Raw genomic sequence first — 112,087 nt, 5'->3', positions numbered from 1 at the left:
GACCGTGCCGACGAATTCATGGCCGGTGACCATCGGCACCGGCACGGTCTTCTGCGCCCACTGGTCCCAGTTGTAGATATGCACGTCGGTGCCGCAGATCGCCGTCTTCTTGACCTTGATCAACACGTCGTTGGGGCCGATCTCCGGCACCGGCACCTCTTCCATCCAGATGCCCGGCTCGGCCTTGGCCTTCACCAGCGCCTTCATCATGTTCGACATTCTTTTGTCCCTTGAATCTCTTGATCCGGAATCGCTTTTCGGCGCCGGCCGTTCAGGAAATCACACCCAATTCCCTACCGACCGCACCGAATGCCTCCACCGCGCGGTCGATATCAGCGCTGGAATGCGCCGCCGACATTTGGGTGCGGATGCGCGCCTGGCCTTTCGGCACGACCGGGAACGAAAAGCCGATGACATAGATGCCACGCTTCAGCATGCGCGCGGCCATTTCCTGCGCCAGCGTCGCATCACCGAGCATCACCGGTATGATCGGATGATCGGCGCCTGCCAGCGTGAAGCCAAGCTTACGCATCTGGGACCGGAACCGCGCCGCATTGGCATATAGGCGCTCGCGCAAGGCATCGCCATTGCGGATCAGGTCGAACACCTTGATCGAGGCACCGGCGATCGCCGGCATCAGCGTGTTGGAAAAGAGATAGGGCCGCGAGCGCTGGCGCAGCCAGTCGACGACCTGGCTTTTGCCAGAGGTATATCCGCCGGAAGCGCCGCCGAGCGCCTTGCCGAGCGTGCCGGTGATAATGTCCACCCTACCCTCGACGCCGCAATGTTCGGCCGAGCCGCGGCCGTTTGCACCGACGAAACCAACTGCATGGCTGTCGTCGACCATCACCATCGCGTCGTATTTCTCGGCGAGATCGCAGACACCTCGGAGATTGGCGATGATGCCGTCCATGGAAAACACGCCGTCGGTGGCGATCAGCCGGAAGCGGCAATCCTTCGCTTCCTGCAATCGCGCCTCGAGATCGGCCATGTCGTTATTGGCGTAGCGGAAGCGTTTGGCCTTCGACAGCCTGACACCATCGATGATCGAGGCGTGGTTCAACGCATCCGAGATAACAGCATCCTCTTCGCCAAGCAGCGTCTCGAACAGGCCGCCATTGGCGTCGAAGCAGGAGCCGTAGAGGATGGTGTCCTCCAGGCTGAGGAAGGATGAAATTGTCGCCTCGAGTTGTTTATGTTCCTCTTGGGTGCCGCAGATGAAGCGCACCGAGGCCATGCCGTAGCCGTAGCGATCGAGCGCCTGCGTGGCCGCCGCGCGCAGGTCCGCGCTGTCGGCAAGGCCGAGATAATTGTTGGCGCAGAAATTCAATACTTTCTCGCCGCCGACCTCGATTTCGGCCGACTGCATCGAGGAAATCACCCGCTCGGACTTGTAAAGGCCGGCGGATTTCAGCCCTGCAAGCTCGCTGTCGATATGGGAGAGAAATGCTGCGGTCATGATCAGGCCTCGTTTGACGTGGGCAGACTGTCGTCCCGCCGGCGCAAAAAATCCATCGCAAAAGCGACCGGATCAGGTGGCCGGGCAGCATCAGCCGGGATGCAATGGACATTGCTCAAGTGACAGCCCGGGAACGCATGGACTGACGAATGCTCAAATGCGGGCTTGCGGCGAAAGAGCCCGATAACCATTTCGCGATTTCTCCCCGCCTCCCCCTTGCCGGCCGGCCGTCGACTTCCGGTCCTGTTAACGTTTGCAGTTCAATGGTGCTCATACAGAAATCCGTTGGCGAGAGGACCGCCCCCGAACATGTCTCAGCAGCCGGTGCAAACCGTTTCAGGCAAGCTCATACTGCTGATCAAAGCTGGCTACTGGCTGGCGCTGCTGATCATTGCCGCCATGGTGGCGGCCTCCTTCGTCCTGCTGCAGCAGACGATGGCCACGCAGCAGCACAACAACACGCTGCTCGACATCGTCGGCACGCAAAAAACGTTATCGCAGCGCATCGTTTTCCTTGCCAGCGCAACGGGCGCCGCCTCGCGCGACAAGCAGCCAGCGCTGGTTAGCGCGCTGAAGCAGGCCACGGCTGAGTTCGAGACAAGTTATGATCTGCTGCTCAAGCAGACAGGCGCGGATCCGCAATCGCCTGCCAAGCTCGATCCGAAGTCGATCGAGAGCGTGCTTTTCGCCAAACCCTTCCATCTCGACTATTTCTCGGTTGGCCTGATCGCCAATGGCGATCGGCTGGTCTCGGCCTTTGAATCGCAACTCAACCAGCTCGACAATGGGGGCTACAAGGGCGGCGCCGAACGAGTCAACCTCGATGCCTCGGTCGCCAATGCCACGCTGTCGGGCTATGCCGCGCTCGGCCAGCGTATCAGTGCGGATGCCGACGAGCGCTCCGAGAAGCTGCTCACCCTCCATCGCACGCTGTTCTACGCCACCCTCGGTGTCATCCTGCTGGTGGCGCTGTTCATCTTCAGGCCGATGTCCAACGCGATCCTGCGCAAGACACGTGAACTGGTCGATGCGCGCAATTCGATGGCCTTCATCGCGGTGCATGACGGCCTCACTGGCCTGCACAACCGCACCTTCCTGACCGACCATTTCGAGACGCTGATCAAGGGCGCGCATCGCCGGCGCGAACGCCTGGCCGTGGTCCAGCTCGACCTCGACCGCTTCAAGCAGATCAACGATACGCTGGGCCACGCTGCCGGCGACTATGTCCTGGTGGTGACCGCACAGCGCATGCGCGATTCCTGCCGGGCGTCGGATCTGTGCGCGCGGCTTGGTGGCGACGAATTCGTGATGATCCTCAACGGAGCCGGCAACACCGAGGACATCAACATGCTGGCACGGCGCATCCTGGTGCACATCAATGAGCCCATCGTGTTCCAGGGCACCACCATCCTTCCGGGCGCCAGCGGCGGCATCGCCGTCTACCCGATCGATGCCGACAATGCGCAAGACCTGCTCGTCCATGCCGATCTGGCGCTTTACTCCGCCAAAAAAATGGGTGGCGGCAACTTCTCGTTCTTCTCAGAGGAACTGCGTCGCGAGCTCGACTACCGCAAGCAGCTCGAACACGACATCAAGGTCGCCATTTCCGAAAAGGCGTTCCAGGTCTATTTCCAGCCGCAGGTCTCGCTGACCGACGGCACCATCAGCGGCATCGAAGCGCTCGTGCGATGGAACCATGCCGAGCGCGGCATGATCTCGCCGGGCGAGTTCATTCCGGTCGCTGAGAAATGCGGCTTCATGCCGGAGATCGGCCGCATCGTGATCAGCAAGGCGATCAACGAGGCCGCTGAATGGAACCGTGCCGGGATTGCCTTCGGGCGGCTTGCCGTCAATGTCTCGGGCACCGAGTTGCGCGAGCACGATTTCGATGCGTTTCTGTTCGAGACGTTGGAGAAGGCCGGACTACCGCCACAGAAACTGTCGCTGGAAATCGTCGAATCCGTCATTCTCGACGACGAGAAGACAGGCATCGCGGCGAAGCTGCGCCACATCAGGGCGGCCGGCGTCCATCTGGAGCTCGACGATTTCGGCACCGGCTATGCTTCGCTCAGCCACGTCAATCCCAACGAGATCGACCGGCTCAAGATCGACCGCCGCTTCGTCCAGAACATCCATGAGAATGGAGACAACTCCAAGATCGTGCGCGCCATCACGGAGCTTGCCCGGGGGTTGGGCATCTCCATCGTCGCCGAGGGCGCCGAAACCGAGGCGGAACTCGATTCGCTGATGGCAATCGGCTGCGACCAGGTGCAAGGCTATTCGATCGCTTTTCCGATGCCGCATGACAAGGCGCTTGAATGGCTGACCGCCCGCATGCCGAAGAAAGCCAGGCTGACGGTATTGCAGGGAAGCCTGGCGTAGGTGGAGCCCGGCCAGCCTTGACAAGTAGCCGCGAAAATGGCGGCCTGCCCTGATCGCAACGGGATAGCGGCCGCATGACATTCCTTCGGCTTGCCCTGGCAGCCATGTTGATGCCGGCGTTGCCGGCCTATGGCGCGCATCGCACCATCTATCTCACCTTCGACGACGGTCCGCTGAACGGCACGAGCAACATCCTCGATGTCTTGGAGGCGGCGCAGGTGCCGGCAACGCTGTTCATGGTCGGCATGCATGCCGAAGCCAGTGCGTCCAACAAGGCGTTGGTACGCCGCGCCAAGGCGATGCCGCTGGTGACGATCGGCAACCACAGCTACAGTCACGCCTACAATCACTACCGGCACTTCTATGGCGATACGGTAGGCGTGGTTGCCGACATGCTCATGGCCAATGCCGTATTGGGCCTGAAGCCGGCGGTGCACGCCCGCCTGCCGGGACGCGATGTGTTCCGGCTGCCTTCGATGTCGAAGAACGACAATTCGCTTGGACAGGCGCAAGCCGGGCGTGAGGATCCCGACTATGAGTTTGTCGCGGCGTCCGGCTTTTATCTCTATGGCTGGGATCACGAGTGGTGCACAAGGACAGCGGCGAGCCGGTGCAGAGCGTCGACCATCTGGTCAGCGAGATCGATCACTTGTTCGGCTACGGCCATTTCGCCAAACCGGGCAAGTTGATCCTGCTCATGCACGACGAGATGTTTCAGGACGGCTTTGACGGCAAGACGCAATTGACCAAGCTGATCACCGCATTGAAACTGCGCCACTATGCGTTTGGAATAATCAAGAGCTATGACGACTGAGCCATCAGGTCGGCACTGCTAGCTCCCCACATTCTCCCGCAACGCCGCGAGCACCTGTGCAAACTCAGCCAGACGCTCATCGGACAGTCCGGTGCGAAGCCGCTTGTCGAAGACGAGCGCGGCTTGCCGCAACGTCTCGAACAGCGCTTCTCCCGCCTCCGTCAATTCCACCATGTGAACCCGTCGGTTGACGGGGTCGCGCCGCCGCGTCAGCAGGCCCTGCACCTCCATCGCATTGAGATGATGGGTCAGCGTCGCACCCTGGATGCCGATCATGCCGGCAAGTTCGCGTTGATTGGCAAGCTCGCTCGACTTGACCGACAGCAGCGTGAGCCAGACCGGCAAGGTCCCCCCCGCTTCAACCAAGGCAGCGTCGAAGGCCTGGGTAACAAGCTTGGCGGTGCGGCCGAGATTCATGCCGACCGGCGGGCGTTCAAACGGTGTCATGATCTGACAGTAGAGCAAGCAATGGAAACGTGAAACTCGGCTTCATGATTGACATCTAACCGTTAGATATCTAACTTTGTCTTATTGATGGCATCGCGACATGGTTGCGGCGCGCAGGCGGCGGGCGAATGAGAGGAATGCGGTCATGCAATATGTTTATATCGTCGTCATCGGCCTGCACGTCATGGCCGGCGTCTTCTGGGCCGGCACGACCATCGCGGTTGCCCGCGATCCGGACATCCGGGCAGAGCGGTTCTTCCGGCCGCAAATGGGCGCGGCCGGTTTGGCTTTCCTGACCGGTTTGCTGCTCTGGTATTTCTTTCATGAGGGTGCTTTCGGCTCGATGGAGAAGGTACTGGCGCTCGGCATTTTGACGGCGCTGATCGCCGCTGGCGTGCAAGGCGCGCTTGTGGGCTCCTCCAGCAGGCAGCTAGCCGGCGCCGATGCCGCAACCCAAACAGAGCTGCGCGCAAAAATGACCAGGGGTGAACGCATCGCCGGCGGGCTGTTGGTCATCACCGTGCTTTGCATGGCGACCGCCAAGATGTTTTAGAATCGCACGGCCGGTGAAAGCCGATCATGCGCGGCGCGCAACGGACCAGAGCGGTAGGTGGCTCTCCTTGCAAAGGCCGTTGCGCGCCATCTGGTCGTGATCAAATCCTGATCCCGAACCTTATGCCGTCATAGATGGCGGCGTGGATGTTGCGCGAGGCGATCGCATCCCCGATGCGGAACACGACGAAACCACCTTCCGAATTGCGCGATGGGAAGATATCGCCGCCGCTCACCAGCCGCTCATAATCGATCGCGCCGCCATTCCTCGACAGCGGCTTTAGCGACAGATAGAGGTCGTCAAGCGGCGCCGTGCCGTGCTCGACCACCACCTGGTCGACCCTGCGCTCCCCGCGCCAGCCATCGGCAAAATCCGAAGCGAGTTCCGCGACCAATTGATTGCCCTCGCGCCGCACAGAGCGCAGGCGTGTGTTGATGGTGATGGTGACGCCCCTTTCCTGGAAGGCGCGCATGTACGGCACGTGGTTCATGCCGCCCATTTCGGGGGCGAAGAACCGCTCTGGCGAAACCAGTTCCAATTTCGAGCCGCCGTTGGCAATCAGTTCGGCCGCGCCCATGCCCTGATGGCCGCCATTATCGTCAAAGAGAAGAACATTCTCGGCCGGCTTGACGCTGCCGGCCATGATATCCCAGCTCGAGATGACGAGATTGTCGCCGGAGGCCAGCGGCGGGTTCTGCGGCAGGCCGCCGGTGGCGACGACCACCACGTCAGGGCCCAGGGCCAGGACGTCGTCCTGCTCGGCCCAGGTGTCGTAGCGGATCTCGACGCCGAGCCGTTCGAGCTCGGCCAGACGCCAGTCGATGATGCCGATCAACTCCTTGCGGCGTGGGTTCTGGGTCGCCAGGCGGACCTGGCCACCCGCTTGTGATGATGCTTCCAGGATCGTGACCTGATGGCCGCGCTCGGCCGCGACGCGCGCCGCCTCCAGTCCGCCGGCGCCGGCGCCGACGACCACGACTTTCCGCCTAGGCCTTTCCGTCTTGGCGATGATATGTGGGATATCCGCCTCGCGGCCGGTCGCCGCATTGTGGACGCACAGCGCCTCGCCGCCTTCGTAGATGCGATCCAGACAATAGGTGGCGCCGACACAGGGACGGATCTCGTGCTCGCGGCCCTCCATCACCTTCCTGATGATGTGCGGATCGGCGATGTGGGCGCGGGTCATGCCGACCATGTCGAGCTTGCCGGTGGCGATCGCATGGCGCGCGGTGGCGACATCGGAAATGCGCGCCGCGTGGAAGGTCGGGAATTTCGTCGCCGCCCTCACCTCGCCGGCGAAATCGAGATGCGGCGAAGACCGCATGCCGGTCACCGGGATCACCTTTGTGAGCGCCGCATCGGTCTCGATCGAACCACGGATGATGTTGAGGAAATCGACCTTGCCGGAGCCGGCCAGCCGCCTGGCGATCTCGACGCCCTCCTCCTTCGACAGGCCTTTCTCGAAATCCTCGTCGGCGACCATGCGGATGCCGACGACGAATTTCTCGCCGACCGCCGCTCGCACCGCATCAAGCACCATGTTGGTGAAGCGCAGGCGATTGTCGAGCGAACCGCCATATTCGTCACCGCGATGATTGGTGGCAGGCGACCAGAAGCCGTCCATCAGATGGCCGTAAGATTCGAACTCGATGCCGTCGAGCCCGGCTGCCTGGCAGCGCTGGGCCGCCGATGCATAGTCGGCGACGATGCGCTCGATATCCCACTCCTCGATGCTCTTGGGGAAAGCACGATGCGCCGGCTCGCGCACCGGCGAGGCTGACAGCACCGGCAGCCAGTCGGCCTTGTTCCAGCCGGTGCGGCGGCCAAGATGGGTGATCTGGATCATCACCTTGCAATCGTGCTCGTGGCAGGCGTCAGCGAGTTCGGCCAGCCACGGCACGATGCGGTCATCATAGACATGCAAATTGCCGAAGGCGGCTGGGCTGTCGCGCGAAACGATGGCCGAGCCTGCGGTCATGGTCAGCGCCATGCCGCCCTTGGCCTTTTCGGCATGGTAGAGCCGATAGCGCTGCTTCGGCATGCCGTCCTCCGAGTAGGCCGGCTCGTGGCTGGTCGACATCACCCGATTCTTCAGCGTCAAATGCTTGAGCTGGTAAGGTTGGAGAAGCGGGTCGTTGCTGATCATCGTCTTCCTGCCGTTTTAATTTGTGCTAATGAGCGGCAAATCCAAGGAAACCGCTTATGATCGATACCAAAACCCTCACCCAGCTCGGCACGCACGTCGAGACGCCACAGAGCCCCGAAGCTGCGGTCCTGGAAACCGTGCCGTTTTCTCGCGGCGACGGACCGCCGGCGATCGTGCGCTTCACCTGCCCGGAATTCACCTCGCTCTGCCCGGTGACCGGACAGCCGGATTTCGCTCATATCGTCATCGACTACGCACCCGATGCCGCCCTGGTGGAATCGAAGTCGCTGAAGCTGTTCATGACCTCGTTTCGCAACCATGGCGCTTTCCATGAAGACTGTACGGTGATGATCGGACGTCGCATCGTGGCCGCGACCAAGCCGCTCTGGTTGCGCATAGGCGGCTATTGGTATCCACGCGGCGGCATTCCGATCGACGTGTTCTGGCAAACCGGCTCTCCGCCGGAAGGCGCCTGGCTGCCGGACACCGGCGTCGCCCCCTATCGCGGGCGCGGCTAGTTCGGCCATCATTCGCACTGGTACTGGCTTAACGCCCATTCGCCGGTCACCGACAAAAGGTCCGATATCTTCCATTCGCCGCCGACCTTCTTGAACTTCCATTCGAGGCGGTGCGGGTTGCCGCCGACGACGAAGGCGACGATGACCTTGGCCTGATCGCCATTGATCGCTTCGAGCGTCTTCAGGCTTTTGTCGATCTCGGCCTCGTCGTAGTCCGCATTGTCGAGCGCCATGTTGGGGTCCAGGCACTCGCCCTGCCCGGATTTGCGCAAGGCATCGCTCTTGTCGAGCACGGTTTTAGCCGGGTCGGTGAAATGGCCGCGCTGGGCCGGATCGACCTCCAGGCCGACCTGATCGTAAAACGGCCGCACCACCGCTGTCGGCGATCCCGGCTGGATGGGGGCGGCAGGCTCGCTCGGCGGCCATGCGACGGGCGGCGTCGCCGGCTCCGCGGCTCCGCCAGGCGCGGTTGCCGGCGGTATCCGGCCGTCATCAGGCGCGGTCCCGGCAGGCGCATTTGCCGGCGGCGCGCCCAACAGGCCCTGAGCGGATGCGCCGTTCAAGCCAGCCGCCAGCAGGCACATGGCCGACAATGACAGGAGCGCGCGACCGGCCATTGCTTCACTCCGGATCTTGGCCCGCCATGCATTCGAGCTGGCTCAGCGTCCAGTCGCTGGTCTTCGATGCAATGTCCGATATCTTCCATTTGCCGTCGACCTTCTTCAGCGACCAGTGCATTTCGCGCTGCGCATCGTCTCCTTCCGGAAAAAGACTGAAGTTCGCCACCACTTGCGCCGTGTCGCCATCCACCGTCTCAGACAGCTTCAGTGTCTTGGAAAGGGTCTTTTGGTCGAAATCCTGCGCATCGAGGCCGGGGTCGAAGTCGATACAGGCGACCTGGTCCGGATTCTTCTTGGTCGCCTGGTCGTTGAGGTCGAACAATTTCGTCACCGGCTCGGTGAAGCGATCGCGGTATTGTGCGTCGGCCTCGAACTTGACCTGCGGGACATAGAAGAACTTCACGGCGTCGGAAGCCGGACCGGCCACGGCGGCGGCGGGCAAGGCTATCGAAAGGGCGGCAAGGAGCACTGTCAGTCTCATGCAGAATCTCCGGCTTTTCATGGCTTGAAGCAACCAATACCACGCATCCTGCATATCGGCTTTTTTGCGGTTCATGAAGCCCGCCTGCGCACGCATCACGGCTGAAGCGGGTCATCTCGACGGGACGTGCAGGCGAAGCTTGCACTCAGAGGCCGAGCGCTGCCTTGCGTCCGTCATGGATGGCGAATGCCACCTGCCTGGAAGAGGTACAATCACCAATCGAAGTGTGGGCAATCTTGCGCCTTTCGAGTTCAATGGAAAGCATGTTGGCGGCCATATTCGTCGTGGCGAAGACCAGCGCATCGGCTTCGATCTCCTGCTCGGTTTCATCGAGCAGCGAAGCGACCCTGGCCATCCTGCCATCCCAGTGAACGACGGCGCTCTCGGTCACAAACCGCACCTTCAGCTTGGCGAGCGCCCGCCGCAGCGGCGCGTCGACGGCCATTCGCTGAAGCTCTTTGCCAACCAGGGCGTCCGGTGTCACAAGCGTCACATTGTGACCGTCCTCGGCGAGTTTCCAGGCGGTGCCGCAGCCTTTCCAATTGCCGCCATCGTCCAGCAACAGAACATTTTTTCCCGGCCTCGCCTCACGGGCCATCACCGCTTCGGCCGAGAGCACCGGCCCGCCGCCTGGAATGCTGTCCCACTGTGGCAAGGCCCGCTGGAAAGCGCCGTCTGGCGGCATCGAGCCGGTCGCGACGATGACGTGATCCGCGCCTTCGCGCTCGACATCGTCGGCTTCGACATACTGCCCGTAGCGGATGTCGACCTGAAGCTGGCCGAGCTGGCGCTCGTACCAGTCGATCAGATCCAGAATCTGGGCACGGCGCGGCTGCAGTCCCGCAAGACGGAACTGCCCCCCAAGGCGGTCGGATGCCTCGGCCAGTGTCACCCGGTGTCCGCGCTCGGCCGCGGCGCGCGCCACTTCGAGCCCGGCCGGGCCGCCGCCGACGACCAGCACGCGCTTCGGCTGGGCGGCCGGAGCGAAGCGATCTCCGCTCCACTCCCATTCCCGCCCCGCGGATGGATTGATGACGCAGCTGATCCAGTAATCACGGCTGCGCCGGCCCCAGCACATCTGGTTGCACGACAGGCAGCCGCGAATGTCCTGCGGCCGTCCGGCGGCGGCCTTTGCCGCAAGGTGCGGATCGGCGATCTGCCCGCGCACGATGGAAACGAGATCGGCGCGGCCTTCGCTCAACACGCTCTCGGCGTTCTCGGCGGTGCGGATATGGCTCTCGGCGGTGATCAGCGCATGACGCACGGTGGATTTGAGCACGGACGCCAGGTCGGCACCGAGCTTTTCGGGATAAACAAAGGTCGGCATGATCTTGTAGAAGTCGAAGTAGGAACCCGTTCCGCAAGTCACATAGTCGATCAAGGTATCGCGGTCGTGGAGGTCGATTATCTCGGCCAGCGCTTCGCGCTTCAGCGCCACTTCGACTTCCGGCTCATCACTGATAGCAAGACCGATGATGAAATCATCGCCGCATTCCCGGCGAATCCTGGTCATCACCTCACGGCTCATCCGGGTGCGGTTTTCAAGGCTGCCGCCCCATCGGTCGTCGCGGCGGTTCGACCAGGGTGTCCAGAACTGGTCCAGCATCGAATGGTACGCCGCCCAGACCTCGACGCCGTCGAAGCCGGCCTCGCGGCAACGGCGCGCCGCCTGGACAAAGCCGTCGATCGTTTCTTCAATCTCGGCTTCATACATCCGATGCGAACCATCGGAATCGTGGTAGCTCGGCAGGCCGGAAGGCGACCAACCGGGGTGAAACGAGTTGTCCGCGTCCGCGTGCTGGCCGACGTGGTAGAGCTGCTGGATGGCGACGGCGCCGTTGCCGCGAATTGCCTCCGTCACCTTGCGAAAATGCGGGATGACGCGGTCATCGGACGGGCTGAAGTTGCCACGGGTAAGCACGGCGGCCTGATGCACGGGCATTGGCTCGACCACGATCATGCCGGCGCCGCCGATGGCGCGCTCCGCGTAATAGCCGACATGCCGCGCGGTCGGCAGCCCCTCCACCGCCATGTTGGCGGTATGGGCTCCGAATACGATCCTGTTGCGTAACGTCTTGCCGCGCAGAGTGGCCGACGTGAACAGCCGGTTGAAGACCCGCCCAGACATGCACCGCTCCTTCAAAGCTTTGGCGGCGGCACCCAGGCGCCAGCGCTCGCAACCAAAGTCGATTCTTGCCGGAAAGCCGGCACCTTGGAGGTGCCGGCTTTGCCGCGATCCTTGAAGCTAGGCGTCCAGCCAGACGTTCTGGAGATCCATTTCGAAGGTCTGGTGGACGCCGTAGTTCTTCACCTTCTTGTTCGTATGGCTGTAGAGCTTCTGCCAGAACGGCTGGATGATGACGCCGGAGTCCTGCAGGATCTGCTCGACATCCTTCATCACCTCCTTGCGCTTGGCGACGTCGATCAGCGAGAGCGCCTGCTTGAGCTTGGCGTCGAAATCGGGATTGGAATAAGCCGATTCATTCCACGCCTCGCCGGTGCGATAGCCCAGCGCCAGCACCTGGACGCCGAGCGGGCGCATGTACCAGATGGTCATCGAATAGGGATATTTCGTCCAGTCATTCCAGAAGGTCGAGCCAGGCAGCACGGTGCGCTTGACCTTGATACCGGCGTCGCGCAGCTGGCCGGCGATCGCATCGCCGGTGTTCTTCTGCCAGTCGTCCTCGATGGTGATCAGCTCGTGCTCGAAGTCGGCTTGGCCGGCGTCCGCCATCAGCTTCTTGGCGCCCGCGGCATCGCGCTCCTTCTTGGGCAGGGCATAATATTCGGGATGGATCGGGCTGACATGGTGGTTCTCGCCGACCGTGCCCCGGCCATTATAGCCGAGTTGCAGCACCGCGTTGTTGTCGACCGCCATCTGCAGGGCATTGCGAACGCGCTGGTCGTCATAAGGCTTGTGCGTGATGTTGGTGCGGGCAACCAGCGTGGTGGCGGTCGCGACCTCCGATTTCTGCAGCCCCATCTTGTCGAGTATGTCGATGAAGTCGGCGGGCGACTCGAAGTTGAGGTCGATTTCACCGGAATCGAATGCATTGACCGTGGCGTTGAAGTCGGTGCCGTAATCGATGAACTCGACGCTGTCGAGCGGGGCTTCGCCACCCCACCACTTGCCGTTCTCGCGGCGCTTGACCACCGCCTTCTGGCCGACGTCGTAAGAGACCAGCTCGAACGCTCCCGTGCCGATCGGCTTCTTGATCGGATCGGCGCCATCGGCATCGAAATTCCGGTGCACGATAAGGGCGGGGTAATCGGTGAAGTTCGGAATGAGCGAAATGTCGGGCTCGCTGAGCTTCAGCTTGACCGTATTGTCGTCGACCTTGGTGATGGCACCGTCCCTGGCCTTGCCGGTCTTGGCATCGATCAGCGCACCGACGCGCGCCGCCATCGAGTTGCCGGCGACCCCCTTCTCGCACCAGCGCGTCACATTGTGCACCACGTCATCGGCGTTGAAGGCATCGCCATTGTTCCAGGTGATGCCCTTGCGCACATGCAGCGTGTATTCGGTGGCGTCGTCGTTGATGTCCCAGCTTTCGAGCAGCACCGGCTCGAAGGTGAATTGTCTGGTGTAGCGAACCAACGGCTCCAGCCAGCTGCGCGAGATGTTGGCCAGTTCCACCCAGTCGTAAGTGCGCGGATCCTTCTGCGCCTTCACCGCCATCGAGACGTGCAGCGTCCCGCCCTTCTTCGGCTCCTCGGCCAGAGCTTGCGTCGGCGCGGCGAGGCCGATCATGCCATAGGCAAACGCCGTCGATGCACCAAGCGCGCTGGCCAGCGCCAGGAACTCGCGCCGGTCCATGCGGCCCGCCCGCGCCTCCGTTGCCATCGCTTCGATAGCCTGCGGCACACGATCGCCATTACTTTTGAAAACCGTCATGTCACTCTCCCCTTGTTGTTCCCGTCAGGTCTTTGTCTGTTGTTTTTCAACTAACGCTGTCGGGCAATTTTTCCTCGCGCCGCGCGATCAGATCCTTGAGACCGTCGGCGATGCCTTCGTCGAGTTTCGGCTCCTCATAATCGGCGAGCATGTTGCGCGCCTTCTCGCGGCCGCGCGTATCGTGGTCCTTCGCCCCTTCCGCCTTCCATTGTTCGTAGGAGTTGAAGTCCATGATGCTCGGCATGAAGAAAGCCTTCTCGAAATGCTCGAGCGTGTGCTGAGTGCCGAGGAAATGGCCTTGCGGCCCGACCTCGCGGATCGCCGCCATCGCCTCCTTGAAATCGTCGAAAGGCAGGCCGCCCGCGTATTTGTACCAGCCGACGAGCTGTTCGCAGTCGGTGGCGAATTTCGAGTAACCGCAGGTGAGACCTGCTTCCAGCCAGCCGGCCGAATGCCAGATGTAGTTGGCGCCGGCAAGGATGGCGGCATGCATCAGCATGTTCGCCTCGTAGCCGGCCTGGGCATCGTTGAGCTTCGAGCCGACATGGAAGCCTGACGTGCGCCAGGGCAGTTTATATTTCCGCGCCAGCGCACCCATCAGATACATCATCTGGGCGGCCTCCGGCGTGCCGCCCATCGGAGCGCCGGTCTTCATGTCGACCGTGACCATGAACTGGCCGTAGATCTGGGGTGAACCCGGGCGGATGAGCTGGGTGAAGGCCACCCCGGCAAGCGCCTCGGCGTTGACCTGCGCAACCGCGCCGACGGCCGACGCCGAGGTCGAGGCGCCGCAGAGCGCGAAGGGCGCCAGGATCAGCGGCTGATTGTGGCGCGCATACACCCTCATGGCGTCCAGCATGGTGGCGTCCCAGACCAGCGGCGAATTGCAGTTGGTGATTGCAACCAGCACCGGATTGTCGCGGACGAATTCCTCGCCGAACACGATGCCGGCCATCGCCATCGTATCTTCCGCCCGCTCCTTGGACGTCACAATGCCCATGAACGGTTTGTCGGAATATTTCAGCGCCGAATGGATGATGTGCAGGTGCCGCTTGGGCACGGCAATTTCCATTGGCTCGCAGATGATCGAACTCGACGAGTGCAGCGCCGGCGCCATGTAGGCGAGCTTGTGGAAATTGTTCAGGTCGGCAAGCGTGCCGTAGCGCCTGTTGTTGTCGAGGTCGCGCACATAGGGCGCGCCATACATCGGCACGAAGATCGAGTTCTTGCCGCCGACGCGCACCGTGCGCTGGGGATTGCGCGCGTTGAGCGTGAACTCGGAGGGAACCTTGGAGACGAGTTCCATCAGCAGCGCGCGATCGATGCGGACCCGCGTTTCCCGGACATCGGCACCGGCCGCCTTCCACAAGGCGATGGCCTCGTCGTCGCGGAATTCGCAGCCGACCTCTTCCAGGATCGAAAGCGACTCCTCGTGGATCAGTTCCACCGCCTCATCCGGAACCATCTGGTACACCGGGATCTGACGAACCAGGGTTGGGAACGAGGCGACCGGTGCCCCACGGAGCGCCTTGCGCCCGAGACGGCCACCGCCACGGCGATGGGTCGGTTCGGTCAATTCAGCGGCGGGTGCGTTCATGAGACCTCCTAGCGTCCGTTCCAGCCAAGTTAGCGAGGCGAAACATGGCTGTGACGCTGGAAAATCCTGATCTTTTGTATAAGCTGTGCTTATGCGAAGCCTGCGCCACCTCCTGCCGTCCGCCGGCAGCCTGATCGTCTTCGAGGCGGCGGGCCGGCTGTCGAGCTTCACCGCCGCCGGGCGGGAGCTTGGCATGACGCAGGCGGCCGTCTCCTATGCGGTGCGCGGGCTGGAAGAACAGCTCGGCGCCAAGCTGTTCCAGCGCCGCCACCGGCAAGTCAGCCTGACGGAAGCCGGCGAGCGGTTCCATGCCGACGTCTCGCTGGGCTTGTCGCATATCCGCAAATCCGCCGAGGATCTGCGCCTGCAGGCGACCGGTGGCCATGTGACGCTTGCCGCCTCGACCGCTTTTGGCTCCTTCTGGATGATGCCGCGCCTGCAGCAGTTCCGCGACGAATTGCCTGGCATCGACCTGCGCATCCAGACCGCCGACCGTGATCTCGACATCATCGCCGAAGGTATCCCGCTGGCGGTGCGCGGCGGCGAGCCCAGAGAATGGCCGGACTACCACTCGCTGCCGCTCGCCGATGAGGAGATCTTCCCCGTCGCCGGAACCAGCTACTTGGCCAAGTTCGGCATGCCGGGAACCGTCGAGGAACTGGCCACGCACCGTCTCATTCACCTCGAGGAGCCGTATCGTGAAGCGGCAAGCTGGGACGAATGGTTTCAGTCGGCCGGCGGCAGCCTCAGCAATACCGCGCGAGGCCTGCGCATCAATGATTATGGCCTGGTGATCCAGGGGGTCATGGAGGGGCAAGGCATTGCGCTGGGCTGGCGGCACCTTGCTGAGCGGCTGCTGGCGACGGGCCTGCTGGTACCGGTGACGAACCACGTGCTCAAGACCGGCAAGGCCTTCTATGTCGTGTGGCCGAAGAACCGCGAGCTCTCGGACAATGCCCGCAAGGTAAGAGACTGGCTGGTCGCGCAGGCGTAAAGTAGCCTCGCACGCACCGACCGAATCCGTGTAAGATCTGATCATGCCCATCCGACAGCTTTCCGAAACGATGATCAACCAGATCGCCGCCGGCGAAGTCATCGAGCGTCCGGCGAGCGTGGTCAAGGAACTGGTCGAGAACGCGCTCGACGCCGGTGCGAGCAAGGTAGAGGTCGTCACATCGGGCGGCGGGCTGAACCTTATCCGCGTCACCGACGACGGCTCCGGCATTCCGGAGCAGGAGTTGGCGCTGGCGATCGCGCGTCACTGCACGTCCAAGCTTGCCGAGGACATCCACGACATCCGCTCGCTTGGTTTTCGCGGCGAGGCGTTGCCGTCGATCGGCTCGGTGTCGCGGCTGTCGATCCGCTCGCGCACGGCTTCGGGCGACAGCGCCGCCGAGATCGGCATCGAGGGCGGCCGCGTCCTGCCCATCAGGCCGGCTGCAGCCAATCGCGGCACCACCGTCGAGGTGCGCGACCTGTTCTTCGCCACGCCGGCACGGCTGAAATTCATGAAAGGCGAACGCGCCGAAAGCTCGGCCATCAGCGACGTGGTCAAGCGCATCGCCATCGCCTTCCCCACAGTGCGTTTCACCCTGGCCGGGTCCGACCGCACGACGCTGGAACTGCCGGCGACCGAGGACAGCGCGGAAGGCAGCCTGCGCCGGATCGCGCAGGTGATGGGCGCCGACTTTCCCGACAATTCCATTGCAATCGACGCGGTGCGCGAAGGCGTGCATCTGACCGGCCATGTGTCGATCCCGTCCTTCACCCGCGCCAACGCGCTGCAGCAATACGCCTATGTCAATGGCAGGCCGGTGCGCGACAAGCTGATCGCCGGCGCCATTCGCGGCGCCTTCGCCGATGTCCTGCCGCGCGACCGCCACGCCGTGACCGTGCTGTTCCTTTCGCTCGATCCGGCCATCGTCGACGTCAACGTCCATCCGGCCAAAGCCGATGTCCGCTTCCGTGATCCGGGCCTCGTGCGCGGCCTGATCGTCGGCGCGATCCGGCAGGCGTTGGCCGATGCCGGCATCCGCTCCGCCACCACGGGTGCCGCAGGCATGATGGCTGCGTTCCGTCCGGGCGCCGCGCCCTATGACCACGGCGGCCCGACAAATGGCCATCGCAGCTACGAAGCAGCTTTCCGCGCGTCCGGCTCCGCGGGTTTCGATCCTTCGCGCTCACCGCAGCGGCCGCTCGACATGCAATTCGCAGGAGCAGCTTTTGAACGCGGCAACGCAAGAACCGGCGGCTTCGGTGAACCCGACCAGGGGGCATTCGATGCCGGCCCGCTCGCCAGCGCCGATGCGCGCGCCGGGCAGAATGAGGCAACCGAGACGCTGCTCGGCGCGGTGCTGGGTGCCGCGCGCGCCCAGGTGCACGAGAACTACATCGTCGCCCAGACCAGGGATTCGCTCGTCATCGTCGACCAGCACGCGGCGCATGAGCGGCTGGTCTATGAAGCGCTGAAGAACGCCCTGCACTCGCGGCCAGTGCCCTCGCAGATGCTGCTTCTGCCCGAGATCATCGACTTGCCGGAAGAGGACGCCGAGAGGCTCGCCATGCATTCCGAAACGCTCGCCCGCTTCGGCCTCGGCATCGAGCGTTTCGGCCCGGGCGCGGTTGCCGTGCGCGAGACGCCGTCGATGCTGGGCGAGACCAATGTCCAGCAATTGGTGCGCGACCTCGCCGACGAGATCGCCGACAACGACACGGTCGAGACGCTCAAAGGTCGGCTGGACAAGATCGCGGCGACCATGGCCTGCCACGGCTCCGTGCGCTCCGGCCGGCTGCTCAAGGCCGAGGAGATGAACGCGCTGCTGCGCCAGATGGAGGCGACGCCGGGCTCAGGCACCTGCAATCATGGCCGCCCCACCTATATCGAGCTGAAGCTGGCGGATATCGAAAGGCTGTTCGGGCGGCGGTGAACCGGCCCCAACGGGCCAGCTCTCATTTCCTCTGCTGATATTTCCTTGTCCGTGAATTGAAGACGTAATCGACCGCGGTTCCGGCGCCGCCGCCTTGAAAATTCACGGAAATGATGTCCTTGCCTTGTTCCACCCATTTCTGGACGTTCATGTAGATGGTCGTCATCAGCATACCGGCACTGCAAACGTCGTCATCGGCGAAGGTAATTTCCTGGACAACCTTGCGGCTGCTCTTTTTGATGACCTGCACTTTTTCCATGCAAAGACCGGCGCTGGTATTCGTGTAGATTCCCGAAAACCTGTCGGTGGCTGTCTGCGCCCAAAAGGGAATCTCGACAGTGCCGTCGATCTTTGCCTCGCCGGTGTCATCCAGGCTCGCTATTTTCTTGAGGGTGACGGGATATCTGTCCGTGCCTTTGCTCCAGCTTCCTGTCACAGCATTTCCCTTGAGATCGAGGGAGAATGGGCACCTTGCAGCGTTGATGGGGGGACTCTGATAAAATTCCTCGTCGTTTGAAAACTCGCAAAGCACGAACCTGGTGCCGCTGACCGTGCCATACAGCGCAATCGGGATTTGCTTCGCGTCGTAGAAGTAGCTTCCATCGACCTTCGGCGCGCTGCCTAAGCTGTCATATGTCTGGATGGAGAAATGGATAGGAGATGCCCCGAGGAAACCCTCGTAGTTTTCCACGTGGTACCAACCCGCAACGGCTTTTGCGTTGAGCAGCAACAAGCAAACGACCGTTGAGATAAAACGTCTTCCCATCCCAACCCCGCTGCGCTCCGCGACGGCAATCCGCCAAGACTGCGTGACAGTTGCCTTGCGTCGCGGCAGCCGTCAACTGAAATCCGTGGTTCCTGATAAGTCAGGGAAAGATCGCAACCTTTTGAATTAGCGTTTCAAATTTACCACGATAACGCCGCCGAGCGCCAGCGCGCCGCCGAGAATGCCGAGCAGCGTCGGCACCTCGCCCAGCCAGAAGAAGCCGATCAGTGCCGACATCGGCGAGACCAGGTACAAGAAGTTCGAGGCACGCGCCGCCGGCAGACGCGACAGCGCAGTCGCCCAGGCCGCATAAGCGATCAGGCTCGGCACGATGCCGAGATAGATGACGGCGCCGAGGCCGGCGGTGTTCGCGACCGCGGCCTGCTGCAGAGCAGCGGGCAGGAAGGGCGCCAGGCAGAGCGCGCCGAGCACCATGTTGGACGCCGCGATGGTCAGCGGATTGTGGCGGGCAAACAGCGGCTTCTGGACGATGGTGTTGACGGCCGAGCAGAGTGCCGAGCCAAGCACCAGCAGCGCGCCGGCATTGAAATGAAGGCCATGCCCGTCGGCGATGGCGATGATACCGATGCCGGCGAAGGAAATGACGGTACCGACCCAGGCCAGGCCTGAGAAGCGCTCACCAAGCAGGGCCATCGCCATGATGGCGGTGAAGATGGGACTGACATTGATGATGAAGCCGGCTGCTCCGGCCGAGACGGTCTGCTCGCCAAAATTGAGCATCGCCGTGTAGAGCGCGACGAAAATGGCGCCGCCGAAGGCGAAGCGCCAGAAATCGCCGATCCTGGGCAGCGCCGGACGCTTGACGGCAAGGAAGATGGCAGCCGGCACGGCGGCTATGGCAAAGCGCAGGGCGCCAAGCTCCAACGGCTGGAAAGCGGCGAGCCCGGCCCGGATCGCCGGGAAGGCAGAGGCCCAGCCGATCACCGTCAGCGCCACGGCGATGGCGGCCGTGGTGTCCATCCGCTGTGTCGAATTCAACGTGCCTGTGGTTGCGCTCATCTCATTGCCCTCGGATTCTTCGGTCTCGGCAGCAGAAAACGCCCTTTCAGGTCAATTGACAAACGACCAAATCAAGGGTCACCTGTGAGCATGGATCACAGCTCGAACAGTATGCTGCCGCTGGAGACATTGCGCGCCTTCGACGCGGCGGCCCGGACGGGAAGCTTTTCGGCCGCCGCTGAAAAACTCAACCTCACCCATGGCGCCGTCAGCCGGCAGATCGCCAAGCTCGAGGACTGGCTTGGCCTGAAGGTTTTCGAACGCGGCGCGCGCGGCGTGTCGCTGACCAACGAAGGCAATCGCCTGCATCTCAGGACCACCGAAGCCTTCGCGCTGATATCGGTCAATTCGGATCGGTGGGTGGAGCCGCGCGGCACCGCCGTGGTGCGCCTGGCCTCCATTCCATCGGTGAGCGGCTTGTGGCTGATGCAGCGCATGGCAACGCTGGAAAACGACCCTACCCGCCTGCGCATCGTGCTCGACGTCGACAACCGCCAGGCCGATCTCGCCGACGAAGGCATCGATCTGTCGGTCCGCTGCGGTCGCGGCCGCATTCCGGGCCGCGTCTCGGTGCAACTGTTCGAAGAACATCTCTTCCCGATCGCCTCGCCGGGCCTTGCAAGAGAGATCGGCGCTGGCGACCCGGCCCGGTTGCTCAAATTCCCGCTGATCAACGATTCCGACGCTTCGGGCTGGCGCGCCTGGTTCGCCGCGCAGGACATGGATTACCGGCCGCGCCCGCAAGACCGCCGCTTCGAAGACTACAATCTGGTGCTCGATGCCGCAGCCCATGGCCTCGGCATCGCGCTGGCGCGGCCGCCGCTCACCGAGCACCAGATAGAATCGGGGCGCCTCGTCGCCGTCGACGATCGCACCGCGCTCAATCCCGTTTCCTACTGGCTGGATCGTCCGGTCGGCCGACCGCGCGCGGCCGCCGCCGATCTCGCCAGGCGCATTGCCGAACAGGCCGGGCTTGCTTCGGCAAGGCTGGAAGCTTTCCTGCAGGATGACGATTAGGCTGCGACACGTCTCGGAGACAATGCGTGGCGGTCCCCTGTCGGAAATCGCGTGATACCTGCTTTAACGGAACAGAAAAAGCACAATCATGGTAGTCGCGGCCGAGACGATGGCCGTCACGATCGATATCGTCCACAGCGACGACGGAGCTGGCTCGGATCGTGGAGCATGGCCCGCCGGTCGGATGGAGGCGCCGCGCGGTTGCGGCGCGTTGGCGTTGGCCGCGACCAGCACCGCGGCGGAAACGACCGCGGGCGAAAATGTGGACGAGGCCGAGGCCGGCGCCAGTTTGGGTGTGCGGTCGGTGACCGTTATCTGCGGCGGGGCGAAGCCGCGCGAAGCCTGATCGGTGTCCGTCCCTGTCCCACCCGTCGAGGCTCGTGGCGGTGCATGGTGGGTGGCGGCGTCAAGTTCCATGACGGCCCGGTAAGCATCCTCGATCTCGGAGGATGACAGGCGTTGCGACGTCTGAGCGGCCGGTCGCGGCAGCGAGCCTTGCAGCGCCTGGGCGGCGAACTGCGCCGATTGCACCATCGCGGGCGCCGGCGGCTGGACGAGCGCCTTGACCAGCGCCGCGGTCGCCGGGTCGGCCTTGAGGGGAGGCACCGGCTGGGGCGTGAGTGCTTCTTTCAGCAAAGACGGCATGCTTGCATTGGCGATGTCCATGGCGCTTCCTGACAACCATTGTGCCGAAGGGCAATATTATATGAGCATTGCGCCAAGCTTGACCTTGCCCACGATTTATGGCGATTGAATCCCAATGAACTCAAGTACCACCGCATGATGAACCGTTTCGAAGGCCCGGGCGGCAAGGAAGCCCGCATCCGCTATCTCGATGGCGATTTCCAGGTCACCAGCCCCGGCTCGTTCGTGCGCTGCGCCGTGACGGGCGAAAACATCCCACTGGACGAGCTGAAATACTGGAGCGTTGCCAGGCAGGAGCCCTACGTGAACGCGAGCGCATCGCTGCGCCGCGAAATCGAGGTGCATCCGGAACTGCGCAAGCGGGGCTAGCCTCTCAGCTTACGCTGGCGCCAGGCATCGAGCGTTTCCTCGATGATGCGCTCGGGAACGTGATCAAGCTCGAAAATCGTGTCGATTTCCAGCACGTCGAGACGGTCGAGAAAATCCTGCGGGGCGCCATGGCGCAACCGGGCGGCGTCCTTGGCGGTGGTGATCAGGCCAAGGCCTTCGGCCCGCGCCGTCGCGGCCAGTTCGGCGAGCTCGTCCTCGGCGTAGAAGTGATGGTCCGGAAAGGGCCTGGACAGGATCACTTCGCCGCCGGCCTCGCCCACCGTGTCGAAGAACTTTTCGGGATGACCGATGCCGGCAAAGGCCAGAAACCGCTTTCCGGCAAGCCCCGCCTCGCTGCTCGGCTCCGTGTGGGCCTCGAAGATCGGCCGGCCGGCACGCGCTGCCCGGCGGACCACGGCATCGGCGGCGGTGCCCTCGCCCATCTTCAGCAGCCCGCTGGTGAAGACCAGCTGGTCGACGATTTTGGCCCTGAGCGGACCGCCCGGGATGACGCGGCCATTGCCGATCCCATAACGGGCATCGACCACGACCAGCGCATAATCGATGTGAATGCGCGCGCTCTGGAAGCCGTCGTCCATGATCAGGAAATCACAGCTGTGCTTTTCCAGCAGCAGCCGGGCGCCGGCGGCACGGTTCGGCGTCACTGCAACCGGGGCATGTTCAGCCAACAGAAGCGGCTCGTCGCCGACGTGCTTGGCGCTGTCACGACTGATATCGACGACATGCGGTTCGGCGAAGGAACCGCCATGGCCGCGCGACAGGAAACCGGGCTTCAGCCGCATGCGCTTGGCCTGTTGGGCGAGCGCGATCGCCACCGGCGTCTTGCCGGTGCCGCCAACGGTGAAATTGCCGACGCACAGAACCGGCGCCTGGATCTTCTCGCGTCGGGCCCGCCGCATGCCGCGACCGGCGACCAGCGCATAGACAGCCGACAGCGGCGATAGCGCCAAGACTTTCCAGTCCGGCTCTTCCCACCAGAATGGTGGTGCTTCCGAGGCCACGCTAACGCCCGTTCGCGCCCTTCAGGCGCGCCTTGACCACCAGCGGCTGGATATAGGGTTCGAGCGATTTGAGTGTGCGTGCCAGTGCGCCGCGCATCTCATCGACAGTCGCGATTCCCGCCGCCATCATCTCGTGGCGAGCCACTTCGTTAGTCAGGAGGAAATTGACGGCGCCAGCCAGCATGTCGCGGTCGCGCACCAGCTTGGCGCCGCCGCTGTCGAGCAGGCGTTGATAGGCCTCGCGAAAATTCTGCACGTTGCGACCGGCGAGAACCGCCGTGTCGAGCATGGCCGGCTCGAGCGGGTTCTGGCCGCCTTCGGAGGTCAGCGAACGGCCGACGAAAGCGATTTCGGTCAGGCGGAGATAAAGCCCCATTTCGCCGATCGTATCGCCAAGCAGGATATCGGTGTCGGGACCGATACGGTCACCCTTGCTGCGCCGCGCGACCTTCAGTCCCATGCCGGAAATCTGCGCGGCAAGGGCTTCGGCCCGATCGGGATGGCGCGGGACGACGATTGTCAAAAGGCCGTGGTGACGCTTGTGCAGCGTCGCGTGGACTTCCGCGGCGACCACTTCCTCGCCATCATGGGTCGAGATCGCCGCCCAGGTCGGGCGACCGCCGATCTGCCGCTGCAAAGTGGCAAGCGCCCGTTGGTCGACCGGCGGCGGGTTGGTGTCGACCTTGAGATTGCCCGACACCGTGACCGGCCGGGCGCCGAGCGCTCGAAAACGCTCGCCGTCGACGTCGGACTGGGCAACGACATGGGCCAAATTCTCGAACAACGCCTCGGCGATGTTGGCCCGCTTCTTCCACGAGGTGAACGAGCGATCGGAAAGCCGGCCATTGACCAGCACCTGCGGCACGTGGCGCGCACCGAGTTCGAGGATGGTCATCGGCCAGATCTCGGATTCGGCGATGATCGCCAGATCAGGTTTCCAGTGATCGAGAAAGCGGCTGACCGCCGGCTTCAGATCGAGCGGCACATATTGGTGGATGATGCGGTCGCCGAGCCGCTCGTCCACGACCTGGGCGGAGGTCACCGTGCCGGTCGTCAGCACGATGTTGACGCCATAGTCGAGGATGCTTTCGACCAGCGGCACGACGGCCAAGGTCTCGCCGACGCTCGCGGCATGGATCCAGATCACCGGCCCCTCGGGACGCGGGCGGCCGGCGACGCCATAGCGCTCGCGCCTTCGGTTGCGGTCTTCCTTGCCGCGCGAGGTGCGCCAGGCGACGTAAGGCCCGACCAGAGGATAGGCGGCTGCGCCGGCAAAACGGTATGCCGACAGCATGGTACGTGCCCAGCGGCCGCTCACCGCGGACCATCCACGAGACGGTAGGCCTCGGCGGTCGCGGCGTTGAGGGCGGCCGTCACTTCCTGGCGCTTGCGCTCCATTTCGGCATCATCGGCATCCGCCGCCACAAAGATCGGCGTGCCGATGGTCACGGCGGAGCGGCCGAAGGGCAGGTTGATGGTGGTTTTGTCCCAGCTCTTTTCCAGCACCTTGCGGCGGCTGGTGGCGATGGCGACGGGCAGCAGCGGCCGGCCGGAGAGGCGAGCCAAAAGAACGATACCGAGCCCTGCATCGCGAGGGGTACCGTGGGGAATGTCTGCGATCATGGCGACGTTCTTGCCTGCGGTGAGCGACTTTTTGAGGGCGATGAGGGCCTTGGCCCCGCCCTTGTCGAGATGCCTGGCATTCTCGCGCCCGCCCGAACCGCGCACTGCCTCGATGCCGAATTTCTCCAGCATCAGGGCGTTGAGTTCGGCATCGGCGCTGCGCGACACCATGGCGACCAGCGGCTTGCGCTTGGGGTAATAGGCCGGCGTCAAAAGATGCTGGCCATGCCACAGAGCAATGATCCCCGGCTCGAACTCGGCATAGGCGCCGCCCGCAAAGCGGGCCGATCCGGCGACCAGGGGGCTGGTCAGGCGAACCAGCCGCACGAACTGCGCGAGCAGGCTGGCAATGGCGTTCTTGACGAATCGGGATTGCGCGAGCGGCTCGCGAATCCTGCGCCAGAAGGCCTTGGTCGTGCGGCTGCCGCCCCTGCCCGTGGGCGCGGCCTCGCTGGCTGGCTCTTTCGCCAGATCACGCTCCATCGAAGTCAACCGGCGGCCTTGCTATCGGGATCCAGCAGACGGTGCAGATGAACGACGAAATAACGCATATGGGCATTGTCCACGCTGGCTTGTGCCTTGGCTTTCCACGCGGTGTGCGCGGATTGATAGTCGGGATAGACACCAACGATGTCCAGCGCGTCGAGATCGCGGAACTCGGTGCCGCCAAGCTTCTTGAGTTCGCCGCCGAACACCAGATGCAAAAGCTGTTTCTTTCCGTCTTCCGCGGCCATGTCGGTCCTTCACATATCGTGAGTTTGTCACAGGTCTAGACCAAAGCCGCCGACTTTGGAACCTTCGAAAATGCTTTCAGCCATCCAGCCCGGCGATGACATCGACAAGCACCGCCAGCAGGTCCCCGCTGCCGGCGGCGAGCGCGCCGTGACGGATCACCTCGCCGGCATAGAGCGGCGCCCGGCCATTCGGGTCGAGCAGCTGGCCGCCCGCTTCGCGCAGGATGAGATCGGCGGCGGCAATGTCCCAGTCATGCGCGTTCGGCTTGACGAACGTTGCGTCGAGCGTCCCGTTGGCGATCATCGCCAGGCGGTAGGCGAGCGAGGGGATGTAGGGTGCCCGCTGCAGCCGCTTCTGCCAGCCGGCAGGCACCATGTCGATCAACTGCTTCAACCCTGAAATTTCAGCCTTGTCGTCAGGCTTGCGTACCGCGATGCGCTTGTCGTTGCGGAAGGCGCCCTGGCCGGGTAGCGCCCAGTAAGTCTCATCCATCGCCGGACATTCGAGCACGCCGGCGAGCGTGCGGCCAAGCTCAACGACGGCAACGCTGACGCACCAAGTGGGCTGGCCTTCGAGGAAGCCGCGTGTCCCGTCGATCGGGTCGACAACGAAGGTGCGGCGCGCCGAAAGCCGTGCCGGATCGTCGGTCGTCTCTTCCGACAGCCAGCCATAATCCGGCCGTGCCGCAAGCAGCGTCTGGCGCAGATACGCATCGGCGGCATGATCGGCTTCACTGACCGGCGAGGTACCGCCCTTCATCCAGACCTGCGGATTGTTGCCGAAGTAGCGCATGGCGATAAGACCGGCCTCGCGGGCGGCGTCGCGCAGCAGCGGCAGGTCCTGATCGGCACCGGCAGTGGTCAGGTCATGCTCCGGCAAGGGTCATGCCTTCGATCAGGAGTGTCGGGGCGGCAGTACCGAAATTGCGGTCGAGGTCATTCGCCGGCACCATGTTGAGGAACATCGTCTTCAGGTTCGAGGCGATGGTGACTTCGGCGACCGGATAGGCAAGAGCGCCATTTTCGATCCAGAAGCCGGAGGCGCCGCGGCTGTATTCGCCGGTGAGCATGTCGACGCCCTGGCCAAACACTTCGGTGACGTAGAAGCCGGTCTTGAGCGAGCCGATCAGGTCTTCCGGCGAGCGCTCGCCCGCCTCGATGGCAAGGTTCGTCGACGACGGCGAGACGGAGGAGCCGCCGCGTGCGCCACGACCGTTGGTGACGAGGCCGAGTTCCCGGGCCACCGATGTCGACAGGAACCAGTGGTTGAGGACACCCTTTTCTATCATCAGGAGCTTCTCGCCCTCAATGCCTTCGCCATCGAATGGGCGCGAGGCCTGGCCACGGCGCCGCAACGGGTCGTCGGTGACGGTGATGGCGGCAGCGGCCACCTGCTTGCCCATCATGTCGCGCAGGAACGAGGTCTTGCGGGCGACGGAAGCGCCGTTGATGGCGCCGGCGATATGGCCGGCAATGCCGCGCGCGACGCGCGGGTCGAACACGACGTCGACCGGTCCGGTCGCCGCCTTGCGCGCGCCAAGGCGGCGCACCGCCCGTTCACCGGCCTTGCGGCCGATGTCCTCGGGTGAGTCGAGATCGGCAAAATGCTGGCGCGAGGAGAATTCATAGTCGCGCTCCATGCCGGTGCCCTCGCCGGCGATCACGCTGGCCGAGCGCGCAAAGCGCGAGCCGACATAGTGGCCGAGAAAACCGTGCGAGGTGGCCAGAACCAGCCCGCCAAGCCCGGCGCTGGCATTGCTGCCGGACGAATTGGTCACGCCCTTGACGGCGAGAGCCGCCGCTTCGGCCGCAAGCGCGGCTTCTTTCAACTGGTCGGCCGACACTTCGGTCGCGTCGAACAGGTCCAGATCGCGCGTCTGCCTGGCGAGCAGCGCAGGGTCGGCAAGACCCTGATAGGGATCCTCGGGAGACACCTTGGCCATGGCGACGGCACGCTCGGCAAGCGCCTTCGGATCGGACGCGGCGGTCGCCGATACGCTGGCCACACGCTGGCCGACGAAGACCCGTAGCGAAACATCGTCGCCCTCGGAAGCCTCGGTGTTTTCGACCTTGCCAAGCCGCACCGAGACGCCGGTCGAGCGGCCACGCACCGCGACGGCGTCCGCGGCATCGGCGCCGGCGCGTTTGGCGGCCTCGACCAGGGCTGCGACGCGGTCCGTCAATTTCGCAGCATCCAGCTTGTCGGTCATACACTTGATCCTGTTTCTTCAGCCTGTCCGGAAGGTAGGTGCTGCCGCACCATCTATTGTTCCAATGCCGCTTGTGCAATGGCAGAAGGGCAATCAGGATGTCGCGACCAACCGCCATCGAAGCGCCCGCAAAGAGCGGACGGCGCGGTTTTTGCCTATCTGGAGCCTTCGCCATGACGCCTTTCCATCTTGCCTTTCCGGTTCGTGATCTCGATGAAACCCGAACTTTCTATGGCGAGGTGCTGGGGTGCGCGATCGGCCGCTCGTCAGCGACCTGGGTCGATTTCGACCTTTACGGTCACCAGATGTCAGCGCATTTGCGCCCCGCGCAAGCCGCCAGTGACGGCAAGGTCGACGGTATCACCGTGCCGATCCCGCATTTTGGCGCTGTGCTCTTGATGGACGACTGGCAGCGCCTTGCCACTCGGCTGGAAGCGCGCGACGACATAGACTGGCTGGAGCGGCCAATGGTGCGTTTCAAGGGGGAGCCCGGCGAACAGGCGACATTGTTTATCCGCGACCCCTCTGGTAACGCCTTGGAATTCAAGGGCTTTCGCTCGCTCGAGCAGGTTTTCGCGCATTGAAGTCAGAGGGGCAGCAGCCTGTCGCTCAAGATGCCGCGACCGGCGTCCAGATCACGTCCTCGATCTTGCGAGCGCCGGTCGCCAGCATCACCAGCCGGTCGAAGCCGAGCGCAATGCCGCTGGCCTGCGGCATGATGGCAAGGGCGGCGAGAAAATCCTCGTCCAGCGGGTAGCGCTCACCATAGACGCGCTCTTTCTCGTCCATCTCGATGATGAAGCGCCGGCGCTGCTCGGCCGCGTCGGTCAACTCGCCAAAGCCGTTGGCGAGCTCGACGCCGCAGCAATAGAGCTCGAAACGTTCGGCGACGCGTGGATCTCCGGGGCCCGGCCGGGCGAGTGCCGCCTCGGCGACCGGATATTCGCACAGGATGGTCGCCCGCCCCTGCCCGAGAAGCGGCTCGATCTTTTCCACCATCACGCGGCTGAACAAATCCGCCCAACTGTCGTCGGGCGCGGTGCGCAAGCCGGCCTGGATCAGTGCGGCATGAAGCGCGTCCCGGTCCGTGCCGCCATCGACGGCGACCGTGGCCAGCAGATCGATGCCGGCATGGCGGCTGAAGGCATCCGCCACGGTCAACCGCTCCGGTTCGGCAAACGGATCGCAGTCGCGGCCCCGAAAAGAAAAGCGCGCGGCTCCTGCCCTCGTCGCGGCCAACGCCAGCAGCGCGGCGCAATCGCGCATCAGCCTCTCATAGGTCTCGCCCACCCGGTACCATTCGAGCATGGTGAATTCGGGATGATGCAAGGGGCCGCGCTCACGGTTGCGATAGACCGGACCCAGGCTGAAAATGCGCTGTTCGCCTGCGGCGAGCAGCTTCTTGCAGGCGAATTCCGGCGAGGTGTGGAGATAAAGCGGCGATCGGGCGCCATCCGGCCCGACCGCCTCCGTCGCGAAAGCCGCCAGATGCGCCTCGTTGCCGGGCGAGACCTGCAGCGCGGCCGTCTCCACCTCGATGAAGTCGTTGCGGGCGAACCAGTCGCGCAAGGCAGCCGTCAGCCCGTTGCGCAGCATCAGGCGCGGACGGCGGTCGGCATGGACATGCGGCGTCCACCAGGGCGACGCTGCGGTCATGAGCGGATTGAAGGCATGCAGGTGTCCCCCATGTCAGTTCGCCCCATGTCAGTTCGCCCCATCTCAGATCGCCCCAGGCCAGTTCGCCCGGGCCAGTTCGCATTGGGGGGCTGGCGGTTCGCGCCAAGATGCGCTAGGCCCCCATCCAGCGCCGCACAAGCCGGCAAACGCCAGTCAAACCTCGCAGGATTTAAAACCGTGGTGAAAGTCATCGCCAGTTCGCTCCGCAAAGGCAATGTCGTCGACAAGGACGGCAAGCTTTATGTGATCCTCTTTGCCGAAAACATCCACCCAGGCAAGGGGACGCCGGTGACGCAGCTCGACATGCGCCGCATCGGCGACGGGGTGAAGGTTTCGGAGCGCTACCGCACCACCGAACAGGTGGAGCGCGCCTATGTCGAGGAGCGTGAGCACACCTTCCTCTACGCCGACGGCGAAGGCTATCACTTCATGAACCCGGAAACCTACGACCAGGTGGCGGTGTCGGAAGCCGTGGTCGGTGACGCGGCGCCCTATCTGAAGGAAGGCATGCCGGTGCAGGTGTCACAGTTCAACGGCATCGCGATCTCCCTGGTGCTACCGCAGCGCGCCACCTTCGAAGTGGTCGAGACCGAGCCGACGACCAAGGGCCAGACGGCATCGTCCTCCTACAAGCCGGCCGTGCTCTCCAACGGCGTGCGCACCACCGTGCCGCCCCACATCGCGCCCGGCACCCGCGTGGTGGTGATGACGGCCGATGGGTCCTATGTGGAGCGGGCGAAGGACTAACTAGCTACGTCCTTGAACCCCAAAAGACTTGCCGCAGAGGCGTCTACGCAACTATTGGATAGATGTGTGCTGAAGACCTCAGCATGCGCTGGCGATGATACTGATTGGACTATGTAGGCTGCGCGCCTGAAGCCATATCGAATGCTCCCTCAGTTGGAAGCATTTTTCTGGAACGCTGCTTTGTCGCGTTTTCGATCCAATGGTCAGCAAGTGCTTTGATGCGGCAGCAACACGGTGGGGCAACTCCTCGAGTTCGCAGAGCTGAGCTAGACGAGCAACTGAATCGCCCCCTCGATGCATTTAGGCAGTAGCCTCTTCGTAAATCTGATACCAAAGCTCGTCTGACAGTAACGCTCCCGGATCGAATAATTCTATCGCCAAAACCACGAACCTGCAACTCGTTTAACAAAGTAACTCCGGTCCCGATTCACCCTATTCCTCTCCTTAATTTGACTCCCTAGGAAATTTGCTCAATTGTTAGCGTTCCGCCTCAGTTAAAGGCGGTGGCGGAGGGGAGTTCGTCATGAGTTCGCGTGCTGGTGCGCTCGCACCAATGATGACGCCTATTGCGTTCATCAAGAAGTGGAAGAAAACCTCGCTGACTGAGCGCCAAGCAGCCCAGGAACACTTCATCGATCTTTGCGCGCTCCTCGGCCATCCAACGCCAACCGAAGAAGATCCCAAGGGTCAGTTCTTTGCCTTCGAGAAAGGCGCAACCAAGGTGGCGGGCGGACGTGGCTTCGCTGATGTCTGGAAAAAGGGCCACTTTGCATGGGAGTACAAACGAAAGAACGGCAATCTCGACGACGCCCTTCTGCAACTCGTCCGCTACGCACCGGCTCTACAAAGTCCGCCACTGCAGGTGGTTTGCGATATCGAGCGCCTCCGAATCCACACGGCTTGGACGAACACGGTGCCGGTGACCTACGAGATCACGCTTGACGATCTGGCCGCCCCAGCGCCACGCGAAATTTTGCACAATGTCTTTTATGATCCCGAAAAACTGAAGCCGACCAAAACGCGTGCAGCCGTAACTGCCGAGGCGGCCGATAAATTCTCGACCATTGCGCTACGTCTGCAGGGGCGCGGCACACCCGATGAAATCGCTCATTTCGTCAATCAGCTGGTGTTTTGCTTCTTCGCTCAGAGCGTGAAGTTGCTGCCCGACGGCCTATTCACCAAACTTCTGAGGCGTTCCGCCCAGAACCCTGAAAGAGCAAAGAGCTACCTCAGCAAATTGTTCGAGGCTATGGAAGGCGGCGGCGAATTCGACCTCACCGAAATCGCTTGGTTCAATGGGGGACTTTTCGACGGCAGCCGCGCCCTGTCGCTCGACGATGGCGATGTCGGGTTGCTGGTTGCTGCCGACAGCCTCGATTGGAGCCTGATCGACCCAACGATTTTCGGGACGCTATTCGAGCGCTTCCTTGACCCCGACAAGAGATCACAGATCGGCGCGCACTATACCGATCCCGATAAGATCATGAAGCTGGTGGACCCTGTCATTCTGAGGCCACTTCGGGCAGAATGGGAGGTCGCTAAGCATCAGATCGCTGCGCTGCTCAATGGCGACCACTTGCCGCCAATGCGCAAGAAACCACACAGGCGCATGACTCGGAAAGAGGCTGCCGAGGAGGTCCGTTCCCAATTTCTGGAACGCCTGCGCAATTTGCGCATTCTCGATCCGGCATGCGGGTCGGGGAATTTTCTTTATCTTGCCCTGCAGGGTGTCAAGGATATCGAAAACAGAGCCAACCTCGAATGCGAGATACTCGGCCTTAACCCGCAACTGCCCCTCGTCGGTCCCGAAATCGTTCGTGGAATCGAGATCAACACACCGGCGGCCGAGCTCGCCCGCACCACAATCTGGATAGGCGACATCCAGTGGCAGTTGCGCAACGGTATCCGTTCGAAATCGATTCCAATCCTTCGTAAACTCAAAGCAATCGAAAAAGGCGATGCGCTCGTCAAGGCTAGATTGTCCCCTCTCTATGACGAGACCACCGCGCCGAAGAATAGTGATCTAGAGGGTGCGGCAACCGGCTCAAAGTTCGTCGAGGCTGATTGGCCCGAGGCGGAATTCATCGTTGGAAACCCTCCATTCCTAGGCATACGACTAATGCGTCACGGTTTGGGCGACGAAACCGTGGATCGCCTGTTCGATGTCTATGATGGCCGCGTTTCGCGGGAAGCCGACCTCGTCTGCTATTGGTTTGAAAAGGCGCGCGCCGCCCTCAAATCCGGTCGTTCGCGGCGTGTCGGACTCGTCGCTACCAATTCGATTCGTGGAGGTGCCAACCGAAAAGTTCTTGATCAGATCGCAGCCGAGAGCCGCATTTTCGACGCTTGGAGCGATGAGCCATGGATCGTCGACGGTGCGGCCGTTCGTGTGTCGCTTGTATGCTTCGGGCAAGGTGAAGATATCTTGCGGCTTGATGGCAATGATGTTGCCGAGATCAATCCGGATCTTACCGCCGGCGTTACGAACCTCACCCGCGCCCACCGGCTCGCAGAGAATCTCAACGTTGCGTTTATGGGGGATACGAAGGGCGGCGCCTTTGACATTCCGGGTGAGCTTGCGCGTGAGTGGCTGCGGCTTCCCCTCAATCCCAACGGCAAACCCAATTCAGATGTCCTGCACCCTTGGCGCAATGGAATGGACGTCACGCGCCGTGCTCGCGATATGTGGATTGTCGATTTTGGTTCGGAACTGTCGGAACAGGGAGCCTCTCTTTACGAAGCGCCATTCCAGTACGTTAAAGAGCATGTGCTTCCCGAAAGAGCTCAAAATAGGCGAGATGCTTATCGTGAACGCTGGTGGCGACACGTCGAACCTCGACCTGCAATGTTGGCCAAGATATCATCACTAAGACGGTACATCTTGACGCCCCGTGTAGCCAAATACCGAATATTCGCTTGGGTGGACAGCACAGTTCTCTCGGATAGTGCGACAATAGCGATTGCGCGCGACGATGAGATGATTTTCGGAATTCTCCATTCCCGATTTCACGAAATGTGGTCCTTGCGGCTGGGAACATGGCTCGGGGTGGGCAACGATCCACGCTACACGCCTACAACTACGTTCGAAACCTTCCCATTTCCAGACGGACTCACGCCAAACATTCCCGTCAAGCATTACGTGGGCGACACACGAGCAATTGCCATCGCCAGGGCCGCCAATCGGCTTGATGAACTGCGAAATGCTTGGCTAAACCCAGTCGATCTTGTTCGCATCGAGCCTGAGATCTTGACTGGCTACCCGGATCGGATCCTGCCCAAGGACACCGTTGCGGCAGCTACTCTTCAAGAGCGGACTTTGACCAATCTGTACAATCGGCGCCCTCAGTGGCTTATCGATGCGCATCGCGAACTCGACGCTGCTGTTGCTACCGCCTACGGTTGGCCAACGGATATTTCAGAAGAAGACGCTTTGGCAAAGCTGCTTGAGCTCAATCTTGCTCGTGGCGCAGCAACTGTGGCATCCTTCCCGGCACGGCGGACAAAAAAGACTCGGCCCAGGACACCGGAAGAATTGCGCGCGCAGCCACAATTGCTGTTGCCAATTCCTGGCAAGATACGAGAGCAAGACGTCGACATTGAGAAAGTAGCAGGACAAAGCCCAGTAGTAGCGGTAGGCCTCGACAAGCGCCAAACCGGTTAACGTAGAGATACAAGCGTGGCAGCGGGGCGCCGCCTCATTGCTTAAAGCAGTGCTCGCGGTGCCATTGCAGGAAATGGGGATGCGGGCGTTCGAGCGGCCGGCGAGGCGGAAGCGCGCGGCGGGTCTTGTTTACGAACCCTCGCACGCTCTCAAGGTCATTGACCTGCCGCGAGATCAGGATTTCCAGATCGTCGGAGAGGCTGATCAGTCCGCGATCGAACATCCAATGCGCGGTACCTGATAGTGCGAGCCCATTGTTGACGATGTCGGGTCCTTTCTTTTCGACCGGTCGAATATGTGCCGCGGCAACTTCCGCCCGACCACCGCCATTTATCAATTTCAGTCCCGTGATCGCGCAACGCTCATCATAGGCGCGCAAGACGATGCGACGGAAAATGCCGTCCCGCACGATTCGCGATCCGATGTAACTTATGCGGTCGCGGCTGTGCTCGAACTGGAACGGGGCTTCTTCATCCTGAAACCCGGATGAAATGCCGATCTCGTCGACGCGTGGCAGCAGTGGCTCACGGGCGTCAAGGCCCAGATCGAGAATGCGGTTGAAGTCGCTCGGGCTGATCGGTCGGACGGCCGATTGAGCGCGACCAGAAATCCGTCCTTGGTCATTAAGCAAACCTCGTTCAACGAGCCCGTCCATCCCATTGAATGGAACGGGATTGGCGAAATCGAGGTATGATCCCGGCTCGATCAAAGCGAGATACATACCAGGCGCCACGGGATCAAGGATAACCTGCTGGACTTTCGCCAGGGCGAAATAGCCACGGGTATCGTCTACCTTGCTAGGTTCATAGTAGATGATCCAATCGCCGACACATGCTTCCACACGGCGCAGATACTGGCTGGGGAACTGATATCGCTCAGCGGGGCTGTCATCGTAGATCGAATCTGAGCGGTGGATGAAGACCCCGAATCCCATGATCTTCCTACAGCTTTGGGAATATCAGCTGAGATGTAGCACCAAAATGCGACTTTGGAGTCTGGTTCAGGCTAGGGAAACTCCTTCTCTGACAAACCACCCCCGATTTTTCAGAGCATGTAGCAAAAGGCCCATGCGGTTCGTCCTTTGAGCGAAGCAGGAGAACGCCATGCGAAAACTCATCGTCACGGAATTCATCAGCGTCGACGGCATTGCCGAGGTCGAGAAGCTGCCCGGCGTGACCTGGAACGACGAGATGAACAGGTTCAAGGAGGATGAACTTGCCGACAGCGGCGCCATGCTTCTGGGGCGCACGACCTATGAGATCTTTGCCGGCTCATGGCCCAAGGAAACCGGGGATTTTGCCGACCGGTTCAACGCTCTGCCGAAATACGTCGCCTCGACCAGCCTGAAGGCGCTCGACTGGAAACCGGCCGAATTGCTCACAGGCTCGCTGCCGGACGCGGTGAGGACGCTGAAGGAAGGCAGCGGCGGCAACATTTATGTGCATGGCAGCCTCAGCGTGGCGCAGGACTTGCTGCGCCACGGGCTGGTCGACCGCGTCAGGCTGCTCAGCTATCCCGGCGCCGTCGGCCAGGGCAAGCCGCTGTTCCCGCCGGGCGAACAAGTGCCGCTCGAGCTGATTTCGGCCACGCCCTTCAGCAACGGCGTTGTGGCGCTGGAGTATGCGCCGGTGACGGCGAAGTCATAGCGGGTTCCAGGCTGGATGACACAGAGTTCGACACAGGACTGCCAATTGCGGCGTCCCGTCGCTCAACCGGCCTTTTTCCCTCGCCTCCCCTTGATGGCAGCGCCACTGCGCGCCTCAATCACCCTCGCCACTTCGCGCTTCAGCTGATCCTTGATCTCCACCGTCTCGTTCATCAAGGCATCGATCTTCAGGAAATCGAGCACCCGGTATTTGGACACCGCCGGGCGGACCAGTATATCGGGCTGGCACTGTTTCAGCTTGTTGGCGATGATCGACTGCATCATCAGCTGCGTGGCGCCGAACATCAGGTCGACGGAGGTCGGCTGTTTTCGGTCGGCCTCTTCCGGCGCGCCGACCACGTCGACGCCGATGATGATGTCGGCATCCTTCTCGATCAGATCGAACGGCACGGGGTTGTAGATGCCGCCGTCGATCAGCAGTCTGCCGTCACGCATCACCGGGCGGAAGACGGCGGGGATGGCGGCCGAGGCGGCAAGGGCCGAGTGCAGGTCGCCATCGTCGAACACGGCGAGCTTGTGGCCGAAATAGTCCGTCGCTGTCACCTTCAGCGGGATTTTCAATTCGGCGAAGGTTTCGGGAATGGCTTCGGGCAAAAAGGCCTTGAGGATGCGCTCGACATTGAACTGGCTGACCCGGATGCCATTTTGCATGGCTTCCGCGATCGTGCCTGGCCGCGCCCGCCACATGCGGCTCGCCACCTGGGCGCGCCGACCGAGGATCGAGCGGGCGTAGTCGTGCATGTCCTTGCCGGTCATGCCCGAGGCCATGCCGGCGCCCATGACGGCGCCGATCGAGGAGCCGGCTATCGCCACCGGCTTGATGCCGAGCTCGTTCAGAGCCTCGATGACATGGATATGCGCCAAGCCGCGCGCGCCGCCACCACCGAAAGCTATGCCGAAAGTCGGGCTCACCCCTTGCCGGCTCCCGCCAGCGGCGGTCCGACCACCATGATGGTCGGCTCGGCGGTCAGCAGCTTCTTCGCCGCCGCCTTGACCTGATCGAGCGTCACCGCGTTGATATAGCCGGTACGGCGCTGCATGTAGTCGATGCCGAGATCGTCGAGCTGCAACTCGACCAGCGTCGCGGCGATGGCACTCGACGAATCCAGATTGCTGATGGCATAGGCGCCGATCAGATATTTCTTGGTCGCCGCCAGTTCGGCCTCCGTCGGGCCGTCCTGCGCTAACCGCTTGACGACGTCGCGTACGATGCCGAGCGTCTCGGCGGCGCGGTCGGAACGCGTTCCGGTCGTGACGATCAGCGCGTCGGCGTGGTCCTGGTTTACCAGCGAGGAATTGACGCTGTAGGCCAGCCCGCGCTTTTCGCGCACCTCCTGGAACAGGCGCGAGGTAAAAGTGCCGCCGCCAAGGATTTCATTCATCAGCGCGGTCGGGAAGAAATCCGCCGACTTGCGCTTCACGCCGGGCCAGGCGAGCTGCAGCGAGGTCTGCGGCAGGTCGTAATTGACCTCGATATGCTGCGCCAGCCTGGGCTCGATATCGGCGACAGGGGCGAGCGTCTGGTTCTGCGGCAGATCGCCGAACACCATGTCGAGCTTCTTCTTCAGCGTCTCGGCGTCGATGGCGCCGACCACGGCGACATGCAGGCCGCCCCGCCCGAACACCGCCTTGTGCAGAGCCTTGAGATCGGCCTGGGTGATGGCGGCGATGCTCTGCCTGGTGCCCTGATCGGAGCGCGAATAGGGGTGGTCGCCATACACGGCGCGCACCCATCGGTTCTGTGCCACCGTGTCCGGGTCGTTCTCGTTGGCGATGATGCCGGACAGGACCTGGGCGCGGATGCGGTCGATCGGCGCCTGGTCGAAGCGCGGCTCGTTGACCGCCAGCCGCAACAGGTCGAAGGCTTCGTCGCGCTGTTCGGCCAGCAGACGGATGGAGCCGTAAATGCCATCGCGGGTCGCGTCGAAGCTCATTTCGGCGCCGGCATCGTCGAGCTTGATCTGGAAGGCTTCCGAATCGAGCGGGCCAGCGCCCTCGTCGAACAGGCCGGTCATCAGATTGGCCAGGCCTTCCTTCCCCACCGGATCTTGAGTCGAGCCGCCGCCGAAGGCGAAACGGACGGCGACGATCGGCACGGAATAGTCCTCCACCAGCCAGGCCGTGACGCCCTTCGGCGAGGTGACGGACTGGATCTCCATGGCGTGGGCGGCAAGCGCCGGCAGGATCAGGAAGAGGATGGAGAGGAATAGGGTGACAAGTGGCGCGAGGAAGCGAGCCTCCTTCCCTTCTCCCCTTGTTGTGGGAGAAGGGAAGACATGGTGGTGCTGGCTCATCATCAATTCCCCGCCTGTTGCTGCGGCAAGAGATAACCGGTGGTCGAGCGGGCCAGCACCAGATAGCGCGCGGCAACGGCCTTGACCTCGTCGGTGGTGACCTTGCGGATGCGGTCCGGCCATTGCTGCACGTCCTGGACATTGCCGCCGGTGGCGAGTGTCGAACCATAGATGTTGGCCATGGAGTCCTGCTTGTCGCGGGCAAAGATCATTGACCTGACATAGCGGTCCTTGGCTTTTTCGAGCTCATCCGGGGTCACGCCGTCGCTGGCGATGCGCGCCACCTCGGCATCGACCGCGACTTCGACGTCGGCCAGCTTGGCGTCGCCGCGCGGCGAGCCGTAGACGGTGAAATTGGTGTCGTCGAGCATGGTGCCCTGGAAATACGCGCCGGCGCTGGAAGCGATGCCCTGCTTGATGACGAGCGCCTGATAAAGCCGGCTGCGGTTGCCGCCGCCAAGGATCTCGGCGAGCAGATCGAGCGCTTCGGCCTCGCCAGGCTTGGCGGTGTGATAGGAGGGCACGACCCATTGTGTCGAGAAACTCGGCACGCTGACGCGGGCGTCGGAGAGCGTCACGGTGCGCCTGGTGTTCTGCTCCGGCTCGACCGGGCGGACGCGCGGCGGCAGATCCGGCCCGCGGGCAACCTTGCCATAGGTCTTTTCGGCCAGCGCCTTCACCGTTTCCGGTTGGATGTCGCCGGCCACGATCAGCACGACGTTGTTGGGCCGGTAATATTTATTGTAGAAGGCGACGGCGTCGGTGCGGTTCAGCTGTTCCATCTCCTGCATCCAGCCAATAACCGGAATGCGATAGGGCTGGTTCTGCCACAGTGTGGCATCGACTTCCTCGTCGAGCACGGCCTGCGGATTGTTGTCGATGCGCGAGCGGCGCTCCTCCAGGATCACATCGCGCTCGGTCTTGATGACGTCGTCGGTGAGGATGAGGTTGCGCATGCGGTCAGCCTCGAAGCTCATCATCAGTTCGAGATCCGACGGCGCCACCGTCTCGTGGAAAGCGGTGTAGTCGTAGGAGGTGAAGGCGTTGTTGGAGCCGCCAATGTCGGAGACGGCGCGGTCGAACTCGCCGGCTTCGTGATGGGCCGTCGCCTTGAACATCAGATGCTCGAAGAAATGAGCGATGCCGGATTTGCCCGGCGGCTCGTCGGCGCTGCCGATCTTGTACCAGACCATATGGGTGACGATCGGCGCGCGATGGTCGGGAATCACGACCACTTCCATGCCGTTGTCGAGCAGGAAGTCCGTGACCTTGAACTCGGCCGGCACAGTGTCTGGCAATACGGCGTTGTCCGCCAGGACAGGGTCGGTCATGAACAAAGCCAGCGACGTCGCCAGCAGCGTTGGCCTCAGCCACTCAGTCCTGGATGTCATCGATGGCTCCGGATTCATGCAGCGACGATAGGCAAGGCGCTGGCGACAAGCAAAGTGATTTGTTGGTCATGTTGCCGGCAAAGGCGGCGGCAAAGAGGCCACTGCTGAAAGAGGCCTGTCAGGCAGCCTCGATGAAGCGGATGACAGTCTCGCCGTAGTTGCGCTCATCAAGCACGGAAAAGCCCGGGCCTGGCTCGAAGGGAACCGACGCCGTCTCCTCGACCACGCAGAGCGCCCCGGGGCGCAGCCAGCCGCCGGCCATGGCCGACCGCAGAGCGCGCTCGCCAAGGCCCTTGCCATAGGGCGGATCGGCAAAGACGAGACCGAACGGCGCCAGCGTGCCCGCCTCGCCAAGGCCCGTTGCATCGCGGCGGAAGATCTTGGTGCGTCCGGTCAGGCCGAAGGCCTCGACGTTGTCGCGGATCAGGCCACGGCCTTCGGCCGATTCCTCGATGAAGACGCCATAGGATGCGCCGCGCGACAGGGCCTCCAGACCAAGCGCGCCGGTGCCGGCGAACAGGTCGAGCACGCGCGCGCGCTCCAGTTGCCCGGCAAAGCGATGCACCAGAACGTTGAAGACGGCCTCGCGGGTGCGGTCGGTCGTCGGGCGGATGGCGCCGCTGCGGGGCGTCGCCAACGGACGCCCGCGAAACTCACCGCCGACGATTCTCATCTTGTCCGAGGACCCTTGGGGCCGCGCGGCCGCTCACCGCCACCGGCGCCTCCTGGACGCTCGCCACGCGGCTTGCCGAATGGCCTTGCGTCGCCTGGTTTGCCGGCGGGCTTGCCGTAAGACGGCTTGAACGAGGCCTTGCGCGCCTTGGCCTCGGCCGCCTTGGCCGCATCGGCCTCCGCCCTGCCCTTGCCGATCGGCCGGGCTCCCGGTGCCATCCAGACATTAGCCTTGCGCTGGCCTGGCGGCTCGATCGGCCGCTGCTCGCGTTCGGATTTCTTGCCGCCGCCACGAGGCTTGTCACCGAAACCGCCGCGCGGCTTGTCGCCGAAGCCGCCACGCTCCGGTCGCGGACCGCGTTCGCCGAAGCTCTTTTCTGGCCTCTCGCCCCTGTCAGGACTTGTCGACAGTTTGCCGAGCGCCTCGTCGCGGCTGCCTTCCCGGCGTTTGCGGTTCTTGATCAGCCCGCCCTCGCCGATCGGCCGCCGCTCGCCGTCTCTCGTAAATTTCGGCCGTTCCGGCTCGGCCTCACGGACTTCGGTACGCCGGACCGGCTGGTTGGAAAACGGTTTTGTTATCTCGGCATCGAAATTGGCACCGGATTCCTCGACCAGGCGCTCGCCAAGCTGGTCGCGCAGCACCCGGCCCTTGATTTCCAGCACGTGACCTTCGGCGAGGTCCTCGAGCTGGAACGGACCATAGGAGATGCGGATCAGCCGCGTGACGTCGAGGCCGAGCGCGCCAAGAATGTTCTTGACCTCACGGTTTTTGCCCTCGCGCAGGCCGATCGTCAGCCAGGCATTGGAGCCCTGCTCGCGATCAAGGCTGGCTTCGATGGCGCCGTAGAAGACGCCATCGACGGCAATGCCTTCGCGCAGGCCGGCAAGCGCGCTTTCCTCGACCTTGCCGTGGACACGCACACGGTAGCGGCGCAGCCAGCCGGTGGCCGGCAGTTCTAGTACGCGCGACAGGCCGCCATCATTGGTCAGCAGCAGCAGGCCTTCGGTGTTGATATCGAGCCGGCCGATGGTCATCAGCCGCGGCAGTTCGGCCGGCAGCACGTCGAAGACGGTCTTGCGGCCTTCGGGGTCGCGGTTGGTGGTGACGACGCCGGCCGGCTTGTGGAACAGGAACAGGCGCGTGCGTTCGATCGGCGGGATTTCCATTCCGTCGAGATGGATGATGTCATTGGGCATGACGTTGAACGCCGGCGAGGCCAGCACCCGACCATTGACCTTGACGCGGCCGGCGGCGATCAACTCCTCGGCGTCGCGGCGCGAGGCGAGCCCGGCACGTGCCAGACGCTTGGCGATGCGCTCGCCGGCTTCTTCCGTTGCTTCGGTTGTTCGCGGACGTGGCTTGAAGCCGCCGCCCGATGCGCCCTGTGGCCGGTCTCCGAAATCACGTTTGGGTCTGTCGCCTCCAAAGTCTCGCTTTGGACGGTCGGCAAATTCCCGCTTCGGACGATCTGCGAAATCACGCTTGGGACGGTCGAAGCGCTTTTCGCCGCTCTCCGCCGAGGCAGAAACCGGACGGTCGCCACGTGGCGCGTAGGGCTTGCGCGGCCCTTCGCGCTTTTCATACGGCTTGCGTTCGCCTTCCGCCGCCATCGGCCGGTCGCCGCGTGGCGCGTAGGGCTTGCGCGGCCCTTCGCGCTTTTCATACGGCTTGCGTTCGCCCTCGGCCGCCATCGGGCGGTCGCCACGTGGCGCGTAGGGCTTGCCTTCGGGGCGCGGTCCCTTGCGGAACGGCTTGTCGCCGCTCTTGAAGTCGCGCTTCGGGCGCTCGCCTTCAGCGGCGGCCGGCCGGTCGCCGCGTGGGGCATAGGGCTTTTTCGCACCAAAGGACGGCTTCCCGCCCTTGCTGGCGTCGTGGCCACGTGACCCTGCCGATTTCGGGCCACTCCTGCCTGGGCCGCCTTTGCGCGGAGATTTCTTGTCGCTGTCGTCCATGTGGCCTTTGTCCGTTTGCGCTGCTACAGCGTGGCGCATCCGTTCGGCGCGCAACGAACGCTGTAGCATTTTTGATTTGGCGCATGATCATTCCCGAAAATCGAGTCCGATTTTCAGGTTGATGCGCTCCATAACAGGATCACCGCCGGGTGGCGAGGATATAATGGGAAGACAAACCGCTTGAAGAGGCCGGATTTCATGGCGCTGGCGCTAAAAGAGGCCGAAGCGGCAGCCTTGCGCGGCGAAGTGCCGGTCGGCGCGGTCATTGCCAATGGCGGCACGGTCATTGCCAGTGCCGGCAACCGCACGCGCGAGCTTGCCGACCCGACGGCGCACGCCGAAATGCTGGTTATCCGTGAAGCCTGCGGCAAACTCTCGAGCGAGCGGCTCACCGGCCACGATCTCTATGTGACGCTGGAGCCCTGCGCCATGTGCGCCGGGGCAATCTCATTCGCCAGGCTGCGCCGTCTCTATTTCGGTGCCGCAGACGAAAAGGGCGGCGCCGTGGTCAACGGTGTGCGCTTCTTCGCTGCACCGACCTGCCACCACACGCCCGACATCTATCCGGGCATGGCCGAGACCGAAGCAGGCCTGCTGCTGAAGGATTTTTTCAGGGGACGTCGAGACTGAGCCAAGGCCGCCGCAAGATCAGCGGCGCGACTGTTCCTACAGCGACGGCAACCAGTCGAACCAGCCGCCCTTCTTGCCCTCGGCCTTTGCCTTGAGGCGGCGCTCCTTCTTGTACTCGTCTTCGCCGAGTTCATTCTGCGGCGCGGCACCGGAGGCGGTGCGGTAGGCCAATGGCGGCTCGCTAAGGTATTTGCGCGTGTTCGGATCGCCCTGCTTGCTGTCGGCAAGGCGGCGTTGGATCTCCGCAGCGCGGCCCTTGTCGGAATCGGCGGGTTTCCACGCCGGCGGATGGCTTGAGCCGGACTCTTCCATTGCCTTCTTCACCGAAGCGGGATCCGTCTGCACATCATCGACGATCTCCGACTGGTAGGCCGGATCGTTCTGGTGGGCGGTGGCGTCGGCGCGCAGACGCGCGCGGCGCTGCTCGGGCGATTCGGGCCACCCGGCGTTTGCCGTCTGGATGCTTTCCTGGGGGGCAGGCAGCGCTTCCTTCTGGCCGGGTGCCGGCTTCACCAGGGTGGGACGCGGCTTGTAGTCGATCGGGTCCTTGCGCTTCGGCGCGAAGGAAACGGCGCCTGTAAGATCGCCGGCCAGCTGTTCGGCGGCGGTCTTGTCGGTGCCATAGGTCGGAGAGCCCATGCAGCCGGATAAAGCGAGGCCCGAAGCGACAAGCGGCGCCAACAGCGCAAGGCGCGCGTTATATCTCTCGGTCATGCCAAAAAGTCCCACTCTAGACAGCCTCTCGATCGCACCGGCTTTGTATCCGGTCCCCATCATGCAAGCACTTGCGACGGAAATCCGGCGACAATTTGTCTTCCGGAGTTTCGCGTGTTTACCTCAACCACTCGTTAAGGGCAACGCACGGGCGGATTTGTACCGCCCGGCGTTCTATTTGCGCACTTCTTTGATCTGATGCCGGTCGTTTAAACCGCCACGCACTTTCGGGCGACAGGAACTGGCTTGATCTGGTCCCTGTCGTTTGTCCCAAAACCGCTACGCACTTTTGGGCGACAGGAACTAAAGCCTTCCCAGCGCCTTCAACTCGTGCAGCACGGCTGCGTCACGTGCCGAAACATCCGGGAAGTCCGGATCCTGCCCGACATCGGCCGTGTAGCGCCAGGAACGCGCGCATTTGACCAGCCCTCGGTCCTCGGCTTTCTCGACCGCCACGGCGACGCCCTTGACATCGTCGAGGGCAAAGGCGGTTTGCGGCGCCTGGCCATGGGCAATGACGAGATCACTGGTGATCGCCATTTCAGCCATGTCGACGTCCGATATCGCCGCCTCGAGCGCCGCGTCGTTGATTGTGACCACCGGTATAGCCTCCAGCGAGGAGCCGATCACCTTCTGGGCACGGGCGATCTCGAGTGCGCCGGTGACGACCCGGCGCACCTGCCTGACCTTGCGCCACTTCTCCGCCAGCGCCTCGTTCTTCCAATTCGCCGGGATTTGCGGGAACTGGTCGAGATGCACCGAGACCGCGTCGGGATGACGGTCGAGCCAGGCCTCTTCCATGGTGAAGGGCAGCATCGGCGCCAGCCATTTCACCAGGCAGTCGAAGAGATGGCGTACCACCTGGACCGAGGCCTTGCGCTTCACGCTCGACGGGCCGTCGCAGTAGAGCGCGTCCTTGCGGATATCGAAATAGAAGGCCGACAGCTCGACCACCATGAAGTCGAGCAGAGCTCGCGTGATGCGCTTGAACTCGAAGGCGTCGTAGCCCTGGCGCACCACCTCGTCGAGCTCTGCCAACCGGTGCAGCATCAGCTGCTCCAGCTCCGGCATCGTCTCCAGGGGAACGACCTCACCATCGTCATGGGCGAGCGTGCCCAGCATCCAGCGGATGGTGTTGCGCAGCTTGCGATAGGCGTCGATGTTGGTCTGCAGCACGTTCTTGCCGAGCCGCTGGTCTTCCCAATAGTCCGTCGTCACCACCCAGAGCCGCAGGATGTCGGCACCGGACTGCTTGATCACATCCTGCGGCACGACCGTGTTGCCGAGCGATTTCGACATCTTGCGGCCATCCTCGTCCATGGTGAAGCCATGGGTGACGACGGTGTCGTAAGGCGCCCTGCCCCTGGTGCCGCAGCTTTCGAGCAGCGAGGAGTGGAACCAGCCGCGATGCTGGTCGGAGCCTTCGAGATAGACGTCGGCCGGCCACTTCAGGTCGGGCCGGTCCTCCAGGGTGAAGACATGTGTCGAGCCCGAATCGAACCAGACGTCGAGAATGTCCGTCACCTGCTTCCATTTGGAGGCATCGTGATTGCCGAGGAAGCGCTCGCTGGCACCGGGCGCGAACCAGGCGTCGGCGCCCTCCGCCTCGAAGGCGTCCATGATGCGCTGGTTGACCGCCTCGTCCTTCAGCACATTGCCATACTCGTCGGCAAAGACGGCGATCGGCACGCCCCAGGCACGCTGGCGCGACAGCACCCAGTCGGGGCGTTCCTCGATCATGGCGCGGATGCGGTTCTGGCCGGCGGCCGGCACAAAGCGAGTCTCGTCGATCGCCTTCAGCGCGCGGCCACGCAGCGTGGTGCCGTCGCCGAGATCCTTGTCCATGTAGACGAACCATTGCGGCGTGTTGCGGAAGATGACCGGCTTCTTCGAACGCCATGAATGCGGGTAGCTGTGCTTCAGCCGACCGCGCGCGAACAGCGCGTTGCGCTTGATCAGCTCGTCGATGACCGCCTGGTTGGCATTGCCCTTCTTGCCATTGTCGTCGATGACGCGCGCCGGTCCGCCTTCGCGGTCCGGGCCGAAGCCCGGCGCGTCCTTGGTGAAGAAGCCGCCGTCGTCGACGGCAAACGGGATTTCAGTATCGATGCCGCGTTGACGCAGCGCGGGCGCGGCATCCATCCAGGCATCAAAGTCCTCGCGGCCATGACCGGGAGCCGTGTGCACGAAGCCCGTGCCGGCCTCGTCGGTGACATGGTCGCCGGCAATCATCGGAACCGGGAATTCGTAGCCGCCACCGAGACCCTTGAAGGGATGCGAAAGCACAAGATTTCCAAGCTGTTCGGCGCTGACGCCGTGAAGGCGCTTCAAGATGATCTTGGCTTTGGCCTGGCTTTCCTCGGCCAGCGCATCGGCAAAGATCAGCTTCTCGCCTGGCTGCGGGCCAAATGCGTTCTCGGCCGCCGTCACCTCGTAGAGGCCGTAGCCGACGCGCGGCGAATAGCTGACGGCGCGATTGCCAGGGATGGTCCATGGCGTCGTCGTCCAGATGACGACATGGGCATCCAGCAGGTCAAGCGACCGCCCGCTCAGGTCCGGATCGAGCTCCGCCGGCAGCCCGTCCACGACACTGGCGACGACGAGATTGGCCACCGGAAACTTCGCCCAGATCGTGTCGGACTCGTAATCCTGGTACTCGATCTCGGCCTCGGCGAGCGCCGTGCGCTCAACGACGCTCCACATCACCGGCTTCGAACCGCGGTAGAGCTGGCCGGACATGGCGAATTTCAGCAATTCGCCTGCGATGCGCGACTCGGCGTGGAAGGCCATCGTCGTATAAGGGTTCTTGAAGTCGCCGACGACGCCAAGCCGCTGGAACTCGCCACCTTGCACGGAGATCCAGTGCGCGGCGAATTCACGGCATTCCTGGCGGAATTCGTTGACCGGCACCTCGTCCTTGTTCTTGCCCTTGGCGCGGTACTGCTCCTCGATCTTCCATTCGATGGGCAGACCGTGACAATCCCAGCCGGGCACATAGTTCGAGTCAAAGCCGCGCATCTGGAACGAGCGGGTGATGACATCCTTGAGGATCTTGTTCAGCGCGTGGCCGATGTGGATGTTGCCGTTGGCGTAGGGCGGACCGTCATGCAGCACGTATTTCGTGCGGCCCGCCGCGCTCTCGCGCAGCTTGCGGTAGAGGTCCATGTCCTGCCAGCGCTTGACCAGCACCGGCTCCTTCTCGGGCAAGCCGGCGCGCATCGGAAATTCCGTCTGCGGCAGGTAAAGGGTCTTCGAATAGTCGATCGTTGATTGGTTTTCGTCGTTCATTGGTCTGCCATGTGCATGCCGGGCCACGTGGCTTGCGGCGAATTCTACTTTAGACGTATGCCGTTTTCCCAAACCGGGCCACTTGTGGGCGACATGCTTTGATGATCTGGAAAAGCGCGAGAGGCCGCGCGCGATATTCCCGGCGGCTCCTACAGCCTTCAGGCTGCTGGGAACACCGGGCTGGTAATTCGTATCGTCGGCGCGTGAAGGCGCGAAAAGCTCGTCATTGCTGGGCTTTTAGCGGAGAAGAGCGCAGGAATAAAGCGTCTCCTTCGATTCACTTACATCTTGAAGTCGAAGCGATAGGTGGTCGACACGCCGACCATGAACTGGTTGCGGTCGCCGCGCTCCTTGACCAGGCTGGAATCGGCGGCCGGACCCTCGAGGCGCGAATATTCGCCAAACAGGCTGGCGGTCATCGGATCGGTCACCTTCCAGGTCACGGCGCCGCCGAGGCCGACGGATTTCAGGCCGCCGCCGGGATTGTACTGGCTCAGCCCCGAGGCCACGGCTTCCTGTGCGTTGACGCCATAATAGGCATCGAAATAGTTCGCCGAGGCAAAAGACACGCGCGGACCGCCCGAAATCCTGACGGTTGGCGTCACGTCGTAGAAAGCATCGGCGGCGATGTCGGCGACAAAGCCGTTATGGGCACGAATGCCATGCCGCAATTCGGCACGCGCCCGCATCCAGTCCGTCGGATAGAATTCGAAAAAGCCGCCGACCTCGCCGCCCCAGCGGACCGGGTCCAAGCCCCTGAGTTCGTCGGCATCGCCATCGTCGCGCGAGAACAGGAACTTGCCGGTCAGGCCTGCGCGGACGCTGCCATCGTCGACGAGCGCCAGCGAAATGTTGTCGTTGCGCGAGGTGAAGCGAGCAGCAGGGCCGGCCTTGCCCAGCGAAATGATGGGCTGGGCGCTCAGCATGTACTTCTTGCCGCCCTCGAAATTGGGCGCCACCAGGCCGGTCGCGCCGACCGTCAGATACCAGTCGCCGGACAGCCAGCCGAAAGCGCCATCACCGGCTTCGGCCGCGCCTGACGTCGCCAGCACGACGGTAGCCAAGGCTATAGAAATCTTCCCGACCTGACTCATGGCCACTCCACTAACACGTCAAAGCTGTCCTGCCGCGACAGCTTTGACGAGGCTTTGGTAAAATTTGATTTAAGGACGAGACATCCAGCGCGTGTTGCTTGCACCATCGCGCCCGCCATCGGCTGGACGCGGGTCGGCGCCGAGGGTAACCTCCCTTGCATTCTGGCGGTCTTCAATGGAGGTGGCGACATGACCTTGGACGGCGATACATTGAAGAACGTGATCGGCCAGACGCGCGACAAATGGGGCTGGTTTGTCGGGCTGGGCGTGGTGCTGCTGGTCCTCGGCGGCATTGCCTTCGGCAATCTGTTCATCGCCACGGTGGCTTCCGTCTATGTCGTGGGATGGCTGATGCTGGTGGCCGGCATCATCGAGATCATGCACGCTTTCGGAGTCAAGACCTGGGGCCGCTTCTTGTATTGGCTGCTCAGCGGACTGCTCTATGCGGTCGCCGGATTCTTCGCTTTCGACAATCCGCTGCTGGCCTCAGCGGTGCTGACCTTCCTGCTGGCCGTCGCGCTCGTCGCTTCGGGCGCCCTGCGGGCCTGGGTCGGCTATAGCCACCGTCCGGAGCGGGGCTGGGGCTGGATTGTCGCGGCTGGCGTCATCAGCGTACTTGCCGGCCTGATCATCGCCATGGGGTGGCCGGTCAACAGCCTGTGGGTGCTCGGACTGTTCCTGGCGATCGACCTGATCTTCCAGGGCTGGACCTTCATCGCCGTCGGTCTTGCGCTAAAGAAATAGGAAACTCGTTCCCCTTTTCGGGATCACGCTTCAGAACGCCACAGCGGCGTCCAGACCGGACAGCGGCTTGACGCCGCTAAGCAACGCGCGTGCCTCGGCTTCATCGCGCTTCATCTGCACCACCAGTGCATCGAGCCCGTCGAACTTGATCTCGCTGCGCAGGAAGCCGAAGAACGACACTCCGCAGATTTCGCCATAGAGATCGCCGGAAAAATCGAAGACGAAGGTTTCCAGGAGCGGCGCGCCATTGTCGTCGACGGTCGGGCGGCGGCCAAAACTGGCGACGCCGTCGTGCAGCGTGCCGTCCTCGCGCCGGAAGCGGACGGCGTAGATACCTTCCTTGAGCGTGGCTTCCGCGGGAAGCCTCATGTTGGCTGTGGGAAAGCCGAGCGTTCGCCCGAGCTGTTGGCCGCCGACGACCTCGTTTTCCACCGTGAAGCGATAGCCAAGCAGACCGGCTGCCCCGGCCACCCCGCCCTCGCAAAGCAAGGCACGGATGCGGCTCGACGAAACCACCTCGGCGCCTTCGTCGCGAAAGGCGTCGACGAGGGTGACACCGAAGCCATGGCGCTCGCCAGCAGCCATCAGATAGGCCGGCCCGCCCTGGCGGTCCTTGCCGAAATGGAAATCGAAACCGGTCACGGCGTGGCTGATGCCCAACGTCCTCTCCAGCACGTCGGTGACGAAGGCTTCCGCCGACAGCGAGGCGAAGTCGCGCGTGAAAGGCTGCTCGACGAGCGCGGCAAAGCCCAGAAGCGACAGGAGCCGCGCCTTCATCGGCGGCGGCGTCAGCACGAAAAGCGGCAAATCAGGCCTGAAAACCGTTCGGGGATGCGGTTCGAAGGTCAGCACCAGGGCCGGCACGCCGCGCCGCGTGGCCTCCGCCAATGCCCGTTCGAGCACGGCCTGATGGCCGCGGTGGACGCCATCGAAATTGCCGATCGCCACGACGCCGCCTCGCAGATCGGCGGGCAGCGGCACGGTTGTCGTAAGATGCTGGAACGCGACCATTGTCACCTACTGCAGTCTTGCGATGACGGCCACCGGACGATAGCCGTGCCGCTCCAGGAAGAGCCCGAGCCTGGCCGGATCCGGCCGGGAGGGATCGCCATAGTCGCGGGCATGAATGCCGCCGGAGACATAGAGGACGTCGAAACCATTGTCGGCCGCGCCCTTGACGTCGGTAAACATCCCGTCGCCGATAGCCAGTATTTGCGGACGCCCGACCGGCCGGCCGAGGATCTCGGCCACCTCCTTCATCGCGACCTCGTAGATTGGCGCATAGGGTTTTCCGGCGATCAGCGTGCGACCGCCGAGCTGCGCGTAGTCACGCGCGAGCGCGCCGGCGCACCAGATGATCCGTTCGCCGCGTTCAACCATGATATCGGGATTGGCGCAGATGAACGGCAGGTTCCTGGCCCGCAACCGGCGCAGCAGTTCCGTATAGTCCTCGGGTTTTTCAATCTCGTCGTCGAACAACCCGGTGCACACGACGCCGGCGGCCTCGAATTCCTCGACGAGCTCGACATCGAGACCATCATAAAGGGTCAAATCGCGATCGGCGCCGATGTGGAAGACTTTGCGAGGGCCCTCCGCGATCAGATCACGGGTCACGTCACCCGAGGTCACCACACGGTCATAGGCCGACGGCGGAACGCCGATCACGCTCATCTGCGCCACGACGTCGGCGCTGCGGCGCGGCGAGTTGGTGATCAGAACGACAGGAGTGCCGGCCGCCCTTGCCGCCACCAACGCGGCCGCGGCCGCCGGAAAATGCCATTCGCCATTGTGCACCACGCCCCATACGTCGCACAGAATTGCCGAATAGGCTTTCGAGACGTCTTCGAGCGAGCCGACGATTTCAGGCGAATCCGCCATGCCGTTTCCTTCAGTATGATCGTTGCGGGTGCGGCGGCCGACGGTTCGCCGCAGCCGGTTCGAATTATCCGAACCGGCCCATGCTGTCACCAGCTTTCGCCCGCATCGGCACGAATTGCCGCGCAACCGGCGGCTTTGATTGGTTAGCGGTTGGTGAAGCGCCGACCAAGCAATAGAGCGGTTTCCCAAACCCGTCCTTCAGCGTTTTGTGGAAAGCTGGCGCTGACCGAGAATCCGTCGGCGGGGGCCGCTCCAAGCATGTTTGAAATCTGGCGTCAGTTCCGCCGCGACAGGCGTGGCAATTATGCTCTTATGACGGCTGTGGCGATGGTACCGCTGATGGGCGGCCTGGCAATCGCGGTCGACTACACGGAAATGAACCGTGAAAAGCAGATGCTGATGAACGCGCTCGACGCCGCCAACTTCGCCACCGCCCGCCGGCTGACGGAAGGCGCGACCGACGACCAGTTGAGAGCCTATGCGCTCGATTTCTTCAATGCCAATTTGAACGATATCGATCCCGCGAGCACGACGCTCAACGTCACCTTGCCGAGTAACAGCAGCAGCGGCGGCGGCGGCCTGCTGACGATGACCGCCCAGCTCAACTACAAACCCTATTTCTACCCCGCCTTCGCCCAACTCGTCGGCAAATCGGCGACCGATGCGAACCAGAGGCTCAGCTTCAACGTCACCTCGCAGGTGCGGTTGAAGAACACGCTGGAAGTTGCCATGGTGCTCGACAATTCCGGATCGATGACCACGCTCGGCACGGGCTCGGGGCAAAAGCGCATCGATCTTCTCAAGACTGCTTCCAAGCAGCTGGTCGACACACTGGCCCAGCAGGCGGTCATGATCAAGCAGGTCGACAAGCCGGTGCAATTCGGCCTCGTGCCTTTTGCTGCCTCGGTCAATGTCGGCCCCGGGAATGGCAATGCTTCGTGGATGGACACCGAGGGGCTTTCGCCGGTCTCGAATGAGAATTTCGACTGGTCGACGCTGAACGCCGCCAACAAATACGCCCAGCGGACCAACGGCATCTGGTACAAGCGCGGCACTGGCTGGGGAACCGAGGACGGCCAGATGCTGACCCGGTTCTCGCTCTACCGCGACATGAAGGTCGTCACCAACCACGAGCGTGTCGTCAACAGCAAACGGGTTGTGTGCGACCAATACAATTCGAACAACACCTGCAAAAGCAGCCACGACGAATATGACTATATTGATTCCTATGGTCCGTTCGCCAGTTGGCAGGGCTGCGTCGAGGCCCGGCCCTACCCTTACAATATAAACGACGCCACGCCGTCCGGCGGCTCGGCCAACACCGGCATCGGTGTCGGCGATCCGGCAACGATGTTCGTGCCCATGTTCGCCCCCGACGAACCGGGCAATCATTGGAAGCTCACTCAAGACCCCGACGAGGCCGCGCCGGTAACTTATGGTGCCGTCAACAGCTGGTGGAACGACGATCCGTCGAGCAGCAGCGGCCAATCCCGGCTGCGCAACATGGCCAAGTACTTCCAGCCGCGGCCGATCGATGCGCCGGCGCTGCCCGCCGGCAACGGGCCGAATTACAGCTGCACCACCAACCCGATCACGCCGCTGACCGATGTCAGCGTCGCCGAAGGGGTCACCTCGATCAAGGCGGCGATCGACCTGATGCAGCCGAATGGCGGCACCAATGTTCCCGAGGGCATGGCCTGGGGCTGGCGGGTGGTTTCGAGCGGAGAGCCGTTCACGCAAGGGCGCCCGGAAACGGAAAGAGGCAACGACAAGGTGGTGATCGTGCTAACCGACGGCGCCAACACCTATTATACGCCTTCGTCGCTGGGCTACTCGGATCCCGCCAATTCGAAATCGACCTATGCGTCCTACGGCTATCTCAACCCCGGATACAACGGCACCTCGGTCGGCCGCCTGTTCATGGGCACATCGAGCGCCATCGGTCAGCTAGACTATTCGAACGGCAACTACACCAACGCGCTCAACGAGCAGATGGCCACGCTGTGCAACAACGCCAAGGCAGCCAACATCATGGTGATGACGGTGGCGCTCGACTTGTCGATGACCAAGGCCAGCGACAAGCTGGCCATCGATGCGCTGAAATCCTGCTCGTCGGAGTCGCGCTTTCGCAAGGATGCCACGGATCCGAGCAAACCGGCGAAGCTGTTCTGGAATGCGACCGGCGCCAGCCTGGCAAACGATTTCAAGGACATCGGCAACGAGCTGTCGAACCTGCGCGTGGTCGGCTAACCCGGGATCATCCCTCTGGCGCAACGCCTGGCGCCGTCAAGCTCTTGCGGCCACTTGTCGGGATAGGCACAGATTGGCCGCTCGCGAGATCGCGAATCCACCGCGGCATGCTGGGGAACGAACAATGCCCGATACCGCCAACCACCTCGCCTTCGCGCTGGTCTGCCTCGGCATGGTGCTGACGCCAGGCCCGAACATGATCTACCTGATCTCCCGCTCGCTCTCGCAAGGGCCGAAGGCCGGACTGATCTCGCTTGGCGGCGTTGCGGTCGGCTTCTTGTTCTACGTGCTGTCGGCCGCGTTCGGCATCACGGCGCTGCTGCTCGCCGTGCCCTATGCCTATGACGTATTGCGCTTTGCCGGCGTGCTTTATCTCCTGTGGTTGGCCTGGCAGGCGGTGAAACCCGGCGGACGCTCGCCGTTCCAGGTGCGCGACCTTCCGAAGGACCGGCCGCGCAAGCTGTTCGCCATGGGATTGATGACCAATCTGCTCAATCCCAAGGTGGCCGTTCTCTACCTGTCGCTGCTGCCGCAATTCATCAGCCCCGGCAAGGGCCATGTCCTGTCACAGCTTCTGGTGCTGGGCGTGACGCAGATATCGATCAGCCTCAGCGTCAATGCCGTCATCGCGCTGACGGCCGGCTCGATCGCCACCTTCCTCGCCGGACGCGCGCTGTGGCTGGTGATCCAGCGCTGGATGATGGGAACCGTGCTGACGGCACTCGCGCTGAAGATGGCGACCGACGCGCAGCGCTGAGTGCTCACATCGGACGGCGCGGGGGCCGGATATGGGCCGGTTCGACCACCTTTCGGTAGAGGTGCCAGGTCGCGTGACCGAGGATCGGCATGACGATGGCCAGTCCGGCAAACAGCGGGATAGAGCCGATCACCAGCAGCACCGCGACGATCAGACCCCAGAGCGCCATCTGCAGCGGATTTGTCATGACCGCGCGCGCCGAGGTCTCTATTGCCGAAACGGCGCCGACATCGCGATCAAGCAAAAGCGGGAAGGCAACGACCGTGGTCGCCAGCACAACCACCGCGAAGACCAAGCCGGCCACGTTGCCGAGAAGGATCAGCGTCCAGCCCTTGCTGGTCGTCAGCACATCGCGCAGGAAGGCCCCGACCGAAGCGGGCGGCTCGCCGCCAAAAAGGCTGGTGTAAATCGACTGCGCCGTGAACAGCCACAACAGGAACAGGGCGACCAGCATGATGCCGATGACCGCTATCGAGGGTAGCGCCGATGAGCGGCGGACATCGAGTGCGTGCCGCCAGTTGGTGTTCATGCCGAGCTCGCGCCGGCGGCTGATCTCATAGAGTCCGAGTGCGGCGAACGGGCCGACCAGGGCAAAGCCCGACATCAAGGGGTAGACGAGCTGGATGGCATTGGAGCCGGACGTCCACTGCGTCAGGACCAGGCCGACGATCGGATAGATCAGGCACAGGAACACGTAATGCGAGGGCTTGGCCCAGAAGTCCTCGGCGCCAAGCCTGAGCGCGTCCCAGAGGTCTGTCGTGGAAATGCGGCGGACCGCGGGTTGCACATGCATTCCGCGCGCGTCCGCCATGACATGAAAGCCGGCCATAACCTACCTCCGTTTTTCTCGGGGGGCGGTCACCGCCTAGGGTGGCCGCCCGTAGCTGCCACTTCAACAACGCTGGCATCATATCCGATCTTCCCGGAATTGTCGCCGCGTCCTTCGTTTGGAGAACCACTGACTTCATTTTAGAATCTATGCATTTTAGTTATTGCTTAAATTACTCGTAGAGACCCCGGGCGTATCACCTGAGCTTTACAAACCTTGGCGAGGGACGATGTTCACATTGAAGGGCTTCTGGTCTTCGGAGCGCGGAAATTTTGCCATGGCGACTGCCATCGCGATGCTGCCGATAATGGCTGTTGTCGCTGGCACCCTCGATCTGACGGGCACGAGCGACGACGCGGCGCAATTGCAGAACTCGCTGGACGCGGCTGGGCTTGCCGTCGGCACAAAGTACCTGCCCAGCATGAGCGCGAGCGATGTCCAGGGGCTTGGGCTGACATTCTTTGCTGCCAATATGAACGTCGCCGACCAGCAGGAATATTCAGACAGCATTACCGCCTTTTCGGCCACCGCCAGCGGCGACCCGAGCGCCTATTACATCTCGCTTTCGTCAGGCATAAACCGTCCGAGCTTCATCAATGGCGCTGCCCCCTGGCCGGCTCACAGATCGGCGACGGTCAAGATGCACCCGGGCGCGCAGGCCTGCGTGCTGGCGCTCGATCCGCATGCGTCGTCCGCGGTAAGCCTGCAAGGCTCGACCGATGTCGCCATGAGCAACTGCGTGATCGCGGCAAACTCGGACGCGTCCGATGCCGTCAGCAGAGGCGGTTCCGCGCAGGTTTCGGCGGGCTGCGTCTCGACCGTCGGCGGCACTTCCGGGCTTTCACCGCCCAGTGCCAATCTCACCTGCGGCGCGCCGCTCGAACATCAATATGCGTCCTTCGATCCCCTGGCCGATATCGTGCCTCCCCCCTATACATTCTGCATGCCGGTCCCGAACGGCAAAACCTACACGCTGTCGCCCGGCACCTATTGCGACAAGACATTGTCGGGAAACATCACGCTCAGCCCGGGCGTCTACATCTTGCGCGGCGTCACCCTGAAGCCGGGCGGGAACGGCAGCCTGAGCGGCCAGGGCGTGACCATATTCCTCGTGGAGGGAGCACAGATCATCATAAATGCCAATGAAACGGTGAACCTTTCTCCGCCAACCAGCGGGCCTTACGCCGGCATCACCATCTTCCAGAGCCGTGGGAACATTTCAGCATTGACCCTGAATGGCGGTGCAAATTCCGTGATCAGCGGATTCGTCTATGCGCCTGACGCGGCCGTTTCGTTCGCCGGCAACTCGGATATGAGCGGTCAGGGCGATTGCCTGAGGCTTGTTGGCTTGACCGTGCAGATGACAGGCAACTCATCCATCAAGACCGACTGCACGGCCGTATTCGGAAATCGCGAGATGTACGCCAGCCGCCGCATCACGCTTGTGAGATAGCCGCTAACTGCCGCTTCAATTCGAAATTTCACCGCCCTGCCCGGCAAAAGCCATGATCGCGATCGAGTCAGGCCTGCATGACCATTTCGAGAATCGATTGCGACCGGACCGCGGACTTGAACAGGCGCACCTGGCTCAAGGCGGCCGGCCTAGCGGCATTGCTCGGGCTTGCCGCCTGCAGCACCGTCTCGCTGCCGACCGGGCAAGGCGCCGGGGTTTCCTCCTCGGCAACCGGCACGCTGGCCAGCCTGCGTGTCACGGCTGGGCTCGGACCGCTGGTCCCCGATACACAGCTGGAGCAAGCAGCACTGCAGCAGGCCGGCTATATGGCGCGGCGTGAAAACATGAGCCACACGACCGGCTGGGGCAAGGATTTCGCCTCGCGCATGAGGGACAATGGTGTACACGGTGCGGCGGCCGAGAACATCGCGGCCGGCCGCTTCGACCAACAGAAGCTGTTCGATATCTGGATGCATTCGCAGGGACACCGGCGCAACATGCTCGATCCGGACTTCAGCCGCTTCGGGCTTGCCTATGTCCGTGACGGCCGCGACCCCAACCTGCGATACTGGTCGCTGGTGCTCGGGAAATAAGGGCTCCAGCCTATTTCGTCGTCGCCTTGAATTTCGCCATCAGGTAGGGACCGGAGCGCACCGGGCCGTATTTCGGCGGCTCGCCGTCTGCAAGGCAGGCATCCAGCACCTTGATCTCGGCATCCCAGTTCGGCTGGTGGAAGAAGGCCATGGACTGGCGCCTGTCCCGGCCGCCCGCGGCTGGATTGACGACACGATGCACGGTGGACACCCAGCGGTCATTGGTCCAGCGCGCCATCAGGTCGCCGATGTTGATGACGAAGGCTCCCGCGATCGGCGGCACCTCCGTCCATTCTCCGTCCGGCGTGACGATCTGAAGGCCGCGCGACCCGGCCTGCGGCAGCAGAATGGTCAGGCTGCCATAGTCCGTGTGGGCGCCGGCTCGGATCTGGCCGGGCTTCGGCGCGACATGCTGTTCGGGATAATTAAGCGCCCTCAGCGCGCTGATCGGCGCATCGAGATAAGTGTCGAAATAAGTCTCGGGCAAGCCGAGCGCGGTGGCGAAGACGCGCATGATTCGCAGCGCCAAATCCTCCAGTGCGGCGTAATAGGCTTTCCAGGCATGGATGAAACCGTCCGGTGCTTCAGGCCAGATCGTCTCGGCATAGCAGAAGGCGAGTGCCTCGGGATCAGACATGCCCGGTGGCACACTGAGCGGTCCGCCGTTGAAGCTCTCCTTGAGGTCCGGCGGCGTGTCGACGTTACGGGACTTGGCCAGCGCTTCGAGTTCGGGGCCGAGATAGCCGTAGGGATAGCCCTTATAGGGCGCCTTGGAGCGCTGCTTCTGTTCCGGCGGCAGGTCGAAGAAGGCGCGGGCTTTCGACCAGGCGGCGTCGATCACCGCCTGCGAAATGCCGTGGTTCTTGACCGCCAGGAAGCCCGTATCGCGGCAGATGCGATCGACCTCGGCGCCGCGCGCGGCCTTCTCCTCAGGGCTCGCTTTCTCGAATTGCCCGAGATCGAATACCGGAAATGTCGGGTTCTGCATCGTCTTTGCACTCGTCCGTCAACTTGCGAAACGATGGCGGCTTGCCCGGCAACCGGCTAGGACCAACCGATGTGGCAGTGTAGTCCATATCGAAGGCAGGCGATGTGCCTGCCGTCGGCCTAGTCCATATGGGCGGCAGGCGCGCCGCCGCCAGCCGGCGCCGTCTTCGGCTTGCGCAGCAGGAAGACGAACGGAATGGCGACCAGCGTCATCACCATCAGGATTTTGAAGTCGTTGACGTAGGAGATCATCATCGCCTGGAGATTGACCATGCGGTCGACCTGCGACAGCGCCGTCGGATCGCCGCCGGCGGCCGCCGGCGAGACCGCCCAGAGATTGGGATTGAACGGGTTGATGAAGGCTGAGAGCTCGGCATGATTGACCTGCGTGTTGCGCACCAGCAGCACCGTCACGACCGATACGCCGATCGACGAGCCAAGGTTGCGCACCAGGCTGAACAACGAGGTTGCATCGGTGCGGTAACGGGCGTCGAGCGTGGCGAAGGCAACCGTCGACAGCGGCACGAACACCATTCCCATGCCCAGGCCCTGGATCACGCCGGAGCTGATGATCAGCCAGTTATCCATCTGCGGCGAGAAGCTGGCCATGGTGTAGAGCGAATGCGCGGTCAGGAGGAAACCGATGACGACGAGAATCCTGGCATCGATCTTGCCCATGATGCGCCCGACGACGAGCATGGAAATCATGGTGCCGACGCCGCGCGGCCCGATGACGATGCCGATGGTGACGGTCGGATAGCCGAAGATGGTCGACAGCATCGGCGGCAGCAGCGACATCGAGGCCAGGATCAGCACGCCCATGACGAAGATGAACGCCAGCCCGGTGACGAAGTTGCGATCGAGGAAAATCTTCGGATCGATGAAGGGATGTTCCGACGTCACGGTGTGAATGATGAACACCCAGAAGCCGGTAATCGAAAGGCCAAGCTCGATCCAGATCTCGACCGAGGAAAACCAGTCGACCTCGCCACCGCGATCAAGCATCAGCTGCAGGGCGCCAACGCCGAGCGAAATCATGGCAAAGCCGAAGAAATCGAAGCTGCGCACCCGCCGGGCAACCGCCGGCAGATAGGCGGCCATGCCCAGGAAGGCGAGGATGCCGACCGGCAGGTTGATGAAGAACACCCAGCGCCAGTTGAAATTCTCGGTCAGCCAACCGCCAAGCGTGGGGCCGAGGATCGGTCCCAGCATGATGCCGGCGCCCCATATGGCCATCGCCTGGCCATGGCGCTCCTTGGGATTGATGTCGAGCAGGAAAGTCTGCGACAGCGGCACGATCGCGGCGCCAAACACACCTTGCATCAGCCGGAAAAGCACGATCGTTTCCAGGCTCCACGCCAGGCCGCACAACATCGAGAAGATGGTGAAGCCGACCACCGCCGTCAGGAACAGTTCCTTGCGGCCGAAACGGTCGGCGAGCCAGCCGGTGACAGGCGTCATGATGGCGGCGGCGACGATGTAGGAGGTCAGCACCCAGTTGATGTTGTCGGGCGAGGCGCCGAGGTCGCCGGTCATGGTCGGCAGCGCGACGTTGGCGATCGTGGTGTCGAGCGCCTGCATGATCGTCGCCAGCATGAGCGCGACGGTGATCAAGCCACGATGCGGCACTTCTTTGAATGGTTCGGACGTGCTCATGGCATAGAACTTCCAGAAGGTACTGAAACATGTACAACGGGTTTCCGGGCGGCAAAGCCTGCCGTTGAGAGGCCTTCATCGCGGTGGGACGCGATTATCGATGTGGGGGTTACATCGACTGAAAGTCTCTGATGAGCGGATGCATGCCGCCCGGAAACCTGAGGACCGACGGGGTCCGTGTCGAAGATTTCAGCTTCGGCCTGACCGCGACGCGGCTCTGCCCAAACGCTGATCCTTCCCACCCCCCCATCAGTCCAATCCTGCAACTCGCTTCCCCACCCTGATCCCCGCGGGCTTCCGCTGACTTACTGCGCGGGCTCGCCGGCCGTGGCGTGGCCGAAGATCGACGGCCAGCCACGTGCCACGCCGGTGTCGACGGTGACGGAGGCGCTCATGCCGGTACGCAGCGCCATCTTGGCATCGGGATCGGTCAGTTCCAGGCGTACAGGAATACGCTGGGTGACCTTGACCCAGTTGCCCGTGGCGTTCTGGGCCGGCAGCAGCGAGAAGTCCGCGCCGGTGCCGGCACCGATAGCCTTGACGGTCGCCTCGAAGGTCCTGCCCGGATAGGTATCGACCACGATCTCCGCCTTCTGACCCGGCTTCATGTTGGTCAGTTGGGTTTCCTTGAAATTGGCGTCGATCCAGGTATCGCCGGTCTCGACCAGCGCAAACAACGGTGTGCCGGAGCCGACATACTGGCCGACCTTGAAGGACGCGGCTTGATAGACAAGACCATCCGCGGGCGCCTTCACCGTGGTCTGCGCCAGGTCATAGGCAGCCTTGTCGCGCGCGGCGAGTGCCGACATCACGGTCGGATGCTTGTCTGTCTCGATATCGGGATTGCCGCCAAGCGCCGCCTTGGCGCTGACGATGCCCTGTTCGGCAACGGCGAGCTGCTGCTTGGCCTTGTCGAGATCATTCCTGGCTTCATCCAGCGAAGACTTGGCATTGATCCCTTTCTGGGCAAGATCGGCGGCGCGGTCATATTGCGACTGCGCATAGGCAACTTCGCTACTGGCGGATTTCTCCTGCGCCATCGCCTGGCCGTAGGCGGCGCGCAACTGCTCGACATTGAGGCGCGCGGCAGCCACAGCGGCATCGGCCTGGGCAAGCGCGATGCGGTAGGGCTCTGGATCGATGGCGAACAGGAGATCGCCCTGCTTCACCGTCTGATTGTCCGATATGGCGACCTGGACGATACGACCAGCCGTGTCGGAGGCGATCGACACCTTGGCCTGCTGCAGATTGGCGTTTTCCGTTTCCTGGTAACGCCCGCCCGTCACCCAGACATAGCCGCCGCCGACGATCAATGCCGCCGGCAAGGCGAACATCAAGAAGAAGCGACCGATGCGGCGCTTCTTCCTCGGCGCCGGCGCCGGCTGCACGAGAGGAGCGACCGCGACAGGGGCAGCCGGCTGGGCCGGCGCTTCCATCTCCACCTTGGGAGCGTTTTCTTCTACTTTAGCTACCGCGTTCATGCTGTCGCACCTTCCGCACTCTTGATCTTTTCAAGCGACGAAGCTTCGCTGTCCGTCAGATTTTGTACGATTACATCCAGCGCCCGGATCAGGACGCGCCGGTCTTCCGGCGAAACGCCGCTGAGCGATTCCTCATAGACTTCGCCAGCAAGGCTCTTGACGTCCGCATAGGCCGCGTTCGCCTTCTCGGTTGGGAATATCATGCGCACGCGCCGGTCCGCCGCGTCGGAGCGGCGTTCGATCCAGCCGCCCTCCTCCATCCGGTCGACCAGGCGTGAGACGCTGATCGGCTCGATTTCGAGCAGTTCGGCGAGCCGCGCCTGTGCAACGCCCGCCTCCTTGGCAACGCGGACCAGAAGCCGCCATTGCGCCGAAGACAGGCCGAGCCCGCTGGCGCGCGCCTCAAAGCGCTTGCGCATCAGGCGCTGCACGTCGTGGATCAAAAATCCCAATCTGTCGATGCCATCTGAAACCATGAGCGGTATATATAATAAGCGTGCTTACTATTCAAGGTGTCAGATCGCGATGGCCGCGCGCGGCGGCGAGGCAAGGCGATCGTTTGTTCTGTTATAACAGAACAAACAAATGGTCAATCGCTGTCGCGGGCGATCAGTTCCAGCGGCCAGACCTCCCTGATGGTCTCTGGCCCGGCGGCCCCCGCAAAAGCCGGCAGCGACGCCAGCAGCATTTCGGCGAGCCGCCGTCCCATCGGCTGCAGCGCCGGGCGGAAAGCAGTCAGCGCCGGCGAGAAGTAGCGGCAGAGCGGCGTATCGACGATCACGGTCACCGCCATGTCGTGACCGGGCTTGATGCCCATCTCGGCCAGCGCCTTGCAGCCGCCAAGCGCCATTGCGTCATTGTTGAAGATAATGGCGGTCGGCGGGTCCTTGCGGCGCATCACGTGCGGTGTCACTTCGTAGCCACCGGCCTCATTGATGAAGCCGTCGGCAATCAGGCCGGGATCGACGGCGATGCCATGCCGGCGCAAGGCCTTGCGGTAGCCGTCGAGGAACAGATAGCCGAAATTCAGATCGAGCGATGGGCGGATGGCGGCGATTCGGCGATGGCCGCGTGCCACCAGCCGATCGACCGCGTCGGCGCCTGCTTTTTCGAAATCGAGATCGAGCGAGGGGTAGGCCTTGTCGCCGGAGCGGCTGCGGCCGAGCGTGGCGAAGGGGAAGCCGGCCTGGGTCAGATAGTCGATGCGCTCATCCTCGCGCCGCGTCCAGGCCAGCACAACCGCGTCGGCACGGCGCGTCTCGACGACACGCCGCAGGCGCTCCTGCTGATAGTCGCCCGGCGCGCCCATCACCACGATGAGATCCAGCCCGCTTTCGGCGAGCCGGCCCTGCAATCCAGTCAGGAACGGAATGAAGAAAGGCTCGCCGTATTCCTGGTCGCCCGGATGCGGCTGCAGCATGAAGGCGATCGAATGGGTAGCGCCTTGCCTGAGACTGCGACCGGACTGGTTCGGCGAATAGTTGAGAGCCCTGGCCGCCTCGAGAACGCGCTGGCGTGTGTCGGCATTGACGTCGGCGCGGCCGTTGAGGGCGCGCGACACCGTGCCGATCGAAATGTTCAGGTGACGGGCAAGGTCGTGAATGCTGGACGCCAAGTGACTGTTCTCCCCCTTGCTTGGCTAGCACCGGTGGCCGCCCGGGCCAAGGCGCAACGACGATTTTCATGGGCGGGCCGATTGACATTCTACGCCTTCGGGTGTGTTCTCGTAAACGTTTACGGAAAAACGTTTACGGTCACGCCGTGAACGCCGGGACGATCGGCCTGGAGGGGCCGAGAGGAGGAGCGCTGGATGATCGACGCCGTTCTGGTCGGCTGCGGAGCGATGAGCAAGGCCTGGCTCGATGCCGCGCGGCAAATCGACGGGCTCGCCATTGTCGGCCTTGTCGATCTCGATGCCGACAGAGCAAAGGCCAGGGCTCGCGAATACGACCTTGGTGGTGCCGTCATCGGCACCAGTCTCGACGCCGTGCTCGACCAGACCCGACCGCAAGCGGTCTTCGATGTGGTGGTTCCCGCCGCCCGGCGCGACGTTGCGTTTTCCGCCTTTGCCCATCATTGCCATCTGCTGACGGAAAAGCCGCTCGCCGATAGCCCGGAGAATGCCCGCGCCATCGTCGAGGCCGCCCGCCAGGCCGGGCGCATCCATGCCGTCGTCCAAAACCGCCGCTATGTCGCCGATGTCAGGCGCATCCGGAGATTTCTGGACTCCGGCGCCATCGGCAAGCCGACCAGCATACACGCCGACTTTTTCGTCGCACCACATTTCGGCGGTTTTCGCGAGGAGATGGCCCATGTGCTGCTGCTCGACATGGCGATCCACACATTCGACGCCGCCCGTTACATGGTCAATGGCGAGCCGGCCGGCGTCCATTGCCAGGAATGGGAACCGGCCAATTCCTGGTACCGACAGGGCTCGTCGGCCAGCGCGGTCTTCGATCTCGGCGGCGGCAAGGTCTTCACCTATGCGGGCAGTTGGTGCGCGGCCGGCTTCCGCACCAGTTGGGAGGGCAGCTGGCGCATCGTCGCCGAGCGCGGCAGCCTGATCTGGGACGGCCATGAAGGGTTGAAGGCGGAAATGGTAGTGCCGGGCCGCGACGGCATGTTCGACAAAATTCAGCCAATCGAGGTGCCCGCGCTCGATCCCGCCGACCGCGTCGATGGCCATCTCGGTATCATCAGGGATTTCATGCGCGCCATCGAGACCGGCACCGAGCCGGAAACGCGCGGCGCCGACAATATCAAGAGTCTGGCCATGGTCTTTGGCGCCATCGAGAGCGCCGAAACCGGACGCCGCGTGATGATCGCAAAGGAAGCACAATGATGCCAAACCCGCTCCTCGACATCAGGATCGGCACCATGGTGCGGGCCAACCTCGACGACCCGGCCGCCTATATCAAGGCAATCCTGCCGCTCGGCTTCGAGAGCATCCAGCCCTTCTTCTGGCAGACACTGGGCGGCAAGGACCTGCCCCGGCTGGCGGGCCAGATCCGCGAGGCGATCGGCGATGCCGATGTCACGGTGTCGTCGCTCGGCGTGTTCGGCAATCCGCTGGAGGGCGGCGATGTCGACCGTGGCGTGCTCCAGGCCTGGGAGACGGTCATCGACAATGCGCATTTGTTCGGCGCCTCGATGGTCTGCGGCTTTACCGGCCGGCTCCGCGGCAAGCCGCTGACAGACAGCCTGCCGCGCTTTCGCGAGGTGTGGGGGCCGCTGGCCAGGCGCGCCGCCGACAAGGGCGTTCGCATCGCCTTCGAGAACTGTGCGATGGACGGCAACTGGGCTGCTGGTGACTGGAACATCGCCCACAATCCGGACGCCTGGGAGCTGATGTTCAACGAGTTGCCTGACGACAATCTCGGCCTCGAATGGGAGCCTTGCCACCAGCTCGTTTATCTGATCGATCCGATGCCGCAGATCCGCAAATGGGCGCCACGCATCTTCCACGTCCATGGCAAGGACGCGACCGTGCGCTGGGACGTCATTCGCGAGCACGGCGTGTTTGGCCGTCTGCCGTTCGTACAGATGCGCACGCCAGGCTTCGGCGACAGTGACTGGACGCGGGTGATCAGCGAATTGCGGCTGGCCGGATACAAGGGTGCGATCGACATCGAAGGCTGGCACGACCCGGTCTATCGCGGCGACCTCGAGATCACGGGGCAGGCACGCGCGCTGGAGTATCTCAAGCTATGCCGGGGAGGTGCGAGCTACCTGCCAAATCCGGCGTGAGGACCGGTCGGCGGGAGGAGCCGGCCGCAAGTGGTACTGCCAAAGCAATCGTTCAAAGGCTCCTCGGCTGACGAGGGAAACAATGGGAGGAACGTGCATGAGCATCGCGATCAGAACGACACTTCTGCGGACGACCGTGGTGGCGGCCGCCACGGCGCTTACCGCCGCAATCTCCACCTTGCCGGCGCAGGCGCTCGACGCCCAATGGTGCAAGGACGTCCACATCCGCTTCTTCGTCGGCGGTGCCGAAGGCGACGCCTTCGGCACCATCGTCTACAATGGCGCCAAGCAGGCGGCGGCCGATCTCGGGCCCAAGGTCGACTACATCTTCTCCCAGTGGGACGCGGAGAAGATGGTGCAGCAGTTGCGCGAAGCGGTCGCGGTCAAGCCCCAGGGCATCGCCATGATGGGCCATCCGGGCGACGCCGCGATCATGCCGCTCGCCGAAGAGGCGCATAAGGAGGGCATCAAGATGATGTACCAGAACGTCCCGGTGCCGAAGGTGACGGCGGCGTTCGGTGGCGGCTATGTCGGCGCGCAGCAGGAACAGCAGGGCCGCGCACTCGGCGCCGAAGCGCTCAAGCTGGCCAAGCTGAAGGCCGGCGACAAGGCGATCATGATCGGGCCGTTCGACAATGAGAGCCGCGGCGCGCGCGAGCGCGGCACGGTCGCGGCACTGAAGGAGGCCGGCATCGACGTGGTTCAGATCAGTTCGGCGACCGAATGGGCGGCGGATCCCAATCTCGCGATACCGGTGATCACCGCGGCTCTGTTGAACAACCCGGATGTGAAGATGGTTGGTTACCCCGGCGGACAGATGCTCGGCAATGTCCCCACCTACATGCAGGCGGCGGGGCGCAAGCCCGGCGATATCTTCAACTTCGGTTTCGACACCAGCCCGCAGATCGTCGAGGGCTTCAAGGGCGGCTGGGTGCAGCTGACGGCCGACCAACAGCCATTCCTGCAGGGCTATCTGCCGATCCTCAGCCTGTGCCAGCAGGTGGTGCTGGGTCTGGCGCCGATGAATGTCGACACCGGCGCCGGTTTCGTCACGCCCGAAAATTACGAGATCGTCGCAGAACTCGCCAAGCAGGCGCTGCGCTGACCTCCCAAGCCGTCGGCCGGGATCAGGCCCCGGCCGGCGGGACCGCTGGCGAGAAAGCTGGTGCGAGACAATCAAGCGAGGATCCGATGGCCGAACGTCTCATAGAACTGCGCGACATCGCTAAGTCCTACGGCCACGTCTATGCATTGGGCGGGGTCAATCTCAGCGTCGACCGCGGCGAGGTGGTCGGCCTCATCGGCGACAACGGCGCCGGCAAGTCGACGCTGATCAAGATCCTCTCCGGCGTGGTCCAGCCGACCAGCGGAGAGATCCTCATCCGCGGCAAGCCGGTGACCGGATGGAGTGCGGCACGTTCGCGCGAGGCCGGCATCGAAACGGTGTTCCAGGACCGGGCGCTGGCGGTGCAGCAGACGATCGTGCGCAACATCTTCATGGGCCGCGAACTCACCGGTTTTCTTGGCTGGCTGAAGGTCAGCAAGGAAATCGAGGAGGCGAGTCGGCTGATGCGCGAGATCGGCTTCACCTCGAAAGTATTCACGCCGCACTCGATCGTCGGCCAGCTATCGGGCGGCGAGCGCCAGGGCGTGGCCATCGCGCGCGCCATCTACAAGCAGGCTGAACTGATCGTCCTCGACGAGCCGACCACGGCGCTGTCTCTGACCGAGACTGCCAAGGTCTTCCATTTCGTGCGCCAGGTGCGGGCGAGCGGCCGCTCGATCCTGTTCATCGGCCACAACATCCATCATGTCTTCGACATCGCCGATCGCTTCGTGGTGCTGGACCGCGGCAAGGTCGCGCTCACCGCCGACCGGAGCGAGATCAAATCGGCCGAAGACCTCATCAATTTCATGGAAGACGTCGCGCATCCGGGCGGGTTGGCCGGACTGCACGACACCGGCGACGCGGAGCAGAGAGCACGATGAGCAAGACCATGGAGCCCGATCTGCACGAGCCGGCGGCCGGCATTTCCCGCCAAGGCAGTTCCCAGAACGAGTGGAAGCACCCGTCCGATCACTGGATGCGCGGCTTCATCCTTGACAACCGTGCATCGCTTGGCACGCTCGGCGTGTTCATCGTCATGATGGCGGTGTTCATGATCGCCAACCCGACCGTCTTCACCACCTGGTATCTCTACAGCTCCGTACTGACGACGCTGCCGGTGGCGCTTTTCGTGGTGGTACCGCTGGTCTTTGTCGTCACCTGCGGGGAGATCGACCTGTCGTTTCCCGCGACGATGGGTTTTGCGTCGTGGGTCTTCGCGCTGGTCGTCCAGGCCGGCTACGATCCGTTCCTCGGCATCATTGCGGCGATCGTCACCGGCATGCTGCTCGGCTTCCTCGTCGGGTCGCTGGTCGTCTATGGCGGGCTGTCGTCGCTCATCGCTACGCTCGGCATGAATTTCCTGCTGCGTGGCCTGATCCAGATCATCAACGAGGGCAAGTCGCTGGCGCTAACCGGGCTTGCAGACAGCTGGGCCTACAGGATCTTCTCCAGCCAGGTCCTGGGCATTCCGGTGCAGATCTTCTGGGCCATCGCCTTCGTCGTGCTGTCGGCGATGCTCTACAACCGCCACCGCTTCGGCGCGCAGGTGAAGGTGGTCGGTGACAATCCCGACAGTGCCCAGCAGATGGGCATCGACGTCAAGCGCGTGCGGGTGAAGGTGTTCGTCTTCGTCGGCATCGGGGCCGCGATCGCCGGCACGTTCTCCGTAATGATCAACTTCACCTGGTGGCCAACCGCCGGCGACGGTTATCTCTTGCCGGTGCTGGCCTCGGTGTTCGTCGGCGGCACGCCCACCTGGGGTGGCATCGGCACCGTGGCCGGCGGCGCGATCGGCGCCGTCACGGTGTCGTTTATCCAAACCGGCGTCGTGGCGGCTGGGCTCAGCGGCTTCTACGTCCAGTTCTTCAACGGGCTGATCATCATCCTTTCGCTGCTTGGCCACAAATGGAACCAGGCGCGCTACCGTTGAACCAGTCTGCTCTTTGAACCAGTCGGCCTTCAAGGCAATTTTCCGGCTATCCGAGCCACCAATAGACGACAGGCCACGCGGACGAGACCGCGCGGCCCGATCGCCCATTTGCGCCATGCGCAATTTCGATCAAACTGGCGCGGCAACGAGGCGCCAGAGTGAGGACGCCACATGCGAGGAACCCATGAACCCGACCGAGAAAGCGCTATGGTTTGTCGAAAGCCATCTGCCGGAAGCTGTTACGCTCGACGACATCGCCCAAAGCAGCGGGGTGTCGCGCTTTCATGTGACGCGCGCCTTCGGCGCCGCCACTGGCCGCTCTGTCATGGGTTACATGCGCTCGCGCCGGCTGACCGAGGCGGCGCGCAGGCTCGCCGGCGGGGCGCCCGACATCCTGTGCGTCGCGCTCGACGCCGGCTACAACTCGCATGAGGCTTTCACCCGTGCCTTCCGCGACCAGTTCGGCACCACGCCGGACCTGGTGCGCGCGCAAGGTTCGACCAAGACCCTTGATCTCGTGGAGCCTATCCTGATGGACCACACCCTGCTCGCCAGCCTCGAACCACCGCGCTTCGAGACCAGCCGCCCCTTCCTCATCGCCGGCTTCGGCGAGCGCTACAGCTGCGAATCGAGCGCCGGCATTCCGATGCAGTGGCAGCGTTTCAGCCCTTACATCGGCAACATACCCGGCGAAGTCGCCGGCGTTTTCTATGGTGTCTGCCTCAATGGCGACGATGCCGGCAATTTCGACTATGTCGTCGGCGTCGAAGTGCGCGACTTCGCGGATCTGCCGAAGGAATTCTACCGGGTGCGGGTTCCGGCGCAGAAATACGCCGTTTTCACGCATCGCGAGCACATCTCGACCATCCGGCGTACGATCAACACGATCTGGAACAGCTGGCTGCCGGCCTCCGGCCACGAAATCGCCGACGCGCCGGAATTCGAGCGCTATGGGCCCGAATTCGATGCGCGCACAGGTAATGGCGGGCTGGAGATCTGGGTGCCGGTCAAGGCATGACGCGCCGCTACAGCTCCAGATCCCAGTTCTGTCCAACCAGATCCTTGCCGAAGGAATGGTGAGGCTCTTCCTCGATCAGCTTGAAACCGGCCGCCTGGTAGATGTGCCGGGCCGCGGTCAAAATGTCATTGGTCCATAGGGTCAGCGTCTTGTATCCCCTGGCGCGGGCAAAGCCGATGCACTCGTCGACCAAGCGCTTGCCGATGCCGAGGCCGCGCGCCGAAGGTTCGACATAGAGCAGCCGCAGCTTGGCCACCTGGTCCGACTTGCGCACGACGAAGATCGAGCCGACGACCTCGCCTTCCCGCTCGGCGATCCAGCCTCGCTCCCATTTCGGATCGAAGGATTTTACGAAATTTGCGAGGATTTCGGCGACCAGCGCCTCATAGGTTTCGTCCCAGCCATAGTCCTGCGCGTAGAGCATCCCTTGCCGGCGGATGATCCAGCCAATGTCTCCGACCTGCAACGGCCGCAGCAGATAAGGGATTTTCGGCTCGCCACTGTCATCCAGCAGACGCTGCACCGTGCGCATGGAATTGACCAGCCGGTCCTGCTCCGACGCGGGCAGCCGATCGAGCAGCGCCGCGACCTGGTCGTGCGAATCCTTGTTCAGCGGTGCGAACGCGTTCCTGCCCGCCGGCGTCAGCGCGATCGACGATTGCCGCGCGTCCGAAACCAGGGTGACCCTGGAGATGAGATGAAGGCGCTCGAACTTCTTCAGCAAACGGCTGACATAGCCGGCGTCGAGGCCGAGATCGCGCCCGAGGTCGGTCGCGGTCAGTCCGTCACGATGCATCAACTCGTAGAGCACGCGCGCCTCGGTCAGCGAGAAGGCGCTCTTCAGCAGCCCTTCGTCGAGCAGTCCGATCTGACGGGTATAGAAGCGGTTGAAGGCCCGCACCGCATCGATCAGGTTTTTGCTGGGTGCAGCCTTGTCGGGTTGATGGTGGATTGTCATCGAGTCATCTCCTGCTGGCACAGGATCAAACATTTACTTGACTAAGTCAATTATCAGGAGATGGCCCGGACACTTACATCATCGGCAGCACCGGCCAGCGGTCGACGATCCTGCCACCGGAAAGCACCGCGATCGGCCCGAGCTGCTGCAGCACGGCTTCGCTCTGCGTCGGTCGCAGGAACGCGTAGTCGCCCGGCCTGACGGCGGCCGCGGCGGGCAAGCCCATGAATTGCTGGTTGGAGGACAGGCCAAGCAGGCCGTTCGTCGTCAGGCCTTCGGGAAACACCGGTTCGGCCATCCATTTGCCGCCATAGAGATAGCAGCCCTTGCGCGGAAACCGGCCGAGCGCCTGGAGCAGACGCGAGACCGCAGGTGGGCCGGGCAGCATTGGCTCGACCACTTTCAGGATCGGCGTCGCGATGAAGGCCGCCGGCCGGAAGCCATCGAGGCCTGGCGTGTCGAAATCGCCGGGCAGCACGAAGGCCGACCCGATCGACACTTCATTGGCAGCGCCGCCATGATGAAGCAGCGCGGTCTTGCTGCCACCGATGTTCAAGATGTGGCGCTGGTCCATACCGAGGCGCGCGATGAAAGCGGCGGCCCGTTGCGAGGCTTGCGCCAACGCCTTGGCCGGCCCGCCGAACAGGGCGGGTATGTGCGGCGCATGCGCCTCATAGGCCATGACGCCTTCGCAGCGCAGCCCTTTGTGGGCCGGCAGCGCCTTCAGCGCCCGCGACAGAGCCTCCGGTTCGGCAAAGCCGCCGCGATGCAGTCCGACATCGATTTCGAAAACAATGCGCAGCTCGACGCCGAGTTCGTCAGCGAGCGCGCCATACTCAGCCAATCTCTCCTGTGTGTCGATCAGCCAAGATACTCGCGACCAGACTGCATCGCCTCTGGAAAGCGCGGCCTTTGCCGCGCCGACCGGCATCGGTTTGCCGTACAGCAGATCCGCATCCGCAAACGCGCTCAGCACCGCCTCGCTGATCGGCGGATGGAAGGTCATGAAGCGTTGGGTTCCAAGCGCCTTGCCGACATGGGAGAGCAGCGGCAGGCAAGCGAGCGACTTGTCGACCAGTCGTACGGCAAGGCTGGCATCAAGCCTCCCCTTCACCAGCGCGATGTTGCCATCCAGCCGGTCGAGGTCGAGCAGCAGGCAGGGTTGGAGGATGCCCGCCTGCTTCAGCGCATCCGAAAGCGTGGCGAAATAAGCCTTCATCGCTAGATGCCAAAAGGACTGGGTTCGATGCCGAACAGGTCGGCCATGTAGGGCGAGACGAAACGGTTCTGCGGATCGATGTCGCGGCGCACCGCCATCGCATCGTCCCAGCGCGGATAGAGCTTTTTCAGGTCGGCCGCTTTCAGGCTGTGCATCTTGCCCCAGTGCGGCCTGCCGCCATGTCTGCGGAAGATCGGCTCGGCCGCACGCATGAACGGCAGCGGATCGTTCGCCGCGTCATGATGGATGGCGATGGAACAGGTGAGCCTTTTGTGAAAGGGCGAGAGCCAGAATTCGTCTGAGGCCACCGACCGCACCTCCATCGGAAAATAGACTTCCGGAAAATGCTTCTCGGTCAGTTCGATGATCTCGGCCAGCGCCTTCGGCCCCTCCTCGAAGGGAAGGTGATATTCCATTTCGTTGAACCTGGTCTGCCGGTCGCTGGCATAGACGTTGAACCAGTCCTGCACATAATCCTCGGCCGGCACCTTGGCGACGGCGCCGAGGATCAGCCGGCGGCGCAGCGCCGGCAGCCAGGCAAGCCCGGTGCGCAAGCGACGCAGCGTGCGCAACGAGCCTTCATCATCGTCGGTCGGGCGCACCGTCGTGGCTTCGGCGCTGAAGTCGCTGGCGATGAACTGGGCGTAGCCGGAGAAGGGAATGTAATAGAATTCAGCCGAACGATGCGCGGCCATCATCGTCTCGAAATCGCGCAGCATGTCGACGATCGGCAGCACCCATTTGCGGCGGCGCAGCCGGTAGCTCGCGATGTTGTTCAGCGTCACTTCGCTGAGCACACCGAAGGCACCGAGGGCGACGCCGATGGCATGGATCGTCTCCTGATCCCCTTCCCGCTTGAATTCGCGGACCTTGCCAAGCCCGTCGACGATCTGCACCGTTTCCAGCTGCGTGTGATAGGCACCGAGCGTCGGCCCCGAGCCATGGGTAGCCGTGCCCAGCGCGCCGCCTATGGCCTGGCGGTCGATGTCGCCCATGTTGGGCAGGCCCTGGCCGATGCCTTGCAGGATGTGCATGAGCGAACCAAGCCGCGTCCCTGCCCGCACGCGCGCCTGATGTTTTTTCGCATCATGCGAGACCAGCCCTTCCAGCTTCTCCAGCGACAGGATGGTGCCTTGCGATTTCACCAGCGGCGTGAAGGAGTGACCGGCGCCGACGACGCGGACCGGGCCGGGTGCGGTGCGAATGAGATCGCAGAGTTCGCCGGGGTCGGCGGGGCTGGCAACCAGCCGCGGCTCGGCGGTGACAAAGCCCGACCAGTTGCTCCAGCTGTTCGACATGGTGCTCACGCAACAATCCGGCGACGCCGCGCCACGAGGACAAACAGACCGAGCAGCGCCACGCTGGCGACGGCGCTTGCGGCGGCGAATTCCGGAACCGGGCGAAAATCCTTGCCGTCGATGAGCAGCGACGCCGCGACCGGCCCGATCGCAAGGCCGAAAAGCTGGGCAGCCGGTATCAGCAGCACGGCGGTGCGTGCCTCGTCGGCGGTGATCGCCAGCCGGATCTGGTAGGGCACGATGAAGAGCAGGATAAAACCCATTACCAGGGCGGCGACCCAGAATGTCGTGAGGCCAGGTCCACTGGCAAGCACGAGCGAGGCGATGAGCGCGACGATGCCGATCGCCACGATGGCAACGCGATAATCGATGCGCGCCTCGAACACGGTCGCCGTCATCGCGCCCAGAACCTGCGCCGCGAGGCTGGCCGAGACGATCAGGCCGATGGTGCGGCCATCGATGCCGAATTGGGCGCCGAGCGGCTCTAGAAAGGCCCAGACGGCGCCGAAGAACATGAAGTAGCAGAAGACCGACAAGAGCGCGGTGACCGAAGGAACCGTCAGCACATTGGCGAGGTTCTCTTCCTTCGGCAGGTCGGCATAGTCGGCGGGGACAATAAAGGCGACGACGAGCGACAGGACGCAGACGATCGCGAGAACGAGGAAGCCCCCCGCCGATCCGGCGGCGGGGATGACATAGAGCGCCAGCAGCAGGGCAAGAGCGCATTGCGCCAGCGTCTGCATGGTGACGAAATAGCCGCCGATGCGTTCGGCGCGCCGCGAACGGGCGATCAGTTCGGTGGCGACCGCGACAAGGCCGCCTTCGGCAAGACCGGCCAGCGCGCGCGCCGCCATCAGCGTGTTGGCCCCGACGGCATAGGCCGTCCAGACATTCGCCACCGCCAGCAGCAGCAGGAGGACCGCGCCTTTCCAGCGCATATTGCGGGCGGAAAGCAGCATCGCGACGCTCGCCGAGCCAATAGCGATGGCGATCATCTCGGCTGTGGCGACCAGTGCCAGTTCGTCGCCGCTGACATGGCCCTCGGTGTAGAGGGCACCAAGCAGGACGGGCTGCAGGCCTAGGATGAGCAGGCCGACCGACCCGATCCACAAGGCCGAGGCAAGCTGCCCGCCGGTCGGATTGCCAACCAGCCAGTCGCCATCGCCCTGAAGACCGGTACTTGTCGAAGTCAAAGGCGCCTCCCCAACGTCCTTGCCGCGCGGCAGAAAAGCTGACACTCTGTCAGCATTCAGAACCTGATACTTGATCATATTTCTTGTCAACCGGAATTTGGGAACCCGTGCGAAAGATCGGCGCATGACGGAAGCAAGTCGAACGGCCACCGAGCCAAGGCGTAGGCCCAAGCAGGAGCGCAGCCGCGAGCGCATCGACGCCATCCTGTCGACGACCATGCGGCTGATCGGCGAGAAGGGCATCGATGCCGTCACCATGAAGGAGGTCGGCATGCTGGCGGGCGGGCCGATCGCCACCGTCTATCACTACTTCCCCAACAAGTCGGCGATCCTGGCGATGCTTTATGAGCGGTTTTCGGAGGTCAGCCGGGCGCGCCTGGCGGCGATCATCGCCGATGTCCGCGAAGCCAAGGACGTCATCGTCGCGGCCGACCGGCTGCTTGACGACTATCTCAGCCGTGTCGCCGGCGATCCGGCCATCCAGGATCTGCAGAACGCCATCCAGGCCGACAAGGCGCTCAAGAATCTCGACATCGCCGAAACCCGGCATCAGGCCAAGATGTTCTGCGACCATGTCATCGCCTTGCTCGAGCCGGAGAAGCACGAGCAGTTCGAACGCATGGTCCTGCTGATCTTCCAGCTCGCCGGCGGCGTCGTGCGCCTGGCGCTTGCGCAAGGCGAAGCGGAAAGCCGGCGCACGATCGAGGATTACCGGTCGATCATCCACACCCAGTTGCGGTTGTTTCTCTAACCAATGCCGACCGGAGACTATCTCGCCCGGCGGATGAGGCCTTCGAAACCGTCGGCCAGATCGGCAGCGCCGGCCGCGAACATCTTCACCAGATTTTGCGGACGGCCGGGAGTCTTGTTGGCATCGAGGAGGATGGCCCTGCCTTCATGCATGACGAAATCGAATTTCCCGTAGTCGAAGCCGAGTTCACGCCGCCGCTCGCGCAGTTCGTCGGGAACCGGGACAGGTTCGCGTCGGATCGTTTCCGATGCCTTGACCAGGCTGTTGGGCGAGACGTAGCGGGTGCAGCGTTCGCGCTCTCCGCAAAACACCCAGAAACGAACGGCAAAGCCGTCGGGCTCCGGTTCCGGAATGAACTTTTCCACGACGAGATCATCGCAGTCGAAGACGCCATCTGGAACATCGCCGAGAGTTCCATGGACTTCATAGGACCGCAGGGCCGGCAGATGCGGAAAAGGCAGCGACTTGCCGGCACGCGCTGATCGCCGATTGAGGAAAGTCTCCGGAATGCCTCGATTGTTGAGGTTGCTCTTGACGATGACGGGGCCTTGCCAGGTGTCGCCCTCGCCTATCAGCGCTCCGCTGATCCGTCGTTTCGATATGTCTCCCACCCCTACATTGAGGCAGAATGGGAAACTCCTGGCATAAGAGAGATAGTCTGCCGGCATTATCGTTGCATCGACATGCAGAACCGCGATATCGGCATTGTATGTTTTCGACAGGCCTTGTTGAATCCACACCGAATGGCCGCGCCTTTTCAGGTTCTCCAGAACATCGAAAAGCAAATAGGGGCTGCCCCTGCGCAACATAAGATTGCGCTTGCCAAGGAACCGGTCATGCTCATGCGTTATGACAGTGACCCGCGCCACGGCTATCCCCCTTTGGCTTCCATGCCCGCTTCTATTAAGCGGCTCTAATCAGGCGATGCCAGACCTTCCTGAGCTCCGACGGGTTTGAATGACGAATCATTGGGACAATTATCATCGGCACTGGAAGCTCCTGGACGCCCCGCTGCGGCCAACTCCGGAAACCGTCGGCATATTCGATCGCGAACTTGATCTCGGGAACGCCGATGTCCTCCTCCTCGGCGTAACCCCCGAACTGGCAAGCCTGGGCAGGTCTATCTTGGCGATCGATCAATCGGCAACCATGATTTCCGGCGTATGGGCCGGCGACAGCGTCTCGCGAAGGGCGATGGCCGGCAACTGGCTTGACCTACCCGTCGAGCGGGCAAGTTTCGACGCCGTCATCGGCGACGGATGCCTGTCGGCCGTCGATTCCAAAGTCGCGCGCGGTTCGCTGTTCGGCGAAATCGCAAGGGTGCTGAAACCTGGCAGGCATGCGGCGATCCGCGTTTTCGCGCGGCCGGAAGCAGCGGATGACCTGTGCCGCATCGAAGCGCTGGTCCTGGCTGGCGGGGTCGAGAATTTCCACGCGCTCAAATGGCGGATCGCAATGGCGTGCACGACCGACGACTGCGACAACACCGTCAGTGTGCGGGCAATCCGTACGGCATTCGACGAGCTGTTTCCGGATCGGGAAGCCCTTGCCGCACGCACGGGATGGAGCATGGCATCCATCGACACGATCGACGTCTATGCGGGCTCCGAAACGAGATACAGTTTCGCGACACTAGCCATGCTGGAGGACGAGGCAGGTGCCTGGTTCGACCAGGTGCGTGTCGTGCCAAGCGGCAGCTATCCCCTGGCGGAGCGTTGCCCGCTTCTGGTGCTCGGTTCGGCCAGGCTTCGATAAGTTCATCGCCATCGTGCCAAGAGGCGTCCGCGTGCCTTGACTCTCGCAGGTCGGCGGCCTATTTGAGCGCCACGTTAGCACTCGCCATTGGTGAGTGCTAACCACGTGTCCGGCACCGCCGGACGGAGGAACTGTTCTCACCGTTCTCATTCGAGGAAGAAAAAATGGCAAAGTCGAAGTTCCGCCCGCTTCATGACCGCGTGGTCGTTCGCCGGGTCGAATCCGAATCCAAGACCGCCGGCGGGATCATCATCCCGGATACGGCAAAGGAAAAGCCGCAGGAAGGCGAGATCATCGCCGTCGGTTCCGGCGCTCGTGACGAAGCTGGCAAGCTGGTCCCGCTGGACGTCAAGGCCGGCGACCGCATCCTGTTCGGCAAGTGGTCGGGCACCGAAGTCAAGCTCAATGGCGAAGACCTTCTGATCATGAAGGAATCCGACATCATGGGCATCATCGGCTGATCATCGGCCTCATCTTCAACTTGAATTTTTCGGGCTCTATCCGAGCCCCTGCCAGGAGCTAAAACATGGCTGCCAAAGACGTAAAATTCTCCCGTGACGCCCGCGAGCGCATGCTGCGCGGCGTCAACATCCTCGCCGACGCGGTGAAGGTCACGCTCGGCCCCAAGGGCCGCAACGTCGTCATCGACAAGTCGTTCGGCGCCCCGCGCATCACCAAGGACGGCGTCACCGTCGCCAAGGAAATCGAGCTTGAAGACAAGTTCGAGAACATGGGCGCGCAGATGGTCCGCGAAGTTGCTTCGAAGACCAACGACATCGCCGGCGACGGCACCACGACCGCGACCGTTCTGGCGCAGTCGATCGTCCAGGAAGGCCACAAGTCGGTTGCCGCCGGCATGAACCCGATGGACCTGAAGCGCGGCATCGATCTGGCCGTCACCGAAGTGGTCGCCGCTCTCGGCAAGGCCGCCAAGAAGATCAAGACCTCCGAGGAAGTCGCCCAGGTCGGCACGATCTCGGCCAATGGCGACGAGTCGGTCGGCAAGATGATCGCGGAAGCGATGCAGAAGGTCGGCAACGAAGGCGTCATCACGGTCGAGGAAGCCAAGACCGCCGAGACCGAACTCGAGGTCGTCGAAGGCATGCAGTTCGACCGCGGCTACCTCTCGCCCTACTTCGTCACCAACGCCGACAAGATGGTTGCGGAGCTCGAGGACGTCTACATCCTCCTGCACGAGAAGAAGCTCTCCAACCTACAGGCCATGCTGCCGGTCCTCGAAGCCGTCGTGCAGACCTCGAAGCCGCTGCTCATCATCTCGGAAGACGTCGAAGGCGAGGCCTTGGCCACGCTGGTCGTCAACAAGCTGCGTGGCGGCCTGAAGATCGCCGCCGTCAAGGCGCCGGGCTTCGGTGATCGCCGCAAGGCCATGCTGGAAGACATCGCCATCCTCACCGGTGGCCAGGTCATCTCCGAAGATCTCGGCATCAAGCTCGAGAATGTCGGCCTCAACATGCTCGGCCGCGCCAAGAAGGTGTCGATCTCCAAGGAGAACACCACCATCGTCGACGGCGCCGGCAAGAAGGCCGAGATCCAGGGCCGCGTTGCCCAGATCAAGCAGCAGATCGAGGAGACCACCTCGGACTACGACAAGGAGAAGCTGCAGGAACGTCTGGCGAAGCTCGCCGGCGGCGTTGCGGTGATCCGTGTCGGCGGTGCGACGGAAGTCGAAGTCAAGGAAAAGAAGGACCGCGTCGATGACGCCCTCAACGCGACCCGCGCGGCCGTGGAAGAAGGCATCGTTGCCGGCGGTGGCGTTGCCCTGCTGCGCGCTTCGGCCAACATCAAGGTGACCGGCGTCAACGCCGACCAGGCCGCCGGCATCAACATCGTTCGTCGTGCACTGCAGGCTCCGGCCCGCCAGATCGCGGCCAACGCCGGTGCGGAAGCATCGATCGTCGCCGGCAAAATCCTCGAGAACAAGGGCGCGACCTTCGGCTACAACGCCCAGACCGGCGAATATGGCGATATGATCGTCATGGGTATCGTCGACCCGGTCAAGGTCGTGCGCACGGCCCTCCAGGACGCGGCCTCGGTCGCCGGCCTGCTCGTCACCACCGAAGCCATGATCGCCGAAGCTCCTAAGAAGGACTCGGCTGGCGGCGGCATGCCTGGCGGCATGGGCGGCGGCGGCATGGGCGGCATGGGCGGCATGGACTTCTAATCCAGCCACCTTCGCAAATTTTTCGAAAGGGCGGCCGAAAGGTCGCCCTTTTCTTTGCATGTTGAGGCTGGTGCTCCACCGCGGTCGGGTGGACCCAGCGTCAGACAGCAGTCTCCGCACGCTGCGCCACCTTGCCGACGAGCACGGCCTGTTCGATAAGTGCAGCCACTTCATCAGCCACTGCCAGCAGCGGGGCACGGTCGCGGGTGGCGCGGGCAATCACCATCAGGCCTTCCAGCGAAGATTCGACCAGCAGCGCCAGCGCCTGCGCGCGACGCTCCGGGACCCCTGCCCTGATGAAGGCATCCCGCAGCAAGCCTATCCACTGCTCGAAAGCTGAACGGCAGATCTCTTCGAGGTCGGGCACGTCGTTCGGCGCATCCAGCACGACGGGCGCGATCGGGCAGCCGAGCGAAAACTCGTTGTCCTCCAGCATGCGGGCGACGGAGTGGTAAATGTGGTGGACGGCGACCGCCGGATCGCTTTCCGCCGCAAGTTGGGCACCCAGCCGCTCGGTCACGTCGGCCACGCTGGCGCGCGTCACCTCGACGACCAGTTGGTCCTTGCCACCCGGGAAATGGAAATAGAGCGAGCCACGCGGCGCGGCGCTGGCACTCAAAATGTCCTTCAGCGAAGTGCCGTGATAGCCGCGCCGCCGCAAAAGCAGTGCCGTCGCCTCGATCATCCGCGTGCGTGTGTCCGTCGCCATGTCAACCTCTGTCAGGAGTGCGCATTATAGGGCTTGCGCGGAATATGACAATCGGTCTACATAATATGTAAATCGGTCTACATATTTCGGAGGCAGTGATGCAAAAGTATCGGCTGGAAGGAGAGGACGGCGGCCTCGACAGAGTGGTGATGCGCGAGGAAGCGGTCCTCCAGCCGGGTCCGCATCAGATCCTGATGCGGGTGCGCGCCACCTCGCTCAATCGCCGTGACACGATGATCCTCAGCGGCGCCTATCCGCTGACGCCGCGGGCCGGCGTCGTGCCGCTGAGCGACGGCGCCGGTGAAGTGGTGGCCATCGGCGATGGTGTCACCCGCCTTGCCGTCGGCGACCGCGTCACCGGCAGCTATTTCGCGCGCTGGATCGACGGCCGTATCAACGCCGGGCTCATCGATCAGCTCGGCTGCACGCTGGACGGCATGCTCGGTGAATATGCCTTGCTCGACGAGCAATGGGCGGTGCGGCTGCCTGAGCATCTCGACTGGCATGAAGCCGCGACCTTCAGCTGCGCGGGGGTGACGGCCTGGAGCGCTTTGACCGGCTCCGAGGTCCCAAAACCGGGGCAATGGGTGCTGGTTATCGGCTCGGGCGGCGTCGCGCTGTTTGCGCTGCAGTTTGCCAAGCTGATGGGCTGCCGCGTGGCGGCTATCACCTCACGTGTCGAAAAATCCGGCCGGTTGCGCGCGCTCGGCGCCGACCTCGTCATCGCAACGGCCGAGACGCCGGATTGGGGCACCAAGCTGCGCGAGGCGACGGGCGGCATCGATCTGACCGTCGAGACCGGCGGGCCGGCGACCTTCACGCAATCGCTGATCGCAAGCTCCCTCTACGGACGCATCGTACTGCTGACGGTCCAGGACCAGAAGGGCAGATCGGTCGAGATCCCAGCCGCCGTCTACCAGCGCAGTCTTGTCACCATCGGCCGCATCTTCGTCGGCAGCCGCAGCGGCCTAGAGGCGATGCTCGCCGCCGTCGCGGCGCATCGCTTGAAGCCCGTCATCGACAAGGTCTTCCCGTTTACCGAAGCGCGCGAGGCATATCGGCATTTCATGCAGGGCGACGTGTTCGGCAAGGTCGTTATCGACGGCGCGTGAGCCCCTATTCATCAACCAAAGGAGAGAGCAATGACAATTCGCGACGCATCGGCCGAATGGCACGGCACACTCAAGGAAGGATCCGGCCGGCTAAGGCTGGGCAGCGGCGTGTTCGAGGGCGCCTACTCGTTCCCGTCCCGCTTCGAGAACGGCCCCGGCACCAATCCGGAGGAACTGATCGCGGCCGCCCACGCCGGCTGCTTCTCGATGGCGCTCACCGCCATTCTCGGCAGCGAAGGTCATATCGCAAGCGATATCCACACGATCGCAAAGGTGCATCTGGGCGCCACCGCGGCCGGGCCGACGATTACCCGCATCGAGCTTGAGACGGAGGCGAACGTCGCCGGTCTCGCCGCCGCCGATTTCGAGCGGCTGGCGCAGTCGGCCAAGGCGGGATGCCTCGTCTCGCGGGCGCTGGCCGGCGTCGCCGCGATCACCCTGAAAGCGAACCTCATAACCCACTAAGAACGGAAGGAGAAAATCCGATGACCCAGGAATCGATCATCGACATCGCCGCGGCCAACCGATCCGGCGAAACGGCTGAAATCATGCGGCGCTATAACGACGTGTTCCAGCGTCACGACCCGTCGGCTCTCGACGAGCTGGTGGCGCAGGACTGCGTGATCGAGAACACCACGCCGGCGCCGGACGGCGCGCGCCGCGCCGGTAAGGCAGCCTGTGTCGAGCTGTGGTCGGCGATCGCCACCGCACCCGGTACGCGCTTCGACCTCGAAGAGACTTTCGTGGCCGGCGACCGCGCCACTATCCGCTGGCGCTACTGGATGGCCGACGGCAATTCGCTGCGCGGCGTCAACCTGATGCGCGTCGCGGGCGGGCGGATCGTCGAGGCCATGGGTTACGTCAAGGGCTAATGCATGTCGCCGGAAGTGTCCTCGGTCCCGGGACGTGCATAAAATGAGAAGCTTACAGCAGGTCGGGCGAACCCTATTCGCCGCGACATGCTGTAAGCCGCGCGATCACCTGTCCGCCAGTGCCAACTTGGCGCCGAGCATGACGAAGGCGCCGGCAAACGTCCGGCGCATCCAGGTCAGCACCATCGGCCGCGACACGACATGGCTGCGGATCGACGCCGCGAAGATGCCGTAGCCGACGAAGACCACGAAGGTCAAAAGCATGAAGACCGAGCTGAGCTCCAGCATCTTCGACAGCGCGTTGGGCTCGGTGGTGCTGACGAATTGCGGCAGGAAGGCGAAGAAGAAGATCGACAGTTTCGGATTGAGCACATTGACGAGGATGCCGGTGGCGATCACCTTGCCGGCCGAGCGTGGCGCGACATTGTCCTCGACGCTCAGGCCGCCCTTCTCCTTCAGCGTATTCCAGGCCATGTAGAGCAGATAGGCGACGCCGAGATATTTCAGCGTCTCGAAAGCAACCGCACTGGTGTGCAGCAGCGCCGCCAGACCGGTGATGGCAGCGGCCATATGTGGGATGATGCCAAGCGTGCAGCCGAAGGCGGCAATGATCGAGGCCCGCGCACCGCGCGAGAGTCCGGCGCTCAGCGTGTAGAGAACGCCGGTGCCGGGCGAAGCCACGACGATCAGCGATGTCAATAGAAATTCGATGCTCACGATGATCTCCTCCAGCGCCCTGCCCTGACGCAGCCTAGCCAGCAAGCGGGATGCGCACAAGCCACGGCATTCGCCGCCAGGAGGCGCGCTAAACGGTGGAAAATCCGAGCGCCCGGCGCGCCATCAGGCACTCGTCATCGCCGGGCATGCAGGCGCGGCAGACATCCGGTCGCATTTCGTAGATGGTGCAAGCGGTGGACTTGCCGACTTCGCCGGACAGGGCCGAACAGCGCACGCCGTCACAGCGCATGCCCGACAGGTCGGCCGCCACGTATTTTTCCGGGATGCGGTCGAGCTGCGCGTCATCCTCGGTCGAAAAGCGCGGCCATTCGGCCGAATAGGAACAGCAGGCGCCGCAGCTCTGGCAATCGAACACAGGAGTGATGCCTGCTTGACACGAAGCCAGGGTGGTCGCGGCTACCACGGCAACCGGCTTCAAAGCAGCAAGATTGCGATCGGCGTCCCCAGGCAAGGCGCTACTTCTTCTTGCCGGTCTTGCCCTTCGGTGCGTCCGCTGGCGACTTGAACAGATCGGTCGCTGCCTCGGCCGCCTTTGGCGCGGCAACCGGCTTGGCCGGCTTTGCGGCGGAAGCCGGCGCTGCCGGCTGGTCCTTGGCGGAGAATTTTATGGCCATGTCAGTCCTCGTCGGCGAAACGCGATGATGGTGCGCGCGGATTGCGCAGGCGGCCGATCAGCGCCGAAACCGCCGTGATGTTCATTTCCTCGGGCGACCAGTTCCTGGCTTCCGCGATGTGATGAGCCGCCAGCTCACGATGCGTGCTGCCGCTATAGGCGGCATCCTGATAGGTCACCCGCTCATGGGTCTTGGCGTCTTCGCGGACATATTCGATGAGGTAGTTCGGGCACTCGGCACGGCCGCGCACGCCGATGCGCACCTGGGCATCGCCATGGGCGCGCTTGCAGCGTTCGAGTTTCTCCAGCACGCGACGGACATATTCGACCGGCTTGTCAAGGGTTTCGACCATGTCGGCGATGGTCGCATCGGCGGCGATCGGCGTTGACGGTACGCGCTTGGTGGCCATCAGCGTTTTCCGGCTCGTTTCGGCAGCAACGCGAGTGCTGCGGCGGCCGCCATCTCGTCGGCCTCTTTCTCCAGCCGCAACTCGCGCAAGCGCGCGGTCTTGGCTTCCCGGGCCTGGCTGACGGCATCGCGCTCGGAAATGATGCGATTGAGCGACATCGACTGGGTTTGCGTCTTGCTGAACAGCGACACGGCCGTATCGACGGCTGTCTTCGAATGAGCGGTCAAAATCTTTCTCCTGTCAGGAGCCTGGTGCCGATAGGGCGAGACCGGGTCTTCGGTCGGGACCATGCACAAAGCAATGCGGCAGCGGATTCAAATTGCTGGAGCGTCCCTTAGCACGTTCAGCCCAATGCGCAGCGCATTTTCAGCGGCAACAAGCGGAAAATGAAAAAGGCCAGGCACCGCCTGACCTTCCCTGGGAGCGCCGCGCATCCAACTGGATGCACCAGGCTAGCTCCTGATGGGCAGCACAAACCTTGGAAACTCACATCCCCATGGCCATGCGCCCGAATTCGCCATTCACCGGTGCCAGTACATCCGTGGTCACCGGGACGGCTGAATTCTTTCTTCAGGCCGCCTTCAACTGGTCGGCGGACATCTTGCCCGACTTGTTGTCGCGGACCATCTCGTAGCCGAGCTTCTGGCCCTCGACGATGTCGCGCATGCCGGCGCGTTCCACGGCCGAGATGTGGACAAAAACGTCGGCGGAGCCGTCGTCAGGCTGAATAAAACCAAAACCCTTGGTGGCGTTGAACCACTTAACTGTGCCGGTGCTCATGACGAACCCTTTCCATGGCAAATATTCGTTCACGCCGTGCGGATGCACAACGTCGTTTGTCTCGATTTTTGATGTGGGAAGTTCGTCAAAGGCGCGCCCGAAAGCGCGGATAACAAAAGTCAATCAAACAAATATCGACAGATTTGTTGTACCCGTGTTTCAGCCGCCTGTCAAATATTGCGCTATCGGCCCGAAATCCGCCAGTTGAAAGCACCTCACGCGGCCCATCCCGATCCCTGGGTAAGACCGCTTCACGGACAGCCCTATTCGTCCGGACCCGGCTCCGGCCATGTCTCCTCGGCGGCTTCGGCATACCATTGGCGCATGGCCGGTATAGCCAGAACCGCGTCCACATAGGCCCTGGTGTCGGGCGCCAGCTCCCCGCCATAAGTGTCGAAACGGGTGACGACAGGCGCATACATGGCATCGGCCGCGCTGAAATGACCGAACAGAAACGGGCCGCCCTTGCCGTGTTTCTCACGGCACTCGCGCCACAGCGCCTCGATGCGGGCACGTTGGGCCTCGCCCTCGGCATCGAGCGGCTTGTGCCCCTTTGGCCGGCGCAAATTCATCGGCCAGCCATAGCGGACTTCGCGAAAACCGGAATGCATCTCGGTCGCCGCCGAACGCGCCAGCGCCCGGGCGCCGATATCGGCCGGCCAGAGCTTTTTCCCAGGAAAAAGGTGGGCGAGATATTCAAGGATGGCAAGGGTTTCCCAGACGATCCTGCCATCGTGATTCAAGGGCTTGTGAACCAGGACGGGCACCTGACCGGTCGGCGAAACTTTCGCCAGATTGGCAAAGGTCTCGGGCGTGCGCAGCCGCACGAATCCTTCTTCGAACGGTATCTCCAGGTACCGCATCGCCACCCAGGGCCTGAGCGACCAGGACGAAAAGCATTTGTTGCCGATATAGAGCGTGAATTCCGACATCTGTCCCCCTTGGCGGTGTTGCTCCTTGCGGACTGCGCCGGCCGGTACCCTAGCCTGCCGGCCCAGCCGCCGAAAGGCACTGTTTGCCGACACAGGGAGCGGTTGCCGGAACCGAATCCGTGCCGGCTCGTTTGCTCAAGCGAACAAGATCCGGGAGATGCGGAAATGGTGAACAAGGATCAGGTCGCCGGCGTGGCCAAGCAGGTGAAAGGATCGGTCAAGCAAGCCGCCGGCAAGGCGACCAGCGACAGGCGGACGCAGGCCGAAGGCGTGGCCGACAAGGCCACAGGCAAGGTACAGAAGGCCTATGGCGACGTGAAAGACAAGGTCAAGAAATCTGTTTGATCACCGTGGAAGGGCCATATCGAGCGGCCCTTTTCACGCCTTCAGCGATTTGCTGAAGGCGTTGGTGAAAATCACGTCGCCATGATCGTCGCTGGCTTGCCCCAACACGACGTCCAGGCTGTCGTCGGTGACACGTGCCAGAGCGAAGCCGCCCATGTAGGCCGCTTTCGGCTTGAAGAGATCGAGGCCGTCGCGTTGATAGATCATCGGCACCTCGTGCTGATGACCATGGAAGACGCCAACGACGTTGTAGCCCTTCAGGGCCGCCAGCAATGCCTGGCGGTCCGTATCGCTCCACCAATGCGGCGCTCCCTTGCCGCCGTCGTCGAATACTCTCTTGACTGTATCCCACCGCTCCATCGAAAAACTGTCCCAGCCATAGTGCTGGAACAGGATGACCGGGCGGCCGTCCGCCGCATAGGTCGCCAGATCCTGCTTGAGCCAAGGCAGGCTGTTGTCGGCGCCGTGGCCGGTGTCGCCGGCGAAACGATGGGTCTGCACCAGATGCAGGCCACCCCAGTCCCATGAATAGCAGTCGGTGTCGACGTCGTAGCTGGTGGCCGGCACCGGCGGCTTGAAGAACACGCCGGCGCGGTGATTGACCTCGACATAATCGCGCATTTCGCGCCGGTACCAGTCGACATGATGTGGCGGACCGTTCTGATCGAGGTCATGATTGCCGAGGCCGACATAAACCGGAACATGCACGCGGTCGGGCCCCATGCCTTGCTGATAGCGCTGGCTGAACTGCAGGAGTTGGGTGCCTTCGCTGGGCTCGGTGATCTGGCCGCCGCCGTCGTCGGTGATGTCACCGCCGACGGCAAGTCCGAGCGGCGTGCCGATGCGGCTGCCGGCCGACCGCAAGCCCGTGGCGACGCCGTTGATCTCGACCGGCCACTTCTTGTCACCGATGGCGTTCAACGCCGCGACGTTGCGCAACAGCGCCGCGTCCGTCTTGCCTTCCTGCTGGCAATTGGGGCTCAAACCGCTCGCCATGCGGCAGGCATGGACATCGGCGACGAACAGGAAGGTGGCGTCGACGGGCTGGATGCGCTGCCCGGTCTGACCGAGCGCCGGGCGTGAAAGCGCACTGGCCGCGGCAAGACCGGCGGCCTGCACCAGAAAACCACGCCGCGACAGCAATAGGGACGAAGGGCGATTCATCATCGGGGAATTTCAGCATGGAGAGCGGGCGGCAGTAAAGTTCAGCGGTTACGAGACGATCAAGCCATTGGCCGAGTAGCAACCGGCTTTCCACGCTCGTCGCGGCATCGGCGGCAAGCTCGGCTGTAGCTTGCCCTCAAGTGCTGCCGAACCGCCGCAGCACTCTGCGACGTCGCCTCGCCCCCGGACCGCCCTGCGATGATGCCGCGTGGGCGGCGCTCCGCTCGAACGCCGCAAGGCAAACGCGCAACGGGCCGGCGTGCTGCTCTGTCTTGGCCAGCGACATGGCGCCGGAATAGGTGGCGACGGCAACCAGCGCAAAATGCTCAGGATCCGTGCCTTGCTCCCTGCCCTCCCGCTGGTCGGCCCTGATCTTGTCGGCGATCGCCTGGCGCCATGCCGCAAAAATGCCGGCAAGGGCAATCCGGAATTCGGGATCGGCGAGCGAGAGTTCATGCGCCAGATTGTTGAGCGGGCAGCCGCGTACGAAACCTTGCCGTTCCAGTTCGGCTGCCACGGCTTCGAACACCTGACGCACGCCTTCGCGCGCCGAAGCCGCCTGCCGCACCGGCGCTATCCACGTCTCCTCGACCGCCGCCGCCACGCGTTCGTCGATGACCGCCAGCGCCAATGCCTTCTTGGTCGGAAAATGATGATGCAGCGCGCCACCGCTGACGCCTGCCGCCGTCATGAGGTCGCCCAGGCTGGAAGCATGGTAGCCGCGTGCCTGAAACGCGACTTCCGCGACATCGAGCACTTTCCTGCGCATGCCTTCGGGGTCGTTGAAGCGTTTGCCTCGGGCTCGCCTTGGCCGGATGTTTATCTCTGCTGACATTGCCGAAGGATAGCATGTTGACAAAACAGGGCAACCGGTCTGTTTATAAACAGGATGATCAACCTGTTTTGGAGAACGCCCGATGAAGCCGACCCTGAATGCCATGCCGAAGCCCGCTGCACTCGCCTCGCCGATCGTCGAATTGCGCCAGTACACATTGAAACCCGGCCGGCGCGAAACGTTGATCGAGATCTTCGACACGGAGTTCATCGAAAGCCAGGAAGATGCGGGGATGACGATTATTGGCCAATTCCGCGACCTCGATCGTCCCGACATGTTCGTCTGGATGCGCGGCTTCGACAGCATGGATGCCCGAAAGGATGCTCTCGGCGCATTCTATGACGGCCCTGTATGGGCGGCGCACCGTGATGCCGCTAATGCGACGATGATCGATTCCGACGATGTGTTGCTGCTGCGACCGGCCTGGCCGGACGCCGGCTTCGATCTGTCGGGACCGCGCCGGCCAACGGCGCCCAAAGGCACAAGCGATCGGAATTGGTTGCCTGGCCTGGTTGAGATTTCGATTCATCATTTGCGGCCGGGCACCGGCGCCGACTTCGCCGGGCGTTTCCGGGCGGAGATGGTTGTGCGAATTGCCCAGAACGGCGCGCGTCTGCTCGGCGCTTTCCTGACGGAGCCGGCCGCAAATACGTTCCCTCGACTTCCCGTGCGCGCCGGAGAAAACGTCTTCGTCGCCGTTACCGCCTTCCACAACGCCGATGCCAGCCATCGCCTCGCCGTTTCGCCGGCGTGGCGGGCGCTCGGCCAGAGCATGCAAGCCGTCAGCACGAAGCCGGCCGAGACGTTGCGGCTGGTGCCCACGGCTCGATCGCTGTTGAGGTGATCAGCGGCCGGACAACATCCCCGAGATCGCGGAGGCGACAAAGGCCGGATCCTCCCAATGCGGATTGTGACCGCAATTTGGCGCCCAGACGAGACGGGATCCGGTCAGCGCCTCGGCCAAAGCCTGCTGGTGCGCTTCGCCGAAAAGCGGGTCGCAGGCGCCGGCGATGATCAGCGCCCTGGCCCGCACGGTCCGCGCCTCGGCTATTAGGTCCGTGATGCGGACTTCCTCCAGAATGGCGCGCCAGCGGGCCACCGGCATGGCGGAAGCTTCCTTCGCCAGGCCAGCGAGAAACGGCCGCGGCACCGAGGACCGGCAGGCATGCCACCAGTCGTAGAACGGGTCGGCCGGCGATAGCGGGTCGCGCAAATCCTGGATGCCGACCGGCAGCGGATGGTCCGGCGTGAAACCGGGCTTCAGCGTGCTGGCCAGCACGACCAGGCCACCGATGAGGTCCGGCTGCCGCGCGGCCAATGCAATCGCCACCATGCCGCCCAGGGAATGACCAACGACGACAGGCTGGTCCAACCGCAGATGCCGGATCAACCCTGCAATATCCTCGGCGAAATCCGCGACGCGGCAGCCGTCGCCCGCCTGCGAGGCACCATGGCCGCGCAGATCGGGCATGATCAGCCGGCGTCCGGCTAGGTGCGGCGCCAGCAGCGAAAAGCTGCGGCTGGTATCCGTGAAACCATGAACCAGCAACAGCGGCGGCCCGGCGCCGGCGATCTCGACATAGGCGATGTCAAGATCGCCGGCATTGATCCATTGCTTGCGGCCAGCCCAGGCGTCCTGTTCCACTCCGGCAATGGGCAAGGCGTCCGGTGGTCTCACAGGCCGAGCTTTTCCTTGACGGTGGCAAGACCAGGTTTGCCATCGAAAGTCGTGACACCGGCGAGCCAGGCATCGAGGCGGTTCTTGTTCAGCGTGATCGCCTTCAGCGCCCCGTCCTCCGGCTTCATGCCGTCATTGATGAGGTAGCCCATGCCGACATTCTCGAAGTCGATGTCGAAGGCGAGGTTCCTGAGGAACTGCGCTACGTTCGGACATTCCTGCAGGTAGCCCTTGCGCACCTGCGTCGTCACCGTCGCGGCGCCGAAATTCGGGCCGAAGAACTTGTCGCCGCCGGTCAGGTACTTGAAGTCATACATGGTGTTCATCGGATGTGGCGCCCAGCCCTGGAAGACGATGAACTGCTTCTCCTTGATCTCGTAACCGACCTCCGACAGCATGCCGGCTTCGCTGGACTCGACCACGTGCCAGCCATCGAGGCGGAAGGCCGGATCGGCGATGGCATCCATCATCAGCTGGTTGGAGCCGGGCTCGATGCCATACATCTTTTTGCCGAACTTGTCGGCGAACTTGTGCAGGTCGGAGACGTCCTTGACCCCTGCCTCCCAGACATAGGTCGGCACGGCGAAGGTGTATTTGGCGCCGACGAGATTGACACCCACATTCTCGATCGAGCCGTCCTTCTTGTAGGGCTCGTAATAAGTGACCATCGCCGGGTCCCAGTAACCCAGGAACAGGTCGAGATCCCGGTTCTTCATGCCTTCGTAGATGACGTTGATGCCGAGCACCTCGCTCTGTGGCTGATAGCCGAGCGCTTGCAGGAGCACGTTGCCCACCCCCGTGGTGAAAGCGAGATCGTTCCAGCCAGGCTCGGCCATGCGGACCGCCCGGCATTGCTCGGGGTCCGCCGCCTGGGCCGCCTGCGAGGCCAAGACCAGCGCGGCAAGACAGGCACCACCTGCAAGGATGCGCAACATTTCCGTTCTCCTCATTGCTCAAATTGACCAATCGGTCTTTTTATTATCCCACTGGTCAATGATTGATCTCGCGGGACGAAAATGTCAACGTGGATTCGTGATGCATGGAACAATCTCGTGAAACTGAAGCGGCTTGGCGACATACGCCGCAAGGAATTGCGGCAGGCGGCCTTCGCGGTTCTGGAGCGCGAAGGCATTGCGGGGGCCACGCTGGAAAAGGTCGCTGCCCATGCCGGCGCCTCCAAAGGCATCGTGCTGCACTATTTCCGTAACAAGCAGGAATTGTTCGAGCACGCGATGCGCGAGGCCAACGCGGTCCTGTGCAATGCGGTGGTCGCAAGGCTTCGCCAGGCACGGACGTCGATGGAACGCCTGGATGCGGTGATCGAGGGCAATTTCGAGGAGCATCTCTTCCTGCCGCCTCTTTGCCATGCCTGGCTTTCGCTCTGTGCCGAGGTGCCGCGCGATGAAAAGCTGGCGCGCATCCAGAAGGTGATCCACGGGCGCATGCGCTCGAACCTGTTATCTGGCCTGCGCGGCCTCGCCTCACCCGGCGAGGCCGACGACATCGCGCTTGGCGTCACGGCCTTGATCGACGGACTTTGGCTTCGCCTTGGCCTGCAGCCGGGCAGCGTCTCGCGCGAACAGGCGATCCGGCAGGTCAAGGGCTATGTCGCCGCGCGGCTGGCAACCCAAAAGCGCTCGACCACCCACGGGTGATTTTTGCGGTGGATGGCGGTTACACGGCTGGATGAAGCCTAGGTCCGGGAACCGGTCGTTTCATCGCCGTCGAGATCCCTGAAGCCGAGCGCCTCGACAGCTTCGAGGATCTGATTGCGAATCCAGCGGTGCGGCGGCTCATCGTCATGGCGGGCGTGCCAGTACATCCTGACTTCCGGCACCGCAATCGCGAACGGCGGTTGGTAGATCACGACCGGCAAGCTCTTGACCGCTGCTACCGCGAACTGTCTGGGAACGGCGGCAAGGTGGTTTCCGCTGGCTACCGCCAGTGCGACTGCCTGAAAATGCGGTAAGGCGAGGCTCACCCGGCGCTTCAGCCCGATCTTGTCCAGCGCCGCGTCGGTAGAGCCCGACATCGAACCGTCGATGGAGCGAAGAACATGCGGCAATTCGCAGAAAAGCTCTATCGGCAAAGGCTCGCCGTCCGCGATCCCGGCTTGCTTGATCGTGGTATTGTCCCTCGCGGCAATGATTGCGAATGGCGAATCGAACAGTGGCGTGCTGGAGACCCAGTCGGGAACCTCCAGCGGGCGTTCGAGGGCAGCGTCGATTTCATCGTCCTGGAGCAACCTCGAAACGTCGCCGCGCGCGCTGTCCAGAAAGCGAAACGACACGCCGGGCGCCATCGCCGCGATGCGCGCCGCCAGCGGCGGCATCAGCAGCATGGAGAAGAAATCCGCGCCCATGAAGGTGAAGGTTCGCTCCAACCCGGCAGGATCGAAGTCCTTGCCAGTCTGGAAAACGCGTTCGATCTCGCGCAGTGCCGCGCGCACCGGCTCCGTCAGGCTTTCGGCGCGCGGGGTCGGCACCATGTCGTTGCCGCGCCGCACAAACAGCTGGTCGTTGAGGACATGACGCAGGCGATTGAGCGCCGCGCTCACGGCGGGCTGGCTCAGCCCGATCTGCTCGCCGGCGCGCGTCACGCTTCGTTCACGTAAAAGCGCATCGAGCACCCTGACGAGATTGAGGTCGAGCGCATTTAAATTCATGGCATCAATCCGCCCCATACGATCATTCGATTTCCATCGCCCGCCAATCCTTGGTCAGGTAGCCGCAGACGCCGCTCGGTCGGCACCGCAAGCACAAGGGAGAGCCGTCATGACAATGATCAACAGCACGATCGCAGGCAAGGAACTCTTCTGGTTCAACAACACACTGGTTGCCATTCGGCTCTCCTCGGCGGAGGGCGAGGACGGCATCTGTGTCGTCGAGCACCGCATGCCCCATGGCGATTCTCCGCCGCTGCATGTGCATCGGCACGAGGACGAGGTGTTTCATGTCCTGGAGGGACAGCTGCGCTTTCGGATCGACGGCCGCGACCAGATCGCCGGTCCTGGCGAAATCATCATCGCGCCGAAAGGCCTGCCGCACACATACAGGGTCGAATCCCAGGACGGCGCGCGCACCTTGACCATCACGCGCGGCTCCGATTTCGAGACGATGCTGCGTCAGACCAGCCGTCCCGCCCAACAGCCACAATTGCCGCCGCTGTCGGAGCCGACGCCGCAGATGATCGAGGCTCTGGTGCGGATCTGCGCGGAAAATGGCATCGACATTGTCGGTCCGCCCTTGAGTTGAGAACGCGAAACTGCCGATCTCTCCTCCAAGACTTCCAGTGGGGAGATCGGAAGCATCTTCAACCGATTTGCATCTCAGTCGCACACATTCTCCGCTTGAAGCCCGTTGTGCAACGCGATACGCCGTTGCCGGCTTCGACAGGAGAGACCCAGTGAGCGCTGAAAAAACCAGAACCGAAACCGATACGTTCGGCTCCATCGAGGTTGCCGCCGGCCGGTATTGGGGCGCCCAGGCGCAGCGTTCGCTGGGCAATTTCAAGATCGGCTGGGAAAAGCAGCCGGCTTCGATCGTGCGCGCGCTGGGTATCGTCAAGCGGGCGGCGGCTGAAGCCAATATGGAGCTCAAGCGGCTCGATCCGGTCATCGGCAAGGCAATCATCGAGGCCGCGCAAGAGGTCATCGACGGCAAGCTCAACGACCACTTCCCGCTGGTGGTCTGGCAGACCGGTTCGGGCACGCAGTCCAACATGAACGCCAATGAAGTGATCTCGAATCGCGCGATCGAAATGCTGGGCGGCGTCATGGGCTCGAAAAAGCCGGTGCACCCCAACGACCACGTCAATATGAGCCAGTCGTCGAACGACACCTATCCGACGGCGATGCATATCGCCTGCGCCGAGCGGATCGTGCACGACCTCTTGCCGGCGCTGAAGCACCTGCATAAGGCGCTCGCCGCCAAGAGCCGGGACTTCAATCACATCATCAAGATCGGCCGCACCCATACGCAGGATGCCACGCCACTGACGCTGGGCCAGGAATTCTCCGGCTACGCGGCGCAGGTCGCATCGTCGATCAAACGCATCGAATTGACGCTGCCCGGCCTGCAGGAATTGGCGCAAGGCGGCACTGCCGTCGGCACCGGCCTCAATGCGCCGGTCGGATTCGCCGAGCGGGTGGCCGATCGTATCGCCGCCATATCAGGCATCGCCTTCGTCACCGCGCCGAACAAGTTCGAAGCGCTGGCGGCACACGATTCCATGGTGTTCTCGCACGGCGCCATCAACGCGGCGGCGGCGGCACTGTTCAAGATCGCCAACGACATCCGCTTTCTCGGCTCCGGCCCGCGCTCGGGCCTCGGCGAATTGTCGCTGCCGGAAAACGAGCCCGGCTCCTCGATTATGCCGGGCAAGGTCAACCCGACGCAGTGCGAGGCGATGACGCAAGTTTGCGTGCAGGTCTTCGGCAACAATGCGGCACTGACCTTCGCCGGCAGCCAGGGCCATTTCGAGCTCAACGTCTACAATCCGCTGATGGCCTACAACTTCCTCCAGTCGGTGCAGTTGCTGGCCGACGCATCGGTCTCCTTCACCGACAATTGCGTAATCGGCATCGAGGCGCGAGAGGACAACATCAAGGCGGCCCTCGACCGTTCACTGATGCTGGTCACGGCGCTTGCTCCCACCATCGGCTACGACAACGCCGCCAAAATCGCCAAAACCGCGCACAAGAACGGCACGACCTTGCGGGAGGAAGCACTGGCAACCGGGCTGGTCAGCGAGGCCGACTATGACCGCCTGGTGCGGCCGGAGGACATGACGCATCCGGGGTGAAGCGATTCCAGGAAAAGTGCAAAGCGGTTTTCCGTCCGGAATTGCGTCGGACCACGGCTGACATTTTTCGGCGGGAGAATTTACTCCCGCCACCACATCGTCCGACACGAATTTCGCGCCTCCTGCCCGATCACGGAAATGTATGTCCCGTGAACAATGTGTCGCCGCATAGCTGTCTTTGGTGAACAGTCGGCATCGTCTATCTGAGTGGCCATTCAAACCAATCGGAGAGCCACCATGTCCATCAACACTTCCGCCGCCGGCACCGCGTCCAACAGTTCTGTCACCATCCTGCTCGGCCGTATCCTGCTCGCAGTCATTTTCCTGCTTTCCGGATTCGGCAAACTATCCGCCATTTCCGGCACGGCCGCCTATTTCGGTGGCCTCGGCCTGCCGGCACCGACGGCGACAGCCGTCATCGTCGGCCTGATCGAGCTGCTTGGCGGCCTTGCCGTCCTCGTCGGTTTCCAGACCAGGATCGCCGCCTGGGTACTGGCGATCTTCACAATCGCAACCGGTCTGGTCGCCCACACCGGCTGGGCCGACCAGATGCAGATGATCCAGTTTCTCAAGAACGTCGCCATCACCGGCGGCTTCCTGCTGCTGGCCTCCTCGGGTGCAGGCGCGTATTCCATCGACGCCAGGCGCGGCTAAGGCTTCCCCTACCAAGGGCCCGAAACAAGCGGCGCGGAATTTTCCGCGCCGCTTTTTCGTTGTGTGATCATAGGCGTAGACTGCGATGGTCGCCGGTGACCGTGCCGGCAAGGGAGGGTGCCATGGGTCGCAATGCATTGCTTATGGTTTCGCGGCTGCTGTTTGCCGTGCTGTTCGTGCCGTCCGGCTTCCAGGCGCTCGCCAACGTTGCTGGGACCACCAGCTATTTCTCCGGCCTTGGCCTGCCGCTGCCCGCGCTCGCCGCCTGGGCCACCGGCCTGTTCGAACTGATCGCGGGGCTGCTGATCCTCGTTGGCTTTCAGACACGGATCGTGGCGCTGCTGCTGGCCGCCTTCTGCATCGTGGCGGGCTTCATCGGCCATTACGGCCAAGGCGCCGGCGATGCGACGCTCGCCTTCATGCATCAGCAGATGCTGATGAAGGACATCGCCATCGCGGGCGGCTTCCTGGCCCTTGCCATGGCCGGCGCTGGCGCATGGTCGGCCGACGGGCGGGGCTTCGGCATCGGCGCCGACGCGACTTGACTATTTGACCGACACGCTCTGCCCGCCCTCGATCGCCAGTTCCAAGCGGCGGTTGGTGATGCGCGCCAGCTGCGCCAGCCGGCCGGCCGGGCGCTCGCCGTAGAGGTCGGAAAGCGAAGCCGGCAGCACCAGCGCCAGCGCGCCGTTAGGGCGACTTTCCCATTTCAGCCTCGGCATGATGCCAGGCATCGCGGCCGTCAGCAGGTAGACGACGCGCATCATCGCCGCCAGCACGCGGGCGCGCTCCAACAGGCGCGGCGGCGCCAGCGCCTTGATTTCGGGCGCCACCAATTCATTGAAGACGCCGTCATGACGGTAGGCGTTGGTCAGCGCCAGATAGGCGCGGCCGGGATGATCGACACCGATGAAGGACGCATGCGCGATGATGTTGAGCGACTGCTTGCCGCGATATTCCGGATGAGCGCGCCAGCCGATATCGGCGAGCAGGCAGGCGGCGTGGCGATAGCGCGCTTCGTCTTCCGTCTCGTCGATGCCGAACGCCTTGAAGGCCTTGCCTGTCCATTCGACCAGATCATGCGCGTGATGGACCGAACGCGAGCGCAAAAGCGCAAGCTCCTCGGCGGCCGAGATCAGCGGATCGGCCTTCTGCTCGGCCGCGTCGAGCAGCGAATAGAGAAAACCTTCGCGCACGCCTTGCGCCGAAACGACAATCCTGGACGGCTGCATCGCCGTCATGATTTCCTGCAGCACGAGAGCGCCGTATGGCAGCAGCGAGCGGCGGTTCTTGGACACGCCCTCGATACCCCTCACCTTTTCGACCTCGCCGCTAGCTACCTGCTTGAGGAAGGTTTGAGCACTTTCGGCCGATATCTCGTAGTGGTGCATGACGCCGAGCGGATAGTTGTTCATCTCCATGTGCAGCCTGGCAAGATTTCGCCAGGTGCCGCCGACAGCGTAAAAAGTCCTGCCCTGCCCACCCTTCAAGAGCTTGGCCCGGGCCAATTCCTGGCGCGCGATCTTCTGCGCCTGGACGAGCGAGTTCTTCGCCATGTCCTGCAGGCGCAGGCCGCCAAGCGGCAGCGTGATGCCGTCGCCGATCGCCTCGCCGTCGATGTCGATAAGCTCCAGGCTGCCGCCGCCAAGGTCGCCGGCAATGCCGTTGGCCGGATGGAAACCGGAGATGACGCCAAGCGCGGAGTAATGCGCTTCCTGGCGGCCGGAGAGCACGCGGATTTCAGTCTTGAGCACATCCTCGGCCCGATGGATGAAATCGGGACCGTTGATCGCCTCGCGGGCGGCGGCGGTCGCCAGCACGTACATGTGTTCGGCACCCGCCTGGTCGGAGAGCGCGCGGAAACGGCGAAACTCCTCCATCGAGCGCGCCACCCCCTCGGGGTCGAGCTTCCCCGTCGACACGATGCCGCGGCCGAGGCCCGCCAGCATCTTTTCGTTGAACAGCGTGGTCGGCGAACGCGCCAGCCCCTCATAGACGACAAGACGGACCGAATTGGACCCGATGTCGATGATGGACAGCGGTCGGCGGTCCTGCAGCCGGCCCTGGGAATTGGACAGCATCAGCTGGCGGCGTTCTTCTTGCGGCGCTTGAACTGCGCGATACGCTTGGGCGCATGCGATTTCAGCGCGTCACCCCGTCCCGACAGGCTCGGATTGGTCATGAAATATTCCTGCGCGTTGAACGGTTCCTCGCCCTCCTCCAGCACCACGCGCCGGGAGGTTCCATCAGCCAATACGTCGAAACTTTGCTGATTGTCCATGATGTTGCCGAGCATGATCTGGCCCAGAATCTGTTCATGCACAGTTGGATTGGTGATCGGCACCATGGTCTCGACGCGGCGGTCGAGATTGCGCGGCATCAGGTCCGCCGAGGAGATGTAGACAATCGCCTCGTCCGAGGGAAGGCCATGGCCGTTGCCGAAGCAATAGATGCGGCTGTGCTCGAGGAACCGGCCGACGATCGACTTGACCCTGATGTTCTCCGACAGGCCCGGCACCTGCGGCCGCAGACAGCATATGCCGCGCACGACAAGGTCGATTTCCACACCGACGCGGCTGGCGTCGTAGAGCGCATCGATGATGATGGGATCGACGAGCGCGTTCATCTTCATCCAGATGCGCGCCGGCCGTCCTTCCAACGCATGGGTGACCTCGTCTGAAATGTGCTTGAGGATGCGGCTTCTCAGCGTGAACGGCGAGATCGCCAGCCGCATTTCGGCGGTCGGCTCGGCATAGCCGGTGATAAAATTGAACAGCTGGGCGACGTCGCGGGCGATCGTCGGATCGGTGGTGAAGAAGGAAAGGTCGGTGTAGATGCGCGCGGTCACCGGATGGTAGTTGCCGGTGCCGAGATGGACGTAGTTGCGCAGCTTGCCGTCCTCGCGCCGCACCACCAGCGACATCTTGGCGTGGGTCTTGAGTTCGAGGAAACCGAACACGACCTGCACGCCGGCGCGTTCGAGATCGCGCGCCCAGCGGATGTTGGCCTCCTCGTCGAAACGGGCCTTGAGCTCGACCAGCGCCGTCACCGACTTGCCGGCCTCGGCCGCGTCGACAAGCGCACGCACGATCGGGCTGTCATTGGAGGTGCGATAGAGCGTCTGCTTGATTGCGACCACTTCGGGGTCAGCCATTGCCTGGCGCAGGAACTGCACCACCACGTCGAACGACTCGTAGGGGTGATGGACGACGATGTCCTTCTCGCGGATGGCGGCAAAACAGTCGCCGCCATGCTCGCGGATGCGCTCGGGAAAGCGCGGATTGTAGGGCGTGAATTTCAGGTCGTCGCGGGGAACGGAGACGATCTCGGATATCTGGCTGAGCGCCAGCGGGCCCGTGAGTACGCTGATGCGGCTCGACGAGACGCCAAGCTCGCCGGCGACGAAATCGCGCAATTCTCCCGGCATCAACATGTCGAATTCGATGCGGATGACCGAACCGCGGCGGCGACGCTTCAGCGCGGTTTCGAACAACCGCACCAGGTCTTCCGATTCTTCCTCGACCTCGATGTCGCTGTCGCGGATGATGCGGAACGTGCCGGAGCCCTTGACCTCGTAGCCTGGGAACAGCTTTCCGATGTAAAGGCCGACCGCCTCCTCCAGCGGAATGAAGCGGACATGGTTCTTGCGGTCCGGCAGGCGGATAAAGCGCTTCAACGCCACCGGCAGGCGCAGCAGCGCGCTCATCTCCTCGCCATTCTTGCGGTGGCGAAGCTGCAGCGCCATCGAGAAGCCCAGATTGGGAATGAACGGGAACGGATGCGCCGGGTCGATCGACAGCGGCGTAAGCACCGGAAACACCTGGTCCTGGAAATGCTCTTCCAGCCAAGCCTTCTCGTCCTTGGTCAGCGCATCACGGGTGATGCTCTCGATGCCTTCCTTGTTGAGCAGCACCGTGAGTGCCGAAAGGCTCTTCTGCTGGTCCTCCTGCAGCCGCTCGACCTCACGCAGCAACTGTTCGAGCTGCTGTTCTGGGGTGCGTCCGTCCGGGCTCTTCAGCACGATGCCCTCGCGCACCTGGCCGGCAAGGCCGGCGACACGCACCATGAAGAATTCGTCAAGATTGGCGGCCGAGATCGACAGGAAGCGGACGCGCTCCAGCAGCGGGTGATGGGTGTTCAGCGATTCTTCGAGAACGCGGCGATTGAACTGCAACCAGGAGAACTCGCGGTTGACGAAACGGTCCGGATTGCCTTCCGGGCTGGCTGCCGTGATGTTGTTGAATTCGCTCTGTACCGGCTTCAGTTCGTTCATGATTCCTGCTCTTCCGCCCGCCTCGGCCGGTTAACCGGCTTAACTTATCCTGTGGCAGGCTTTTGCGACAGTTCTCTGACAGGCTTTTGCGACAGTTTGATTTCATCGACCTTGCAAAGAGGTTTGATATGATCCAGATGCAGAAGAGACTGCGTTAAGGAGACGACGATGGCAGGCGGTTCCATTCCCCATTTCCAGAACGATGCGGGCCATCCGGCAATCGACATCGGGGTCAAGGAATTCATGTGCACGGGCGCCAACCCGCCTTTCGATCATCCGCACGTGTTTCTGGACATGGGCGACGACAATGAGAAAATCTGCCCCTACTGCTCGACCCTCTACCGCTATTCGCCGAAGCTGAAGGCGACGGAAACGCTGCCGGCGGGCTGCCTCTACATCGACCAGGCCGCCTGACCTCCCGATCATGAGCGAGACGCGGTCCCGGCAGGTCGTGATTGCCGGGGCTGGCATCGCCGGGCTGACGGCGGCGATCGCTTTCGCCGAACGCGGCTACCCCGTGAGGGTGTTCGAACAGGCCAAGCGCCTCGAAGCGGCGGGCGCCGGCATCCAGCTCCCGCCAAACGCGACGCGCATTCTGCGCCGGCTTGGCGTCCTCGACACGCTTCTCGCCAATGCCGTCAAGCCGGAAGCCGTGGTGCTGAAGGACGCCGCGAGCCTGCGCCAACTGGCACGCGTGCCGCTTGGCGGCGCCGGCGAGGAACGCTGGGGGGCGCCCTATCTCGTGGCGCACCGGGCGGATCTGCAAGACGCCCTGATGGCGCGCGTTGTACAAATGCCCGGCATCCAGCTCACCACCGGCGCCCGCGTCGGCAATATCGCCGCCGGCACGCACGGCGTCACCGTGACTGCCGAGGTGGACGGCAAGCCCGTCCAGGCAGCGGGTTTCCTGTTGGTTGGCGCCGACGGCGTCTGGTCGTCGGTGCGGAGACTTGCCGGCCCAGGCGGCGGAGCCGGCCTCGCGAACAGCCAATTCTCCGGCGAACTGGCGTGGCGCGCGACGGTGAGCGCGGACAGTGAAGCCGGGCGAGCCTATGCCGCGATCGGCGCCCCCGACTGCGTCACCACCTTCCTGCACCCCGGCTTCCATTTGGTGGCCTATCCCGTGAGCAAGGGTGACGCGTTCAATCTTGTCGCTTTCACTAAAGGCGAGCGCATTGCCGAGGGCTGGTCCGGACACACCGATCCCGGCATCCTCGCCAGCGCCATGCGTGGCACGGCCGCGGGCCTTGCGAAACTGGTGGAATTGGCTGGCCCATGGCTGACCTGGCCACTCCATACAGTCGAACGGAAGCAGCCCTGGACGATGCCAGCCGGCATCGCGCTGATCGGCGACGCCGCACATGCGATGACCCCGTTCGCGGCGCAAGGTGCCGCCATGGCGATCGAGGACGCCGCAATGCTTGCTGATTTCCTTGCCGACTTCCCCGGCGACCTGACGCAAAGCCTCACCACGTGGGAGAAGCTGAGACGACCGCGCATCGAAAAGGTGCTGAAACGCGGCGCTCTCAACCGCCTCGCCTGGCACGCCCGGGGACCGGTGGCATTGGCGCGCAATCTGCTCCTGGCGACGCGGCCGGGAGAGAAGCTCGCGGCGGATTTGGACTGGCTATACGGGTGGGAACAGCAGAACATCATGAAGCGGCCCGACGATCCGCCGCCTTGACGTAAGGCTAGGTCGAATCTGCGCAAACATGGTGTGAGTTTCGAGACGGCCATTCGCGTTTTCACCGATCCCTTTGCGGTGACCGAGCAGGACAGAGTCGAGGACGGCGAGTACCGATGGCAAACAACGGGCGTAGTCGAGGGTTTCCTTTGTGCTGTTGGTCGCCCATGCCGATCGAGCAGAAGACGGGATTGACGTGATCCGCATCATTTCCGCGCCGAGGGCCACAACAACGGAAAAAAGACGTTATGCGCAAAATCGTTCGATATAAGTTTGACCCGACAAATCCGCCTCCCCTGACGAAACTCAGAAGGCGGAAATCGCATCGCTGAGCGCGCTACCCGAAGGCAATGTCGATACAAGCGATATTCCCGAATTGACCGAAGATTTCTGGCAGAACGCTGTTCGAAATCCCTATTTCAAGCCAATCAAGCAGCAGCTAACGCTTCGTCTCGATTCCGATCTTGTCGCTTGGTTCAAAACACGCTCGCCGGACGGTCGCGGCTATCAGAGCGCGATCAATAAAGCACTGCGCGAGTATGTTGCGAAACAGGATCGCAAGGCCGGCTGATCGAGTCGAACGATCTCTCAATTATACAGCCGCATCGACAACCCAAGCGATGCCGGCAGCGGGTTCCACCAGCCGGTGCGCAGGCCGGCGGTGCGCAGTGCCGCCGCCGTCCAGGTATTGCAGCCGATCAGCGCGTTGAAACGGCCATTGGCCTCATAAAAGCGGTCGAAATTGGAGTAGGCGGCATTGTCGATGACGATCGGGCCACTCGGTCCCTGCTGAAAACTCGCTTCGATGAAGTCGAGCAATGCGGCGAAACGGTCCTTGTCCACATCGAAGCCGGCGACATCGGGGAGCGCCTCGGTGATATCGCCAGCGACGTCGACATGCATCACCGAAGCGTCGAGCGTCAGCGCCTTGAATATGGGCAGCGCCTTCACTTGCGACCATGTCGGCGTTTCCAGGTAAAAGGCCCGCCCACCCCAGCCGAAGACGATATAGCGCACTTCAGGTGCGCCCGAAGGCAGGCCGGCATCGGTCAGGAAACGGAAGCGCCGGCGCGTCTCGTCGTCCACCGGAATGGCGATGTCGGTGTGGATCAGGTTCTTCAGCACCAATATGCGCCGCGTGCCCTCATCCGCGGCGGCCGCCGGCCAGAGCGGCCGCGGCACCAGCGTACCGAGCGCCACGGCGAGCACCACTGCTGCAACCAGCAGGGCCAGGAAACGCTGGAGTTTTCTCATCGGTGCGGCTTCGCGATTCCGTTCGCGGCTCAATGGAGAAGATCATTACCTGACGAGCCAGACGCAAAAAAGCCCGGCAATGGCGCGGCCGGGCTTTTTCGAATCGGCGTCAGTCCGCTCAGTGCAGGATCTGCGACAGGAACAGTTTCGTGCGTTCGTGGCGCGGATGGTCGAAGAACTCAGCCGGCGTGTTCTGCTCGACGATCTGGCCCTGATCCATGAAGATCACCCGGTTGGCGACTTTCCGCGCAAAGCCCATTTCGTGGGTGACGCAGAGCATGGTCATGCCTTCCTCGGCGAGGCCAACCATGGTCTCCAGCACTTCCTTGATCATTTCGGGGTCGAGTGCCGAGGTCGGCTCGTCGAACAGCATGATGCGCGGGTTCATGCACAGCGAGCGGGCGATCGCCACGCGCTGCTGCTGGCCGCCGGAAAGCTGGCCCGGATATTTGTTGGCCTGCTCGGGAATCTTGACGCGCTTGAGGAAATGCATGGCGATTTCCTCGGCCTGCTTCTTCGGCGTCTTGCGCACCCAGATCGGCGCTAGCGTGCAGTTCTCCAGGATGGTCAGATGCGGGAACAGGTTGAAGTGCTGGAACACCATGCCGACCTCGCGGCGCACCTCGTCGATCTTCTTCAGATCGTTGGTGAGTTCCTTGCCGTCGACGATGATCTTGCCCTTCTGGTGCTCCTCCAGCCGGTTGATGCAGCGGATCATGGTCGATTTGCCAGACCCGGACGGTCCGCAGATGACGATGCGCTCGCCGCGCATCACCTTCAGATTGATGTCCTTCAGCACATGGAACTCGCCATACCATTTGTGCATGGCGATGATGTCGATGGCGACATCGGTGGTGGAAATCTGCATCTTGGCGGCGTTGACCTTGATCTCTTCCGCGCTGACGGCGTTTTCGGTGGCCATGGCTGGGGTCCCCTTGTTCTTTTGTTTAGCGTTTGTAGCCGGTGTCGAGCCGGCGTTCTGTGTACATTGAATAGCGCGACATGCCGAAGCAGAACAGCCAAAAGACGAAGGCCGCGAAGACCAGGCCGGATTTCGCGGTCTGCGCCGTTGCCCAATTGGCATCCGAGAAGTTCTGCTTGACGATGCCGAGCAGGTCGAACATCGAGATGATGAGGACCAGGCTGGTGTCCTTGAACATGCCGATGAAGGTATTGACGATGCCGGGGATGACCAGCTTCAGCGCCTGCGGCAACACGATCAACCCCATCTTCTGCCAGTAGCCGAGGCCGAGCGAATCGGCGCCTTCATACTGGCCCTTGGGGATCGCCTGCAGGCCGCCGCGCACCACTTCGGCCATATAGGCCGCCGCAAACAGCGACACACCGATCAGCGCCCTCAGATACTTGTCGAAAGTGACGCCGGCCGGCAGGAACAGCGGCAGCATGACGCTGACGAAAAACAGAACGGTGATCAGCGGTATGCCGCGCACGGCTTCGATGAAGATAACGCACAGCATCTTGACGATCGGCATCTTCGAGCGCCGCCCGAGCGCCAGCACGGTCCCCAGCGGCAACGACACGGCGATGCCGACGAAGGACAGGCTCAGCGTGATCAGCAGCCCGCCCCAGCGCGAGGTTTCGACATGCGGCAGGCCGAATATGCCGCCGACCAGAAGGAAGAAGGAAACGATCGGCAGCACCAGGAAGAGCAGGATGGCGTTCAGCCCCTTGCGCGGCACACGCGGCATCAGCATCGGCACCAACAGTACCACGAACAGGACGGCGACCAGGATCGGCCGCCAGCGCTCCTCGACCGGATAGGTGCCGAACATGAACTGGCCGAACTTGGCGTTGACGAAAGCCCAGCAGGCTCCGCTCCAGCCGTCGGGCTGAATGCCGCCTTGCGCAACGGTCGCGCAGACCGTTCGGTCCGGCCCGGTCCACTGCGCGTTGATGAACGCCCAATTGATGACCTGCGGCAGAATCCAGGCGACGATGACGATGCCGAGGATGGTGAGGATGGTGTCGCCGGCCGAACCGATCAGATTCCTGCGCACCCAGGCGATGGGGCCGCTGACGCTCGCCGGCGCGGGCTGCGCGAGCGCCATCTCGGTACGCACCCAGGACATGTCATGTTCCTGCATGGCTCTACCTCTCCACCAGCGCCATTCTGGCGTTGACCACGTTCATGACAGCCGAGGTCACAAGGCTGAGTATGAGATAGGCGATCATCATGATCAGCACGCCTTCAACCGCCTGCCCGGTTTGGTTCAGAACCGTGCCGGCTGTCGCGGTCAGGTCGGGATAACCGATGGCGATCGCCAGCGAGGAGTTCTTGGTCAGGTTGAGATACTGGCTGGTCAGCGGTGGGATGACGATGCGCATGGCCTGCGGCACCACGACCAGCCGCAAGATCGACCCGGATCGCAGGCCAAGTGCCGCCGCCGCCTCGGTCTGGCCCTTGCTGACGCCCCTGATGCCGGCGCGCACGATTTCGGCGATGAAGGCCGCGGTGTAGCAGGACAGCGCCAGATAGAGCGACAGGAATTCCGGCTTGACCTGGAAGCCGCCGGTCAGGTTGAAGGTTGACTGTTTCGGCAAATCAAAGCTCAGCGGAAAGCCGCTCAGCACGTAAGCGAGCAGCGGCAGGCCGACGATCAGCGCGGCGGACGTCCAGAACACCGGAAATTGCTGGCCTGTCGCCATCTGCCGCTGACGCGCCTTGCGGGCGACGAACCAGGACATGGCGATGCCCACCACAAGGGCGACCAGGATCAGCCAGGAGCCGTCGCCCCAGACTGGGCGGGGAAAATAGAAGCCGCGCTGGTTGAGGAAGGAGCCGAAAGGCAGATGATAGGAGTCGCGCGGCGGCGGCAGTACGGCGAGCACGCCGGAATACCAGAAGAAGATGACCAGCAGCGGCGGGATGTTGCGGAAAATCTCGACATAGACCGTGCAGATCTTCTGGATCAGCCAGTTCTGCGACAGGCGGCCGATGCCGATGATGAAGCCGATGATGGTGGCGGTGATGATGCCGGCGGCGGCAACGATGATGGTGTTGATCAGGCCGACGATGATGGCGCGGCCATAGGTCGAGTCCGACGTATAGGCGATCGGCGTGTCCGATATGTCGAATCCGGCGCGCCCCTTGAGAAAGCCGAAGCCGGAGGCGATGTGGAGGCGATGCAGATTGTCGATCACGTTCTGCACGATCCACCAGATGGAGCCGAACAACAAGACGACGACCAGCGTCTGGAAGAAGAGACTGCGTATTCTCGGATCATTGACGAAGGAGCCGCGGCTCGGCTCCTCGCGTAGGATTTCCTGCGATGCCATGTCACGTCCCCTGTGAAAGAGAAACCGGAAGGCAGGTGCCTGCCTTCCGGATCACATTTCGATCAGCGGATCGGCGGCGCGTATTGCAGGCCGCCCTTGGTCCACAGCGCATTGATGCCACGGGCGATCTTGAGCGGGCTGCCCGAGCCGACATTGCGGTCGAACATTTCGCCGTAATTGCCGACGGCCTTGACGATGTTGACGACCCAGTCGTTGGAGACGCCGAGATCGGTGCCGATCTTGGTATCGGCTTCCTGGCCGAGCACACGCTTGATCTCCGGGCTGGCGGAGTTCTTCATCTCGTCGACATTGGCCTTGGTGATGCCGAGTTCCTCGGCATCGAGCAGAGCGAAATAGGTCCACTTGACGATGTGGTACCACTGGTCGTCGCCCTGGCGAACGGCAGGTCCGAGCGGCTCTTTCGAGATGATCTCGGGCAGCACGACGTGATCGGCCGGCGAGCCGAGCGTCAAGCGAATGCCGTAAAGGCCCGACTGGTCGGTGGTGTAGACGTCGCAGCGGCCGGCATCATAGGCGGCGTTGACCTCTTCCAGTTTCTCGAAGACGACCGGATTGTACTCCATCTTGTTCGCCTTGAAATAGTCGGCGAGGTTGAGCTCGGTGGTCGTGCCACTCTGCACACAGACGGCGGCGCCCGAAAGCTGCAGCGCCGAATTGACGCCCGGCAGCTTCTTGGCGTTGATCATGAAGCCCTGGCCGTCATAGTAGGTCGTGCCGATGAAATTCAGGCCGAGCGCGGTGTCACGGTTGATCGTCCAGGTGGTGTTGCGCGACAGGATGTCGACCTCGCCGGACTGCAGCGCGGTGAAGCGCTCCTTGGCGCTGAGCGGCGTGAACTTGACCTTGGTGCCGTCACCGAAGACGGCGGCGGCAACCGCGCGGCAGAAATCGGCGTCGATGCCTTGCCAGTCGCCCTTGTCGTCCGGCGCGGAGAAGCCGGCCAGACCGGTCGAGACGCCGCACTGGATGAAGCCCTTCGCCTTGACGGTGTCGAGCGTGCCTGCCGACGCGGCCGACGCCATCAGTCCGAGCGTGGCGACGCCAAGAATGCCGATAGCAATGTGTTTCATAACCCACAGACCCTTTTCTGTTTTTTCAGGCAAAACCCTGATCTTTTTTCCCTTGTGAACGCAGCTCCCATCCCGGCCCATTCCCGAAACCCCGCATCGCAAACCGACGCTCCGCCTCCCATTCACGAACAGCATCGAAGGCGATAATTCCCGTGAGGTCAAGGAAAATGACCGAATTGCAACGGGTTTGAAAATCGATTGCCTGAAATGCCTGAATTGCAGACAGATGCGCCCGCGATTTAGTCAGAAGCGCAAATTAACTCGGCAAAGCTCATTTGACGCAGATGTGAACCCGGTGCTGTAAAATCCGTTCCGGGCTATACCTTAGCGTTACTGCCTTCAGCACGAAATGCATTGACGTTACGTGATACCCTTCGGCCGACGATTACCCCGTGATTGCCGGTCAATATTGCTTGTGGACAAAGTTGGTGCGCACTCTCAAAGCGCCGGAAAGATGAGAAAGACGCCGACCGCAACCATCAATGCACCGGAGACCCGCGGGATCAATTGCCCAGTTGGGACCACCTTCTCCAGGAGAACAAGGAAGGCGATGCCGGCGATCCACAAGAGGTTCATGACACCGCCGACAAACAGCAGGGCCATCAGCGCCCAGCAGCAGCCGAGACAATAGGCGCCGTGATCCATGCCGAGCCGAAGCGCGCCGGGCGCAGTGGTGCGGAACCCGCCATGGCTCGCCAGGAACGCTATCGGGGCCTGGCATTGGCGCAGGCAGACGCCCTTGATCGGCGTCCATTGATAAAGGCCGGCGGCGATGAGGACGAGGCCACCTACGACCGCACTGCCGGTCGCCATCGCGGGGTTGAGCAAGGCGAAACGGGCGAGCAGCCATTGCGCACCGGTGGCCACGATGCTGAAGACGACCCAGACGATGAGATAGCCGGTAAAAAACCATGCCGTCGAAGCGACAGGCCGGCCATCCGCCAGCGCCTTGCGGCCGACGCCGGCATAGAGCAGCAACATCGGCGCGACCGACGGCGTCATCATGCCGACCATCATCACAGCCCACATCGTGAAGATGAAAACGAAATCAGCCGAAGCCCAAGCCCGGAAACCCGGCGCCACGGCGGCACCCATATCCATGCTCCCCATGTCCAGGTTCGACATGTCCATCCCGGCCATGCCGCCTGCCGCACTGTCCGATACGAGAGCACCAGACATGACCATGTCGGTGGAGAGCCAAATAACATAGGCCCAGGCGAGAACGGCAATCACGACGAGCGCGGCCGCCACGACCGCGCGGTCGCGCCGCAGCACTGCCTCGAGAGCCGTCTCGCCCATTACATCAGGTCAATGCACGATGCCGCTCTGCGTAAGATGCAGATTGGCGAAATGGCTGTGCGTGTCGGCCACCTCGAACTTGATCGGGCCCGTTGCCTTGGTCCAGCCGCGCCCGACCTCGGCAATCGCGTATTCGAAGCCGCGCGGCAGGTCGATGCGCGCCCGGTGCTCGGCGCCGGTGACCGGGTTCTTGATCGGTTCACCATGGCCGTCGGTTACGCCGTTGACATGCAGCCGCCCGGTTCGCGCGTCGACGTCGACCTTGAAATCGATCGCGGCGAAGATCGGATCGTGGAATTTCTCCAGCGTGGTCGAGAAGACCTGGAATATCGTCGCGCCCGGTTCAGTGTCCTGACCGCCCAGTATTCGAAGCAGGGCATTACGCTGGGCCTCGCTGGCCCGCTCGTCGATAACCACCGCGGCCTCGCCCCTGCCCTGGTGGATCGCGCCGGGCCAGCTGAAAATGCCGACGAAGCGCAACCCGTCGAGCTTGGTGTCGCCGTGATGGCCGGTCTCGATCTCCATGCCGGCGACGGCCTGGCAGAATCCATATGTCGGCATGGCGTTGAACTGGCACGGGCAGCCATAGGCGCAATTGCAGTTGATGAATTCGCGCGCCTTCATTGTCCACTTGGTGTCAGGCATGGCATTCCTCCCCTTGCCGCACTCTCGATGAGCGCGATATCCGGATCGGGACCAGGAGGTTACCGGCAAGAACCATCCGGCAGCTGATCGAAGCATCCGGCGATTGATATTAGCAGTTTAGCATATACTTTTCACGGCCGGCTACAATAGGTTCACCAGCTGACGACCAAGCTTCCGACAAGGCACGGTCGCACGTGTGGCCGGTCCGATTCAGGAGCAGGCCCTGGCTGTCTTCCGGACCCGGGAATTGGCATATTCGAAGTCCATTCCTGGCGGACAGTGGGCTGTTGCACGGCCCACGACGCCGCACTATGGCTAGCGCCTTGTCAAACAAGGCGACCAAGAATGGCGAATGACGGCAGCGAGCAGGGTTCCGGCAAGGTGGGCATCAACACGCGGCTTGCCCATTCGGGCAACAACCCGCACGACTATTTCGGCTTCGTCAATCCGCCGGTGGTGCATGCCTCGACCGTGCTGTACCCCAATGCCGCCGCGATGGCCGCACGCAGCCAGAAATACACTTACGGCACGCGCGGCACACCGACGACCGATGCCCTTGCACTGGCGATCGATGCGCTGGAAGGGTCCGCCGGCACCATCGTGGTGCCATCGGGCCTGGCGGCGGTGACCATTCCGCTGCTCGCCTTCGTATCGGCGGGCGACCATCTGCTGATCGTCGATTCCGTCTATCACCCCACGAGAAACTTCGCCGACACGATGCTGAAGCGGTTGGGCGTCGAGGTCGAGTATTATGCTCCCAATGTCGGCGCCGGCATCGCGGCGTTGATCAAGCCGAACACCAAAGTGGTGTTCACCGAATCGCCGGCCTCCAATACGTTCGAGGTGCAGGATATCCCGGCAATCGCCAAGGCGGCGCATGCGGCCGGCGCCATCGTGATGATGGACAACACCTGGGCGACGCCGCTCTATTTCCGGCCGCTCGACCATGGCATCGACATCTCGATCCACGCGGCGACGAAATATCCTGCCGGACATTCGGACGTGCTGCTCGGCACGGTCTCGGCCACTGAGGCCTGTTGGACGCAGCTCTACGAGAGCTTTTGCACGCTTGGCTGCTGTGCGGGCCCCGACGATGTCTATCAGGTGCTGCGCGGCCTGCGCACAATGGGCGTGCGCCTCGAGCATCATCAGCGCAGCGCACTCGCCATCGCGTCGTGGCTCGAAGGCCAGAAGGGCGTGGCGCGCGTGCTCCACCCTGCCCTGCCCAGCCATCCGGACCACGCCCTATGGAAACGCGACTTCTGCGGTTCGAGCGGCATCTTTTCCATCGTGCTTGCCGGCGGCGGCCAGAAGGAGCAGCACGCTTTCCTGGACGCGCTGCAGATCTTCGGTCTCGGCTACTCCTGGGGCGGCTATGAGAGCCTCGCTGTGCCGGTCTGGCTTGGCGACCGCGTCGTTGCGAAAGGCCCTTACGAAGGTCCGTTGATCCGCCTGCAGATCGGTCTCGAGGATGTCGACGACTTGAAAGCCGACATCCTGCGCGGACTTACGGCGGCGGCACGCACGGGCTGACGTCAAACAGACTCGGCAAAGGGTCGCAAGCCCTTGGCGCTGATGACAAAGCGGGAGCCGCAGTCAGCACTCCGGCGAAAGCCGGCGCGCAATATTATTCTCCTGCGCCGTGACTTTACGGATTTGTTTGACTTTCAAATCGGCGAATTCGGCTGCATTGCGTGCCGCACGCATCCTCGACAGATCCATTCCTCGCAAAGTTTCTCGATGGCCTTTCGTCTTTTTGTCCCCATCCTCGCCGGCGCGACGCTGCGTGAACGCATCCTGGCGTGTATCGGCGCCACGATCGGCATCGCGCTGACCGGCGTGATCAGCGGGCTGGCGATGGGCGGCGGCCCGCATGTGGCCCTGCTGGTGGCCCCGATGGGCGCATCCGCCGTGCTTCTGTTCGCTGTGCCCGCGAGCCCGTTGGCGCAGCCCTGGTCGATCGTCGGCGGCAACTCCATATCGGCGCTGGTCGGCGTGACCGTCGCGCATTTCATCCATGATCCGGTGATGGCCTCGGGCCTCGCGGTGGCATTGGCCATCGCCGCGATGTCGTTCACGCGCTGCCTGCATCCGCCAGGCGGCGCCGCCGCGCTGACGGCGGTGCTCGGTGGGCCGGCCGTGATCAGCGCGGGCTTCCTGTTCCCGTTCGTGCCGGTCGCCTTGAATTCGACCATCCTGGTGGCGCTGGGTTTCCTTTTCCACAAGCTGGCGCGGCGCAACTACCCGCATGTCGTGGCACCGGCCGCCAACAGCCACGGTACCGCCGATCTCCCGGCTCAGCAGCGCGCCGGTTTCCGGCCCGAGGACATCGACGCGGCGCTGACGGCGCTCGACGAGACCTTCGATATCGACCGCGACGACCTCGAACGGCTGCTTCGACAGGTCGAATTGCAGGCCATGGTGCGGTCGCACCGGACGCTGCTGTGCAAGGACATCATGTCGCGCGACGTGGTTTCGGTGCCCGAACAGGCCATCGCCGACGAGGCACGCCGGCAACTGCTTGATCACAATATCCGCACCTTGCCGGTGGTTGATGCCGAAGCAAGGCTGGTTGGCGCCGTCGGCCTACGCGAGCTGACGAAAGCCGTCGACACGGTGAAGAGCGTGATGGCAAAAGCCGGCACCGCCTCGCCCGAGACGCCGGCGATGAGCCTGCTTCCGGCGCTGACCGACGGCCGCAGCCATGCCGTGGTGATCGTCGACGGCGAGCGGCGCATTCTCGGCCTGATCACGCAGACCGACCTGCTGGCGGCCGTCGCACGCGTGCAGACAGCAGACAAAGGATTGGCGGCGGCCTAGAATAGCGAGCCCGGATCCCGCTGATCCGGGAACCTTTTGCCGGCAGGCGCATCCAATGTGCAGTCAAGCGCATGTTTGAAGAGGCGCCTGTTCGAAGAGGCGCGTGTTCTGGGAGATCCGGTCGCGATGAGCAAGCTCGCAACGCCCGCCACGGCACCCATGGTTGCCGAAAGCCTTTCAGGCGACATGCTGCTCGTCCACAAGGCGCAGGCGCGCGAGCCGAATGCTTTTCGCGCCATCATGAAAATACACAACCAGAGGCTCTACCGCATCGCGCGCGGCATTCTGCGCAACGACGCCGAAGCCGAGGATGTCGTCCAGGAGGCCTATGTCCGCGCCTTCGCCAGCCTGGCGGCTTTTCGCGGCGAATCCACGCTCGCCACCTGGCTGTCGCGCATCGTCATCAACGAAGCGCTTGGCCGCCTGCGCAAGAAGCGTCGCACAGCGGATATGCCTGACAATCCGGAAGCGCAAATCATCCGGTTTCCTCTCAATTCCAACGATGATCCGGAGCGCGCGATGGCGCAGCGGCAGATTCTCGCACTTGTCGAACGAGCGACCGACAACTTGCCCGACATTTACCGCATGGTCTTCGTCGCCCGCATCATCGAGGGCCTGAGCATGGAAGAAACCGCCGATTTGCTTGGCGTCCGGCCGGAGACCGTCAAGACGAGGCTGCACCGTGCCCGTGTCCTGCTACGCAAGGCGCTGGACGATGAAATCGGCCCTGTGCTGCTCGATGCCTTCCCGTTCGCCGGGCGGCGCTGCGAGCGACTGACCCGGGCGGTGATGGAACGGCTGGGCTTCGAATGATGCGGTCCTGATTTCCGGGAACGTTTCTCTCCGCCCCGCATCCAATGAGCGTCAACTGAAAGATTTGAGCCCGGCGCCTCTTCGCGGCCGGGCCAAGGAGGATGCCATGTTCACCCGATATACCGTTGCCCTTGCCGCCCTGCTTCTCGTCGGCGCTGCCCCGGTCTCGCAAGCCGCCGACAAGCCGACCGACCCGCAGATCGCCCATATCGCCTATACGGCAGGCGTCCTCGACATCGAGGCGGCCAAGCAGGCGATCAAGACATCGAAGAACAAGGAGGTCGTCGATTTCGCCAAGGACATGGAGCGCGACCACGAAGCGGTGAACAAGCAGGCGCTCGACCTCGTCAAGAAGCTCAAGGTGAAGCCCGAGGACAACGCCACCAGCCAGGCGCTGACGAAGGCTGCGAAAGAGGAACGCGCCAAGCTCGCCAAGCTGAAAGGCGCGGCCTTCGACAAGGCCTATATCGAAAACGAGGTCGCTTATCACAAGCAGGTCGATGGCGCGCTCGAAACCCTGCTCATTCCCTCGGCCAGCAATGCCGAGCTGAAGAGCCTGCTCGAGACCGGCCTCAAGATCTTCCAGGGCCACGAGCAGCATGCCGAACACGTCGCCGGCATGCTGAAATGAAAGCGGGCGCCTTGGATCATCTGGCGTGGCTGGCAATGCTGGCGCTGACCTTTGCGGCGGCGCCGGCGGCGGCCGCAACCATCCAGGTGACGATCGACAGGCTCGTCTATTCGCCGGCAAGCCTCCAGGCCAAAGTCGGCGACACGATCGAATGGGTGAACAAGGACGTGGTCGCCCACACGGCTACCGTGAAGGGTGGCTGGGACGTGATGATGCCGCCGAAATCCAAGGGACAAGTGACCCTCAAGACAGCGGGCGCGGTGGATTATTTCTGCCGCTTCCATCCGAACATGAGGGGCCATCTCGATGTGGCGCCCTGACCGGTCCAGCCGCAGGACCGGTCAGGACATCATAGCCAGCCAGGCAGTGCCGAACGCGAGCGTGATCAGCGTCAGCGGCAGCCCGACCTTGAAGAAGGCACCGAAAGACAACGGTGTGCCTGCCGACTTGGATTGTTCGGCGACGATCAGGTTGGCGACCGAGCCGAGCAAGGTGAAGTTGCCGGCCAGCGTCGAACTCATGGCCACCACCAGCCAGGCGCGCTCGGGGTTCTCCAGGCCGGGGATAAATGGCCTGAGCGCCAGCACGGCCGGAACATTGCTCATGATGTTGGACAACACCGCGGTGAAACCCGACAGCCTCCAGACATCGTCGAGCCCGATGTTCTTGGCCGAGGCGATCATGTCTGATGTCAGCAGCGTCTTTTCCGCGCCCGCAACCACCACGAACAGACCCGCGAACATGAACAGCAGCGGTCCGTCGATCTCGCGGTAGATGCGCGATGGCTTGATGGCGCGGGTGAGCAGCAGAATGGCGCCGCCAATGAGCGCCGCCTTGGCTACGGGAACACCGGCGAAGAAGGCGATCGCCAATCCGATGCAGACGACCACCGCTTTGAGCACCTGGCCGCGATGCATGCGGCCGCGCGAGATGTGTGGCGTCAGTTCGCCGTTGCGGGTGAATTCGGCGCGATAGACGATGCGCACAATGACGATGACGGCGACAAGGCCAAACAAGGCCACCGGCGCGAGCGCCGCCGAAAAGGCCGGATAGGAAATGCCAGATAGCGCGCCGATGACCATGTTCTGCGGATTGCCGGTGATGGTGGCGACGCTGCCGCAGTTCGAAGCGGTGGCGGTAGCGATCAGATAGGGGATGGGGTTGCGGTTGATGACGCGGGTGACGTGAACGACGATCGGCGCCATGACCAGGCAGATGGCGTCGTTGACCAGGAAGGCCGACAGCACGCCGGTCAGGAGCGTCACCATCACCAGGAGCATGAACGGCGCATGCGCGTGCTCGATGGCGATTGCGCCGAGACCGCGAAAGGTGCCCGACACCTTCAGATGCGCCACCACGATCATCATGCCGAGCAGAAGCGTGATGGTATCGAAATTGATGGCGCGATAGGCGTCTTCCATGCTGAGCGCGCCGATGGCGATCATCGCCGCGCCGCCAAGCAGCGCAATGCCTGCCCGGTCAAGCCTTAGGCCAGGTATGCGGCCGATGGCGACTCCGGCATAGGTGAGGACCAGGATCAGCAGTGCCGCGGCGCCCGTCAACGTCATCGGTAAGAAGCCCTGCTTGATCTGTCCGCGCACCGATGCCGGCCGCCCGCGATTCACGTGATGCCAGCTTTAGCGCGATGTCGGGATTGATGCCAAACGGCTACGTGGACTATTGGCGGAGAATATCTGAAGGCCGATGGCGCGGGTGCCGCTAGCGTCGGTAGAAATCCAGCCGCTGTTGCAACGCCTGGGGTGAAAACAGCTGCTCGACTGTCTGCCGCGCCTTGCGGCCGACCGTCGCCCGCAGG

Annotated in this window: 112 protein-coding genes (2 of these 112 running past the window's edge); 47 read left to right on the top strand and 65 right to left on the bottom strand. The window is 63.0% G+C overall.

Annotation, left to right across the window (positions count from 1 at the left end; genetic code table 11):
• A protein-coding gene (gene tdh / locus FJ434_RS16295) for an L-threonine 3-dehydrogenase (RefSeq protein WP_140714248.1) crosses the window boundary here: on the bottom strand, positions 1–219 show its start. It extends 816 nt beyond the left edge of the window; only the first 219 of its 1,035 coding nucleotides appear in the window; the start codon lies at positions 217–219; its stop codon lies beyond the left edge, outside the window.
• 52 nt (positions 220–271) lie between these two features.
• On the bottom strand, positions 272–1,459 hold the full coding sequence (locus tag FJ434_RS16290) for a glycine C-acetyltransferase (RefSeq protein WP_140714246.1): 1,188 nt from the start codon (positions 1,457–1,459) through the stop codon (positions 272–274).
• Between the two features lie 309 nt (positions 1,460–1,768).
• Between FJ434_RS16290 and FJ434_RS16285 the strand changes: the two genes are divergently transcribed.
• Together FJ434_RS16285 and FJ434_RS16280 are read left to right on the top strand one after the other, a co-directional pair.
• Positions 1,769–3,841, top strand: coding sequence for an EAL domain-containing protein (locus FJ434_RS16285; protein ID WP_027143127.1), 2,073 nt, complete (start codon positions 1,769–1,771; stop codon positions 3,839–3,841).
• 74 nt (positions 3,842–3,915) lie between these two features.
• On the top strand, positions 3,916–4,530 hold the full coding sequence (locus FJ434_RS16280) for a polysaccharide deacetylase family protein (RefSeq protein ID WP_246672744.1): 615 nt from the start codon (positions 3,916–3,918) through the stop codon (positions 4,528–4,530).
• Positions 4,531–4,673: 143 nt separating this feature from the next.
• Here FJ434_RS16280 and FJ434_RS16275 read toward each other — a convergent pair whose 3' ends face one another.
• Positions 4,674–5,102 carry a MarR family winged helix-turn-helix transcriptional regulator gene (locus tag FJ434_RS16275; protein WP_140714244.1) on the bottom strand — a complete coding sequence of 143 codons (429 nt, stop codon included), beginning with the start codon at positions 5,100–5,102 and terminating at the stop codon, positions 4,674–4,676.
• 145 nt (positions 5,103–5,247) lie between these two features.
• Between FJ434_RS16275 and FJ434_RS16270 the strand changes: the two genes are divergently transcribed.
• Positions 5,248–5,655, top strand: a complete 408-nt coding sequence (locus tag FJ434_RS16270; protein ID WP_140507285.1) for a hypothetical protein — start codon at positions 5,248–5,250, stop codon at positions 5,653–5,655.
• A 100-nt stretch (positions 5,656–5,755) separates the two neighbouring features.
• On the opposite strand, the gene FJ434_RS16265 is transcribed toward FJ434_RS16270, so the two are convergent.
• Complete coding sequence (locus FJ434_RS16265; protein WP_140749092.1) at positions 5,756–7,801, bottom strand: NADH:flavin oxidoreductase; 2,046 nt, start codon at positions 7,799–7,801, stop codon at positions 5,756–5,758.
• A gap of 56 nt (positions 7,802–7,857) precedes the next feature.
• Between FJ434_RS16265 and queF the strand changes: the two genes are divergently transcribed.
• A complete protein-coding gene (queF, locus tag FJ434_RS16260) occupies positions 7,858–8,319 on the top strand; it encodes a preQ(1) synthase (RefSeq protein ID WP_140507287.1) in 462 nt (153 codons plus the stop codon).
• Positions 8,320–8,327: 8 nt separating this feature from the next.
• On the opposite strand, the gene FJ434_RS16255 is transcribed toward queF, so the two are convergent.
• The 5 genes from FJ434_RS16255 to FJ434_RS16235 all read right to left on the bottom strand — a co-directional run bounded on the left by FJ434_RS16255 (position 8,328) and on the right by FJ434_RS16235 (position 14,912).
• Entirely contained in the window at positions 8,328–8,936 is a 609-nt protein-coding gene (locus FJ434_RS16255; protein ID WP_140749095.1) for a hypothetical protein, read from the bottom strand.
• Between the two features lie 4 nt (positions 8,937–8,940).
• Positions 8,941–9,420 (bottom strand): DUF3828 domain-containing protein, encoded by a 480-nt coding sequence (locus FJ434_RS16250; RefSeq protein ID WP_140507289.1) that lies wholly within the window; start codon positions 9,418–9,420, stop codon positions 8,941–8,943.
• Positions 9,421–9,565: 145 nt separating this feature from the next.
• Complete coding sequence (locus FJ434_RS16245; protein ID WP_140749098.1) at positions 9,566–11,548, bottom strand: FAD-dependent oxidoreductase; 1,983 nt, start codon at positions 11,546–11,548, stop codon at positions 9,566–9,568.
• A gap of 117 nt (positions 11,549–11,665) precedes the next feature.
• A complete protein-coding gene (locus tag FJ434_RS16240; RefSeq protein WP_140749101.1) occupies positions 11,666–13,315 on the bottom strand; it encodes an ABC transporter substrate-binding protein in 1,650 nt (549 codons plus the stop codon).
• Positions 13,316–13,361: 46 nt separating this feature from the next.
• Entirely contained in the window at positions 13,362–14,912 is a 1,551-nt protein-coding gene (locus FJ434_RS16235) for a trimethylamine methyltransferase family protein (protein ID WP_140749104.1), read from the bottom strand.
• Between the two features lie 91 nt (positions 14,913–15,003).
• Between FJ434_RS16235 and FJ434_RS16230 the strand changes: the two genes are divergently transcribed.
• Both FJ434_RS16230 and mutL read left to right on the top strand, forming a co-directional pair.
• Entirely contained in the window at positions 15,004–15,906 is a 903-nt protein-coding gene (locus FJ434_RS16230) for a LysR substrate-binding domain-containing protein (RefSeq protein WP_140507295.1), read from the top strand.
• A 43-nt stretch (positions 15,907–15,949) separates the two neighbouring features.
• Positions 15,950–17,839 carry a DNA mismatch repair endonuclease MutL gene (gene mutL / locus FJ434_RS16225; protein ID WP_140749107.1) on the top strand — a complete coding sequence of 630 codons (1,890 nt, stop codon included), beginning with the start codon at positions 15,950–15,952 and terminating at the stop codon, positions 17,837–17,839.
• A 22-nt stretch (positions 17,840–17,861) separates the two neighbouring features.
• Here the strand turns inward: mutL and FJ434_RS16220 are convergent, their stop codons facing one another.
• Positions 17,862–18,605 (bottom strand): hypothetical protein, encoded by a 744-nt coding sequence (locus FJ434_RS16220; RefSeq protein WP_181166193.1) that lies wholly within the window; start codon positions 18,603–18,605, stop codon positions 17,862–17,864.
• A gap of 126 nt (positions 18,606–18,731) precedes the next feature.
• Positions 18,732–19,625, bottom strand: a complete 894-nt coding sequence (locus FJ434_RS16215) for a DMT family transporter (protein WP_140749113.1) — start codon at positions 19,623–19,625, stop codon at positions 18,732–18,734.
• A gap of 90 nt (positions 19,626–19,715) precedes the next feature.
• Here FJ434_RS16215 and FJ434_RS16210 point away from each other — a divergent pair, with 90 nt between their 5' ends.
• A complete protein-coding gene (locus FJ434_RS16210; protein ID WP_140749116.1) occupies positions 19,716–20,642 on the top strand; it encodes a LysR substrate-binding domain-containing protein in 927 nt (308 codons plus the stop codon).
• A 63-nt stretch (positions 20,643–20,705) separates the two neighbouring features.
• Here FJ434_RS16210 and FJ434_RS16205 read toward each other — a convergent pair whose 3' ends face one another.
• Positions 20,706–21,308 carry a hypothetical protein gene (locus tag FJ434_RS16205; RefSeq protein WP_140749119.1) on the bottom strand — a complete coding sequence of 201 codons (603 nt, stop codon included), beginning with the start codon at positions 21,306–21,308 and terminating at the stop codon, positions 20,706–20,708.
• A 114-nt stretch (positions 21,309–21,422) separates the two neighbouring features.
• Here FJ434_RS16205 and FJ434_RS16200 point away from each other — a divergent pair, with 114 nt between their 5' ends.
• A complete protein-coding gene (locus FJ434_RS16200; protein WP_027143200.1) occupies positions 21,423–21,656 on the top strand; it encodes a DUF2093 domain-containing protein in 234 nt (77 codons plus the stop codon).
• Here FJ434_RS16200 and lpxK read toward each other — a convergent pair.
• From lpxK to FJ434_RS16170, 6 genes are all read right to left on the bottom strand, one after another.
• Entirely contained in the window at positions 21,653–22,678 is a 1,026-nt protein-coding gene (lpxK, locus tag FJ434_RS16195) for a tetraacyldisaccharide 4'-kinase (RefSeq protein ID WP_140749122.1), read from the bottom strand. The genes FJ434_RS16200 and lpxK overlap by 4 nt on opposite strands.
• A gap of 1 nt (position 22,679) precedes the next feature.
• The gene (gene waaA / locus FJ434_RS16190) at positions 22,680–23,996 is read right to left on the bottom strand and encodes a lipid IV(A) 3-deoxy-D-manno-octulosonic acid transferase (RefSeq protein WP_027143202.1); all 1,317 of its coding nucleotides are present in this window, start codon (positions 23,994–23,996) and stop codon (positions 22,680–22,682) included.
• A complete protein-coding gene (locus FJ434_RS16185; RefSeq protein ID WP_140714217.1) occupies positions 23,993–24,784 on the bottom strand; it encodes a lysophospholipid acyltransferase family protein in 792 nt (263 codons plus the stop codon). Before FJ434_RS16185 ends, waaA begins: the two co-directional genes overlap by 4 nt.
• A gap of 5 nt (positions 24,785–24,789) precedes the next feature.
• Entirely contained in the window at positions 24,790–25,035 is a 246-nt protein-coding gene (locus FJ434_RS16180; RefSeq protein ID WP_015318348.1) for a DUF4170 domain-containing protein, read from the bottom strand.
• Positions 25,036–25,111: 76 nt separating this feature from the next.
• The gene (locus FJ434_RS16175) at positions 25,112–25,915 is read right to left on the bottom strand and encodes a 3'(2'),5'-bisphosphate nucleotidase CysQ (RefSeq protein WP_140749125.1); all 804 of its coding nucleotides are present in this window, start codon (positions 25,913–25,915) and stop codon (positions 25,112–25,114) included.
• On the bottom strand, positions 25,902–27,245 hold the full coding sequence (locus tag FJ434_RS16170) for a TldD/PmbA family protein (protein ID WP_140507310.1): 1,344 nt from the start codon (positions 27,243–27,245) through the stop codon (positions 25,902–25,904). Before FJ434_RS16170 ends, FJ434_RS16175 begins: the two co-directional genes overlap by 14 nt.
• Before the next feature lie 173 nt (positions 27,246–27,418).
• Here FJ434_RS16170 and FJ434_RS16165 point away from each other — a divergent pair, with 173 nt between their 5' ends.
• Positions 27,419–27,829: a VOC family protein gene (locus FJ434_RS16165; protein WP_140507312.1), complete on the top strand. Its 411-nt coding sequence runs from the start codon at positions 27,419–27,421 to the stop codon at positions 27,827–27,829.
• A 25-nt stretch (positions 27,830–27,854) separates the two neighbouring features.
• Here the strand turns inward: FJ434_RS16165 and epmA are convergent, their stop codons facing one another.
• Positions 27,855–28,901 (bottom strand): EF-P lysine aminoacylase EpmA, encoded by a 1,047-nt coding sequence (gene epmA / locus FJ434_RS16160; protein WP_140749128.1) that lies wholly within the window; start codon positions 28,899–28,901, stop codon positions 27,855–27,857.
• 198 nt (positions 28,902–29,099) lie between these two features.
• Here epmA and efp point away from each other — a divergent pair, with 198 nt between their 5' ends.
• Both efp and FJ434_RS16150 read left to right on the top strand, forming a co-directional pair.
• Complete coding sequence (gene efp / locus FJ434_RS16155) at positions 29,100–29,669, top strand: elongation factor P (protein ID WP_084636569.1); 570 nt, start codon at positions 29,100–29,102, stop codon at positions 29,667–29,669.
• A gap of 523 nt (positions 29,670–30,192) precedes the next feature.
• The gene (locus tag FJ434_RS16150; RefSeq protein WP_210241525.1) at positions 30,193–33,330 is read left to right on the top strand and encodes a DNA methyltransferase; all 3,138 of its coding nucleotides are present in this window, start codon (positions 30,193–30,195) and stop codon (positions 33,328–33,330) included.
• Positions 33,331–33,364: 34 nt separating this feature from the next.
• Here the strand turns inward: FJ434_RS16150 and FJ434_RS16145 are convergent, their stop codons facing one another.
• Positions 33,365–34,264: an HNH endonuclease gene (locus FJ434_RS16145; protein ID WP_140749130.1), complete on the bottom strand. Its 900-nt coding sequence runs from the start codon at positions 34,262–34,264 to the stop codon at positions 33,365–33,367.
• A 169-nt stretch (positions 34,265–34,433) separates the two neighbouring features.
• On the opposite strand from FJ434_RS16145, the gene FJ434_RS16140 reads away from it, so the two are divergent.
• The gene (locus FJ434_RS16140; RefSeq protein ID WP_140749133.1) at positions 34,434–34,976 is read left to right on the top strand and encodes a dihydrofolate reductase family protein; all 543 of its coding nucleotides are present in this window, start codon (positions 34,434–34,436) and stop codon (positions 34,974–34,976) included.
• A 62-nt stretch (positions 34,977–35,038) separates the two neighbouring features.
• On the opposite strand, the gene FJ434_RS16135 is transcribed toward FJ434_RS16140, so the two are convergent.
• The 5 genes from FJ434_RS16135 to FJ434_RS16115 form a co-directional block, all read right to left on the bottom strand.
• Positions 35,039–35,908, bottom strand: a complete 870-nt coding sequence (locus FJ434_RS16135; protein ID WP_140749136.1) for a patatin-like phospholipase family protein — start codon at positions 35,906–35,908, stop codon at positions 35,039–35,041.
• Positions 35,905–37,293 carry a pitrilysin family protein gene (locus FJ434_RS16130; protein ID WP_140749139.1) on the bottom strand — a complete coding sequence of 463 codons (1,389 nt, stop codon included), beginning with the start codon at positions 37,291–37,293 and terminating at the stop codon, positions 35,905–35,907. The genes FJ434_RS16135 and FJ434_RS16130 overlap by 4 nt, the downstream gene beginning before the upstream one ends.
• Complete coding sequence (locus tag FJ434_RS16125) at positions 37,293–38,681, bottom strand: pitrilysin family protein (protein ID WP_140714203.1); 1,389 nt, start codon at positions 38,679–38,681, stop codon at positions 37,293–37,295. Before FJ434_RS16125 ends, FJ434_RS16130 begins: the two co-directional genes overlap by 1 nt.
• A 118-nt stretch (positions 38,682–38,799) precedes the next feature.
• On the bottom strand, positions 38,800–39,354 hold the full coding sequence (gene rsmD, locus FJ434_RS16120; RefSeq protein WP_140749142.1) for a 16S rRNA (guanine(966)-N(2))-methyltransferase RsmD: 555 nt from the start codon (positions 39,352–39,354) through the stop codon (positions 38,800–38,802).
• Entirely contained in the window at positions 39,351–41,306 is a 1,956-nt protein-coding gene (locus tag FJ434_RS16115) for a pseudouridine synthase (protein ID WP_140749145.1), read from the bottom strand. The genes rsmD and FJ434_RS16115 overlap by 4 nt, the downstream gene beginning before the upstream one ends.
• Positions 41,307–41,486: 180 nt before the next feature.
• On the opposite strand from FJ434_RS16115, the gene FJ434_RS16110 reads away from it, so the two are divergent.
• Positions 41,487–41,936, top strand: coding sequence for a nucleoside deaminase (locus tag FJ434_RS16110; protein WP_027143214.1), 450 nt, complete (start codon positions 41,487–41,489; stop codon positions 41,934–41,936).
• Positions 41,937–41,972: 36 nt separating this feature from the next.
• Here the strand turns inward: FJ434_RS16110 and FJ434_RS16105 are convergent, their stop codons facing one another.
• From FJ434_RS16105 to FJ434_RS16095, 3 genes are all read right to left on the bottom strand, one after another.
• On the bottom strand, positions 41,973–42,650 hold the full coding sequence (locus FJ434_RS16105; RefSeq protein ID WP_140507330.1) for a hypothetical protein: 678 nt from the start codon (positions 42,648–42,650) through the stop codon (positions 41,973–41,975).
• Between the two features lie 303 nt (positions 42,651–42,953).
• The gene (gene ileS / locus FJ434_RS16100; protein ID WP_140749148.1) at positions 42,954–45,938 is read right to left on the bottom strand and encodes an isoleucine--tRNA ligase; all 2,985 of its coding nucleotides are present in this window, start codon (positions 45,936–45,938) and stop codon (positions 42,954–42,956) included.
• A 281-nt stretch (positions 45,939–46,219) separates the two neighbouring features.
• Positions 46,220–47,032: a MipA/OmpV family protein gene (locus FJ434_RS16095; RefSeq protein ID WP_140749151.1), complete on the bottom strand. Its 813-nt coding sequence runs from the start codon at positions 47,030–47,032 to the stop codon at positions 46,220–46,222.
• Between the two features lie 189 nt (positions 47,033–47,221).
• Here FJ434_RS16095 and FJ434_RS16090 point away from each other — a divergent pair, with 189 nt between their 5' ends.
• Positions 47,222–47,776, top strand: a complete 555-nt coding sequence (locus FJ434_RS16090) for an HdeD family acid-resistance protein (protein WP_140507336.1) — start codon at positions 47,222–47,224, stop codon at positions 47,774–47,776.
• Between the two features lie 30 nt (positions 47,777–47,806).
• On the opposite strand, the gene FJ434_RS16085 is transcribed toward FJ434_RS16090, so the two are convergent.
• Positions 47,807–48,787 (bottom strand): bifunctional riboflavin kinase/FAD synthetase, encoded by a 981-nt coding sequence (locus FJ434_RS16085; protein WP_140749411.1) that lies wholly within the window; start codon positions 48,785–48,787, stop codon positions 47,807–47,809.
• A 6-nt stretch (positions 48,788–48,793) separates the two neighbouring features.
• A complete protein-coding gene (locus tag FJ434_RS16080; protein ID WP_140507338.1) occupies positions 48,794–49,654 on the bottom strand; it encodes a TIGR01459 family HAD-type hydrolase in 861 nt (286 codons plus the stop codon).
• Between the two features lie 258 nt (positions 49,655–49,912).
• Between FJ434_RS16080 and FJ434_RS16075 the strand changes: the two genes are divergently transcribed.
• Both FJ434_RS16075 and FJ434_RS16070 read left to right on the top strand, forming a co-directional pair.
• Positions 49,913–51,904 carry a TadE/TadG family type IV pilus assembly protein gene (locus tag FJ434_RS16075; RefSeq protein ID WP_181165960.1) on the top strand — a complete coding sequence of 664 codons (1,992 nt, stop codon included), beginning with the start codon at positions 49,913–49,915 and terminating at the stop codon, positions 51,902–51,904.
• A 124-nt stretch (positions 51,905–52,028) separates the two neighbouring features.
• Entirely contained in the window at positions 52,029–52,661 is a 633-nt protein-coding gene (locus FJ434_RS16070; protein ID WP_140749154.1) for a LysE family translocator, read from the top strand.
• Between the two features lie 4 nt (positions 52,662–52,665).
• Here FJ434_RS16070 and FJ434_RS16065 read toward each other — a convergent pair whose 3' ends face one another.
• Positions 52,666–53,490: a DUF2189 domain-containing protein gene (locus tag FJ434_RS16065; protein WP_140749157.1), complete on the bottom strand. Its 825-nt coding sequence runs from the start codon at positions 53,488–53,490 to the stop codon at positions 52,666–52,668.
• Between the two features lie 229 nt (positions 53,491–53,719).
• On the opposite strand from FJ434_RS16065, the gene FJ434_RS16060 reads away from it, so the two are divergent.
• A complete protein-coding gene (locus FJ434_RS16060; RefSeq protein ID WP_140507344.1) occupies positions 53,720–54,943 on the top strand; it encodes a TadE/TadG family type IV pilus assembly protein in 1,224 nt (407 codons plus the stop codon).
• 77 nt (positions 54,944–55,020) lie between these two features.
• A complete protein-coding gene (locus FJ434_RS16055) occupies positions 55,021–55,536 on the top strand; it encodes a CAP domain-containing protein (RefSeq protein WP_140507346.1) in 516 nt (171 codons plus the stop codon).
• Between the two features lie 10 nt (positions 55,537–55,546).
• On the opposite strand, the gene FJ434_RS16050 is transcribed toward FJ434_RS16055, so the two are convergent.
• The 5 genes from FJ434_RS16050 to FJ434_RS16030 all read right to left on the bottom strand — a co-directional run bounded on the left by FJ434_RS16050 (position 55,547) and on the right by FJ434_RS16030 (position 61,275).
• Positions 55,547–56,524: a 2OG-Fe(II) oxygenase family protein gene (locus FJ434_RS16050; RefSeq protein ID WP_140749160.1), complete on the bottom strand. Its 978-nt coding sequence runs from the start codon at positions 56,522–56,524 to the stop codon at positions 55,547–55,549.
• A 119-nt stretch (positions 56,525–56,643) separates the two neighbouring features.
• Positions 56,644–58,179 carry a DHA2 family efflux MFS transporter permease subunit gene (locus FJ434_RS16045; protein ID WP_027143226.1) on the bottom strand — a complete coding sequence of 512 codons (1,536 nt, stop codon included), beginning with the start codon at positions 58,177–58,179 and terminating at the stop codon, positions 56,644–56,646.
• 305 nt (positions 58,180–58,484) lie between these two features.
• Positions 58,485–59,660, bottom strand: a complete 1,176-nt coding sequence (locus FJ434_RS16040; protein WP_140749163.1) for an HlyD family secretion protein — start codon at positions 59,658–59,660, stop codon at positions 58,485–58,487.
• Positions 59,657–60,136 carry a MarR family transcriptional regulator gene (locus tag FJ434_RS16035; protein WP_140507352.1) on the bottom strand — a complete coding sequence of 160 codons (480 nt, stop codon included), beginning with the start codon at positions 60,134–60,136 and terminating at the stop codon, positions 59,657–59,659. Before FJ434_RS16035 ends, FJ434_RS16040 begins: the two co-directional genes overlap by 4 nt.
• Positions 60,137–60,249: 113 nt before the next feature.
• Complete coding sequence (locus tag FJ434_RS16030; protein WP_140714180.1) at positions 60,250–61,275, bottom strand: LacI family DNA-binding transcriptional regulator; 1,026 nt, start codon at positions 61,273–61,275, stop codon at positions 60,250–60,252.
• Between the two features lie 195 nt (positions 61,276–61,470).
• Here FJ434_RS16030 and FJ434_RS16025 point away from each other — a divergent pair, with 195 nt between their 5' ends.
• The 6 genes from FJ434_RS16025 (at position 61,471) to FJ434_RS16000 (ending at position 67,463) form a co-directional block, all read left to right on the top strand.
• On the top strand, positions 61,471–62,502 hold the full coding sequence (locus tag FJ434_RS16025; RefSeq protein ID WP_140749166.1) for a Gfo/Idh/MocA family oxidoreductase: 1,032 nt from the start codon (positions 61,471–61,473) through the stop codon (positions 62,500–62,502).
• Positions 62,499–63,407: a sugar phosphate isomerase/epimerase gene (locus tag FJ434_RS16020; RefSeq protein WP_032935164.1), complete on the top strand. Its 909-nt coding sequence runs from the start codon at positions 62,499–62,501 to the stop codon at positions 63,405–63,407. The genes FJ434_RS16025 and FJ434_RS16020 overlap by 4 nt, the downstream gene beginning before the upstream one ends.
• Before the next feature lie 97 nt (positions 63,408–63,504).
• A complete protein-coding gene (locus FJ434_RS16015) occupies positions 63,505–64,512 on the top strand; it encodes a substrate-binding domain-containing protein (protein WP_140749169.1) in 1,008 nt (335 codons plus the stop codon).
• Positions 64,513–64,598: 86 nt separating this feature from the next.
• Positions 64,599–65,396, top strand: a complete 798-nt coding sequence (locus FJ434_RS16010; protein ID WP_140749172.1) for an ATP-binding cassette domain-containing protein — start codon at positions 64,599–64,601, stop codon at positions 65,394–65,396.
• On the top strand, positions 65,393–66,445 hold the full coding sequence (locus FJ434_RS16005; protein ID WP_140749175.1) for an ABC transporter permease: 1,053 nt from the start codon (positions 65,393–65,395) through the stop codon (positions 66,443–66,445). Before FJ434_RS16010 ends, FJ434_RS16005 begins: the two co-directional genes overlap by 4 nt.
• Before the next feature lie 184 nt (positions 66,446–66,629).
• Positions 66,630–67,463 (top strand): AraC family transcriptional regulator, encoded by an 834-nt coding sequence (locus FJ434_RS16000; protein WP_140749178.1) that lies wholly within the window; start codon positions 66,630–66,632, stop codon positions 67,461–67,463.
• Between the two features lie 7 nt (positions 67,464–67,470).
• Here FJ434_RS16000 and FJ434_RS15995 read toward each other — a convergent pair whose 3' ends face one another.
• The 4 genes from FJ434_RS15995 to FJ434_RS15980 form a co-directional block, all read right to left on the bottom strand.
• Positions 67,471–68,421 carry a helix-turn-helix domain-containing GNAT family N-acetyltransferase gene (locus FJ434_RS15995; protein ID WP_140749181.1) on the bottom strand — a complete coding sequence of 317 codons (951 nt, stop codon included), beginning with the start codon at positions 68,419–68,421 and terminating at the stop codon, positions 67,471–67,473.
• Between the two features lie 73 nt (positions 68,422–68,494).
• Positions 68,495–69,640: an alanine racemase gene (locus tag FJ434_RS15990; protein WP_140749184.1), complete on the bottom strand. Its 1,146-nt coding sequence runs from the start codon at positions 69,638–69,640 to the stop codon at positions 68,495–68,497.
• A 2-nt stretch (positions 69,641–69,642) separates the two neighbouring features.
• A complete protein-coding gene (locus FJ434_RS15985) occupies positions 69,643–70,938 on the bottom strand; it encodes a D-arabinono-1,4-lactone oxidase (protein ID WP_140749417.1) in 1,296 nt (431 codons plus the stop codon).
• A gap of 5 nt (positions 70,939–70,943) precedes the next feature.
• Positions 70,944–72,131 (bottom strand): MFS transporter, encoded by a 1,188-nt coding sequence (locus FJ434_RS15980; protein WP_140749187.1) that lies wholly within the window; start codon positions 72,129–72,131, stop codon positions 70,944–70,946.
• Between the two features lie 124 nt (positions 72,132–72,255).
• Between FJ434_RS15980 and FJ434_RS15975 the strand changes: the two genes are divergently transcribed.
• Positions 72,256–72,882: a TetR family transcriptional regulator gene (locus FJ434_RS15975; RefSeq protein WP_140714164.1), complete on the top strand. Its 627-nt coding sequence runs from the start codon at positions 72,256–72,258 to the stop codon at positions 72,880–72,882.
• 17 nt (positions 72,883–72,899) lie between these two features.
• Here the strand turns inward: FJ434_RS15975 and FJ434_RS15970 are convergent, their stop codons facing one another.
• The gene (locus tag FJ434_RS15970; protein ID WP_140749190.1) at positions 72,900–73,751 is read right to left on the bottom strand and encodes a hypothetical protein; all 852 of its coding nucleotides are present in this window, start codon (positions 73,749–73,751) and stop codon (positions 72,900–72,902) included.
• An 88-nt stretch (positions 73,752–73,839) separates the two neighbouring features.
• On the opposite strand from FJ434_RS15970, the gene FJ434_RS15965 reads away from it, so the two are divergent.
• The 3 genes from FJ434_RS15965 to groL all read left to right on the top strand — a co-directional run bounded on the left by FJ434_RS15965 (position 73,840) and on the right by groL (position 76,819).
• On the top strand, positions 73,840–74,637 hold the full coding sequence (locus tag FJ434_RS15965; RefSeq protein ID WP_140749193.1) for a class I SAM-dependent methyltransferase: 798 nt from the start codon (positions 73,840–73,842) through the stop codon (positions 74,635–74,637).
• 164 nt (positions 74,638–74,801) lie between these two features.
• Positions 74,802–75,098 (top strand): co-chaperone GroES, encoded by a 297-nt coding sequence (groES, locus tag FJ434_RS15960; protein WP_006203049.1) that lies wholly within the window; start codon positions 74,802–74,804, stop codon positions 75,096–75,098.
• 65 nt (positions 75,099–75,163) lie between these two features.
• Entirely contained in the window at positions 75,164–76,819 is a 1,656-nt protein-coding gene (groL, locus tag FJ434_RS15955) for a chaperonin GroEL (RefSeq protein ID WP_015318388.1), read from the top strand.
• A 100-nt stretch (positions 76,820–76,919) separates the two neighbouring features.
• Here groL and FJ434_RS15950 read toward each other — a convergent pair whose 3' ends face one another.
• The gene (locus FJ434_RS15950) at positions 76,920–77,528 is read right to left on the bottom strand and encodes a TetR/AcrR family transcriptional regulator (protein ID WP_140749196.1); all 609 of its coding nucleotides are present in this window, start codon (positions 77,526–77,528) and stop codon (positions 76,920–76,922) included.
• A gap of 98 nt (positions 77,529–77,626) precedes the next feature.
• Between FJ434_RS15950 and FJ434_RS15945 the strand changes: the two genes are divergently transcribed.
• The 3 genes from FJ434_RS15945 to FJ434_RS15935 are packed head-to-tail and all read left to right on the top strand — an operon-like array spanning position 77,627 to position 79,512.
• Complete coding sequence (locus tag FJ434_RS15945; protein WP_140749199.1) at positions 77,627–78,640, top strand: NAD(P)-dependent alcohol dehydrogenase; 1,014 nt, start codon at positions 77,627–77,629, stop codon at positions 78,638–78,640.
• A gap of 30 nt (positions 78,641–78,670) precedes the next feature.
• Positions 78,671–79,105 (top strand): OsmC family protein, encoded by a 435-nt coding sequence (locus FJ434_RS15940; protein ID WP_140507384.1) that lies wholly within the window; start codon positions 78,671–78,673, stop codon positions 79,103–79,105.
• Between the two features lie 20 nt (positions 79,106–79,125).
• Positions 79,126–79,512 (top strand): nuclear transport factor 2 family protein, encoded by a 387-nt coding sequence (locus FJ434_RS15935; RefSeq protein ID WP_140714152.1) that lies wholly within the window; start codon positions 79,126–79,128, stop codon positions 79,510–79,512.
• 105 nt (positions 79,513–79,617) lie between these two features.
• On the opposite strand, the gene FJ434_RS15930 is transcribed toward FJ434_RS15935, so the two are convergent.
• The 7 genes from FJ434_RS15930 to FJ434_RS15900 form a co-directional block, all read right to left on the bottom strand.
• On the bottom strand, positions 79,618–80,229 hold the full coding sequence (locus FJ434_RS15930; protein ID WP_023766446.1) for a LysE family translocator: 612 nt from the start codon (positions 80,227–80,229) through the stop codon (positions 79,618–79,620).
• An 88-nt stretch (positions 80,230–80,317) separates the two neighbouring features.
• On the bottom strand, positions 80,318–80,653 hold the full coding sequence (locus FJ434_RS15925) for a YkgJ family cysteine cluster protein (protein WP_246678310.1): 336 nt from the start codon (positions 80,651–80,653) through the stop codon (positions 80,318–80,320).
• A 52-nt stretch (positions 80,654–80,705) separates the two neighbouring features.
• On the bottom strand, positions 80,706–80,864 hold the full coding sequence (locus FJ434_RS15920) for a hypothetical protein (RefSeq protein WP_140507392.1): 159 nt from the start codon (positions 80,862–80,864) through the stop codon (positions 80,706–80,708).
• A 1-nt stretch (position 80,865) separates the two neighbouring features.
• Positions 80,866–81,273, bottom strand: a complete 408-nt coding sequence (locus FJ434_RS15915; protein WP_140507394.1) for a hypothetical protein — start codon at positions 81,271–81,273, stop codon at positions 80,866–80,868.
• A complete protein-coding gene (locus FJ434_RS15910; RefSeq protein WP_140749205.1) occupies positions 81,273–81,500 on the bottom strand; it encodes a hypothetical protein in 228 nt (75 codons plus the stop codon). The genes FJ434_RS15915 and FJ434_RS15910 overlap by 1 nt, the downstream gene beginning before the upstream one ends.
• A gap of 343 nt (positions 81,501–81,843) precedes the next feature.
• On the bottom strand, positions 81,844–82,053 hold the full coding sequence (locus FJ434_RS15905) for a cold-shock protein (protein ID WP_010915421.1): 210 nt from the start codon (positions 82,051–82,053) through the stop codon (positions 81,844–81,846).
• Between the two features lie 263 nt (positions 82,054–82,316).
• The gene (locus FJ434_RS15900; RefSeq protein ID WP_140749208.1) at positions 82,317–82,985 is read right to left on the bottom strand and encodes a glutathione S-transferase family protein; all 669 of its coding nucleotides are present in this window, start codon (positions 82,983–82,985) and stop codon (positions 82,317–82,319) included.
• Between the two features lie 165 nt (positions 82,986–83,150).
• On the opposite strand from FJ434_RS15900, the gene FJ434_RS15895 reads away from it, so the two are divergent.
• Positions 83,151–83,330 carry a CsbD family protein gene (locus FJ434_RS15895; protein ID WP_140714142.1) on the top strand — a complete coding sequence of 60 codons (180 nt, stop codon included), beginning with the start codon at positions 83,151–83,153 and terminating at the stop codon, positions 83,328–83,330.
• A 33-nt stretch (positions 83,331–83,363) separates the two neighbouring features.
• Here the strand turns inward: FJ434_RS15895 and FJ434_RS15890 are convergent, their stop codons facing one another.
• Positions 83,364–84,497 carry a metallophosphoesterase gene (locus FJ434_RS15890; RefSeq protein WP_140749211.1) on the bottom strand — a complete coding sequence of 378 codons (1,134 nt, stop codon included), beginning with the start codon at positions 84,495–84,497 and terminating at the stop codon, positions 83,364–83,366.
• Between the two features lie 133 nt (positions 84,498–84,630).
• The gene (locus tag FJ434_RS15885) at positions 84,631–85,263 is read right to left on the bottom strand and encodes a TetR/AcrR family transcriptional regulator (RefSeq protein ID WP_181165961.1); all 633 of its coding nucleotides are present in this window, start codon (positions 85,261–85,263) and stop codon (positions 84,631–84,633) included.
• Between the two features lie 148 nt (positions 85,264–85,411).
• Here FJ434_RS15885 and FJ434_RS15880 point away from each other — a divergent pair, with 148 nt between their 5' ends.
• Positions 85,412–86,173, top strand: a complete 762-nt coding sequence (locus FJ434_RS15880; protein ID WP_140749221.1) for an NIPSNAP family protein — start codon at positions 85,412–85,414, stop codon at positions 86,171–86,173.
• Here FJ434_RS15880 and FJ434_RS15875 read toward each other — a convergent pair whose 3' ends face one another.
• Complete coding sequence (locus FJ434_RS15875) at positions 86,174–87,007, bottom strand: alpha/beta hydrolase (protein WP_181165962.1); 834 nt, start codon at positions 87,005–87,007, stop codon at positions 86,174–86,176.
• Positions 87,004–87,942, bottom strand: a complete 939-nt coding sequence (choX, locus tag FJ434_RS15870; RefSeq protein ID WP_140749224.1) for a choline ABC transporter substrate-binding protein — start codon at positions 87,940–87,942, stop codon at positions 87,004–87,006. The genes FJ434_RS15875 and choX overlap by 4 nt, the downstream gene beginning before the upstream one ends.
• 81 nt (positions 87,943–88,023) lie before the next feature.
• On the opposite strand from choX, the gene betI reads away from it, so the two are divergent.
• Positions 88,024–88,662 carry a transcriptional regulator BetI gene (betI, locus tag FJ434_RS15865; RefSeq protein ID WP_140507410.1) on the top strand — a complete coding sequence of 213 codons (639 nt, stop codon included), beginning with the start codon at positions 88,024–88,026 and terminating at the stop codon, positions 88,660–88,662.
• A 38-nt stretch (positions 88,663–88,700) separates the two neighbouring features.
• On the opposite strand, the gene FJ434_RS15860 is transcribed toward betI, so the two are convergent.
• Entirely contained in the window at positions 88,701–89,690 is a 990-nt protein-coding gene (locus FJ434_RS15860; RefSeq protein ID WP_246678306.1) for a LysR family transcriptional regulator, read from the bottom strand.
• Between the two features lie 91 nt (positions 89,691–89,781).
• On the opposite strand from FJ434_RS15860, the gene FJ434_RS15855 reads away from it, so the two are divergent.
• The 4 genes from FJ434_RS15855 (at position 89,782) to FJ434_RS15840 (ending at position 93,009) form a co-directional block, all read left to right on the top strand.
• Positions 89,782–90,261, top strand: coding sequence for a cupin domain-containing protein (locus tag FJ434_RS15855; RefSeq protein WP_140749227.1), 480 nt, complete (start codon positions 89,782–89,784; stop codon positions 90,259–90,261).
• A gap of 151 nt (positions 90,262–90,412) precedes the next feature.
• A complete protein-coding gene (gene fumC / locus FJ434_RS15850) occupies positions 90,413–91,810 on the top strand; it encodes a class II fumarate hydratase (RefSeq protein WP_140749230.1) in 1,398 nt (465 codons plus the stop codon).
• A gap of 237 nt (positions 91,811–92,047) precedes the next feature.
• Complete coding sequence (locus tag FJ434_RS15845) at positions 92,048–92,464, top strand: DoxX family protein (RefSeq protein WP_140507418.1); 417 nt, start codon at positions 92,048–92,050, stop codon at positions 92,462–92,464.
• 122 nt (positions 92,465–92,586) lie between these two features.
• Complete coding sequence (locus tag FJ434_RS15840) at positions 92,587–93,009, top strand: DoxX family protein (RefSeq protein WP_140749233.1); 423 nt, start codon at positions 92,587–92,589, stop codon at positions 93,007–93,009.
• On the opposite strand, the gene ppx is transcribed toward FJ434_RS15840, so the two are convergent.
• Together ppx and FJ434_RS15830 are read right to left on the bottom strand one after the other, a co-directional pair.
• Positions 93,010–94,545 carry an exopolyphosphatase gene (ppx, locus tag FJ434_RS15835; protein WP_140714124.1) on the bottom strand — a complete coding sequence of 512 codons (1,536 nt, stop codon included), beginning with the start codon at positions 94,543–94,545 and terminating at the stop codon, positions 93,010–93,012.
• Positions 94,545–96,737 carry an RNA degradosome polyphosphate kinase gene (locus tag FJ434_RS15830; RefSeq protein ID WP_140507424.1) on the bottom strand — a complete coding sequence of 731 codons (2,193 nt, stop codon included), beginning with the start codon at positions 96,735–96,737 and terminating at the stop codon, positions 94,545–94,547. Before FJ434_RS15830 ends, ppx begins: the two co-directional genes overlap by 1 nt.
• 168 nt (positions 96,738–96,905) lie before the next feature.
• Here FJ434_RS15830 and FJ434_RS15825 point away from each other — a divergent pair, with 168 nt between their 5' ends.
• The 4 genes from FJ434_RS15825 to FJ434_RS30235 all read left to right on the top strand — a co-directional run bounded on the left by FJ434_RS15825 (position 96,906) and on the right by FJ434_RS30235 (position 98,992).
• Positions 96,906–97,151 (top strand): zinc-finger domain-containing protein, encoded by a 246-nt coding sequence (locus FJ434_RS15825; RefSeq protein ID WP_140714122.1) that lies wholly within the window; start codon positions 96,906–96,908, stop codon positions 97,149–97,151.
• A gap of 10 nt (positions 97,152–97,161) precedes the next feature.
• Positions 97,162–98,421: an FAD-dependent monooxygenase gene (locus tag FJ434_RS15820; protein WP_140749236.1), complete on the top strand. Its 1,260-nt coding sequence runs from the start codon at positions 97,162–97,164 to the stop codon at positions 98,419–98,421.
• 33 nt (positions 98,422–98,454) lie between these two features.
• The gene (locus FJ434_RS30610; protein WP_348640749.1) at positions 98,455–98,616 is read left to right on the top strand and encodes a BrnT family toxin; all 162 of its coding nucleotides are present in this window, start codon (positions 98,455–98,457) and stop codon (positions 98,614–98,616) included.
• Between the two features lie 181 nt (positions 98,617–98,797).
• Positions 98,798–98,992 carry a BrnA antitoxin family protein gene (locus FJ434_RS30235; RefSeq protein WP_210243280.1) on the top strand — a complete coding sequence of 65 codons (195 nt, stop codon included), beginning with the start codon at positions 98,798–98,800 and terminating at the stop codon, positions 98,990–98,992.
• Between the two features lie 17 nt (positions 98,993–99,009).
• On the opposite strand, the gene FJ434_RS15805 is transcribed toward FJ434_RS30235, so the two are convergent.
• The 7 genes from FJ434_RS15805 to FJ434_RS15775 form a co-directional block, all read right to left on the bottom strand.
• Positions 99,010–99,675 (bottom strand): TIGR02117 family protein, encoded by a 666-nt coding sequence (locus FJ434_RS15805; RefSeq protein WP_140507428.1) that lies wholly within the window; start codon positions 99,673–99,675, stop codon positions 99,010–99,012.
• A gap of 118 nt (positions 99,676–99,793) precedes the next feature.
• Positions 99,794–100,597, bottom strand: a complete 804-nt coding sequence (locus FJ434_RS15800) for an amino acid ABC transporter ATP-binding protein (protein ID WP_013532420.1) — start codon at positions 100,595–100,597, stop codon at positions 99,794–99,796.
• Positions 100,598–100,622: 25 nt separating this feature from the next.
• Entirely contained in the window at positions 100,623–101,780 is a 1,158-nt protein-coding gene (locus FJ434_RS15795; protein WP_140749239.1) for an amino acid ABC transporter permease, read from the bottom strand.
• 4 nt (positions 101,781–101,784) lie between these two features.
• Complete coding sequence (locus FJ434_RS15790) at positions 101,785–102,972, bottom strand: amino acid ABC transporter permease (protein ID WP_140507432.1); 1,188 nt, start codon at positions 102,970–102,972, stop codon at positions 101,785–101,787.
• A gap of 62 nt (positions 102,973–103,034) precedes the next feature.
• Entirely contained in the window at positions 103,035–104,063 is a 1,029-nt protein-coding gene (locus tag FJ434_RS15785) for an amino acid ABC transporter substrate-binding protein (protein ID WP_027144474.1), read from the bottom strand.
• A gap of 438 nt (positions 104,064–104,501) precedes the next feature.
• On the bottom strand, positions 104,502–105,362 hold the full coding sequence (locus tag FJ434_RS15780; protein ID WP_140749242.1) for a DUF2182 domain-containing protein: 861 nt from the start codon (positions 105,360–105,362) through the stop codon (positions 104,502–104,504).
• Between the two features lie 9 nt (positions 105,363–105,371).
• Entirely contained in the window at positions 105,372–106,007 is a 636-nt protein-coding gene (locus tag FJ434_RS15775; RefSeq protein ID WP_140507436.1) for a DUF1326 domain-containing protein, read from the bottom strand.
• Between the two features lie 345 nt (positions 106,008–106,352).
• Between FJ434_RS15775 and FJ434_RS15770 the strand changes: the two genes are divergently transcribed.
• From FJ434_RS15770 to FJ434_RS15750, 5 genes are all read left to right on the top strand, one after another.
• Positions 106,353–107,540, top strand: coding sequence for a cystathionine beta-lyase (locus tag FJ434_RS15770; RefSeq protein WP_140749245.1), 1,188 nt, complete (start codon positions 106,353–106,355; stop codon positions 107,538–107,540).
• Between the two features lie 207 nt (positions 107,541–107,747).
• Positions 107,748–108,827: an HPP family protein gene (locus tag FJ434_RS15765; protein WP_140714106.1), complete on the top strand. Its 1,080-nt coding sequence runs from the start codon at positions 107,748–107,750 to the stop codon at positions 108,825–108,827.
• Between the two features lie 126 nt (positions 108,828–108,953).
• Entirely contained in the window at positions 108,954–109,640 is a 687-nt protein-coding gene (locus tag FJ434_RS15760) for an RNA polymerase sigma factor (protein WP_181165963.1), read from the top strand.
• Positions 109,641–109,746: 106 nt separating this feature from the next.
• Positions 109,747–110,271, top strand: coding sequence for a DUF4142 domain-containing protein (locus FJ434_RS15755; RefSeq protein ID WP_027144478.1), 525 nt, complete (start codon positions 109,747–109,749; stop codon positions 110,269–110,271).
• A complete protein-coding gene (locus FJ434_RS15750) occupies positions 110,268–110,591 on the top strand; it encodes a cupredoxin family copper-binding protein (protein WP_181165964.1) in 324 nt (107 codons plus the stop codon). The genes FJ434_RS15755 and FJ434_RS15750 overlap by 4 nt, the downstream gene beginning before the upstream one ends.
• Positions 110,592–110,612: 21 nt before the next feature.
• Here the strand turns inward: FJ434_RS15750 and FJ434_RS15745 are convergent, their stop codons facing one another.
• Positions 110,613–111,839 carry an anion transporter gene (locus tag FJ434_RS15745; RefSeq protein WP_140749248.1) on the bottom strand — a complete coding sequence of 409 codons (1,227 nt, stop codon included), beginning with the start codon at positions 111,837–111,839 and terminating at the stop codon, positions 110,613–110,615.
• 151 nt (positions 111,840–111,990) lie between these two features.
• Positions 111,991–112,087, bottom strand: the 3' portion of a protein-coding gene (locus tag FJ434_RS15740; RefSeq protein WP_140507444.1) for a glycosyltransferase family 4 protein. The gene runs 866 nt beyond the window's last position; 97 of the gene's 963 nt are visible here — the last part of the coding sequence; its start codon lies beyond the right edge, outside the window; it ends in the stop codon at positions 111,991–111,993.

Origin of the sequence: Mesorhizobium sp. B2-5-13, assembly GCF_006440535.1 — a bacterium.
Classification (GTDB): domain Bacteria; phylum Pseudomonadota; class Alphaproteobacteria; order Rhizobiales; family Rhizobiaceae; genus Mesorhizobium; species Mesorhizobium salmacidum.
This window is presented reverse-complemented; position numbering and strand designations above follow the sequence as displayed.

What these genes read in the sequence shown, in the direction of transcription:
- FJ434_RS16170 (WP_140507310.1), bottom strand. Translation starts at nt 27,245, where the DNA reads ATGACCGACAAGCTGGATGCTGCGAAATTGACGGACCGCGTCGCAGCC.
- FJ434_RS15825 (WP_140714122.1), top strand. Translation starts at nt 96,906, where the DNA reads ATGGCAGGCGGTTCCATTCCCCATTTCCAGAACGATGCGGGCCATCCG.
- queF (WP_140507287.1), top strand. Translation starts at nt 7,858, where the DNA reads ATGATCGATACCAAAACCCTCACCCAGCTCGGCACGCACGTCGAGACG.
- FJ434_RS16165 (WP_140507312.1), top strand. Translation starts at nt 27,419, where the DNA reads ATGACGCCTTTCCATCTTGCCTTTCCGGTTCGTGATCTCGATGAAACC.
- FJ434_RS15780 (WP_140749242.1), bottom strand. Translation starts at nt 105,362, where the DNA reads ATGGGCGAGACGGCTCTCGAGGCAGTGCTGCGGCGCGACCGCGCGGTC.
- FJ434_RS15830 (WP_140507424.1), bottom strand. Translation starts at nt 96,737, where the DNA reads ATGAACGAACTGAAGCCGGTACAGAGCGAATTCAACAACATCACGGCA.
- FJ434_RS16290 (WP_140714246.1), bottom strand. Translation starts at nt 1,459, where the DNA reads ATGACCGCAGCATTTCTCTCCCATATCGACAGCGAGCTTGCAGGGCTG.
- FJ434_RS16045 (WP_027143226.1), bottom strand. Translation starts at nt 58,179, where the DNA reads ATGAGCACGTCCGAACCATTCAAAGAAGTGCCGCATCGTGGCTTGATC.
- FJ434_RS16235 (WP_140749104.1), bottom strand. Translation starts at nt 14,912, where the DNA reads ATGAACGCACCCGCCGCTGAATTGACCGAACCGACCCATCGCCGTGGC.
- ileS (WP_140749148.1), bottom strand. Translation starts at nt 45,938, where the DNA reads ATGAACGACGAAAACCAATCAACGATCGACTATTCGAAGACCCTTTAC.
- FJ434_RS15760 (WP_181165963.1), top strand. Translation starts at nt 108,954, where the DNA reads ATGAGCAAGCTCGCAACGCCCGCCACGGCACCCATGGTTGCCGAAAGC.
- FJ434_RS16275 (WP_140714244.1), bottom strand. Translation starts at nt 5,102, where the DNA reads ATGACACCGTTTGAACGCCCGCCGGTCGGCATGAATCTCGGCCGCACC.
- FJ434_RS15985 (WP_140749417.1), bottom strand. Translation starts at nt 70,938, where the DNA reads ATGTCGAACAGCTGGAGCAACTGGTCGGGCTTTGTCACCGCCGAGCCG.
- FJ434_RS15845 (WP_140507418.1), top strand. Translation starts at nt 92,048, where the DNA reads ATGTCCATCAACACTTCCGCCGCCGGCACCGCGTCCAACAGTTCTGTC.
- FJ434_RS15840 (WP_140749233.1), top strand. Translation starts at nt 92,587, where the DNA reads ATGGGTCGCAATGCATTGCTTATGGTTTCGCGGCTGCTGTTTGCCGTG.
- FJ434_RS16010 (WP_140749172.1), top strand. Translation starts at nt 64,599, where the DNA reads ATGGCCGAACGTCTCATAGAACTGCGCGACATCGCTAAGTCCTACGGC.
- FJ434_RS15805 (WP_140507428.1), bottom strand. Translation starts at nt 99,675, where the DNA reads ATGAGAAAACTCCAGCGTTTCCTGGCCCTGCTGGTTGCAGCAGTGGTG.
- FJ434_RS15905 (WP_010915421.1), bottom strand. Translation starts at nt 82,053, where the DNA reads ATGAGCACCGGCACAGTTAAGTGGTTCAACGCCACCAAGGGTTTTGGT.
- FJ434_RS16150 (WP_210241525.1), top strand. Translation starts at nt 30,193, where the DNA reads ATGAGTTCGCGTGCTGGTGCGCTCGCACCAATGATGACGCCTATTGCG.
- FJ434_RS15895 (WP_140714142.1), top strand. Translation starts at nt 83,151, where the DNA reads ATGGTGAACAAGGATCAGGTCGCCGGCGTGGCCAAGCAGGTGAAAGGA.
- FJ434_RS16040 (WP_140749163.1), bottom strand. Translation starts at nt 59,660, where the DNA reads ATGAACGCGGTAGCTAAAGTAGAAGAAAACGCTCCCAAGGTGGAGATG.
- FJ434_RS16240 (WP_140749101.1), bottom strand. Translation starts at nt 13,315, where the DNA reads ATGACGGTTTTCAAAAGTAATGGCGATCGTGTGCCGCAGGCTATCGAA.
- FJ434_RS16115 (WP_140749145.1), bottom strand. Translation starts at nt 41,306, where the DNA reads ATGGACGACAGCGACAAGAAATCTCCGCGCAAAGGCGGCCCAGGCAGG.
- FJ434_RS16130 (WP_140749139.1), bottom strand. Translation starts at nt 37,293, where the DNA reads ATGATGAGCCAGCACCACCATGTCTTCCCTTCTCCCACAACAAGGGGA.
- mutL (WP_140749107.1), top strand. Translation starts at nt 15,950, where the DNA reads ATGCCCATCCGACAGCTTTCCGAAACGATGATCAACCAGATCGCCGCC.
- FJ434_RS15990 (WP_140749184.1), bottom strand. Translation starts at nt 69,640, where the DNA reads ATGAAGGCTTATTTCGCCACGCTTTCGGATGCGCTGAAGCAGGCGGGC.
- FJ434_RS15885 (WP_181165961.1), bottom strand. Translation starts at nt 85,263, where the DNA reads ATGCGCAGGAAAGTGCTCGATGTCGCGGAAGTCGCGTTTCAGGCACGC.
- FJ434_RS16050 (WP_140749160.1), bottom strand. Translation starts at nt 56,524, where the DNA reads ATGCAGAACCCGACATTTCCGGTATTCGATCTCGGGCAATTCGAGAAA.
- FJ434_RS16020 (WP_032935164.1), top strand. Translation starts at nt 62,499, where the DNA reads ATGATGCCAAACCCGCTCCTCGACATCAGGATCGGCACCATGGTGCGG.
- FJ434_RS16205 (WP_140749119.1), bottom strand. Translation starts at nt 21,308, where the DNA reads ATGGACATCGCCAATGCAAGCATGCCGTCTTTGCTGAAAGAAGCACTC.
- rsmD (WP_140749142.1), bottom strand. Translation starts at nt 39,354, where the DNA reads ATGAGAATCGTCGGCGGTGAGTTTCGCGGGCGTCCGTTGGCGACGCCC.
- FJ434_RS16230 (WP_140507295.1), top strand. Translation starts at nt 15,004, where the DNA reads ATGCGAAGCCTGCGCCACCTCCTGCCGTCCGCCGGCAGCCTGATCGTC.
- FJ434_RS16245 (WP_140749098.1), bottom strand. Translation starts at nt 11,548, where the DNA reads ATGTCTGGGCGGGTCTTCAACCGGCTGTTCACGTCGGCCACTCTGCGC.
- FJ434_RS15820 (WP_140749236.1), top strand. Translation starts at nt 97,162, where the DNA reads ATGAGCGAGACGCGGTCCCGGCAGGTCGTGATTGCCGGGGCTGGCATC.
- groL (WP_015318388.1), top strand. Translation starts at nt 75,164, where the DNA reads ATGGCTGCCAAAGACGTAAAATTCTCCCGTGACGCCCGCGAGCGCATG.
- FJ434_RS16075 (WP_181165960.1), top strand. Translation starts at nt 49,913, where the DNA reads ATGTTTGAAATCTGGCGTCAGTTCCGCCGCGACAGGCGTGGCAATTAT.
- FJ434_RS15935 (WP_140714152.1), top strand. Translation starts at nt 79,126, where the DNA reads ATGACCCAGGAATCGATCATCGACATCGCCGCGGCCAACCGATCCGGC.
- FJ434_RS16185 (WP_140714217.1), bottom strand. Translation starts at nt 24,784, where the DNA reads ATGGAGCGTGATCTGGCGAAAGAGCCAGCCAGCGAGGCCGCGCCCACG.
- FJ434_RS15800 (WP_013532420.1), bottom strand. Translation starts at nt 100,597, where the DNA reads ATGGCCACCGAAAACGCCGTCAGCGCGGAAGAGATCAAGGTCAACGCC.
- FJ434_RS15770 (WP_140749245.1), top strand. Translation starts at nt 106,353, where the DNA reads ATGGCGAATGACGGCAGCGAGCAGGGTTCCGGCAAGGTGGGCATCAAC.
- FJ434_RS15860 (WP_246678306.1), bottom strand. Translation starts at nt 89,690, where the DNA reads ATGGGGCGGATTGATGCCATGAATTTAAATGCGCTCGACCTCAATCTC.
- FJ434_RS16060 (WP_140507344.1), top strand. Translation starts at nt 53,720, where the DNA reads ATGTTCACATTGAAGGGCTTCTGGTCTTCGGAGCGCGGAAATTTTGCC.
- FJ434_RS15795 (WP_140749239.1), bottom strand. Translation starts at nt 101,780, where the DNA reads ATGCAGGAACATGACATGTCCTGGGTGCGTACCGAGATGGCGCTCGCG.
- FJ434_RS15995 (WP_140749181.1), bottom strand. Translation starts at nt 68,421, where the DNA reads ATGACAATCCACCATCAACCCGACAAGGCTGCACCCAGCAAAAACCTG.
- epmA (WP_140749128.1), bottom strand. Translation starts at nt 28,901, where the DNA reads ATGACCGCAGCGTCGCCCTGGTGGACGCCGCATGTCCATGCCGACCGC.
- FJ434_RS15855 (WP_140749227.1), top strand. Translation starts at nt 89,782, where the DNA reads ATGACAATGATCAACAGCACGATCGCAGGCAAGGAACTCTTCTGGTTC.
- FJ434_RS16180 (WP_015318348.1), bottom strand. Translation starts at nt 25,035, where the DNA reads ATGGCCGCGGAAGACGGAAAGAAACAGCTTTTGCATCTGGTGTTCGGC.
- FJ434_RS15745 (WP_140749248.1), bottom strand. Translation starts at nt 111,839, where the DNA reads ATGACGTTGACGGGCGCCGCGGCACTGCTGATCCTGGTCCTCACCTAT.
- FJ434_RS16080 (WP_140507338.1), bottom strand. Translation starts at nt 49,654, where the DNA reads ATGGCGGATTCGCCTGAAATCGTCGGCTCGCTCGAAGACGTCTCGAAA.
- FJ434_RS16090 (WP_140507336.1), top strand. Translation starts at nt 47,222, where the DNA reads ATGACCTTGGACGGCGATACATTGAAGAACGTGATCGGCCAGACGCGC.
- FJ434_RS16005 (WP_140749175.1), top strand. Translation starts at nt 65,393, where the DNA reads ATGAGCAAGACCATGGAGCCCGATCTGCACGAGCCGGCGGCCGGCATT.
- FJ434_RS16270 (WP_140507285.1), top strand. Translation starts at nt 5,248, where the DNA reads ATGCAATATGTTTATATCGTCGTCATCGGCCTGCACGTCATGGCCGGC.
- FJ434_RS15900 (WP_140749208.1), bottom strand. Translation starts at nt 82,985, where the DNA reads ATGTCGGAATTCACGCTCTATATCGGCAACAAATGCTTTTCGTCCTGG.
- FJ434_RS16255 (WP_140749095.1), bottom strand. Translation starts at nt 8,936, where the DNA reads ATGGCCGGTCGCGCGCTCCTGTCATTGTCGGCCATGTGCCTGCTGGCG.
- FJ434_RS16015 (WP_140749169.1), top strand. Translation starts at nt 63,505, where the DNA reads ATGAGCATCGCGATCAGAACGACACTTCTGCGGACGACCGTGGTGGCG.
- FJ434_RS16285 (WP_027143127.1), top strand. Translation starts at nt 1,769, where the DNA reads ATGTCTCAGCAGCCGGTGCAAACCGTTTCAGGCAAGCTCATACTGCTG.
- choX (WP_140749224.1), bottom strand. Translation starts at nt 87,942, where the DNA reads ATGTTGCGCATCCTTGCAGGTGGTGCCTGTCTTGCCGCGCTGGTCTTG.
- FJ434_RS15755 (WP_027144478.1), top strand. Translation starts at nt 109,747, where the DNA reads ATGTTCACCCGATATACCGTTGCCCTTGCCGCCCTGCTTCTCGTCGGC.
- FJ434_RS15880 (WP_140749221.1), top strand. Translation starts at nt 85,412, where the DNA reads ATGAAGCCGACCCTGAATGCCATGCCGAAGCCCGCTGCACTCGCCTCG.
- FJ434_RS16200 (WP_027143200.1), top strand. Translation starts at nt 21,423, where the DNA reads ATGATGAACCGTTTCGAAGGCCCGGGCGGCAAGGAAGCCCGCATCCGC.
- FJ434_RS16220 (WP_181166193.1), bottom strand. Translation starts at nt 18,605, where the DNA reads ATGGGAAGACGTTTTATCTCAACGGTCGTTTGCTTGTTGCTGCTCAAC.
- FJ434_RS16035 (WP_140507352.1), bottom strand. Translation starts at nt 60,136, where the DNA reads ATGGTTTCAGATGGCATCGACAGATTGGGATTTTTGATCCACGACGTG.
- FJ434_RS16265 (WP_140749092.1), bottom strand. Translation starts at nt 7,801, where the DNA reads ATGATCAGCAACGACCCGCTTCTCCAACCTTACCAGCTCAAGCATTTG.
- FJ434_RS15785 (WP_027144474.1), bottom strand. Translation starts at nt 104,063, where the DNA reads ATGAAACACATTGCTATCGGCATTCTTGGCGTCGCCACGCTCGGACTG.
- FJ434_RS15790 (WP_140507432.1), bottom strand. Translation starts at nt 102,972, where the DNA reads ATGGCATCGCAGGAAATCCTACGCGAGGAGCCGAGCCGCGGCTCCTTC.
- FJ434_RS16085 (WP_140749411.1), bottom strand. Translation starts at nt 48,787, where the DNA reads ATGGTCGCGTTCCAGCATCTTACGACAACCGTGCCGCTGCCCGCCGAT.
- FJ434_RS16140 (WP_140749133.1), top strand. Translation starts at nt 34,434, where the DNA reads ATGCGAAAACTCATCGTCACGGAATTCATCAGCGTCGACGGCATTGCC.
- FJ434_RS15750 (WP_181165964.1), top strand. Translation starts at nt 110,268, where the DNA reads ATGAAAGCGGGCGCCTTGGATCATCTGGCGTGGCTGGCAATGCTGGCG.
- groES (WP_006203049.1), top strand. Translation starts at nt 74,802, where the DNA reads ATGGCAAAGTCGAAGTTCCGCCCGCTTCATGACCGCGTGGTCGTTCGC.
- FJ434_RS16070 (WP_140749154.1), top strand. Translation starts at nt 52,029, where the DNA reads ATGCCCGATACCGCCAACCACCTCGCCTTCGCGCTGGTCTGCCTCGGC.
- FJ434_RS15775 (WP_140507436.1), bottom strand. Translation starts at nt 106,007, where the DNA reads ATGCCTGACACCAAGTGGACAATGAAGGCGCGCGAATTCATCAACTGC.
- FJ434_RS16250 (WP_140507289.1), bottom strand. Translation starts at nt 9,420, where the DNA reads ATGAGACTGACAGTGCTCCTTGCCGCCCTTTCGATAGCCTTGCCCGCC.
- FJ434_RS16125 (WP_140714203.1), bottom strand. Translation starts at nt 38,681, where the DNA reads ATGACATCCAGGACTGAGTGGCTGAGGCCAACGCTGCTGGCGACGTCG.
- FJ434_RS16055 (WP_140507346.1), top strand. Translation starts at nt 55,021, where the DNA reads ATGACCATTTCGAGAATCGATTGCGACCGGACCGCGGACTTGAACAGG.
- FJ434_RS15950 (WP_140749196.1), bottom strand. Translation starts at nt 77,528, where the DNA reads ATGGCGACGGACACACGCACGCGGATGATCGAGGCGACGGCACTGCTT.
- FJ434_RS15890 (WP_140749211.1), bottom strand. Translation starts at nt 84,497, where the DNA reads ATGATGAATCGCCCTTCGTCCCTATTGCTGTCGCGGCGTGGTTTTCTG.
- FJ434_RS16145 (WP_140749130.1), bottom strand. Translation starts at nt 34,264, where the DNA reads ATGGGATTCGGGGTCTTCATCCACCGCTCAGATTCGATCTACGATGAC.
- FJ434_RS16065 (WP_140749157.1), bottom strand. Translation starts at nt 53,490, where the DNA reads ATGGCCGGCTTTCATGTCATGGCGGACGCGCGCGGAATGCATGTGCAA.
- FJ434_RS16210 (WP_140749116.1), top strand. Translation starts at nt 19,716, where the DNA reads ATGGATCACAGCTCGAACAGTATGCTGCCGCTGGAGACATTGCGCGCC.
- FJ434_RS16280 (WP_246672744.1), top strand. Translation starts at nt 3,916, where the DNA reads ATGACATTCCTTCGGCTTGCCCTGGCAGCCATGTTGATGCCGGCGTTG.
- FJ434_RS15945 (WP_140749199.1), top strand. Translation starts at nt 77,627, where the DNA reads ATGCAAAAGTATCGGCTGGAAGGAGAGGACGGCGGCCTCGACAGAGTG.
- FJ434_RS15920 (WP_140507392.1), bottom strand. Translation starts at nt 80,864, where the DNA reads ATGGCCATAAAATTCTCCGCCAAGGACCAGCCGGCAGCGCCGGCTTCC.
- FJ434_RS15940 (WP_140507384.1), top strand. Translation starts at nt 78,671, where the DNA reads ATGACAATTCGCGACGCATCGGCCGAATGGCACGGCACACTCAAGGAA.
- FJ434_RS15975 (WP_140714164.1), top strand. Translation starts at nt 72,256, where the DNA reads ATGACGGAAGCAAGTCGAACGGCCACCGAGCCAAGGCGTAGGCCCAAG.
- FJ434_RS15965 (WP_140749193.1), top strand. Translation starts at nt 73,840, where the DNA reads ATGACGAATCATTGGGACAATTATCATCGGCACTGGAAGCTCCTGGAC.
- FJ434_RS16095 (WP_140749151.1), bottom strand. Translation starts at nt 47,032, where the DNA reads ATGAGTCAGGTCGGGAAGATTTCTATAGCCTTGGCTACCGTCGTGCTG.
- FJ434_RS16000 (WP_140749178.1), top strand. Translation starts at nt 66,630, where the DNA reads ATGAACCCGACCGAGAAAGCGCTATGGTTTGTCGAAAGCCATCTGCCG.
- FJ434_RS15765 (WP_140714106.1), top strand. Translation starts at nt 107,748, where the DNA reads ATGGCCTTTCGTCTTTTTGTCCCCATCCTCGCCGGCGCGACGCTGCGT.
- FJ434_RS16025 (WP_140749166.1), top strand. Translation starts at nt 61,471, where the DNA reads ATGATCGACGCCGTTCTGGTCGGCTGCGGAGCGATGAGCAAGGCCTGG.
- ppx (WP_140714124.1), bottom strand. Translation starts at nt 94,545, where the DNA reads ATGCTGTCCAATTCCCAGGGCCGGCTGCAGGACCGCCGACCGCTGTCC.
- FJ434_RS16215 (WP_140749113.1), bottom strand. Translation starts at nt 19,625, where the DNA reads ATGAGCGCAACCACAGGCACGTTGAATTCGACACAGCGGATGGACACC.
- FJ434_RS15915 (WP_140507394.1), bottom strand. Translation starts at nt 81,273, where the DNA reads ATGGCCACCAAGCGCGTACCGTCAACGCCGATCGCCGCCGATGCGACC.
- FJ434_RS16105 (WP_140507330.1), bottom strand. Translation starts at nt 42,650, where the DNA reads ATGACCGAGAGATATAACGCGCGCCTTGCGCTGTTGGCGCCGCTTGTC.
- betI (WP_140507410.1), top strand. Translation starts at nt 88,024, where the DNA reads ATGTCAACGTGGATTCGTGATGCATGGAACAATCTCGTGAAACTGAAG.